The sequence below is a fragment of the Streptomyces sp. H27-H1 genome (assembly GCF_026627445.1).
Classification (GTDB): domain Bacteria; phylum Actinomycetota; class Actinomycetes; order Streptomycetales; family Streptomycetaceae; genus Streptomyces.
The window spans coordinates 30,320-144,954 of the sequence record NZ_JAPNLJ010000007.1 but is presented as its reverse complement, the minus strand read 5'-3'; the positions used below and the strand labels follow the sequence as shown (position 1 = coordinate 144,954).

Below are 114,635 nucleotides of genomic sequence, written 5' to 3'. Positions count from 1 at the left end.
CGACGGCAAGAGTCCGACGTTTCCCCGCCTTGGGCGGGGAGCCGCCCACTTCGGGAGTGAATGCAGATGTCCGTACAGGACGAAAAGACCACCGTGAGCGACGGCATCCTCCTGTCCGACGCCGCCGCCGAAAAGGTCAGGACCCTGCTGGAGCAGGAAGGCCGCGACGACCTGGCTCTGCGCGTCGCCGTCCAGCCCGGCGGCTGCTCCGGCCTGCGCTACCAGCTCTTCTTCGACGAGCGCTCCCTCGACGGCGACGTCGTGAAGGACTTCGACGGTGTGAAGGTCGTCACCGACCGGATGAGCTCCCCGTACCTGCACGGTGCGTCCATCGACTTCGTCGACACCATCGAGAAGCAGGGCTTCACGATCGACAACCCGAACGCCACGGGTTCCTGCGCCTGCGGCGACTCCTTCAACTAAATCCTGAAGGAACACGCAGAGGGGCCCGCCCGCGGACTACCGCGGGCGGGCCCCTCTCGCACGTCCGGGCCGCCTACTGGCGGGGGACGGCCTTGCCCGTGGTCGCGTCGATCACCTTCCGGTCGCCGAGCGGCTGCTGCAGCGCGCCCGTCACCGTCATCTCCTTCGCGATCATGATGCAGGCCTGCCCCGGCTTGTTCGGGGTGTCCGTGATCTTCACCATCACCGAGTCCGGCTGCTCACGGACCTCCAGGGCGTACGTGCTGCACACCCCGCCCCAGAAGTTCACCGTCAGCGTCCGGTCGGCCAGGTCGTACGAGAACCCGGGCACGGTCTGTCCCTTCGCGGGCGGGGAGGACGGGTCGGACGCGTCGGGCGGGGGAGTCCCCTCGGTCAGGGCCGCCGGCTGGGCCACCGTGTGGCCGGGGCCGCCGTCCCTGCCCGCCACCTCGAACAGCCAGGCCGGCACCAGCCCGCGGGCCCCGTCGACCGTGCCGGGGACCAGCCCGAGCGCGGCGCCCCGTACCGACTCCGTCCGCTGGGGCTTCATCGGCCGGGGGTCCGGGTTGCACGGCAGCGTGTCCGTGGCGCCGACCGGGGGGTCCGGAGTCAGCGGGACGCTCGTGGCGCAGCCGCTCGGGTCGGGGTGCGTGCCGCCGGAGGCCTTGGCCTTGTCGTTCAGCCGGGCCAGCGCGTCCACGGCGCCGACCACCGGCTGCTCCGAGGCCCGCGCCGGGGCCTTCAGCTCGCCGCTGCCCGACACCACCTTGGAGTCCGCCCCGACGCCGACCTTGGTGGACCAGCCCTGCGTGGGCAGGCCGCCGATCACCGGGTCGGCGCTCACCACGCGTACGGAGCCCTGGGCGAGCCGGGCGTCGAGCGCGGCAGCGCCCTGGCCCACGGCCGCCAGTACGGGCGCGGCGGCCGCCTTGGCGGCCTCCTCGGAGACGGGCTGGCCGACGGCGGAGCCGCTGTCCTGGCCCTGGTCCTGGGGGAGGGTGGCCGGCCCGCAGGTGTCCTGGCCGCGCCGGCAGTCGTCCCCGGTGCCGCCGACCTGGAAGCGGGAGAAGTTCCAGGTCCCGGGCGCCTTGAGGTTCACCGTGAGCCGGGGTCCGGAGCCGTCCGCGACCTCTCCGGCCTGCCAGGTCTCCCCGGAGAGCCGGGGCGCGCCGGAGATCCCGAGCGCCGTCGCGAGCCGCGCCACCTCGGCGGAGGTCACCTCACCGCTCGCCACGAAGGCCGGCGCGGTGGCCGGGCCGTCCGGGAGGCGGACCTCGGCGGTGTACGTGACCCCGCCGCCGGAGGGGTCGGGCTCGCCGGGGGCGATGCCGGGCCCGGACGGACTCGGCGCGACAAGGGGCGCGGATGCCGCGCTGACATCCGTACGCCCCTCGCCGTGGGCGATCGACGCCCAGTACGCGGTGCCGCCGCCGGTGAGCAGGACGGCGGCCGCGATCGAACCTACGACCCAGACCGGCCGCCGTCGTGTGGCACGTGACGCATCGGGTGTGTCGGATACATCGGGTGCATCGGGTTGTTCGCTGGTCACCGCATCGCTCCTTTGCCCGTCCCGCATGGGGTGATGCGGGTGTGACGGAACAGACGCGGATCCGGTTCCCTCGGGCTCGGGCACCTGGGCGGTGAAGCGGTCTTAGTAGCCGTAGACCGCCGTGGCCGCGATGAGGCGGGCCGAGGCTGCCGGGACGCGGATTCCGCTGATCTGCGCGGGCGCCACCCGGTCCGGACGGGGGTCGGCGGGAACCGGCCAGTGGGGGGCCATCCGGGCGCAGTCGCCCAGCAGCCGTTCGAACTCGGTGCCCGCCGTGTTCTCGGCGGGCCGGGGGTGCCCGAAACCATCGGTGTAGGTCATGGGGCACGGTATGCACGCCGCCGCGGGCGAAGAAAGAGCTACTACGGGGTAGTTTCTGCCGTTCGGCCTCGGGCCCCCGACCGGGTAGTTTTGACTGTCCCCCCTTGCCGTCCCTCGCAGGAGCGTCCACGCCGTGCGTATCGCAGTCACCGGCTCCATCGCCACCGACCACCTCATGACCTTCCCCGGCCGCTTCGCCGACCAGTTGGTCGCGGACCAGCTGCACACGGTCTCCCTCTCCTTCCTCGTCGACAACCTCGACGTACGGCGCGGCGGCGTCGGCCCGAACATCTGCTTCGGCATGGGTCAGCTCGGCGCCCGGCCGGTCCTCGTGGGAGCGGCCGGCTCCGACTTCGACGAGTACCGCGCCTGGCTCGACCGGCACGGCGTCGACACCGAGTCCGTGCGGATCTCCGAGGTCCTGCACACCGCGCGCTTCGTCTGCACGACGGACGCCGACCACAACCAGATCGGCTCCTTCTACACGGGCGCCATGAGCGAGGCCCGCCTGATCGAGCTGAAGTCGGTCGCGGACCGGGTCGGCGGCCTGGACCTCGTCCTGATCGGCGCCGACGACCCCGAGGCGATGCTCCGCCACACGGAGGAGTGCCGCACCCGTGCGATCCCCTTCGCCGCGGACTTCTCGCAGCAGATCGCCCGGATGGACGGCGACAACATCCGCACCCTGATGGAGGGTGCGACGTACCTTTTCTCCAACGAGTACGAGAAGGGCCTCATCGAGGCGAAGTCCGGCTGGACGGACGCGGAGATCCTGGCGAAGGTCGGCACCCGTGTCACCACGCTCGGCTCGAACGGCGTCCGCATCGACCGGGTCGGCCACGACCCGATCGTGGTCGGCTGCCCGGAGGAGACCGCGAAGGTCGACCCGACGGGTGTCGGCGACGCCTTCCGCGCGGGGTTCCTGACCGGTCTGGGCTGGGGCGTCGGCCTCGAGCGCGCCGCGCAGGTCGGCTGCATGCTGGCCACGCTCGTCATCGAGACCCTGGGCACCCAGGAGTACACCCTGGCCCGGGCGCACTTCATGCAGCGCTTCACCAAGGCGTACGGCGACGAGGCCGCGGCGGAAGTCCAGTCCCACCTCCCGGCGTAGCCCCTCGCGGAGCCTGGCCCGGCGGGGCTGGATTCATCCAGCCCCGCCGGCGTTCGAGGCGGCCTTTCAGCCCGTCCGGCGTTTGAGGACCTGGTCAGGGCGAAGCCCCGGGAACGGGTGGAAGGGGCGGGTGGGGGCAGTCCCGCAGGTCCGTCCCAGCCGCGGCGGCAGGCCGGCCCCGCGGAGCCGGGTCAGACCGCGCGGCGGACCGTGTACGCGGTACCGGCCGGGCGGGGGGCTTCGCCCACGTAGACCTGGCCCCGCATCGCGCACCACGCCGGAATGTCCAGCCGGGCGACCTCGTCGTCGGAGAGCACCGTCACCGTCCCCCCCACCGGCACCCGCCCGATCACCCGGGCCAGCTCGATCACCGGCTGCGGGCACCGCAGCCCGAGGGCGTCCACCTCCAAGGACTCCGCATCCGGCTCCGAAACGGCCATCTCCGCCGCCCCGGCGCCGAGTTGCTCGCGGACCCCCGCCACCAGCCCCGGCAGGACCTCCAGGAAGCCGTTGACCTCCGCCGCCGTCGTACCGGCCGGCAGGGACACCCGTACGTTCCCCTCCGACAGCACCCCCATCGCCCGCAGCACATGGGACGGAGTCAGCGTCGAGCTGGTGCACGAGGAGCCCGAGGAGACGGAGTAGCCCGCCCGGTCCAGCCCGTGGAGCAGGGTCTCCCCGTCCACGTACAGGCAGGAGAAGGTGACCAGGTGCGGGAGGCGGAGGTCGGGATGGCCCACCACCTCCACGTCCGGCACCAGGCGGGCCACCCGCCGTCGCAGCCGGTCCACCAGGATCCGCAGGCGGGCCGCCTCCGCGTCCGCCTCGGCGCGCACCGCCCGCAGCGAGGCCGCCGCGGCGACGGCCGCGGGGAGATTGACGAAGCCGGGGGAGCGCCCCGACTCCCTTTCGTCGGCGGCGCCTTGGGGGGAGAAACGCACTCCCTTGCGGACCGCCAGCAGGCCGACACCGGCGGGGCCGCCCCATTTGTGGGCGCTCGCGCACAGTACGGACCAGCCTCCGGGGACCGGCCCCCAGCCCAGTGACTGCGCGGCGTCCACCAGCAGCGGGACCCCGGCCGCGGCGCACACCTCGGCCACCTCGGCCACCGGTTGGACGGTGCCGACCTCGTGGTTGGCCGACTGGAGGCAGGCCAGCGCGGTGGACGGCCCGACGAGCGATCCGTAGGAGGACGCGGAGACCCGGCCGAAGCGGTCCACCGGGACCTCCTCGACCCGCCCGCCGCCCGCCTCGTGGACCTCCGCCGCATGCAGTACAGAACTGTGTTCTACCGCTGATACGACCAAATGCCCGCCGACGCGCCGACGCCCCGCCAGGACCCCCGCCATGCCCGCGTGAACCGCGTGCGTCCCCGAAGGAGTGAACACGAGCTCGTCGGGACGGCAGCCCACCGCTTCCGCCGCCGCCTCCCGGGCCGCGTCCAGCAGCATCCGGGCCCGCCGCCCTTCGCGGTACAGACGGGCCGGGTCGGCCCAGCCTTCGTCAAGGGAGGCCTGGAGCGCCTGCCGGGCCACGGGGTGCAGCGGGGCGGCGGACGCGGTGTCGAAGTACGGCATCCGGTCACGCTAACCGGCCGCCGCGCCGACGTGGCGGCCGGCCGAGGTCAGGGGCCGTCAGATGTCGTCCGGACCCCGCCATTCGGGGCACGTTGGGCCGTCCCCCGTACGGCGGATCCATCCCTTCGGGGGCAGTAACGGCGCGTTGGGCACCCTCCCCGCGCGACCCCAAATAGCGTCCAGTAGGGTTTGGTCCGCATAAACATCCAAACCCCTGCCTGCGTCAGGGCCGGCGACCGACCCGAATGCGGCCGCGGCCGGCCGCGCGGGCCGAGACTCTCGGGAAGGCGCTACGTGAGTCCCTACGGCTCCGACCGCTCGCCGCGGCGCCCGATGCGGCGGAAGCTGCTGCAGGCGCTGACTGCGGGCGTGGTCCTGGCGACCGCCACTGGTTGCTCGTACACATGGAAAGACTTCCCCCGCCTCGGATTGCCCACCCCGGTCACTGAAGAGGCGCCTCGCATCCTCTCTTTGTGGCAGGGCTCGTGGGCGGCCGCTCTGATCACCGGCATCCTCGTGTGGGGCCTGATCATGTGGAGCGTCATCTTCCACCGGCGCAGCCGGACCAAGGTCGAGGTTCCCCCGCAGACCCGGTACAACATGCCCATCGAGGCGCTGTACACCGTGGTCCCGCTCATCATCGTCTCGGTGCTCTTCTACTTCACCGCGCGTGACGAGTCGAAGCTGCTCTCCCTCTCCGCCAAGCCGGCTCACACGGTCAACGTGATCGGCTACCAGTGGAGCTGGGGCTTCAATTACGTCGAGGACGTCGACGGCGATGCGGCGACTCCGAAGGCGGGCGAGGTTCCCAAGGAACTCGCCTCCATTCCGGACCGCTACACCAAGGACTTCCCCGCGGGCGCCGAAGGCGTCTACACCAAGGGCGTCCCCAGCGACCGGAACGCGGAGACCGGCAACCCCGGCCCGACGCTCTGGCTGCCGAAGGGTGAGAAGGTCCGCTTCATCCTGTCGTCGAACGACGTCATCCACTCCTTCTGGGTGGTCCCCTTCCTGTTCAAGCAGGACGTCATCCCGGGCCACACCAACGTCTTCGAGGTCACCCCGACCGAAGAGGGCGTCTTCATGGGCAAGTGCGCCGAGCTCTGCGGTGCCGACCACTCCCGAATGCTCTTCAACGTCAAGGTCGTCTCCCCGGAGGCGTACAAGGCGCACCTGAAGGAGCTGGCGGAGAAGGGTCAGACCGGTTTCCTCCCGGCCGGCATCCAGCAGACCGACCCGGCCCGCAATGCTGAGGTGAACAAACTGTGAGCATCCTCAACCAGCCTCAGGGTGCCGAGGCCGACTCGTACGAGAACGAGTTGCCTGTACGGAGCAAGCAGCCGGGCAATGTCGTCGTGAAGTGGTTGACCACTACCGACCACAAGACCATCGGCACGATGTACCTGATCACGTCGTTCGTGTTCTTCATCATCGGCGGGGTCCTGGCGCTCTTCATGCGCGCCGAGCTGGCCCGTCCGGGTACGCAGCTCATGTCGAACGAGCAGTTCAACCAGGCGTTCACCATGCATGGCACGATCATGCTGCTGATGTTCGCCACCCCGCTGTTCGCGGGCTTCGCGAACTGGATCATGCCGCTGCAGATCGGCGCGCCCGACGTGGCGTTCCCGCGGCTGAACATGTTCGCGTACTGGCTGTACCTCTTCGGCTCGACCATCGCGGTGGCCGGCTTCGTCACCCCCTCGGGTGCCGCCGACTTCGGCTGGTTCGCCTACTCCCCGCTGTCGGACGCCGTCCGCTCGCCGGGTATCGGCGCCGATATGTGGATCATGGGTCTGGCCTTCTCGGGCTTCGGCACGATCCTCGGTTCGGTCAACTTCATCACCACGATCATCTGCATGCGCGCCCCCGGCATGACGATGTTCCGCATGCCGATCTTCACCTGGAACGTGCTGCTGACCGGTGTCCTGGTCCTGCTCGCCTTCCCGGTGCTGGCCGCCGCGCTCTTCGCGTTGGAGGCCGACCGGAAGTTCGGTGCGCATGTATTCGACGCCGCGAACGGCGGCGCCTTGCTATGGCAACACCTCTTCTGGTTCTTCGGACACCCAGAGGTGTACATCATCGCGCTGCCATTCTTCGGAATCGTTTCCGAAGTCATCCCGGTCTTCTCGCGCAAGCCGATGTTCGGTTACATCGGCCTGATCGCCGCGACGATCTCGATCGCCGGCCTTTCGGTGACCGTGTGGGCCCACCACATGTACGTCACCGGCGGTGTGCTGCTGCCGTTCTTCTCCTTCATGACGTTCCTCATCGCGGTTCCGACCGGTGTGAAGTTCTTCAACTGGATCGGCACCATGTGGAAGGGCTCACTGTCCTTCGAGACACCGATGCTCTGGACGATCGGCTTCCTGGTCACCTTCACCTTCGGTGGTCTGACCGGCGTCATCCTGGCTTCGCCCCCGATGGACTTCCACGTCTCCGACTCGTACTTCGTCGTCGCGCACTTCCACTACGTCGTCTTCGGCACCGTGGTCTTCGCGATGTTCGCCGGCTTCCACTTCTGGTGGCCGAAGTTCACGGGCAAGATGCTGGACGAGCGGCTCGGCAAGATCACCTTCTGGACGCTGTTCATCGGCTTCCACGGCACCTTCCTGGTGCAGCACTGGCTGGGCGCCGAGGGCATGCCGCGTCGTTACGCGGACTACCTCGCGGCGGACGGATTCACGCTGCTGAACACGCTCTCGACGATCAGCTCGTTCCTGCTGGGCCTGTCGATGCTGCCCTTCATGTACAACGTCTGGAAGACGGCGAAGTACGGCAAGAAGGTCGAGGTCGACGACCCGTGGGGCTACGGCCGTTCGCTCGAATGGGCGACGTCTTGCCCGCCGCCGCGGCACAACTTCCTCACCCTGCCGCGGATCCGGTCCGAATCCCCGGCATTCGATCTGCACCACCCCGAGATCGCGGCCCTCGACCACCTTGAGGACCACGCCGTGGCCGCCAAGGCCGTCGCTGGTGGCAAGGAGGCCGGCAAGTGAAGATCCAGGGCAGGATGTTCCTGTGGCTCGCGGCCTTCATCCTGATCATGACCGTCGTGTACGGCGTGTGGTCCAAGGAGCCGGTCGGCACCACCGCGCTCGCGCTGGCCTTCGGCCTGAGCGCCATGATCGGCTACTACCTGGCCTTCACGGCCGCGCGCGTGGACGAGATGGCCCAGGACAACCTGGAGGCCGACGTCGCCGACGAGGCGGGCGAGCTGGGGTTCTTCGCCCCGCACAGCTGGCAGCCGCTCTCGCTGGCCGTCGGTGGCGCCTTCGCCTTCATGGGCGTCATCTTCGGCTGGTGGCTGATGTACTTCTCGGCGCCGCTGATCCTGGTGGGTCTGTGGGGCTGGGTGTACGAGTACTACCGCGGCGAGAACCAGAACCAGTAGCCGCACCCGTGTCGCCGCTCCCAGCGGCGGCCACAGCGTGAGACCAGGGGCCCGGACACCTCCAATGGAGGAGTCCGGGCCCCTCGTTTGCAGTCACCCCGCGCGCCGTATTTGCCATATCTTCATAGCGTTGACTCCATGAACCAGTCACCGCGTCTTTGGACGGTAATCGGCTGCTCCCTGCTGGTCGCGTCCCTCGGGGCCGGCGCCACCGCATGCGGGTCGGGCGACGACAACCCGCTGTCCGCCCGCCCCTACGACGCGGGCGATCAAGTCGCCCTCAACCAGTCCTCCGGCAGCCGCCCGGTCGACCCGGACCGGCCCCTGGAAGTCACCGCCAAGAGCGGCGAGGGCCGGATCACCGACGTGAGCGCCGTGGACACCCACGGCCGACGCCTGGCGGGCGAGTTGTCCGCCTCGGGCGACCGCTGGCACAGCACCGTCCCGATGGCCGCCGGCGTCCGCTACACCGTCATCGTGAACACCGAGGACGAACGGGGCGCCCCCGGGCAGCGCACGCTCAACTTCGACACCACCCCGGCCAAGAAGGTCCTCAAGGTCGAATTCGGCCCGGACGAGGGCAAGTACGGCGTCGGGCAGCCCCTCACGGCCGAGCTCAACGAACCCGTGAAGGACAAGGCCGCCCGCGCCGTCATCGAGCGCGGCCTGGTCGTCGACGCCCCGCCGGACGCCGAGGGCGCCTGGCACTGGGTGGACGACAAGAAGCTCCACTACCGGCCCAAGGAGTACTGGCCCGCCAACACCACGGTGTCCGTCCGGAGCAACCTGGAGGGCATCAAGATCTCCGACGACCTGCACGGCGCCGCCTCCAAGCCGTTGAAGCTGGAGATCGGCGACCGCGTCGAGGTGACGACGGACGCCTCCTCGCACTACCTCACGTTCAAGCGCAACGGAGAAGTGATCAACACCATTCCGGTGACCACCGGAAAGCCGGGCTTCTCCACCCGCAACGGCGTCAAGGTGGTCCTCGGCAAGCAGTACTACGTCCAGATGCGCGGAGACACCGTGGGCATCGGCGGCAGCGAGTACTACAACCTGCCCGTCTACTACGCGACCCGCGTCACCTGGAGTGGTGAATACGTCCACGCCGCGCCGTGGTCCGTCGGCTCCCAGGGCTACGAGAACGTCAGTCACGGCTGCACCGGCATGAGCACGGGCAACGCCGCCTGGTTCTACGAGAACATCTCCGAAGGCGACATCGTCCGCGTCATCAACAGCATCGGCGACGACATGGACACCTTCGGCAACGGCTTCGGCGACTGGAACATGGACTGGAAGGACTGGCGCGAGGGCAGCGCCCTCCTCAAGGGTACCCAGGAGGGCCGCAGCCCGGTCGACCAGGCGCGCCTGCGCCCCCAGGTGTAACCACTGGGCCAGGAGGGCCACAAGAGCCCTCAGGGGCCGCAGCGCCCGTACGGGCGCCCGCGGCCCCTGCGTGTGCCGTCAAGGGGCTGTACGGGCCGTACGGGCCCGTTATGCCGCCGGGGAGAGCCGCGCGCGCAGCAGACCCGCCAGGGACTGCGCGAAGTCCACCGGATCAACCGGAAGGGTGACGGCGGCGTCCGCGCGGCTCCACGTGGCCAGCCAGGCATCCTGCGGACGGCCCATCAGGAGCAGTACGGGCGGGCACTGGAAGATCTCGTCCTTGATCTGCCGGCACACCCCCATGCCCCCGGCCGGAACCGCCTCGCCGTCCAGCACGCAGACGTCGATTCCGCCCGCGTCCAGCTCCTTCAGGACGGCCGGCAGCGTGGCGCACTCCAGGAACTCCACCGGCGGCAGGTCCGCGGCCGGCCTGCGCCCGGCCGCCAACCGCACCTGCTCCCGGGTGCCCGCGTCGTCGCTGTAGACCAGAACCCGCGCAGTCGCCCGCATTTCGTTCCTCCACGTGTCCCGTGAATCACGTTGATGTTGCGCGGGATGCTACTCCGTCCGACCCGGTGTCAACATCGGTTCGCACAGCCTCGCCCGCGGATCTCCCCAAGCCGTCCGAAGAGCGATCTGATGGGCCGTTCGGGCCTTGCACACGCCCCTGACACTCCGAACGGCACCCCCCGGGGTGAGGGCGGGATAAGGGACCGACATAATGTCGGTCGTGGCGACAGCAACGACAGTAGATACCGGGCACGCGCACCCGACGGTCAACAGGCCGAACCTCGTCAGCGTGGGAACCATCATCTGGTTGAGTTCCGAGCTGATGTTCTTCGCGGCCCTCTTCGCGATGTACTTCACCCTGCGATCCGTGACAGGCGCCGAGTACTGGACAGAACAGGCTTCGGCCTTGAATCTGCCCTTCTCGGCGACGAACACGACGATCCTGGTGCTTTCCTCGCTCACCTGCCAGCTCGGCGTATTCGCCGCCGAGCGCGGTGACGTGAAGAAGCTCAGGACGTGGTTCATCATCACGTTCGTCATGGGTGCGATCTTCATTGGCGGGCAGGTGTTCGAGTACACCGAGCTGGTCAAGCACGAGGGCATGAGCCTCTCGTCCGGTCCGTACGGCTCGGTCTTCTACCTGACCACCGGCTTCCACGGGCTGCACGTGACGGGCGGTCTCATCGCCTTCCTGCTGGTCCTCGGCCGGACGTACGCGGCCAAGAGGTTCACCCACGAACAGGCCACGTCGGCCATCGTCGTGTCCTACTACTGGCACTTCGTCGATGTTGTCTGGATCGGCCTCTTCGCGACGATCTACCTGATCAAGTAGCGAACACGTCGCCGGGCCTGACCCGGCACTCCATCCAGACACACCGACGCAGAAGATCCTGACACCGGGGTAATCCGTGAAAAAGCTCTCCGCACGACGACGCCATCCGCTGGCGGCGGTCGTCGTTCTACTCTTCGCGCTGGCGGTCACCGGGGGGCTGTACGCCGCCTTCGCGCCCGCGGGCAATGCGAAGGCCGACGAAACCGCCCAGTCCCTCGCCATCGAGGAGGGCCAGAAGCTCTACGCCGTCGGCTGCGCAAGCTGCCACGGAACCGGCGGTCAGGGTTCCTCTGACGGCCCCAGCCTGGTAGGCGTCGGCTCCGCTGCCGTCGACTTCCAGGTGAGCACGGGCCGCATGCCCGCCCAGCAGCCTGGCGCCCAGGTGCCGAAGAAGCCGGTCATCTACACCCAGGCGCAGACCGACCAGCTGGCCGCGTACATCGCGTCCCTCGGTGCCGGCCCGATCGTGCCGTCCGAGAAGCAGTACGACCCGGCGGGTGCCGACATCGCCAAGGGTGGTGAGCTGTTCCGCAACAACTGCGCGCAGTGTCACAACTTCACCGGCGAAGGCGGCGCACTGACGAACGGCAAGTACGCCCCCAACCTTGAGGGCGTCTCGCCGAAGCACATCTACGAGGCCATGCTCACCGGCCCGCAGAACATGCCCTCCTTCCCCGACAGCACGCTGCCGGAGAAGCAGAAGAAGGACATCATCGCGTACCTCCAGCACGTCAACGGCGAGAAGTCGACCAGCCCCGGTGGCCTCAAGCTCGGTGGCCTCGGCCCCGTCTCCGAGGGCCTGTTCGGCTGGATCTTCGGGCTGGGTGCGCTGATCGCTGTCGCCGTCTGGGTCGCGGCCCACACCGCTAAGGCCAAGAAGTCATGAGTAGCCAAGACATTCCCGTAGAGAAGCACCTGCCGAGCGAGCAGGGCGACGCGCACCACGGTGTCGTGTCAGTGGCGGACGATCCGTTCGCCGACCCCGGTCTGCCGGTTCACCGCCCGCGGATCCAGGACATCGACGAGCGGGCCGCGAAGCGCTCCGAGCGCACGGTGGCCTTCCTGTTCACCCTGTCGATGCTGGCCACGATCGGCTTCATCGCCTCCTTCGTGACCCTGCCGGTCGACAAGATCGTCTACATCTTCCCCATCGGGAAGGTGAGCGCTCTCAACTTCGCCCTGGGCATGACCCTCGGCGCGGCCCTCTTCTGCATCGGCGCGGGCGCGGTCCACTGGGCCCGCACCCTGATGTCCGACGTGGAGGTCGCCGCCGAGCGTCACGAGATCGCGGCCCCGGCCGAGGTCAAGGCGCAGGTCATGCAGGACTTCGCGGACGGCGCGCGCGAGTCGGCCATCGGCCGCCGCCCGCTGATCCGCAACACGATGTTCGGTGCGCTGGCTCTGATGCCGCTCTCCGCCGTCGTGATCCTGCGCGACCTGGGCCCGCTGCCCGAGGACAAGCTGCGGAAGACCATCTGGGCCAAGGGCAAGATGCTCATCAACCAGAACACGATGGAGCCGCTTCGTCCCGAGGACATCGTCGTCGGTTCGCTGACCTTCGCCATGCCGGAAGGCCTGGAGGAGGACGCGCACGACTTCCAGATGCAGATCGCCAAGGCCGCCCTGATGATCGTCCGCATTCAGCCGGACGACATCAAGGACAAGAAGGAACTGGAGTGGTCCCACGACGGCATCGTGGCCTACTCCAAGATCTGTACCCACGTCGGCTGCCCGATCAGCCTGTACGAGCAGCAGTCGCACCACGTGCTCTGCCCGTGCCACCAGTCCACCTTCGACCTCTCCGACGGCGCCCGAGTCATCTTCGGCCCGGCTGGTCACGCGCTCCCGCAGTTGCGGATCGGCGTCAATGACGAAGGTTTCCTCGAGGCGCTCGGCGACTTCGAAGAGCCCGTCGGTCCCTCATTCTGGGAGCGCGGATGAGCACTGCCACGAACAACCCGTCACCCGCTCCCGCGGCGGGCAAGGAGCGCAAGGCCCCGGCCGGCGAGCGTGTAGCCGACTGGGCCGACGGCCGGCTGGGCATCTACAGCCTCGCCAAGGCCAACATGCGCAAGATCTTCCCGGACCACTGGTCCTTCATGCTGGGTGAGATCTGCCTCTACAGCTTCATCGTCCTCATCCTCACGGGTGTGTACCTGACGCTGTTCTTCCACCCGAGCATGAACGAAGTGCACTACGACGGCTCGTACATCCCCATGCAGGGTGTCGCGATGTCCGAGGCCTTCGCCTCCACGCTGCACATCAGCTTCGACGTCCGCGGCGGTCTGCTCATCCGGCAGATCCACCACTGGTCGGCGCTGATCTTCATCGCGGCGATGCTCGTGCACATGATGCGCGTCTTCTTCACCGGCGCGTTCCGCAAGCCGCGCGAGGTCAACTGGATCTTCGGCTTCCTGCTGCTGGTCCTCGGCATGTTCACCGGTTTCACCGGTTACTCCCTGCCGGACGACCTGCTCTCGGGCACCGGTGTCCGCTTCATGGAAGGCGCGATGCTGTCCGTGCCGATCGTGGGCACGTACCTGTCGTTCTTCTTCTTCGGTGGAGAGTTCCCCGGCGGCGACTTCGTGGGCCGGCTGTACTCGGTCCACATCCTGCTGCTGCCCGGCATCATGATGGGCCTGCTGGTGGCCCACCTGATCCTGGTCTTCTACCACAAGCACACCCAGTTCGCGGGCCCCGGCAAGACCGAGAAGAACGTCGTCGGCATGCCGCTGCTCCCGGTCTACATGGCCAAGGCCGGAGGCTTCTTCTTCCTGGTCTTCGGTGTCATCGCGGCCATCGCGGCGATCGCCTCGATCAACCCGATCTGGGCGATCGGCCCGTACCGCCCGGACCACGTGTCCACCGGTGCGCAGCCCGACTGGTACATGGGCTTCTCCGAGGGCCTGATCCGTGCCATGCCCGGCTGGGAGATCAACCTGTGGGGTCACACCCTCGCACTGGGTGTCTTCATCCCGTTCACGATCTTCCCGCTGGTCCTGGCCACGATCGCGGTCTACCCGTTCATCGAGTCCTGGGTCACCGGGGACAAGCGCGAGCACCACATCCTGGACCGCCCGCGCAACGCCCCGACCCGTACGGGCTTCGGCGTGGCTTGGCTGACGTGGTACGTCATCCTGCTGATCGCCGGTGGAAACGACATGTTCGCGCAGTACTTCCACCTCTCGATCAACTCGATCACCTGGTTCGCCCGCATCGGGTTCTTCGTCGGCCCGGTCATCGCCTTCGTCATCACCAAGCGGATCTGCCTCGGCCTTCAGCGCCGGGACCGGGACAAGGTGCTGCACGGTCGCGAGACCGGCGTCATCAAGCGCCTGCCGCACGGTGAGTTCGTCGAGGTCCACGAGCCGCTCTCGCAGGGCAAGCTGCACACGCTCACCTCGTACGACCAGTACGAGCCCGCCGAGATCGGCCCGACGGTGGACGAGAACGGTGTCGAGCGCAAGGTGAAGCCGCTGGAGAAGCTCCGCGCCAAGCTCAGCAAGGGCTACTACGGGGAGAACAACCAGATCCCGAAGCCCACGGTCGAGGAGTACAAGGAGATCCAGAGCGGCCACGGCCACCACTGATCTCCCGCGTTACGGCTTCACAGCTTCACAGCTTCACAGCTTCACAGCTTCACGTAGCACGCACCACGCACTACGCATGACTGCTTGAGGGACTGGTTTCGGTCAGTCCTGGTGTCGCCACGGCGAGAGCCCCGTCCAGTGTCTGGACGGGGCTCTTTGCCGTCCCCGGGGCTGGATAGGCTGAAGCCCTTCCCCGTTCGACGTGGAATCCTCGACAAGCAGCAGGAGCGGACCATGAACGTTGTGACCCCGGCAGGCGGCGACAGCGTGGCGGCCCGCGGCTGGCCGGGCGTTCTGGAGGCCCTGCTGACCGGCCGCGACCTCGGCGCCGACGACACGGCCTGGGCCATGGACCGGATCATGCGCGGGGAGGCCACCGACGCCCAGATCGCAGGCTTCGCGGTCGCGTTGCGGGCCAAGGGCGAGACCGTCGCCGAGATCAACGGGCTGGTCCGCGCCATGTACGAACACGCCAACCTGATCGAGGTGCCGGGCCGGACGGTGGACATCGTCGGCACCGGAGGCGACGGGGCCAAGACGGTCAACATCTCCACGATGTCGGCGATCGTGGTGGCCGGTACGGGTGCCAAGGTGGTCAAGCACGGCAACCGGGCCGCGTCCTCCGCGAGCGGCTCCTCGGACGTCCTGGAGAAGCTGGGAGTCAACCTCGACCTCACCCCCGCCCGGGTGGTGGAAGTGGCTGAGGAAGCCGGGATCACCTTCTGCTTCGCGGTCAAGTTCCACCCCGCGCTGCGGCACGTGGCGGCCGCCCGCCGGGAACTCGGCATCCGGACCACCTTCAACTTCCTCGGCCCGCTGACCAATCCGGCGCGGGTCCGGGCGCAGGCCACGGGTGTGGCCGACGCGCGGGTGGCCCCGATCGTCGCCGGCGTACTGGCGGAGCGGGGCTCCTCGGCGCTGGTGTTCCGCGGTGACGACGGGCTCGACGAGCTCACCACCACGGCGACCTCCCGGGTCTGGTGGGTCCGGGGCGGCGAGGTCAGGGAGCAGGGCTTCGACCCGCGCGACATCGGCATCCCGCTGGTGGAGGTCTCCGCCCTGGGCGGCGCGGACGCCTCGTACAACGCGGACGTGGCCCGCCGGCTCCTGGCCGGCGAGACCGGCCCCGTCCGTGACGCGGTGCTGCTGAACTCGGCGGCGGCCCTGGTCGCGCTGGACCCGGGCACGGGCACCCTGGAGGAGCAGCTCGCCGCGGGTGTCGTACGGGCGGCGGAGTCCGTGGACTCGGGCGAGGCCCGGGCGGCGCTGGCCCGCTGGGTGGCGGCGAGCAACGCCTAGCCGTTCCGACGGGATCCGGCCAAGATCCGCAAGTGACCCCGGTCCGCCATGTGGACCGGGGTCTTGTGCTCGGAGGATCTTGTGGCAGGATGCTCCCCAGGTCACGAGTGACAGCGTTTTGGCCCCGGCTCGCTGTCCGGCAACCCTCCTTCCGTGGCGGGGTGCCCCGGGTGATGACCAGGCCGTAGGCAGTGAGGTCTACGGCAAGCGCGGATCCCTCGAATCCAGGGGTCCTGGTCTCTCGAGGAGTCTTTCCGTGAGCAAGCGAATGCGATAGGGCGAGTCCGCCCCTTCTTCACCCCTCGGAACAGGGTCATTTCGGCGTACCCGCGTACGCCGGCCCGCACTCCGGGGCATTCCCGTACCCCGAACGGCCGCAGAGCCGTATCCGCGTACGGGCACACCGAAGCCATTCAGACCTGCCTGCCGGGAGATACCGCCATGTCCGCAACCCCGAACGCCGCCGTCGCCACCGCCGTTGCCGAGGGCCCTGCCTGTGCCGAGCCGCTGCCGGTCCTCGGCCGCGAGGTCACCGTGCCGCTCGTCACCGGCGGCGAGGTCACCTACGCCGCCCTCGACTACGCGGCCAGTGCCCCCGCCCTGCAGCGGGTCTGGGACGACGTGGCCGCGTACGCCCCGTACTACGGCAGCGTCCACCGCGGCGCCGGCTACCTCTCCCAGCTCTCCACCGACCTGTTCGAGCAGAGCCGCGTCACGGTCGCCGAGTTCCTCGACTGCCGCGCCTCCGACCAGGTGATCTTCACCCGGTCCACCACCGACTCCCTCAACCTGCTCGCCGCCGTGCTGCCCGCCGACTGCCAGGTGTTCGTCTTCGAGACCGAGCACCACGCCTCGCTGCTGCCCTGGACGAACGCACAGGTCACCTACCTCAACGCCCCCCGCACCCCGGACGAGGCCGTCGCCACCCTGGAGCGGGCCCTGGCCGACCGCGACCCCTACGGCCCGGCGCTGGTCTGCGTCACCGGCGCCTCCAACGTCACCGGCGAGCTGTGGCCCGTCAAGGAACTCGCCGCCGCCGCGCACGCCCACGGCGCGCGGATCGTCCTGGACGCCGCCCAGCTGGCCCCGCACCACCCCGTCTCCGTGCAGGAGCTGGACGTGGACTGGATCGCCTTCTCCGGGCACAAGCTCTACGCGCCCTTCGGCTCGGGCGTGCTCGCCGGCCGCGCGGACTGGCTGCAGGAGGCGGAGCCTTACCTCGCCGGCGGCGGCGCCTCGCGCAAGGTGGCCCGCCGCGAGGACGGCGGTGTGGACGTCGAGTGGCACACCACCGCCGCCCGCCACGAGGCCGGCTCCCCGAACGTCATCGGCGTCTACTCCATCGCCTCCGCCTGCAAGGCGCTCAAGGAGGCGGGCTTCGACACCCTCGTCGCCCGCGAGCAGCGGCTCATCACCAAGGTCCGCGAGGGTCTGGCCGAGGTCCCGGCCGTACGGATCCTGTCCCTCTTCGGCGACGACGCCCCGCGCGTCGGAGTCATCTCCTTCGTGGTGGACGGCTGGAACAGCTCCCACTTCGCCGCCGCGCTCTCCGCCGAGTACGGCATCGGCGTCCGCGACGGCCTGTTCTGTGCCCACCCGCTGGTCCGCACCCTGCTCGGCAGCGAGCCGCAGGCCCAGGGTGAGTGCGGAGCCCCGGAGGCGGCCCCGGGCGAGCGTTCCCTGAACGCCATCCGCGTCAGCTTCGGCGCAGGCACCCCCGACGAGCACGTCGAGCGCTTCGTCCGCGCCGTCAAGGAACTCGTCCAGGACGGCGCCAAGTGGCAGTACCGCACCGAAGAGGGCCGCTGCGTCCCGGCCGTCTGATGCCGGCTCCAGGAACGCCGCGGGCCCCGGCCGGGCGAGAGCCTGCCGGGGCTGGGGACGGGCTGAGTGGGGCTAGGCGTCCAGGCCGATCGCGAACGCCGCTTCCAGGTCGTGCTGGGAGTACGTGCGGAACGCCACGTGCGTGTCCGTGGCCTCCACGCCCGGGATCTTGCTGATGCGGCCCGGGATGATGTCGGCCAGGTCCTCGTGGCGGGACACCCGGACCAGCGCGATGAGGTCGTAGGTACCCGTGACGGAGTAGACCTCGCTGACGCTTTCCAGCGCGGCGATGGCCTCGGCGATCTCGGGGATCCGGTCCACGCTGGTCTTGATGAGCACGATCGCGGTGATCACGGTTGGCTGTCTCCCTCGCCGGCAGTCACTGGTCGCCTCACTCTAGTGGCACGCCGGTAGCGGGCCCACGCGTAGAGGAAGCCCACGGAGAAGCCCACCACGTGGGCCAGATAGGCGACTCCCGGACCGCTCGCCGCCCGGTGGGCCGCCAGCCACTGCAGGCCGAACCAGAACACCAGCACGATCCACGCCGGGAACCGCAGCGGCAGGAAGAACAGGAACGGGAACAGGCTCGTCACCCGCGCCCTGGGGAACAGGTAGAGGAAGCCGCCCAGGACCGCGGAGATCGCCCCGGAGGCCCCCACCAGGGTCTGGTCCGAGGAGGCGTAGGCCGCCGCGTACGCCGCCAGGGCCAGGTAGCCCGTACAGACGTAGAAGCAGAGGAACCCGGCCCGGCCCATGCGCTGCTCCGTCATCGCCCCGAAGACGTAGAGGAAGAGCATGTTGCCCAGCAGGTGCAGCCAGCTGCCGTGCACGAACAGGGCCGTCAGCGGAGTGAACAGGGCCCGGCCCGAGCCGGTGAACAGCTCGTCCGGGACCACGCCCCAGCGCCGGAAGTACGCCGTCCCCGTGGTCACCAGCTGATCACCCGTCCCGTAGACGGGGTTCAGCCCCGACGCCGGACTCAGCACGAACACCACGCAGCAGCCGGCGATCAGCGCGTAGGTCACCACCGGGCCCCGGGCGGCCTCGCGTACGGCCTGCCACCTTACGATCATGCGACCGAGCATGACCCAGTCGGGCCCACCGGCGGGTGCGGCAGGCCGTAGGGTTACGAGCTACGCGCGGACCTGTGCGACACGGCCGTGCGAGCCATGGACGCGAGTACGCGATGTACGCGATAGAAGGAGAGAACGGCCTGATGACGGTTCCCCTGCCGACCGACACCACCCGGTGGCGCTGCACCCTGTGCGGCAACCTCACGCGCTTCGACGTCACCCGTTCGTCGAAGGTCGTGGAGTACGTCCACCTGGACCTCGCCGGGGAGCCCAAGGTCGAGGAGCGCGAGGTGGTCAATGAGACCATCGAGTCGGTGCGCTGCCGCTGGTGCAACGCGGTGGACCAGATCGAGCTCGTGGACAGGCCGGGCGCGGACTCCTGACGGAGCCCCGCCCTCAGGTGAATGACGGTAGGGGTGACGGATTGTGGAGCCAGCAAGCGGCGCTGAGCCGGCCGACGCGGCCGGCGACGCCGCGGAGGTCCTCGACCGCCCGCTGCCGGAAGGCGTGCGGCGCCGGGTCGTCGCGCTAGTCTCCGACGCCTTCGGCGGACTGACGGTCGCGGACCTCCCGGCGCAGCTGCGCCAGTACGCGCGGTTCACCCCGACCAGGCGCGCCAAGTTCGCGGGCAACGCCATGGCCGCGGCCGTGGAGAGCGACCCCGTCTTCCGGGGCCGGGTCGCCGAGAAGCTCCGCGAGGCGCAGGCCGATCTGGCCTCCGCGCTGGAGTCGGGCGCCCCGCCCGCCGCCGCCGACCCGCTGGACGTGGCGGCCGCCGCCTACGTCCTGCGGCCGGCCGGCTGGGTCAAGCTGGTCGCCGCCGCCGGCGAGGAGGCGCAGCGCGCCGACGCCGAGCGGGTCGACGAGGAGGCCCGCCGGGAGATGGAACGGCTCCGCGAGGAGCTGGCCCAGGTGCGGGAACTGCAGCGCGCGGGTGTCGACCAGGTGCGGGCCGACCTGGAAGTGGCGCGCAAGGAAGCGGAATCGCTTCAGCGCAAGCTGCGCAGCGCCCTCAGCGACGTCAAGCGGGGCGACGCGGCCCTGCGCAAGATCAATGCGGAGGTCGACGGCATCCGCTCCGAGGCGGCCGCCCAGGTGACCACCGCGGAGAGCGAGACCCGGCGGCTCAAGTCCCGCCTCGCAGAGGTGGAGTCGGCGCTGGAGACCTCGCGCCGGGCCACCCGCGAGGGGCGCAGCATCGAGGACATGCGGCTGCGGCTGCTGCTCGACACCGTGCTGGACGCCGCCGCGGGACTGCGCCGGGAGCTCGCGCTGCCGCCGGTCTCCACGCGGCCCGCCGACACGGTGGAGGCGGTGGAGCCGGGCCGGATGACCCCGAAGGACATCGCGGCGCGGGCGCTGTCGGAGACCGACCCGGCGCTGCTGGACCAGTTGCTGGCGCTGCCCCAGGCCCATCTGGTGGTCGACGGCTACAACGTCACCAAGACCGGCTACCCGACGATGCCGCTGGAGAAGCAGCGGCTGCGGCTGCTGGGCGGGCTGTCGATGCTCGCGGCGCAGACGGGCGCCGAGATGACCTGTGTCTTCGACGGGGCGGAGCTGGCGGCCCCCGTGCTGCTCGCGCCGCCGCGCGGGGTGCGGGTGCTGTTCTCCAAGGCCGGGGTGACCGCCGACGAGCTGATCCGCCAGCTGGTGCGCGCCGAACCGACGGGCCGGCCGGTGGTCGTGGTCTCCACCGACCGGGAGGTCGCCGACGGGGTGGCCAAGGCCGGGGCGCGGCCGGTGACGTCCGCCTTGTTGCTGAAGCGGCTTTCGCGCGTTTCGTAACTACTGGGCCCAATGCCGGATTTGATAGGGCCCCGCGGGAACGGACCGTCAAGTCGTACGCACAGAGCGTGTGCTGTAGGTAAAGAACCTGGTCAAGGAGCAAGTTTTTTGCCGACAGGATTTGAACTGATCACAGAAGGGTCACTAGTCTCGGGTCAAACCTTCGTGCGGTAGTTCACTCATTAGGGGTGACAGCGAAGGTGTCGCCGAGTCTGCGTTCTTCGGCGGCTCTAGGAAGAAGGAGCTCGCCTTCGTGGCGTCCCACCGTCGACCCAAGCAGCCGACCCGCATGCGCACGACCGTGCTCGGCGTCACCGCGGCAGCCGCCGTGGTCCTCTCGGGGCAGGCAGCCAACGCCGCCCCGGCCAAGCCCAGCAAGGACGAGGTCAAGGCCAAGGTCGACGCCCTCTACGAAGAGGCCGAGCAGGCCACCGAGAAGTTCAACGGCGCCAAGCAGCGCCAGGACAAGCTCGAGACCGAGATCGGGCAGCTCCAGGACCAGGTAGCCCGCGGCCAGCAGGACCTCAACGCCCTGCGCGGCACGCTCGGTTCGATGGCCAGCGCCCAGTACCGCAGCGGCGGCATCGACCAGTCCCTCGCGCTCTTCCTCTCGGCCGACCCGGACAGCTACCTGGACAAGGCCTCCACCCTGGAGCAGCTGAGCGGCCAGCAGGTCGAAGCGGTCCAGAAGATCCAGGCCAAGCAGCGCACCCTCGCGCAACAGCGCCAGGAGGCGGCGGGCAAGCTCACGGACCTCGACGCCACCCGCAAGGAGCTCGGCGAGAAGAAGAAGGTCTCGTCGGACAAGCTGGCCGAGGCGCAGGCGCTCCTCAACAGCCTGACCGCCCAGGAGCGGTCGCAGATCAAGGACGAGGACTCCCGCGCCAGCCGCAGCGAGAGCGAGCGCGTCAACCTCGGCAACGTCAAGCCCTCCGGCCGGGCCGGCGCCGCACTCGCCGCCGCCCAGACCAAGATCGGCAGCGCGTACATATCCGGCCACACCGGCCCCAACTCGTTCGACTGCTCGGGTCTGACCCAGTGGGCGTACAAGCAGGCCAACGTCTCGATCTCGCGCGTCACTTTCACGCAGATCAACGACGGCACCCGGATCGGCAGGAGCCAGCTGCAGCCGGGTGACCTGGTCTTCTTCTACGGCGACCTGCACCACGTCGGCCTGTACGCGGGCGGCAACATGGTGCTGCACGCCTCGAACCCGCGCAGCGGCGTCAAGTACGAATCGATCAACAACATGCCGTTCCAGTTCGGAGTCCGCGTCGGCGGCTGACGCCCGCGCCCGCCCCGGGCCCCTCGGGACGCGCCGTACACCGCCCATCCGGGCGAATTCCGAGCCCCCGCTCTGACCACACGCCCCGCCGGTGACCTGCGTCTCCGGCGGGGCGTCACTGTGCGTGCCCGCCGGAGGTCGTTGGCCGGTGCCCTCAGGCGCGGCTACTGTCTGCCAGCGCGGAACCTCGGCACACGGCCGTCCACGGGGGGCGGACCCGGGTCCCGCTCAGCAGGAGGGAGCGGTTTCACGTGGCGTCCCATCGCCGGTCCGGGCCCAGCGCCCTCGACCGGAACACCAAGGTCACCGTCCTCACCGCCGCCGCGGCGGGAGCCGCGGTCGTCATGACGGCCGCACCCGCGGGTGCGGCCCCCGGCCTCCCGCAGGAGCCCTCCGCGGGCACCCGCGCCCAGGTCGACCGGCTCTTCGAGGAGGCCGAACAGGCCACGGAGCGCTTCAACCAGGCGGGCGAGCGCGCCGGCCGGCTCCGCGCCGAAGTCGGCCGGATCCAGGACGCGGTGGCCCGCGGCCAGGACCGCATCAACACCATGCGCGGGGTGCTCGGCGCCTACGCCGGAGCCCAGTACCGGGCCGGCGGCATCGACCCCGCCGTCGAGCTGATGCTCTCCGACAACCCGGACGACTACCTCGCGAAGGCCTCCGCCCTGGACCGGCTGACCGGCCGGCAGGCCCGCCACCTCGACGAACTGCGCTCCGAGCAGCGCCGGCTGGGCCAGGAACGCCGGGACGCCTCCCGCAAGCTCTCCGAACTCGACGCCCTGCGCGCCGACGTGGCGAAGGAGAAGCGCGCCGTCACCGCCAAGCTCGCCGCAGCCCGCCGGCTGCTGAACGCGATGCCCACGCAGGAGCGCGCCGACTTCGACCGGGCCTCGCGCTCCGGCGGCCGCCCCGACGCCCTTCCCGAGCTCCCCGGCGCCGCGGCCTCCGGTCCCTCCTCCGGACGTGCCCTGACCGCCGTGATGGCGGCCCGGTCCGCCGTCGGACGGCCCTACGTGTGGGGTTCCACCGGCCCCTCCGGCTTCGACTGCTCCGGACTGATGGTGTGGTCGTACCGGCAGGCGGGCGTCGCGCTGCCGCGGACCTCGCAGGCCCAGCGGCACGCCGGGCGGCGGGTGTCGCTGTCGGAGGCGCGCCCGGGGGACCTGGTCACCTACCGATCGGACGCCAGTCACGTCGGCATGTACGTCGGCAACGGCCAGGTGGTGCACGCCCCGTACCCGGGCGCGCGGGTGCGGTACGACCCGGTCGGGATGATGCCGGTGTCCTCGGTGACCCGGCCCTGAGGGCCGCGCCCCGTACGATCGGGTGATGCTCCCGGTCCTGGGCCGCCCCTTCCGCCCGCGCCCACGCGTAGCACCCCTGGTGCTCCTCTGTCTGCTGCTGTGCGGGCCGCTCGCCGGATGCGGCGCAGGTTCCGGATCCCCTTCCGATTCGCCTTCCGGTTCCGGGGCCCGTCCGGTGGACGCCGTCGAGCGGGACGTCCGGCGGGCCGTCGCCGACTGGTCGGCGGCCCCGCCCGCGGCCCTCGCCGGGATCCCGCTGGAGGGCTGGTCGTACGAGGTCTCCTCGGTCCGGATCGACGGCGTACGGGCCTTCGCGCGCGCCGAGCTCCGCTACCGGCTCACCGGCTACGACGCCGCCCCGGCCGGCTCCGCCCGCGAATTGGAGCTCACCCGCGACGCCGGGACCTGGGCGGTGGCCGCCGACCGGCCCGCCCCCGGCGCTCCGCCACAGCTGTGGGACCAGGGCCCGGTGACCGTGCGGCGCGGGGCGCACGCCCTGGTGCTCGGCGGGGCCGGCCAGAGCTCCGGATCCCTCTCCGAGATCGCCGCCGAGGCCGACAAGGCGGTGCCCGCGGCGAGCGCGGCCTGGCCGCGGCCGTGGGCGGGCCGGGTGGTGGTGCTGGTCCCCGGCTCGCTGGACGAGATGGCCGCGCTGCTGGGGCGGCCCGCGGACGAGTACCGGGGCCTGGGCGCCGTCACCACCGGGCAGACCGGGGCGGGCACCGCCCCCGCGGACCGGGTCGTGGTGAACCCGGAGGGCTACGGGCAGCTCACGGCGGAGGGCCGCCAGGTGATCCTGACCCACGAGACCACCCACGTCGCCACCCGGGCGGCGACCACCGCGAAGACCCCGCTGTGGCTCTCCGAGGGCTTCGCGGACTGGGCCGCGTACCGCGACAGCGGCCGCACCCCGGCCGAGGCCGCGCCGGCCCTCGCCCGCGCGGTGCGCCTGGGCGACCTGCCTGCCGCGCTCCCGGAGCCCGGGGCCTTCGCCTTCGGCGGGGACGCGGACGCGCTGGCGCGGGCCTACGAGGGCTCCTGGCTGGCCTGCCGGCTCATCGCCCGCCGGTGGGGGGACGCGGCGCTGGTCTCCCTCTACGAGAAGGCGGGCCGGCAGTCCCTGCCGACAGCCCTGACGCAGACCCTGGGCACGGACGCCGCCGCCCTGACACGGACCTGGCAGCAGGAACTGAGCCGGGAGTTCCGCTAGCCCCGTGCCCGGTGGGCTGCCACCGCGCCGGGCGCCGACTTCGGACTCTCAGGACCCCGTGCCGCGACCGACGTGCGGCTCCGCCTCCGTGGCCGGCCCCCGGAGCCCCGCGCCCCGCAGGGGGCCGGGTGCGGGGCTCCGGTAGGGTCGGCAGGCGATGGACAAGACGCTGATCGTGACCAACGACTTCCCGCCGCGGCCGGGGGGCATCCAGGCCTTCCTCCACAACATGGCGCTGCGACTGGACCCCGACCGGGTCGTGGTCTACGCCTCCACCTGGAAGCGCTCCGCCGAGGGCCGCGCAGCAACCGCCGCCTTCGACGCGGAGCAGCCCTTCCAGGTGATCCGCGACCGTACGACGATGCTGCTGCCTACCCCCCGGGTGACCCGGCGGGCCGTGGGCCTCCTGGGCGAACACGGCTGTACGTCGGTGTGGTTCGGCGCGGCGGCCCCGCTCGGCCTGATGGGTCCCGCGCTGCGCAGGGCGGGCGCGCGCAGGATCGTGGCGACCACGCACGGGCACGAGGCGGGCTGGGCGCAGCTGCCGGTGGCGCGCCAGTTGCTGCGGCGCATCGGCGAGGGCACGGACACCCTGACCTACCTGGGGGAGTACACCCGTTCACGGATCGCGCCGGCGCTGACGGACCGGGCGGCGGCGCGTATGACGCAGCTCCCGCCGGGGGTGGACGAGAAGACCTTCCACCCCGGGTCGGGCGGCGCGGCGGTCCGGGCCCGGCTGGGTCTGACGGACCGGCCGGTGGTCGTCTGCGTCTCGCGGCTCGTCCCGCGCAAGGGCCAGGACACGCTGATCGAGGCGATGCCGCGGATCCTGGCGGCGCTGCCGGACGCCGTCCTGCTGATCGTGGGCGGCGGCCCCTACGAGGCCGACCTTCGGGCGCTGGCCGCCTCTACCGGGGTCGTGGACTCAGTGGTCTTCACGGGCGCGGTCCCGTGGTCCGAACTGCCCGCCCACTACGGGGCCGGGGACGTCTTCGCGATGCCGTGCCGGACCCGGCGCGGCGGGCTCGACGTGGAGGGCCTCGGAATCGTCTACCTCGAGGCCTCCGCCACGGGCCTGCCGGTGATCGCCGGGGACTCCGGCGGCGCCCCGGACGCCGTCCTGGACGGGGAGACGGGCTGGGTGGTCCGCGGCGGCGCCCCGGCCGAGGCCGCGGACCGGATCGTCGTCCTGCTCCAGGACCCGGCCCTGCGGGCGCGCATGGGCGAGCGCGGCCGTGCCTGGGTCGAGGAGAAATGGCGCTGGGACCTCCTCGCGGAACGCCTGCGCGAGCTGCTCTGAGGGCCCGCGCGGCAGGTCCCGTACCGCCGGTCCGGTAGCACGAGGGGGCTGGACCGGCCATGGCTGACTGTCACTCAGATGTGTGTCAGCACCTCCTCTGGGGGTATGGGGGGATCCACCCCATCATTCCGCCATGACACCAAACCTGACACGTCGTCATGTTCTCGGTCTCGGCGCCCTGCAGACCGCGGCGGCCCTCGGTTTCACCCGTATCGGCCTGCAGTCCGCGGCCGCCGCCGAGCCCGCGGCCGCGACGTACGCCCCGGCCATCGTCGTCGGCTCCGGCTACGGATCCGCCGTCGCCGCCCTCCGTCTGGGCCAGGCCGGTGTGCGGACCGTCGTCCTGGAGATGGGCCGGCTCTGGGACACCGCGGGGGCCGACGGGAAGGTCTTCCCCTCGACCTCCGCCCCCGACCAGCGCTCGATGTGGTTCCGCAACCGCACCGAGGCCCCGCTCGCCCAGTTCCTCTGGCTGGACGTGGTCAACCGCAACATCAGCCCGTACCCCGGGGTCCTGGACCGGGTGAACTACGGGGACATGTCGGTGTACGTGGGCCGCGGCGTCGGCGGCGGCTCCCTCGTCAACGGCGGTATGGCGCCCACGCCGAAGCGCTCGTACTTCACCGAGATCCTGCCCCGGGTCGACGCCGACGAGATGTACGGCACCTACTACCCCCGGGCCCGCGCCATGCTCGGGGTCAACGACATCGACCCGGCCTGGTTCGAGTCCACGCAGTGGTACCGCTTCGCCCGGATCTCCCGCAAGCACGCCCAGAACACCGGCCTGAAGACCACCTTCGTCCCCAACGTCTACGACTTCGAGTACATGAAGCGCGAGGCCGCCGGCACCGCCACCAAGTCGGCCCTCGCGGGCGAGGTCATCTACGGCAACAACCACGGCAAGAAGAGCGTCGACAAGACCTACCTCGCCGCCGCCCTGGGTACCGGAAACGTCACCATCGAGACCATGCAGCGCGTGGTGGGCGTACGACAGGACCCGGCCGGCGGCTACGTCCTGACCGTCCAGACCAGCGACCTCACCGGCCGCGTCACCCAGGTCCGTGAACTGGGCTGCAGACAGCTCTTCCTCGGCGCCGGCAGCCTCGGCACCACCGAGATCCTGCTGCGCGCCCGCGAGAGGGGCACCCTGCCCGCGCTCAACGACAAGGTGGGCCTGGGCTGGGGTCACAACGGCAACGTCATGACCGCCCGCGCCAACCACCTGTGGGACACCGTCGGCGCCAACCAGTCCACCATGCCCGCCCTGGGCATCGACGACTGGGACAACGCCTCGAATCCGGTCTTCGCCGAGATCGCCCCGCTCCCGATGGGGTTCGAGCACTGGATCTCAATGTACCTGGCCATCACCAAGAACCCGGAGCGCGGGCACTTCACCTACGACGCCGCCAGCGACTCGGCGAAGCTCCAGTGGACCCGGGACCAGAACACCCCGTCCGTCCAGGCCGCCAAGCGCCTCTTCGACCGGATCAACCGGGCCAACTTCACCATCTACCGCTACGACCTCTTCGGCGACAACAAGAACTTCGCCGACAACTTCACCTACCACCCGCTGGGCGGCTGCGTCCTCGGGGACGCCACCGACGACTACGGCCGGGTCAAGGGCTACCAGGGCCTCTACGTCACCGACAGCTCGCTGATCCCCGGATCGCTGGGCGTGAACCCCTTCGTGACCGTCACCGCCCTCGCGGAGCGGAACATGGCGCGGGTCCTCGCCGAGGACCCGCGCTGAGCGCCCGGTAGCGGGCCCGGCACGACCTGAAAGAGACGGCCTAGCCCCGGTAGAGGGCTTCGATCTCGTCCGCGAAGTCCTTTGCCACCACATTCCGCTTCAGCTTCAGCGAAGGCGTGATGTGCCCGGACTCCTCCGTGAACTGGGAGGGCAGAATGCGGAATTTCCGCACCGATTCCGCCTTGGAAACCGCCGCGTTGCCGTCGTCCACGGCCTGCTGGACGGCGGCGAGGAGATCCGCGTCCTCACGCAGCTCGGCGGCCGTCACACCGGCCGGCTTGCCGTGCTCCGCGGCCCACCGGCCGAGGAACTCCTCGTCGATGGTCACCAGCGCGGCCACGAAGGGCCGCGCGTCGCCGACCACCATGCACTCCGCGACCAGCGCGTGCGCCCGGATCCGGTCCTCGATCACCGCGGGCGCCACGTTCTTGCCGCCCGCCGTGACGATGAGTTCCTTCTTGCGCCCGGTGATCGCCAGGTAGCCGTCCTCGTCGAGCGTGCCGACGTCGCCGGTGTGGAACCAGCCGTCGGTCAGCGCGTCGGCGGTGGCCGCCGGGTTGTTCCAGTACTCCCTGAAGATGTGCTCGCCGTGCAGCAGCACCTCGCCGTCGTCGGCGATGCGCACCACGGAGCCCGGGAGCGGCTGGCCGACCGTACCGATCTTCGTCTTGTCCCACGGGTTGAAGGCCGTGGCCGCACAGGACTCGGTCAGGCCGTAGCCCTCCAGCACCGTGAAGCCGATGCCGCGGAAGAAGTGGCCGAGCCGCTCGCCCAGCGGGGCCCCGCCGGAGATCGCGTACTCGCCGCGCCCGCCGAGGACCCCGTGCAGCTTGCTGTAGACCAGCTTCGAGAACAGCTTGTGCTTGAGCCTGAGCTTGAGGGACGGCCCGCCCGGGAGGTCCAGCGCGCGGCTGTACGCGATCGCCGTCTCGGCCGCAGCGTCGAAGATCTTGCCCTTGCCGTCGGCCTGGGCCTTGGCGCGCGCCGAGTTGTAGACCTTCTCGAAGACGCGGGGCACACCGAGGATCAGCGTGGGCCGGAAGGACTGCAGCTCGTCGGTGAGGTTCTTGATGTCCGGTACGCAGCCCAGCCGGATCGGCGCCAGCACGGCCGCCACCTCCACCAGGCGGCCGAAGACGTGCGCGGCCGGCAGGAAGAGCAGCACGGAGCACTCGCCGGTCCGGAAGAGCGGACGCAGCCGGGCCACGATGTTCCCGCACTCGGCGAAGAAGCTGCGGTGGGTCAGCACGCAGCCCTTGGGGCGGCCCGTGGTGCCGGAGGTGTAGACGATGGTCGCCGGGTCGTCGGCGCCCGCCAGCGCGCTGCGCGCGTCCACCTCGGCCTCGGGGACCTCGGCGCCGGCCGCCTTCAGTGCCTCCAGGGCGCCCTGCTCGATCTCCCAGACCTCGCGCAGCTCCGGCAGCCGGTCGCGCAGGGCGGCCACGGCCGCGGCGTGCTCGGGGGACTCCACGACGACGGCGACGGCGCCGGAGTCGCCGAGGATCCACTGGATCTGCTCGGGGGAGCTGGTCTCGTACACGGGGACGGTGACGGCGCCCGCGCTCCAGATCGCGAAGTCGATCAGCACCCACTCGTAGCGGGTGCGGGAGATCAGGGCGACCCGGTCGCCGGGCTGGATGCCCGCCGCGATCAGGCCTTTCGCGGCGGCCCGGACCTCGGCGAGGAACTGGGTCGCGGTCACGTCCTGCCACTGGCCGTCGACCTTGCGGGCCATGACGGCGGTATCGGGATGCTGAGCGGCGTTGCGGCGGATGAGATCCGTCAGGTTCCCGTCCGACGGGACCTCGTACAGGGCCGGAAGACTGAACTCGCGCAAGACTGCTGCTCCTCTGGGCGCCATCGCCACCATGTGGACCGACCGGACGTTACCCACCGGTAGTGGGTTCCGGATAGAGGGAACCGGCCAGATGTTCCATGCGTCACATGTCGCGACCGTGTCCTGCCGACAGTAGTCGACCCCGTTTGCGACTCGGAAGTAACCGCAGGTCCGGCCGCCTGGCCCGATTCCCTACCCGTGCCGGCCAAGCGCCCCTAGGGTGGCCGCATGGGTGGCTCTATGGGTGGCACGAAGAACCGGACACGGATCCACGTCGTCAGCGACGTCCACGGCAACACCGAGGCCCTCGCGCGGGCCGGGGACGGCGCCGACGCGCTGATCTGCCTCGGCGACCTCGTCCTCTTCCTCGACTACGCCGACCACTCGCGCGGCATCTTCCCCGACCTCTTCGGCGTCGAGAACGCCGACCACATCGTCGAACTGCGTACCGCCCGCCGTTTCGAGGAGGCCCGGGAGTTCGCCCGCGGCCTGTGGGCCGGGCGGGACCGGGAACGGCTCGTCGAGGGCGCGGTCCGGCGCCAGTACGCGGAAATGTTCGCCGCCTTCCCCCGGCCCACGTACGCCACGTACGGCAACGTCGACATCCCCGGGCTCTGGCCCGAGTACGCCGGCCCCGGCCTGACCGTGCTCGACGGGCAGCGCGCCGAGATCGGGGGCCTGGTCTTCGGCTTCGTCGGCGGCGGACTGCCCTCGCCGATGCGCACGCCCTACGAGGTGCCCGAGGAGGAGTACGCGGCCAAGGTGGAGGCGCTGGGCGAGGTCGACGTGCTGTGCTCGCACATCCCGCCGGAGGTGCCGGAGCTCTGCTACGACACCGTGGCGCGGCGCTTCGAGCGGGGGAGCGGGGCACTGCTCGCCGCGATCCGGCGGGTGCGGCCGCGGTACGCGCTCTTCGGCCACGTGCACCAGCCGCTCGCCCGGCGGATGCGGATCGGCGCCACCGAGTGCGTGAACGTCGGGCACTTCGCGGCCACCGGAAGGCCGTGGGCCCTGGAGTGGTGAGGCCGTGACGCGCGATAGCCTTCACGCGGCGGCCAGTCCGTCCGCACACTTCCTCGAACTCCACCCGGAGGAGCGACCGCGATGGCGGAACACACCAGCTCGATTATCACGATCGAGGCGTCCCCGGCCGACGTCATGGCCGTGATCGCCGACTTCGCCCGCTACCCGGAGTGGACCGGCGAGGTGAAGGAGGCCGAGGTGCTGGCCACCGACGGCGAAGGCCGCGCTTCGAAGGTCCGCCTGCTGCTCGACGCGGGCGCGATCAAGGACGACCACACGCTCGCGTACACCTGGCCCGCTGAGAACACGGTCAGCTGGACGCTGGACAAGTCCCAGATGCTGAGGCAGCTCGACGGGTCCTACCACCTGGCCGCGGTCGCCGGCGGCGCGAGCACCGAGGTGACGTACTCGCTGACGGTCGACGTCAAGATCCCGATGCTCGGCATGATCAAGCGCAAGGCGGAGAAGGTCATCATCGACCGGGCGCTGGCAGGGCTGAAGAAGCGCGTCGAGTCGACTTCCTGACCTGCCCCCCCGCGCGGCCGCGCCGGACTCCGTCCGGCGGTGGCCGGGCGGGTGCGGGCCGGGCGCCCCGCAGGGCAGGAGCCGGCCCCGCAGGGCACGTAGCGGTCCGGTACGGCCGGGCCGCGGGCAAGCAGCTAGGAGCACCGCCACCATGCACACCCTCCTCGTCACCGGGCCCGGCGGCGCCGGACGGAGCACCGTCGCGGCGGCCACCGCGCTCGCCGCCGCACGCCAGGGGCACCGGGTGCTCCTGCTCTCCGCCGACCAGGGAGAGGCGCCCCTCGCACCGCAGGGCAGCCTCCGTGTGGCCCGCGTCGACTCCGGCGAGGAGTTCCGCCGCGAGCTCGTCTCGCTGCAGGAGCGCGGCTCCGCGGTGCTCGGGATGCTCGGCGCCCGCCCGCTGCACGCCGACGAGATCACCGAACTGCCCGGCGCCGAGCAGTTCGCCCTGCTCCGCGCCCTGCGGCAGGCCGCAGCCGAGCCCGGCACCGACCTCGTGGTGGTCGACCTGCCCCCGCTGCACCAGGCCGTCACCACCCTCGCCCTCCCCGCCCAGCTCCGCCGCTACCTCGCCCGGCTGCTCCCCGCGGAGCGCCAGGCGGCCCGCGCCCTGCGCCCCGTACTGGCCCAGCTCGCCGGCGTCCCCATGCCCGCGCAGTGGCTGTACGAGGCAGCCGCCCGCTGGGACGAGGAGCTGGCGGCGGTCCAGGACGTCCTGGAGGCCCCCACCACCTCCGTACGGCTCGTCGCCGAGCCAGGACCCGCCGCCGACGCCGCGCTGCGCCTGGGCCGGCTCGGGCTCGCCCTGCAGCGGCTGCCCGTTTCGGCGCTCGTCGCCAACCGGATGCTCCCCGGCGGATCCGCCGACCCGTGGCTGGCGGGACTCGCCGCCCAGCAGGAGAAGTACGCCGCGCAGTGGGCCGGTGACGAGAGCGTCCCGGTGCTCCCCGTACCCCACCTGGGCCGGGACCCGCACGGTCCCGAGGACCTGGCGCAGCTGGCCCCGGCCCCCGCCCCGGCGACCGCGCCCCGCCCCGTCTGGGCCGTCGAGGACCGGACCGCCGAGGACGGGGTGCTGCTCTGGCGGGTCCCGCTGCCCCGCGCCGAGAAGCGCGAGCTCGGCCTGGTCCGGCGCGGAGACGAGCTGCTGCTCACGGTGGGCCCGTACCGCAGGATCGTTCCGCTGCCCGCCGCGCTGCGCCGCTGCACCGTTTCGGGCGCCGCCCTCGCCGACGACGAGCTCCGCATCCGCTTCACCCCGGACCCGGATCTGTGGCCCCGGACGGACCGGAGGGCGTAGCCGGCGGCCTGGGGGGCGTACCGCCGTTCGGGTAACGTCGGAGGTAGCAGTCCGGGTAATCCGTACCGCACGCCCAGCCGCCGCCGCAGGAGAGTCCGCCATGAGCGAGGCCACCGACCGCCCCACCGACGCCCCCGACGGCGACGACGCCTGGGCCGACGCCTGCGCCGAGGACCTGGCCGCCGAGAAGGAGCGCCGCAGGTCCGAGCAGGGCGCCTCCGCAGGAGCCGGGACCGCCGCCGAGGAGCTGTTCAAGCTCTTCGAAGCCGTCGCGGACAAGGTTTCCGACAAGGTTTCCGCGCTGAACAACCCGCTGTTCGGCGTCGCCGCGCAGGGCGCCGTGCGGCAGTTCGTCAACCAGGCGAAGACCGCCGCCAAACCCGTTGTCGAGCGCAACCCCGAGGTCTTCGACCACCTCGCGGCGGCCGGCTCCGAGCTGCTCGCCGCCTACCGCTCAGCGGTCGAGGGCCACGAGCGCCGCTGGACGCGCGACGAACAGACCCCCGAGCGGGGCAGCGGAAACGCGAAGGACCCCCGTGACGAGGGCGACGGTTCCACCGAGCGGATCGATCTCGACTGAACCTCCCCCTCCCTCGGGTACGGTTGACAGCGGCGGGGTTTGACCGGAAACCGAGGGACTAATGGGACTCACCATCGGCGTCGACATCGGCGGCACGAAGATCGCGGCCGGCGTGGTCGACGAAGACGGCACCATCCTTGAGACGTACAAGGTGCCCACTCCGCCGACCGCGGACGGGGTGACGGACGCGATCTGCGCTGCCGTATCCGAGGTCAGCGCCAGCCACACCATCGACGCGGTCGGCATCGGCGCCGCCGGATACGTCGACGACAAGCGCGCGACCGTACTCTTCGCGCCGAACATCAACTGGCGGCACGAGCCGCTGAAGGACAAGGTCGAGCAGCGCATCGGCCTGCCCGTGGTCGTCGAGAACGACGCGAACTGCGCCGCCTGGGGCGAATACCGCTTCGGCGCCGGCCAGGGCCACGAGGACGTCATCTGCATCACGCTCGGCACGGGCCTGGGCGGCGGCATCATCATCGGCAACAAGCTCCGGCGCGGACGCTTCGGCGTGGCCGCCGAGTTCGGCCACATCCGGGTGGTCCCGGACGGCCTGCTGTGCGGATGCGGCAGCCAGGGCTGCTGGGAGCAGTACGCCTCCGGCCGCGCGCTCGTCCGCTACGCCAAGCAGCGGGCCAACGCCACCCCCGAGAACGCGAAGATCCTCCTCTCCCTCGGCGACGGCACCGCCGAGGGCATCGAGGGCAAGCACATCAGCGAGGCGGCCCGGGCCGGCGACCTGGTGGCCATCGACTCCTTCCGCGAACTGGCCCGCTGGGCGGGCGCCGGCCTCGCGGACCTGGCCTCGCTCTTCGACCCGTCGGCGTTCATCGTCGGCGGCGGCGTCTCGGACGAGGGCGACCTGGTCCTCGACCCGATCCGCAAATCCTTCAAGCGCTGGCTGATCGGCGGCGCCTGGCGTCCGCACGCGCAGGTGCTCGCGGCGCAGCTGGGCGGCAAGGCCGGCCTCGTCGGCGCGGCGGACCTGGCGCGCCAGGGCTGAGCCCACCGATATCGGGACACTGCCCGCCGCGCCCCCTGGGGTGCGGCGGGCAGTCTCGTTATGTTGCCCCTATGGAACTCACCGAGCTGCCGAACTCCCGTACCGAAGCCGATGGTTCCGCCGTGATCCGGGTGCTCTCCTACAACGTCCGCTCGCTGCGCGACGACGAGGACGCGCTCGCGCGGGTGATCCGCGCTTGTGCGCCGGACCTGGTGTGCGTCCAGGAGGCACCGCGGTTCTTCCGGTGGCGCAAACACGCGGCGCGGCTCGCCGCCAAGTGCGACCTGGTGGTCCTGTCGGGCGGCGCGACGGCGGCGGGACCGCTGCTCCTGTGCTCCCTACGGGCCTTCGTGGAGCGGACCGAGGACGTACTGCTGCCGTTGACCCCGGGCCGACACCGGCGGGGATTCGCCACCGCGGTCGTACGGATGGGCGGGGTCCGGATCGGGGTGCTCAGCGCCCACCTGTCGCTGGACGGGCCGGAGCGGCTCGCACAGTCGGATCTGCTCCTGGAGCGGCTCGCGGGGATGGACGTGCCGTACGCGATCGCCGCGGGGGACATCAACGAGGGTCCGTCGGGGGCGGCCTTCCGCCGGCTGGCGGGGGCGCTGCAGGACTGCTGGGGGGCGGCGCCGTGGGGCGGGGAGCACACGTGGGTGCGGTCGGCGGCGCCGCGGCGGATCGATGCGGTGTTCGCCAGTGCGGGGGTGGAGGTGCTGGGCTGCGGTGTGCCCGAGGGGCTGGCCGGGGTCGACTCCCGGGACCTGGCCCGCGCGACGGACCACCTTCCGGTTCTGGCGGCCCTCAGGCTTCCGTCTTGTTGAGGCGGACGGGCTGAACTGCTCCTGGGGTTCCGCCCCCGGACCCCCCGCCTCAAACGCCGGCGGGGCTATGGATAGCCCCGCCGGCGTTTGAGGCGATCCGTGTGGTGGGTCAGACCACCGCGCCGCGGCCCGGGTCGTCGTCCTCGTCCTCGCCCGACGACATGCGTGCGACCAGGGTGGCGAAGCCGCCCAGGAAGCCGCCGACGCCCAGTGTCGTCAGCCACCAGGTCATCTCCCACTGGAGCAGCACCGCCAGGAGCAGTAGGACCGGTCCGCCCACCACGGCCAGCCAGGCGAACTTCGACGTCGCGTCCGCTTCCGGCAGCTCCGGCTCCGGGGGTACGAAGTGCCCCTCGTCCTTAGCGGCTTCGGGGGAGTCGTCGGGGTCGGCCAGGGAGTGGTCGCGCGGACCCGGGGCGCCCACGCCCGGTCCGCCCACGCCCGGGGCGAACACCACCGAGCTGCCCAGAGCCGCCGACGGGGGTTCCGGGGAGGCCGGGGAGACCGGGGGGATCGGGGGGATCGGTTTGACGTCTTCCTCCGGGAGGAGCAGGTTCTCGATGGGTCGGAACGGTCTCGCGCCCGGCGGGTCCGCGGGCTCCTGGCCGTAGCCGGCCACGATCGCCGCCCACGCCGCTTCCTCGTCCAGCGGGGGGACACCCCCGCTGGATTCCTCGTGCTCAGCCACCGCTGGCCGCCCCCTCCCTGCCCAAGCTCTCCGTCAGCCGCCCGACGAACGCGTAACTGTCCGCGAAGATCCGCTCCGCGTCATGGTCCAACGTCGCGACGTGGTAACTCTGTTCCAGCAGCGTCTCGGTGACATCGGTGGAGGACACCCGGGCCAGGACCCGCGTCGAGTCCGTCGGCCGCACCACGTGGTCCTGCGGGCTGTGCAGGAGCAGCAGCGGCTGCGTCACCTGCGGCAGTTCGGTGTCCAGCATCTGCAGGAACTTGCGCAGCGAGTGCGCGGCGCGGGTCGGGATCCGGTCGTAGCCGACCTCTTGCGAACCGGGCTTGGCGATGTCGCTCGCGATGCCCGACGTCGACCGGATGAAGTGCTTGACCACCGGAAGGGCCACGGCCAGCGGGTCGTGCACCTTGTTGACCGGGTTGACGAGGACGATGCCGGCGATGGAGTCCCCGTGCTTCGCCGCGAGCCGCAGCGCCAGCGCGCCGCCCATCGACAGCCCGAAGACGAACACCTGCTCGCAGCTGTCGAGCAGTTCGCGCAGTGCGCGGTCCACCTCGGCGTACCAGTCCTGCCAGCCGGTGAGCTGCATGTCCTGCCAGCGCGTCCCGTGCCCGGGGAGCAGGGGCAGCGACACCGTCAGTCCCCGCGAGGCCAGATGCTCGGCCCAGGGCCGCATCGACTGGGGGGAACCGGTGAAGCCGTGGCAGAGGAGGACGCCGACCTTTCCGCCCTCGTGGCGGAACGGCTCGGCTCCAGGGAGGACGGGCACCAGGGTCTCCTTCGAGGGGGGCGAGGGGGTGCGTAGCGCTGTGTGACTTCACCGTACGCGACGGGGGTGGCACCGACCAGGGTCGTCGGACGGCTCCGGGGGCGGCCACGGGTTAAGGTCTGTTCGACAGATACAGGAAGGCTTTCGAGTTGATCTACGGCGCAATGAAGTTCTCGATCGGCGGTTCCCTGAAGCTCGCCTTCAGACCGTGGGTGGAGGGCCTCGAAAACATTCCCGCCGAAGGGCCGGCGATCCTCGCGAGCAACCACCTGTCGTTCTCCGATTCCTTCTTCCTCCCGGCCGTGCTGGACCGCAAGGTGACCTTCATCGCGAAGGCGGAGTACTTCACCTCCCCGGGCGTCAAGGGCAAGCTGACGGCAGCCTTCTTCAAGGGCGTCGGCCAGCTCCCGGTGGACCGCTCGGGTGCGCGCGGGGCCGGCGAGGCCGCGATCAAGAGCGGCATCGACGTCATCGAGCGCGGAGAGCTGTTCGGTATCTACCCCGAGGGAACGCGTTCACCCGACGGCCGGCTGTACCGCGGAAAGCCCGGCGGCCTGGCCCGGGTGGCGCTGGCCACCGGTGCGCCCGTGATCCCCGTGGCGATGATCGACACGGAGAAGATCCAGCCGCCCGGCAAGGTGGTGCCCAAGCTGATGCGCCCGGGCATCCGGATCGGCAAGCCGCTGGACTTCAGCCGCTACCAGGGCATGGACGGGGACCGCTTCATCCTCCGCTCGGTGACCGACGAGGTCATGTACGAGATCATGAAGCTCTCCGGCCAGGAGTACGTGGACATCTACGCCACGGCCGCCAAGCGCCAGATCGCCGACGCGGAGAAAGCCGCCGCCAAGAACGAGAAGGCGGAGACGGCCGACCGGGCCGCGGACACCGACAAGTAACAGCACGAGGGCGGGACCGCCCGCACGGGGTGGGGGAGATGGCGAAGCGCGAGCGCGTCGTAGGCATGTCGGTGGAGCAGCCGCTGTGGCGGGCCCTGACGGCCTATCGGCTGCTCACCATGGTCTACGCGGCGCTGCTGTTCGCCTCCGCGTACAAGCAGTTCGACCGCCCCTGGATCGCGGCCTCCTACCTCGCCTTCCTCGCCGGCTGGACCCTGGCCACCCTGCCCAAGGTGGCCAACGCCGCCAGCTGCACCAAGCGGTTCCTGTGCGCCGACCTCACCGTCGCCTGCGTCGGGATCCTGCTCACCCCGCTCGCGGACACCCACGCACGGATCGTCGACGGCGGTCCCACCCTCCCCAGCATATGGACGGCGGGCTCCGTCCTCGCCTTCGCCATCAAGGGCGGCTGGCGCTGGGCCTGTTTCGCCTCCACCTTCGTCGCCGCCGCCAATCTCGCCCAGCGAGGCGAGCCCACCCGGGACACCCTGCACAACGTGCTCCTGGTCTGGGTGGCCTCCATCGCCATCGGCTACGTCGTCGAGGTGGCCCGGGCCAGTGAGGCCACCCTCGCCCGCGCCCTGGAGATCGAGGCCGCCACCCGCGAGCGCGAACGACTGGCCCGCGACATCCACGACGGGGTCCTCCAGGTCCTCGCGATGGTCCAGCGGCGCGGCACCGAACTGGGCGGGGAGGCCGCCGAGCTGGGCCGGATGGCGGGGGACCAGGAGATCGCGCTGCGCACCCTGGTATCCAGCGGACTGGCGCGCCCCTCCCGGATCTCCCGCGACGAGGCGCTCGGCGCGATCGTGGCGGCCTTCGAGGTGGAGGAACCCGGAGCCGACGAGGGCGAGCTGGACCTGCGGACCCTGCTCGCGCCGCACGCCGGCTCGCGGGTGAGCTTCGCCGAACCGGGCACCCCGGTGCCGTTGCCTGTGCCCGCGGCGCGCGAGCTGGCCGCGGCGGTCGGAGCCGCCCTGGACAACGTGCGCAAGCATGCGGGCGAGGGAGCCAGCGCCTGGATCCTGGTGGAGGACTGGGGCGACGAGGTGATCGTGACCGTTCGCGACGACGGCCCGGGCATCCCGGCCGGCCGGCTCGACCAGGCCGAGGGCGAGGGCCGGATGGGAGTGGCCCTGTCCATCCGCGGCCGGCTCCGCGACCTCGGCGGCAGCGCCGAGCTGGTGTCGGTACCGGGTCAGGGCACCGAAGTAGAACTGAAAGTACCGAGGGGGAGCACCCAATGAACGAACCGAGCGCGTCGAGCGAGCCGAGTGGGCCGAGCGGCCTGGCCGGCATCAAGGTCATGGTCGTGGACGACCACCCGATGTGGCGGGACGCGGTCGCCCGCGACCTGGCCGCCGCGGGCTTCGACCTGGTGGCCACCGCCGGTGACGGCCCCGAGGCCGTCCGCCGGGCCCGCGCGGTGGCCCCCCACGTCCTGGTCCTCGACCTCAACCTGCCCGGCATGCCCGGGGTCCAGGTCTGCAAGGAGCTGGTGGGGGCCAACCCGGCGCTGCGGGTCCTCGTGCTCTCCGCGAGCGGCGAGCACGCCGACGTCCTGGAAGCGGTGAAGTCCGGCGCCACCGGCTACCTGCTGAAGTCCGCGGGCGCCCAGGAACTCATCGACGCCGTGCGCCGCACGGCGGCCGGCGACCCCGTCTTCACCCCGGGCCTGGCCGGCCTGGTCCTCGGCGAGTACCGGCGGCTGGCCACCGATCCGGCGCCGGCCGCCTCCAACGAGCCCAAGGCCCCGGAGCTCACCGACCGGGAGACCGAGGTGCTGCGGCTGGTGGCCAAGGGGCTCTCGTACAAGCAGATCGCGGAACGGCTGGTCATCTCGCACCGCACCGTGCAGAACCACGTGCAGAACACCCTGGGCAAGCTCCAGTTGCACAACCGGGTGGAGCTCGTCCGGTACGCGATAGAGCGGGGCCTCGACGACGAGTAGGGGACGGGCCGGCCCTCGTACGAGTGAACGGGCGTACGCAACGCCCCGTAATTCCCCCAGAATTGACCCTTCCCGGCATCTTGCTGTGACGTGAGTCACCACTAGCGTGACCGTCATGCGGGCCTGCGGCCTCAGCGGGCCCTGTGGCGAAGGGAAATTCCATGAAGGTCGGAGTGCTGACGGGCGGCGGCGACTGCCCCGGGCTCAACGCGGTGATCCGCAGTGTCGTGCGCAAGGGCGTGCAGGAGTACGCCTACGACTTCGTCGGGTTCAAGGACGGCTGGCGCGGCGCGGTCGAAGGCCGCACCGTCCCGCTCGACATCCCCGCCGTCCGCGGGATCCTGCCGCGCGGCGGGACCATCCTCGGCTCCTCGCGCACCAACCCGTTCAAGCTGGACAACGGCGTCCGCCAGATCAAGGAGAACCTCGCCAAGTACGAGGTCGACGCCCTCGTCGCGATCGGCGGCGAGGACACCCTCGGCGTGGCCGCGAAGCTCTACGAGGAGTACGGCGTCCCCTGCGTCGGGGTCCCCAAGACCATCGACAACGACCTGTCGGCCACCGACTACACCTTCGGCTTCGACACCGCCGTCGGCATCGCCACCGAGGCCATCGACCGGCTGCACACCACCGCCGAATCGCACATGCGGGTCCTGGTCGTCGAGGTGATGGGCCGCCACGCCGGCTGGATCGCCCTGCACTCGGGGCTCGCGGGCGGTGCCAACGTCATCCTCATCCCGGAGCAGCGTTTCGACGTGGACCAGGTCTGCGCCTGGGTGAGCTCGCGGTTCAAGTCGAGCTACGCGCCCATCGTGTGCGTCGCCGAGGGTGCGATGCCCAAGGACGGCGACATGGTGCTGAAGGATGCGACGAAGGACTCCTTCGGGCACGTCCGGCTGTCGGGCGTGGGCGAGTGGCTGGCCAAGGAGATCGAGGCCCGGACCGGCAAGGAGGCCCGTACGACCGTGCTCGGGCACGTCCAGCGGGGCGGCACCCCGAGCGCCTTCGACCGCTGGCTGGCCACCCGATTCGGGCTGCACGCGATCGACGCGGTGCGCGACGGTGACTTCGGGAAGATGGTCGCGCTGAAGGGCACGGACATCGTGCGGGTGCCGATCGCCGAGGCGACGGCGAAGCTGAAGACGGTGGACCCGGCGCTGTACCAGGAGGCCGGGGTGTTCTTCGGCTGAGCCGGGAGCGCGGGTGCGGACCGTGGGTCGTAAGGTGACAAACAGCCCATGGTCCGATTTTTGGCGCAGTGCGCGCAGTACGCGCAGTGAGCGCAGTACGGGAGTGAACGTGGAAATCCTGGCATTCGGGGTGCAGGGGGACGAGAAGCCCCTCATCGAGAGGGCCTTCGCGGGCCAGCACGAGGTGCGCTGCCTGGACGTCTTCCTGAGCGAGGACACCGCTCCCATCGCGGCCGGGTACGAGATCGTGTCGTCGAGCGTCAACGCGGATCTGAACGGGCGGGTGCTGCGGACCCTGGCCGCGGGCGGGACGAAGATGATCGCCCAGCGTTCCACCGGCTTCAACAACATCGACCTGGACGTCGCGCGCGAGCTCGGACTGACGGTCAGCCGGGTGTCGTACTACTCCCCGTACTCGGTGGCCGAGTTCGCGTGGACCCTCGCCATGGCGGTGAACCGGCGGATCGTCCGGGCCTCGAACCGGACGCGGGACTTCGACTTCCGGCTGAACGGCCTGATGGGCCGCGACATGCGCGGCCGCACGGTGGGGGTGCTCGGCACCGGCAAGATCGGAGAGGCGTTCACCCGGATCGCGCACGGCTTCGGCATGAACCTGCTGGGCTGGGACGTGGCGCAGAACCCGGCGTGCGTGGACCTGGGCATGAAGTACGTGGACAAGGACGAGCTGTTCGCGTCCTCGGACCTGATCAGCCTGCACGTCCCGCTGCTGGAGTCCACGCACCACATCATCGGCGCCGAGGCGCTGAAGATGATGAAGGACGACGCGATCCTGGTGAACTCCAGCCGCGGCGGGCTCGTGGACACGGACGCGCTGGTCACGGAGTTGCGGACCGGGCGCTTCGCGGGGGTGGGTCTGGACGTGTACGAGGCGGAGGCCGGGCTCTTCTTCCTGGACAAGTCCCTGGAGGCCGTCGAGGACGACACCCTGGCCCGGCTGATCACCTTCCCGAACGTGGTCGTCACCTCCCACCAGGCCTACTACACCCACGACGCGGTGGGCCAGATCATCGACACCACCGTCGCGAACGTCGCGGACTACGTGGCCGGCCGCCGCTCGGAGAACACGCTCTCGCCGGAGGCCTGACCCGCCTGTCCGCAGGGCCGGGCCAGGGCCTACATTCGCCGCGTGCACATACCCGCCGCCTTCTTCTGGCTCCTGTCGGCCCTGGCCGCCCTCCAGCTGTTCCACGCCGCCCGTGCGCTGCCGCGCGCGCTGCGGGCCGGACCCGGTGCCCGGACCGGTCCGTGGCTGGCCTTCACCGACCACGTGCTGTCGGTTCCGCTCACCGTCGGGCTGGCCCTGGGCAACCTCACGGTGGCGTTCTACGGAACGCTCCTGCTGGGCCCCGTGCTCGCCTGGAGCCTGATCCGCGGCATCCGTTCGGCCGGCGCCCCGAAGGCCGCCCAGCAGCCGGGTACGCCTTAGCGGCTAGTGCGGTGAACCTTTCCGGTCACAGCACTAGCTAGGCCGTCGCCGGGGCGCGGACGCCCGTGATCAGCTCGCGCACCAGCTCCGCGCCGCGCAGCGTCAGCACCGACTCCGGATGGAACTGCACGCCCGCGAAGCCCCCCGCGGCGGAGCGCAGCGCGTGGACCTCGCCCGTGGCGGGGTCCCGGGAGACCTCGATGCCCCGCAGGGACAGGGACCGCTCCAGCTCCGCGGAGCAGTGCGCCGCGTACGTGTTGTAGAAGCCCACGACCTCCTGCGCCCCGAACAGCGGGATCCGCGTCTGCGCCCCCTGCGCCGGCTCCGCCTTGCGGACCAGCGGGAGCCCCAGCTCGGCGGCGAGCAGCTGGTGGCTGAGACAGACCCCGAGCAGCCCGCCCCGGTGCGAGCCCAGCAGCTCCGCCGTCAGCCGGCGCATCGTCCGGATCTTGGGGTCGCAGGCGTCCCCCGGATCGCCGGGGCCGGGGCCGAGCACGATCGGCCCGTCCCAGGCCAGGGCCGCCGCGCGCAGTCCCGGGTCGTCGTAGCGGCGTACGGTCACCTCCAGCCCGGCCACCCGCAGCACGTGCCCCAGCATCGAGGTGAAGGTGTCCTCCCCGTCCACCACCAGCGCGTGGCCCGTGACCTGCGCCGGCCGCTCCTGCATCCGCAGCCAGAACGGCGCCAGGTCCTCGCGGCGCGCGGCCAGGGCGGCCTGGACCCGTGGGTCGTCGGCCAGCCGCGGCCGGTCGAATGAGGGCCGCACCGCCGCCGGGCGGACCCCCAGCGCCGCCAGCACCCCCGCCGCCTTGGCGTGCGTCTCGGCCACCTCGCCCGCCGGGTCGGAGTGCCGTACGAGGGTGGCCCCGACGGGCACTCGCAGGGCGCCGTCCGCCGCGATGTCCGCCGTACGGATCAGGATCGGCGAGTCCAGCGTCTGCGCGCCCGAGGCGTCGACCCCCAGCAGGGCCAGCGCGCCCGCGTAGTAGCCGCGCCCGCCCGTCTCGTACCGCTCGATGACCCGGCAGGCGTTCTGCACCGGCGATCCGGTGACCGTCGCCGCGAACATCGTCTCCTTCAGCACCTCGCGGACGTCCAGCGAGGACCGGCCGCGCAGCTCGTACTCGGTGTGCGCGAGGTGCGCCATCTCCTTCAGCCGCGGTCCGACGACCACCCCGCCCATGTCCCCGACGGTGCACATCATCTTGAGCTCCTCGTCCACGACCATGGACAGCTCCTCGGTCTCCTTGCGGTCCCCGAGGAAGGTGAGGAGCGATTCGGCCGTCGGCCCGCCGGCCGGATAGCGGTAGGTACCGCTGATCGGGTTCATCACGACGGTGCCCCCGGACATCCGCACGTGCACCTCGGGACTGGCCCCGACGAGGGTGCGGTCCCCGGTGTGGACCACGTACGTCCAGTACGCGCCCCGCTCGCCCTCCAGCAGCCGCCGGAACAGTGCGAGGGCGTCGGCGCGGCCGAAGCCCTCGATGCGGCCCTCGTAGGTGCGCCGGATGACGAAGTTCGCGCCCTCGCCCCGGCCGATCTCGTCCTCGATGACCCGCCGGACGGTCCGCGCGTACTCCTCGTCGGGGACGTCGAAGCCGCCGCCGTCGACCCGCACCTCGTGGGCCGGCAGCGCGGCCAGCGCCTCGGCGAGCGTGATCTCGTACGCCTCCTCGGCGACCAGCACGCTCAGCGGCGTGCCGTCGTCGCGAACGTCGAAGCCGCGCTCGCGCATCTGCCGGAAGGGGACCAGCGCCAGGGCCGGCCGCTCGCCGACGGGCAGGTCGGCGAGGTGCTCGGCCTCGTGGACCGGGCCGAGCAGCACCTCGACGGTGTCGTGGTCGCGGCCGGGCGTGCGGCGGCGCAGCAGTGCGAACGGCGGGCAGGTGTCCTCGAGCAGGCGGCTCAGGTGCATGGAGTGGGCGTCCTATCCGGTTTCGGCGGGTGGGACGGCCCGGTGTTCCAGCGGCTGTGTTGCCTCAAAGAACGCGGAAGGCCGCCCCTCGGGGCGGCCTTCGATTCGCTCGTGTCTTCAGGTACGCGCGAGAAGTGGGCCGCCGGGAGCGGGCCACCACCAGTTCTTGTTCGAGTGCGCGTACATGCCGTGAACCCTAGCCCACACCGGTCCGCGAGGACCGGTAAACGGATGAGTAACACAGCGAGAGACATCCGTCTCACGTAGTGGTCTTCGACCGGGACTCGTGGTGTGACGCCGTAATGTGTGTGGGGTGACCGTGAACGCTGAAACCCAAGCCCCCGCCTCCAAGGCGACCTGGCGAGACCTTCCCGCGGCGCAGCAGCCTTCGTACCCCGATGCCGAGGCCCTGCGCGCTGTCGTCGCGGACCTCGAGTCGTATCCTCCCCTCGTTTTCGCGGGTGAGTGCGACCAGCTGCGCGCCCGTCTGGGAGCCGTCGCCAAGGGCGAGGCGTTCCTGCTGCAGGGTGGCGACTGCGCCGAGGCCTTCGATGCCGTGTCCGCCGACCACATCCGCGCCAAGCTGAAGACGCTGCTCCAGATGAGCGCCGTCCTGACGTACGCGGCCTCCGTGCCGGTCGTCAAGGTCGGCCGCATCGCCGGCCAGTACTCCAAGCCGCGCTCGAAGGACACCGAGTCCCGCGACGGCATCACCCTGCCGACCTACCGCGGCGACTCCGTGAACGGCTTCGCCTTCACCGAAGAGTCCCGCATCCCGGACCCCGAGCGCCTGAAGCGCATGTACCACGCGTCGGCCTCGACGCTGAACCTGGTGCGCGCCTTCACCACCGGCGGCTACGCCGACCTGCGCCAGGTGCATGCCTGGAACCAGGACTTCGTGAAGTCCTCCCCGTCCGGGCAGCGCTACGAGCAGCTCGCGCGGGAGATCGACAACGCGCTGAACTTCATGAAGGCGTGCGGCACCGACCCGGCCGAGTTCAAGGCCGTCGAGTTCTACGCCTCCCACGAGGCGCTGCTCCTCGACTACGAGGGTGCCCTCACCCGTACGGACTCGCGCACCGGCCGGCTGTACGACACCTCGGGCCACATGGTCTGGATCGGTGAGCGCACCCGCCAGCTGGACCACGCGCACATCGAGTTCTGCTCGCAGATCGCCAACCCGATCGGCATCAAGCTCGGCCCCACCACCACGGTGGACGAGGCGCTCACCTACATCGACCGCCTGGACCCCGACCGCGAGCCGGGCCGGCTGACCTTCGTCGTCCGCATGGGCGCGGACAAGGTCCGCGACAAGCTCCCCGAGCTCGTCGAGAAGGTCACCGCCTCCGGTGCGACCGTCGGCTGGGTCACCGACCCGATGCACGGCAACACCTTCGAGGCGGCCTCCGGCCACAAGACGCGCCGTTTCGACGACGTGCTCGACGAGGTCAAGGGCTTCTTCGAGGTCCACAAGGGCCTCGGCACCCACCCGGGCGGCATCCACGTCGAGCTCACCGGTGACGATGTCACCGAGTGCGTGGGCGGCGGCGACGAGATCTTCGTCGACGACCTGCACCAGCGCTACGAGACGGCCTGCGACCCGCGCCTCAACCGCAGCCAGTCCCTGGACCTGGCGTTCCTGGTAGCCGAGATGTACCGCGACCAGTAAGCGGCACCTTGCAGTGAGCACCTCGTGACGATGGGGCGCGGATCGAATGTGATCCGCGCCCCATCGTCGTACCCAGGTCTTTTAGGGAACCCTAAGTTTGGGTACGGTTAGGTAAGCCTCACCGAATACGGGGATGGCTGGCCGATCCGTTCCTGACAGGGAGGTGAACCGCGTGTACGTCTGCTCTTGTTTCGGGATCACCGACAAGCAGGTCAAGGACCACGCGGCCGACGGGGCCTGCACCCCCCGCCAGATCGCCTCGGCCACGAAGGCCGGCACGGACTGCGGTTCCTGTGTGCGGACCATCCAGGGCCTCCTCGGCCGCGGGGCCTGCCCGCGCCGTGAGCTGCTGGAGAAGGGCGACGCCGCCGCCGTGCTCGCGGCCGATCCGCTGGTACCGGTCGGTGCGGAGCTCGCCGAAGCCGCGTAGGCCGTCCGAGCCGCTTCGTACTTCCGTATTAGCTCGGCTGCTCGATGAGCTGCGCGATGTAGAGCGCCTCGCCGATGGACTCGATGAGCTCCAGCTGGGTGTCGAGGTAGTCGATGTGGTGCTCCTCGTCCTCCAGGATCTCCTCGAAGAGCCGCGCCGAGGTGACGTCGCCCTTGCCGCGCATGACCTCGATACCGCGCTTGAGGCGGTCGATCGCCTCGACCTCAACCTGCCGGTCGGCCTGGAACATCTCCGTCAGCGTCTGGCCCACGCGCACGTGGAAGAGGCGCTGGTAGTTCGGCAGGCCGTCGAGCATCAGGATGCGCTCGGTGATCTTGTCCGCGTGCTTCATCTCATCGATGGACTCTTCACGCGTGTACTTGGCGAGCTTCGTCCAGCCCTTGTTGTCCTGGATCCGGTAGTGGAGCCAGTACTGGTTGATGGCCGTAAGTTCGCCGGTCAGCTGCTCGTTGAGAAACTCGAGGACCTCGGGGTCGCCCTGCATCGCAGAGGCTCCTTCCAAGCAATGTCAGCAATGTGACGGGGGGCAGGTGCGCGCATCCTTGCACCGCCGCCGGAGGTCGTCCAGTAAGTGCCTCCTTAGTGGGAGTTGCCGTGACTTGCCCGAATCCGGGCGAAGCTGGTCATGACCACCCCGCCAAGTCTGTCACCATGGAGACATGGGTCAGCCGGAAAGCCGGGAATCTCCGGGATCAGAGCAACTGGAGCTTCCCCCGGGGCAGCGGTTGCAGCGAGGCTGGCCGGTCACCCACTACGGACCGGTACCCAAGTTCAAGCCCGACCGCTGGGAGTTCCGCGTCTTCGGCGCGACGGCCGACGGTGAGAAGCGCTGCTGGAACCACGAGGAGTTCGCGGCCCTGCCGTTCGAATCCGTCGTGGCGGACCTGCACTGCGTAACGAAGTTCACCATGACGGGTACCGAGTGGGGCGGCGTGCTCGCCCGCACGGTCCTCGCCCTCGCTCCGCCTTCCCCGCAGGTCACGCACGTGATGGTGTGGGCCGAGTACGGCTTCAGCTCCAACATGCGCCTCGCGGACTTCGCCTCCGAGCGGGCCGTCTTCGCCACCCACCAGGGCGGCGAGCTGCTCACCGCCGAGCACGGATTCCCGCTCCGGCTGGTCGTGCCGCACCTCTATGCGTGGAAGGGCCCCAAGTGGGTCCGCGGCATCGAGTACATGACCGCCGACCGCCGCGGCTTCTGGGAGGAGCGCGGCTACCACAACATCGGCGACCCCTGGCGTGAGCAGCGCTACTCGTACCAGGAAGAGCCGGGGGACGGCCCCGAGCTGTAGCCCGGCAGGCCGAGTGCCCGGTGGGGCCGTGCCTCAGTGGTGGTACTGGTGGACCACCGCGTGGCCCTTGCCGCGGCCGATCATCCACTTGTTGACCGGAGTCGTGACGACAAAGGCGACCGCGAGCGAGATCGCGAGTGCCACCCAGAACAGCGCGTCCGACAACATCGCGTCCATCGCCCCGGGCCAGAGCACGATCACCCCGTTGTCGATCAGCTCCATGACGGCGATCGAAAGGGTGTCCGCCGCCAACGCCACCCGGATGGCCGTACGGAAGTCCACGCCGGCGGAGAGGATCCCGCGCAGGGTGAGCGCGTAGCCGAAGAAGAACGCGAGGACGATCGCGAGAATCATCGTCGGCACGTTCCCCCAGCCGAGCGCGGTGCCGATGACCATGCCGAGCACCTCGCCGATGGCGCATCCGGTGAGGCAGTGGAGCGTGGCCCGCGCGGCGGCGGCCCAGGTGACCTTCCCGTCGCCGGTGTGCCCGTGCTCGCTTCCGCGCCCGTGGTGCTCGTGCCCCGCGTGCTCGTGCTGCTCGTGCGTGTGCTCCATGACAACCCCCTGGTAGGGAACGCCGGATAGCGGTTCTGTCGGTCGTTATGACAGAACCGTATACCCCCCTGGGGTATTCCTCAACGCGTCAGCCGAGCTCGCGCAGCTCCTTCAGCAGCGCCACGTCCGCCGCGTGCCCTTCCTTGCCGCCCGGCGTCTCGGTGATCAGCGGCACGCCCTCCATCGCCGGATGCGTGAACAGTTCCGCGAACGCGTCCCGACCGATGTGGCCCTGCCCGATGTTCTCGTGCCGGTCCTTGTGGGCGCCCACGCCCTCCTTGGAGTCGTTGGCGTGCACCAGCTTCAGCCGGCCCTCGCCCACGGTGTCCACCAGCAGGTCCAGCGTCTGCTTCGTCCCGCCCGGTTCCGCCAGGTCGTGCCCGGCCGCGTAGATGTGGCAGGTGTCCAGGCAGATCCCGAGCTTCGGGTGGTGGTCGAGGGCGTCGAAGTACGGGCCGAAGTCCCAGGTCCGCGAGCACAGCGAGGAACCCTGCCCGGCCGTGGACTCCAGCAGCAGGAAGGGGTCGTCGTCATGCGTCAGCTCGTCCAGCAGCGGCAGCATGTGCTCCCTGACCTGCGCGTACGCCGCCTCGCGCGGACGGCCCCCGGTCGCCGAGCCGGTGTGCACGACCACCCCGAGCGCGCCGATCGCGCGGGCCCGGCGCAGCGAGTGCCGCAGCGATTCCACGGATTTCTCGACGGTCGCCTCGGTGTGCGAGCCGAAGTTGATCAGGTACGGCGCGTGGACGTACGCCGGGATCCCCTCGGCCGCACAGGCCTCGCGGAACAGCTCGTCCTGGGCCGGATTGCCGACCGGAGTGGCCCAGCCACGCGGATTGGCGACGAAGACCTGAACGGCCTCGGCACCCATGTCTCGGGCGTACGCCAGCCCGACCGAGGCGAGTCCGCCCGCGACGGGCACGTGCCCGCCCACTGGATTACGTATCACTGGGTGCTACAGCCCCTTGGTCCTGATGGTGATGATGCTGCCCTCGGCGGCGTTCTGGCCCGCGGGGACCGACTGGGAGTCGACGGTGTTGCTGAAGGAGAGGAAGGGCTTGTCGACCTTCACCTTGAAGCCCAGGCCCTCCAGGGTCTTGCGGGCCGCGTCGGCCTCCTGGCCGGTGACGTCCGGGACCGGGATCTGGCGGGGGCCCTTGGACACGGTGAGAATGACGGTGTCGCCCGCGGCGGCCTGGGAGCCGGCGCCGATCGACTGGTTCGCGACCGTACCGGCGGGTGCGGGGGAGTTGACCTCCTCCGGGGCCGTCTCCACCTTCAGGCCGAGGCCCTCCAGGGTGGAACGGGCCTGGTCGAGGGCGGTGCCCGTGACGCGCGGCACCGGTACCGGGCGGCCCTTGCTGACCACCATCGCGACCAGTGTGTCGAGGGACCGCTGCTGGCCGCCCGCCGGGTCCGTACTGATCACCGAGCCCTGCGCCACGTCCTGGCTGAAGGCCTGTGAGACGGCCCCCGGCGTCAGACCGGCCGAGGTCAGCTCGGCCTTCGCCGCCTCCAGGGGCTTGCCCTTGAGGTCGGGCACGGCGACGACCTCGGGTCCGCGCGAGATGGTGAGCGCCACCGCGCCGTTGCCCCGGATGCGCTTGCCGCCGGCGGGATCGGTGTTCATCACCGTCCCCTTGTCGAAGGCCGCACTGAACTTCCGGTCCACCCGCTTCACCCCGAGCCCGGCCGCCGACAGCTGCGACTTGGCCTCCACCTCGGTCTTGCCGAGCAGGTTCGGGACCTTCGTGAACTGGCCGGAGCTGATGTACCAGACACCCGTGCCGAGGCCGAGGAAGAGCAGTACGCCGAGGACGACGAGCAGTACGCCGGGGCGGCGCAGCCGGGAGGCGGCCGGGGCCGGGGGCAGCGGCACGGACGCGAGCCGGGAGGTGTGGGACACGGGTCCGGGGTGCGCGGCGTGCGAGGTCACCGGGCGGGCGATCACGCTGGTGCGGTCCTCGGCGGCGGTCCGCTCCGCGGCCCGGGCCTGCGGCGGTACGGCATCCAGTTCACGGTCGCCGAGCTGTGCGCGGGCGTCCATGGCCAGCCCGAGGAGGGCGGCCGCGTCGTAGGGGCGCAGATCGGGATTGCGCGCCGTGGCCTGGGCGACGAGCTCGTCCAGCGCGGCGGGCAGCCCGGGAACGGCGGCCGACGGGGGCGGGACGTCCTCGTTGAGGTGCTGGTAGAGCACCTGGGCGGGGTTGGCGCCGGTGTGCGGCTTGGAGCCGGTGAGCATCTCGTAGAACACGACACCGCAGGCGTAGACGTCCACGCGGGTGTCGGTGACGCCGTTCTCGATCTGCTCGGGAGCGAGGTAGGAGATGGTGCCGAGGACGGAGCCGGTGGTGTTCGTGACGGAGTCGACGGACCGGACCAGCCCGAAGTCGGCCACCTTGACCCGGCCGTCGTCGCCGATCAGTACGTTCTCGGGCTTCATGTCCCGGTGCACGAAGCCGGCGCGGTGCGCGGCGCCGAGGGCGGCCAGTACCGGCTCGAGGATGTCCAGGGCCGCGCGGGGCTGGAGCGCGCCGCGCTCGCGGAGCACGTCGCGCAGGGTGCAGCCGGACACGTACTCCATGGCGAGGTACGTGTACGGGCCGTGCATGCCCTGGTCGAAGACGGCCACGACGTTGGGGTGGGCGAGGCGGGCGACGGACTTCGCCTCGCGGATGAACCGGTCGACGAAGCCGGGGTCGGCGGCGAGGGCCGGGTGCATCACCTTCAGCGCGAGCACGCGGTCCAGGCGGGTGTCGACGGCCCGGTAGACCGTGGCCATGCCGCCGGCCGCGATGCGGGCGTCCACGCGGTAGCGGCCGTCGAGCGTCTGCCCGACGAGGGGGTCATCCAGGGTCGTGTCCACCCGGAGATTCTACGAGCGCGGGTGGCGGCTCCTGCCAGGGTGGGGCCCCGTTGCAGCCCAGCTGTGACGTATCCCGCTGCGCGGGGCCCGCGCCCCGGGACCCCGCGGCCCACCCGCCGGCGGGGCGGGAAGGCCGCCTCGAACGCCGGGCGTTCGGGGTCCAGGGTGGGGCGCCCCTCCACCGGGGAGGAGGCTTCCGCGAAGCGGCGCTGGGGGATGCGGCCCGCGCGGTACGCCAGGCGGCCCGCCGATACCGCGTCCCGCATGGCCGCGGCCATCAGCACGGGCAGCTGCGCCCGGGTGACCGCCGAGGCGAGCATCACCGCCGCGCACCCCAGCTCCATGGCCAGGGCCACGTCCGAGGCCGTCCCGGCCCCCGCGTCCAAAATGACCGGGACGCCGGCCCGCTCCGTGATCAGCTCGAAATTGTGCGGATTGCGGATGCCCATGCCGGAGCCGATGGGAGAGCCGAGCGGCATGATCGCCGCGCAGCCCACGTCCTCCAGCTTCCGCGCCAGCACCGGGTCGTCGTTCGTGTAGGGGAGGACCGTGAAGCCCTCGTCGACCAGGATCTCCGCCGCGTCGAGCAGCTCGACCCCGTCCGGCAGGAGGGTCCGCTCGTCCGCGACGACCTCTAGCTTGATCCAGTCCGTACCGAGGGCCTCCCGGGCCAGCCGGGCCGTCAGTACGGCCTCGCCGGCCGTGAAGCAGCCCGCGGTGTTCGGCAGGACCGAGATCCCGAGGCCGGTCAGGACGGACAGGACCGAGCCCTGGACCGTGGGGTCGAGGCGCCGCATCGCGACCGTGGTGAGTTCCGTGCCGGACGCGACCAGCGCCCGCTCCAGGATGTCCAGGCTCGGCGCCCCGCCCGTGCCCATGATCAGGCGAGAGGAGAAGGTCCGGCCGCCCAGGGTGAATGCGTCGTCGGGCATGTCGGCCATGGTGCTCAGCCTCCCTGGACGGCGGTGAGGACCTCGATGCGGTCGCCGTCGGCCACGCAGGTGTAGGGCCACTGGCCGCGCGGCACCACGGTCTCGTTGAGGGCGGCCGCGACCCCCTTGGTGGCCTCGGTGAGGGTGGCGATCACGGTGGCGAGCATGGTCCCGGCCGCGATCTCGCGCGGCTCGCCGTTGACGGAAATGGTCATGCGAACGACTCCTGTCGCGTGAGGGCGAAACGGCGCGGGGTGAAGGGGCGGGCGATCTCCGGCAGTTCGCCCGTGGTCAGCAGGTCCGCCATCACGTCCCCGGTCAGCGGGGTCAGCAGGACCCCGTTGCGGTAGTGCCCGGTGGCCAGGTGCAGCCCCGGGAGCTCGGTCGGGCCGAGCAGCGGGGCGTTGTCCGGTGATCCGGGCCGCAGCCCGGCCCGGGTCTCCACCAGGGGGAGTTCGGTGATGCCGGGCACCAGCTCGTGGGCGTCGCGCAGGAGTTCGTAGACGCCGCCCGCGGTGACGGTGGTGTCCCAGCCGAGTTCCTCGCTGGTGGCGCCGACCACGAGTTCGCCGTTCTCGCGCGGCACCAGGTAGACGTGGCTGCCGCGCACCACGGCTCGTACGGTCCGCGACAGGAACGGCGCGTACGACGGCGGCACCGCGAGCCGCAGGACCTGCCCCTTCACCGGCCGTACGGGGGCCACTGCCTCGGGCGGTACGCCGTCGAGCCGGCCGCTGAGCGAGCCCGCGGCCAGTACCACCTGGCCGGCGTGCAGCTCGGTGGCGCCGGCATCGTCGAGGACCGCGCCGCAGGCCCGGTCGGCGGTGGTCAGCAGCCGCGCTGCCCCGGCACGGTGCAAGGCCACCCCGGCCCGTTCGCAGGCGGCCAGCAGGGCGGCCGCGAGCCGGCGGGGATCGACCTGGTGGTCCCCGTCCACCCGCAGGCCGCCGCGTACGCCCGGAGCCAGCATCGGCTCCAGGCGGCGGCACTCGCGGCCGGTCAGCCACTCGGACTCCAGGCCGCAGCGGCGCTGGAGGGCGTGCAGTTCCCGCAGGTGGAGCCGGTCGTCGGCGTCGAGGGCGACGGCGAGGGTGCCGCAGGCGCGGTAGCCGATGTCCATGCCTCCACTGGCTTCGGCGAGCTCGGCGGCGAACTCCGGGTAGCGGGCGGCGGAGGCGAGGTTGAGCCCGAGCAGGGTCTCCTCGCCGTAGTGCAGCTCGGTGACGGCGGCCAGCATGCCGGCCGCGACCTGGGCGGCGCCGCCGCCGGGTGCCGGATCGGCCAGCGCGGTGCGCAGCCCGCGCCGGGCCGCCCGCCAGGCGGTGACCAGGCCGATGATGCCGCCCCCGATGACGAGGACGTCGTAGCCGGGACTCCGGCCGTTCCTGGATGAATGCATGGGCGTCCAGCCCCTCCCTTCGCCGGCATGACCCGGATCAGGTTCGTACGGTCGGAGGCCGGCCAGCCTCCCTCTCAGCCCGGTGCGCCCGGACTCCCGCGATAGGTTCGGTGCCAGAGTAACGCCGAGGTCGACGGCCGGTAAGGCGGCCTCCCCGCTGCCGGTCCCCAACGGGCCCCGCCCGCTATTCCTGACGGACCGTCAGTTGATTAGGCTGGGCGCGTGAGCGAGCAGACGCAACACACAGAAGACACACGCCGCGGCGTCGTCATCGTCGGCGCCGGAATGGCCGGGGTCCAGACCGCGGTCGCCCTCCGGGAACAGGGCTGGACCGGCCCCGTCACGCTGCTGGGAGCCGAACCCCACCAGCCCTACGACCGGCCCCCGCTGTCCAAGGCGGTACTCCTCGGCAAAGCGGAGGACTCGGCCTTCGACATCGACTTCGAAGAGCTCGGCATCGAGCTCCGGCTGGGAGTGGAGGTCACCGGACTGCGGGCCGCCGACCGCGAGGTGGACACCGAGGCCGGCCCCGTCCCGTACGAGGTCCTCGTCCTGGCGACCGGCGCGCTCCCGCTGACCCTGCCCGGCTCGGCGGGCGTCCCCGGCGTGCACCTGCTGCGCACCCTGGACGACGCGGCCCGGCTGCGGCCCGTACTGGCCGCCGGCTCGCCGGTGGTGGTGGTCGGGGCGGGCTGGATCGGCGCCGAGTTTGCCACCGCCGCCCGCGAGGTGGGCTGCGAGGTGACGGTGGTCGAGGCGGCCGACCGGGTCCTGGCGGGCGCGCTGCCCCCGGAGGTCACCGAGCCGATGGCGCGCTGGTACGCCCAGGCGGGCGCCGAGCTGCTGACGGGCGCGCGGGTGGCCTCGGTGGAGCCGGGCCGGGTCCTGCTGGCCGACGGACGGGTCCTGCCGGCCGGGGCCGTGGTCGTGGGCATCGGAGCCCGCCCGGCCACCGGCTGGCTGGCGGGTTCCGGCGTGGAGCTCGGCCCGGACGGAGCGGTGGCCGCGGACGAGCGGCTGCGCACCTCGGTGCCCGGGGTGTACGCCGTGGGGGACTGCGCCTCGTTCCCGTCGGGGCGCTACGGCTCCCGGCTGCTGGTCCACCACTGGGACAACGCGCTCCAGGGGCCGCGGGCGGTGGCGGCGGACATCGTGGCCGGGGGCTCCGGAGAGCAGGTCTACGACCCGGTTCCCTACTTCTGGTCGGAGCAGTTCGGCCGCTTCGTGCAGTACGCGGGCCACCACGGCGACGCGGACGCGCTGCTGTGGCGCGGCGACCCGGCGGACGGGGCCTGGTCCGTGTGCTGGCTGCGGGACGGCAGGCTGGTCGCGGTCCTCGCGGTGGGCCGCCCGCGCGACATGGCCCAGGGGCGCCGCCTCATCGAATCGGGTGTCCCCGTGGACCCGGCGAAGGCCGCCGACCCGGCGGTGGCGCTGAAGTCGACGGTGCTCTGACCCGTCCGGACCCGTCCGGACCCGTCCTGGACTCGGTTCCGGACTCGGTTCCGGACTCGGTTCCGGACCGGTCTCGGACTTGGTTCCGGACCCGTCTCGGACCCCCTCCCGGCCCCTTCCTGGACCTCGTCCGCGCCCCGGACGGGGCCGCTCGGGTACCGGCAGTCAGTCCGAGATGGCAGGCTTGTGCTCGTGACCGAGATTGACGCAAAGATCGATGCCCTTGTTCCCGCCTGGCTGTACCTCCCCGACATCGCGGAGATGCTCGACATCGAAGTGACCAAGGTTCGCCAGCTGGTCAAGGAGGGGCAGCTGCTCGCGGTGCGCCGCGGCGAGAACCGCTCCCTCCAGGTCCCCGCCGCCTTCATCGACGGGGACAAGATCGTCAAGGGCCTGGTCGGCCTGCTGACGGTGCTCCGCGACGACCGCTTCACCGACGCGGAGATCCTGGAGTGGCTCTTCACCGCCGACGAGAGCCTGCCAGGCACCCCCGTGCAGGCACTGAGCGAGAATCGCGGCACGGAGGTGAAGCGCCGCGCTCAGGCGCTCGCCCTCTGACCTGACACCGCGCACGTACGTTCGCACAACACACCACCCGGGGGTACCCATGTCCGCCATTGCCGCCCAGCTGTCCGATGCCCGGCTCTACCTGTGCACGGACGCCCGCAAGCGGCAGGGCGACCTCCCCGAGTTCCTGGACGCCGTCCTCGCCGGCGGGGTGGACATCGTCCAGCTCCGCGACAAGGGCATGGAGGCGGGCGAGGAGCTGGAACACCTCCAGGTCTTCGCCGAAGCGGCCCGCCGCCACGGCAAGCTGCTCGCCGTCAACGACCGGGCCGACGTCGCGCACGCCATCGGCTCGGACGTGCTGCACCTCGGCCAGGGCGACATCCCGGTGCCCGCCGCCCGCGCCATCCTCGGCCGGGAGGTCCTCATGGGCCGCTCCTGCCACTCCGAGGCCGAGGTCGACGCGGCCGCCGCCGAGCCCGGCGTGGACTACTACTGCACCGGCCCCTGCTGGCCCACCCCCACCAAGCCCGGCCGGTTCGCCCCCGGACTCGGTCTCGTCCGGCACGCGGCCTCGCTCGCGCAGGACCGGCCGTGGTTCGCGATCGGCGGGATCGACGCGGCGAATCTGGACGAGGTACTGGACGCCGGCGCCTCCCGCGTCGTGGTCGTACGGGCCCTCACCGAGGCCTCCGACCCCGGCGCCGCCGCCGCCGACCTCGCCAAGCGGGTCCGCGCCCGGCTCGGCTAGCGGATCCCGGCCGGCCCCCGGCCGCCCGCCCCGTACCCCCCACCCGCGCCGCCGCGGCGTCTCATTTCCGCGTCCAATCCGTGGACAACGCTTCGATGTCCACCGGACCCCGTCTAACCTCCCCGTATGGCCCTTGGTACCGCTTCCACCTGGTCGGATCGTGCACACACGGTCCGAGACCTCCTCGCGTCCGGGCGTTCGTACTCCTTCGAGTTCTGGGCGCCCAAGAGCGAGAAGGGCGAGCGCAACCTCTGGAACGCGCTGCGCCGGGTCGAGGCCGTGGCCCCGAGCTTCGTCTCCGTCACCTACGGAGCCGGCGGCTCCACCCGCGGCGGCACCGTCCGGGCCACCGAGCAGATCGCCGCGAACACCACCCTGACCCCCGTCGCGCACCTCACCGCGGTCGACCACTCGATCGCCGAGCTGCGCAACGTGATCGGCCAGTTCGCCGACGCCGGCATCCGCAACATGCTCGCCCTGCGCGGAGACCCGCCCGGCGACCCGATGGGTCCGTGGGTGGCCCACCCGGAGGGCGTGCACTACGCCGCCGACCTGGTCCGGCTGCTCAAGGAGTCCGGCGACTTCTGCGTCGGCGTCGCCGCCTTCCCCGAGATGCACCCGCGTTCGGCGGACTGGGACTCGGACATCCGACACTTCGTGGACAAGTGCCGCGCGGGCGCCGACTATGCGGTCACACAAATGTTCTTCGATCCGGAGCACTATCTCCGGCTGCGCGACAGCGTCGAGAAGGCGGGCTGCGACACCCCGATCATCCCCGAGGTCATGCCTGTTGTGGGCATCAAGCAGCTCGACCGGCTTCCGCAACTCAGCAATGCTCTCTTCCCAGCGGCCGTGAAAGAGCGCATGCTCGCCGTCAAGGACGACGCGGCCGCTGTACGCTCCATTGGCATCGAGTTCGCCACGGAGTTCTGCGCGCGGCTGCTGTCCGAGGGTGTCCCGGGGCTGCACTTCATCACGTTGAACAATTCCACGGCGACGCTGGAGATCTACGAGAACTTGGGCCTGCACCAGCGGGCCTGATCGGCCGGCCCCCGTTCTCGGGCGGGCGGCCGCACCGAGAGGGGCCCCGCGTGGGAATGACGGTCCTCTACAGCGCGTTCGGTTTGGTCGCGCTGTGGCTGCTTGCCGAGGTCCTGATGCAGTACAAGGCCCGGTTGCGGTGGCGCCTGCTCGCCTTCGCCGGATTCGCCGCCGTCGTCGCGGGCGTCGTGCTCCCGTCGGTGCTCGTCATCGGGGCCGGTGCCGTCGCGTTCGCGATCGGCCAGACGCTGGTGACCCTCTCCTTCCGCAAGGGCTTCGTGTCCGGCTGGGCTCTGCGCCGGGGCAAGAGCGCCGAGCCCGAGCTCCCGCAGAACCGCCGCCGCCGTGCCGGTGGCGGGCCGCGCCAGGAACCGGCCCTGGAGGTCACGGCCCTGGAGTACGGCTTCGACCCCGCCGACGACGAGGACTCCGGCGAGCAATCCGCGGCGTACGCCGCGGGAGCCCGCCGCGAACCGGCCCAGGAGTTCTACGTCCCGCAGCAGGCCGCCGAGGGGGCCGGTCCGTACGGAGTCCGCAGCGAGAGCACCGACTTCGCCCCGTCGTTCGCCCCGGCCGAGCAGGACGCCCACCAGTACGCGGCGTACTACGACCCGCAGCCCCAGGGCGGCTACGACTACACCACCGGCTATCCGGCCCCCGGCGAGCAGCAGGTCTACGCCGCCTACTCGGATCCGTACATCGGCACCGGCGGCGGCGTCGCCCCGCAGCAGCCGTACGGCTACGCGGCCCCCTACGGCGCCTACCCCGCGGACCCGTACGCGGCCGGGCAGCAGGAGCAGTACTCCATGGACACCCCGCCCGGCGGGGTCTGGGTCCCGCAGCAGCGCGATGCGCATCAGCCCTACCCGGCGGAGGAGCAGCAGCAGCCGTATCCGTACCAGGGCACCGGCGAGTACGAGCAGTACCGCTACTAGCCCTGCGGCAGGGCCCGCCCGGTCACGGCGCTAGCGGGAGCCGCGGAACTCCGCGCCCTCCACGATCAGCCCGGCCACCAGGGCCCCCGTCATCCCGGCGTGCGCCAGCCCGCCGCCCGGGTGCGCCCAGCCGCCGGCCAGGTACAGCCCCGGCACGCCGGTGCTGTTCGCCGGGTGCAGCATCCTTCCCCCGGCCCCGGCCAGGGAGGGCGCGGGCACACGGCCGCCCACCGCACCCGTGGCCGCCTCGACGTCGGCCGGGGTACGCAGCTCGTGCCACAGCAGCCGCTCCCGCAGCCCGGGGACGGCCCGGGCAGCCGCCGTCAGGAGGTCCTCGGCGGACGGCGAGGGCTCCGTGGATCCCGCCGTCACCACGGCATGCACGGTGACGGCCTCGTGCTCCGCGTCCGGCCGGGTGGCCGGGTCGTCGGGGCGCAGCACGGTGACGGGGCCCAGCAGGGTGCGGTGCGCGGCGTCGGCCTCGCGGGGGCCGCGCAGCGCGGCGAACAGGGTGTACCAGCGACCGGGTTCCGTACGGGCGGGCGCGGAGTCGGCGGTGAGCGGGATCCGGAGCTTCTGGGGATCGACCGCGCAGACCACGCCGTCGGCCTCCACCTCGGTACCGTCGGCCAGCCGCAGCCCGGCCGCGCGGTCGTCCCGTACGAGCGCCTCCCGCACCGTCGCACCGAACTCGAAGGCGACCTTGCGCTCCAGGCACCGCTCGTACACGGCGGTGGCCAGCTCCCGGGTCCCGCCGCGCACGTACCAGCTGCCGAAGGTCTGCTCCATGTAGGGCAGCACCGCCGCCGAGGCGGGCGCGGTCGCCGGATCGATACCGTACGCCCGTACCCGCGCGGTGAGCAGCTCGTCCTGGCCGTCTCCGCCGAGCTCGCGCACGGCGACCTCGGCCAGGGTCGGCGGCCGGCGGCGCAGCAGTCCGCTCCCGCGCAGCGCGGGGTACGGATCGCGGCCCAGCGCCTCCCGGACGGGGTGCAGCGGCTCCTCCAGGAGGGGGCGGCGGGTGGCGTCCCAGGCATCCCGGGCCCGTCCCAGCACCGCGCTCCAGCGTTCCCCGGAGCCGGGCCCGAAGGCCGCGCCCACGGCGGCCGCGGCGCCGCCGTGGGAGCCGCCCGGAAGGGTGACCGTGCGGCCGTCCGGGAGGACGTAGCGGACGGCGGGGTCGATCTGGACCAGCTCCGCGCACTCCTCCAGGGGGCGCTTGCCGGTCTTGACGAACAGATCGCGGTAGACGGCGGGCAGGTGCACCAGCCCGGGGCCGGTGTCGAAGACGAAGCCGTCGCGGGCGTACCGGCCGACGGCGCCGCCGTAGGTCGCCCCGCGCTCGTACACCGTCACCTGATGTCCCGCCACGGCCAGTCGTGCCGCCGTCGCCATCGCGCCCATCCCGGCGCCGATCACCGCAATTCGTGCCATGCCGCTGAGCCTATCGAGCGACGCGGGCGACCTCGGCGGCGAGTCTCTTCTCCTCGCGGCGCTGGGCCCGGCGGCGCCGGAAGCGGCGGATCCGGGCCCAGAGGTAGATCAGCAGGGCGAGTCCGATGATCAGCAGGACGGCGCAGATGATCGCGGCGGCCTGCGGATTGAACATCGCGAAGGTGACGATCCCGCCCACGCCGAGGTCCTCGGCGGTGCTCATGACGACGTTGCTGAACGGCTCGGGCGAGGTGTTGATCGCCATGCGCGTGCCGGCTTTGACGAAATGGCTGGCCAGTGCGGTGGAGCCGCCGACCGCACCGGCGGTGATGTCGGAGAGCGAGCCGCTCTGCCCGGCCAGCAGAGCGCCGACCACGGCTCCGGACACCGGGCGGATCACGGTGTGGACGGTGTCCCAGAGGGAGTCCACGTACGGGATCTTGTCGGCGACCGCCTCGCAGAGGAACAGGACCGCGGCGACGATCAGTACGTCGGTGCGTTGCAGGGACGCGGGGACCTCGTCGGTCAGTCCGGTCGCGCCGAAGATGCCGAGCAGGAGGACCACGGCGTACGCGTTGATCCCGCTGGCCCAGCCGCTGGTGAAGACCAGGGGGAGCACACTCACCTGATCATCATGGCGCAGAAGTGGTGATCGGGCAGGATGATCGGGCGTGGCGATCAGTCGTGGTGGTCGGGCTCGGAAGCAGTGAGGGGACGGCCGCCTTCCGGCGGCCGTCCCCTCACCCGAGTCTGTCGGTGGGGCCTACTGCCCCTGTTCGTCACGACGGCGCTGCCACCGTTCCTCGATACGGGTCATCACTGACCGACGCTGCCGGTTCTGCCCTTGGGGCGAACCGCCTGCACTACCGGAGGCGGGTTGCTCACCAGGCTTGGGTGCCTTGCGCCAACCGGTGACCACGAGCACCGTACAGCCCAGCATGACGAGGAATCCCACCACGCTGATCCACAGTACGTTCGGCACGATCACACCGGTCATGAGGAGCGCGATACCCACCACAATGCCTGCGACTGCCAGGTAGACCCGTCGCCGGGTGTACGTGCGCAGTCCGCTTCCCTCAAGCGCTGTAGCGAATTTGGGATCTTCGGCGTACAGCGCTCGCTCCATCTGCTCGAGCATTCGCTGCTCGTGCTCCGAGAGCGGCACGGGAGTCCTCCTCATCCGTCGGTCGCGGGGGGAGCGACCAGGGGTCCCCTTCAGGATAGGCGGGGAATCGCCCCCCGTGACACCCGCCCTCTACGCCACGTTCTAAAAAAACACTGCCCGTAAAAAGTACTGCTTGAGGAATGCTCAACGCCGTCTTGAACGGCCCACTGAGGGCGTTATTCCCCGGAGGTCCGCTCGGCATGCCGGGCGCTGACCCCGATCATACGGGTCACTGCCCCGGTTCGGAGGGTGAGTGGCCCACCGCGTTCCCGACAAGCTCCGCAGATCAGGCGGGCTTCTCGCCGAGGATGTGCAGCTGCGTGGCGACCGCGTGGAAGGCGGGAAGCTCGGCCGCGGCCTCTTCCAGTCGCAGCAGGGCCTCGACGGCGCCCGGCTCGGTGTCGACCAGAACACCGGGAACGAGGTCGGCGAAGATCCGGACCCCGTGCACGGCGCCGACGGACAGACCTGCCCCGGCGACCAGTGCCGACAGCTGTTCGGCGGTGAAGCGGCGCGGCACGGGATCGCCCGCGCCCCAGCGGCCGGCCGGGTCGGTCAGGGCCGTACGGGCCTCGGTGAAGTGCCCGGCCAGGGCGCGGGCCAGCACGGCTCCGCCGAGTCCGGCGCCGAGCAGGCTGAGGATGCCGCCGGGACGCAGGGCCGCCACCGCGTTGGCCACGCCCTCGGCCGGGTCGTCCACGTACTCCAGCACGCCATGGCAGACCACCACGTCGTAGGACTCGCGCTCGACGACGTCGAGCAGGCCCTGGGCGTCGCCCTGCACCCCGCGGACCAGGTCGGCCACGCCGGCTTCGGCGACACGGCGCTCCAGCCCGAACAGTGCGTTGGGGCTGGGGTCGACCACGGTGACCCGGTGGCCGAGGCGGGCCACGGGCACGGCGAACTTGCCGGTGCCGCCGCCGGTGTCCAGCACGTCCAGCACGTCCCGCCCGGTCGCCTTCACCCGGCGGTCGAGCGCCTCCTTGAGGACCTCCCACACCACGGCGGTGCGGAGAGAGGCGCGGGGGCGGGAAGTGTCCGACACGGCTGATGGCTCCTCGGTGCAGGGGGCACCTCCCAGCGGTGGCTGGGGGCGGGTGAGCGGTCGCTGCCCACCCTATGGCCTCTCGCTGCCGGGCAGGTCATCCCGCGTCCGGGCGCTCCGGGCGCGGTAGCGGCAGGCCCTGCGACGGGCCGGCCGGAGCCGGCGGGTGGAGCGAGAGCATCCGCTCCACCAGGCGCAGGAACATCGCGACGGCTCGCACCAGATCGTCGGCGTCCCGGCCGGTGGCCGCGCCCGCTATCCCGGCCTCCGCCCGCGCCCGGCGGGCCGCGCCGGAGGCGAAGAGCGCACTCCACTCGGCCAGTTCGGGCGCTATCTCCGGGAGCACCTCCCACGCGCTGCGGATCCGCGGCCTGCGCCGCGGGTGCACCGGCTCGGGCCGCCCGCGCGCGGCGAGCACGGCCGCGGCGGCGCGCAGCGCGGCGAGATGGGCGGTGGCGTACCGCTCGCCCGGCCGGGTCAGCCGGGCGGCTTCGGCCAGGCCCTGGTGGGACTTGGCGAGCAGGTCGAGGGCGGCGGGGGGTGCGGCGGACTTCCGCGGGACGGGGTGCACAGGGGACGGGGACGGTGTGGCCATGGCGAACCTCCTGTCGTTGCGCGCTCTTCGCGCTGCCTGGTGTCGCTCCGTACGGGTTGCGCTGTCCTTGCGTCTGCCCATCGTGACGGCCCCCACTGACAATCGCGTTGACCTGCGGGTTTGCCCTCAAGCCCGGGATCGCGGCCGGGCAACTGCCGCCCGGTGCGCACCGGATGCCGCCGAGGATGCTAGTTTTTGTACTGACTAGTCAGTTCAAAAGAAGGGGGAGGGTGTGGACAGCCCGCACGGCGCGGCCGTCAAGGCCGAGGACTTCGGAGTCAAGGGCCCGCGCGGCTGGGTGTTCCGGGGTGTCGGGATCGACGCGGCACCCGGCTCGCTCATCGCGGTCGAAGGCCCCTCCGGCAGCGGGCGGACCTGCCTGCTCCTCGCCCTCACCGGCCGGATGAAGCCCACCGAGGGCCACGCCGAGATCGGCCGCCACCGGCTGCCGAAGAAGATGGCCGCGGTCCGCCGCATCGCCGCCCTCGGCCCGGTGCCCGGGGTCAACGACCTGGACCAGGCCCTCACCGTCGCCGAGCAACTGCGCGAGGGCGCCCTGCTCCAGCGCCGCTACGACGGCCCCGTCCGCGCCCTGCTCCGCCCGCGCGGCGAGCGCCGCGCCTCGGCCGCGGCCCGGATCGACGCGGCGCTGGACGCCGCCGGACTGGACCTCGGGACCCTGCCGAAGGGGCCGCGCACCTCCGTACGGGACCTGGAACGGCTGGAATCCGTACGGCTGTCGGTGGCCATCGCGCTGCTCGGCTCGCCGCGCCTGCTGGCCCTGGACGACCTCGACCTCAAGCTCTCGGACGCCGAGCGCGCCGAGGCCTGGGACCTGCTGCGCTCCCTCGCCGCCCGCGGAACCACGGTCCTCGCGGTGTGCAGCGAGGCTCCCGCCGACGCGATGGTCCTGCGGACCCGCCCGGCGGCCACCACGGCCGGCCAGGCCGCTGATCCGTCGGCGGAACCCGCCGCTGATCCGTCGGCCGGCCCGTCTGCTGATCAGGCCGAGGAATCCGCCACGGCGCCCCGACCCGTGAACTCCCAGATCACCTGGGGCGCCCAGGGAGCCACTGCCACGAACGACTCGGACGGCGCCGACGACTCGGACGGCGCCGACGACTCGGACGGCGCCGACGAAGCCGACGGCACCGACGCCACGCACGACACGAAGGGGGACGGCGATGCGCTCACCGAAGCTGGCCGCGCTTGAGCTGAAGCGGTTCGGCCGGGGGAAGCTGCCCCGGGCCGCCCTCGTCGCGCTGCTCCTGCTGCCGCTGCTCTACGGAGCCCTGTACCTGTGGTCCTTCTGGGATCCCTACAGCCGCCTCGACAAGGTGCCCGTCGCCCTCGTCAACGCCGACCAGGGCGCCACCGTCGACGGCAAGCGCGTCGACGCCGGCGGCGAGATCACCCGCAAACTGCACGACAGCAAGACCTTCGACTGGCGGGAGGTGAGCGCCGAAGAGGCGGCCAAGGGGCTGGAGAAGGGCACGTACTACCTCTCCCTCACCATGCCGGCCGACTTCAGCGCGAAGATCGCCTCCAGTTCCGGCGAGGACCCCGCCACCGGAGCCCTCCAGGTCCGCACCAACGACGCGAACAACTACATCGTCGGCTCGATCTCGCGCACGGTCTTCTCCGAGGTCCGCTCGGCGGCGTCCACCAACGCCTCCCGCGGCTTCCTCGACAAGATCTTCGTCAACTTCTCCGACCTCCACGACAAGACCGCCGAGGCCGCCGACGGCGCCGACAAACTCACCGACGGTGCGGGCAAGGCCCAGCAGGGCGCCAAGGACCTCGCAGCCGGCCTGGACACGGCGAAGGAGAAGAACGGCGAGCTCACCGGAGGCCTGAAGAAGCTGAACGGAGCCGCCGGACAGCTGGAAACGGGTACGAAGGACATCGCGGCCGGGACCCAGAAGCTCGCCGACAAGGTCGGCGGCGCCGCCGACACGGCCCGCCCCTTCCTCAAGGACCCCAAGCGGCTCGCGGACAGCGCCGAACTCGTCGCCGACACAGCCCAGGTCACGAACAAGCACCTGGAAGCCTTCGCCAAGGCGGCCCCGGCCGCCGCCACCGTCACCCAGCGCGTCTCCACCGGAGCCGCCGACGTCTACGCGAAGACCTGCACCGCCGCCGCCAAGCCGCTCCCCGCCACCTGCCCCCAGCTCAAGAGGCTCAAGGACGACGCGGCCGAAGCCGCCGAACTCGCCGGCGACGTCAACACCCTCGTCAAGGACGCGGGCGGCGACCTCGGCACGCTCCACAAGCAGCTCGCCGACCTGGAGCGCGAAGCCCGGCTCCTCGTCACGAAGGCCCCGGGCCTCGCTGCGGACCTCGAAGCGGCGGTCACCCAGGTGAACGCCCTCAACGACGGCGCCCACGAGGTCGCCGACGGCATGACCCGGCTGCACACCGGCATCGGTTCCGCCACCGAGGGCTCCGGCAAGCTCGGCGTGGGCATCGGCAAGCTCGGCGACGGCGCGCACACCCTCGACGGCGGCCTGGTCAAGCTCGTGGACGGCAACGGCGAACTCGCCGGCGGCCTGCACGACGGGGCCGGCCGGATTCCGGCCTACGACCAGCAGCAGCGCGACGCCCGGACCGAGGTCATGGCCGACCCGGTACGGCTCGCCAATCAGTCCCTGCACAAAGCGCCCAACTACGGCACCGGCTTCGCCCCCTACTTCATCCCGCTCTCCCTCTGGGTCGGCGCGATGGTCGCCTACATGCTGATCGCACCGCTGAACCGGCGGGCCCTCGCCGCAGGCGCCTCGCCCTGGCGGATCGCCTTCGCGGGCTGGCTTCCGGTGGCCGGGCTCGGCGCCGCGCAGGTGGGCGCGCTGATGTCGGTACTGCACTGGGGACTCGGCCTGCAGATGGCCCGGCCGGCACTCACCATCGGTTTCCTGATGCTGGTCACCGCCTGCTTCGCGGCGATCGTCCAGTGGCTCAACGCCAAGTTCGGCGCCGCCGGACGGATCCTGGTACTGGCCGTCCTGATGCTCCAGCTGACCTCGGCGGGCGGTACCTACCCCGTCCAGACCAGCCCCGGCTTCTTCAACGCCATCCACCCCTACCTGCCGATGTCCTACGTGGTCGAGAGCCTGCGCCGGCTCATCACCGGCGGCGACCTCGCCCCGGTCTGGCAGGGCTGCCTGGTCCTCACCGCCTTCACCGCCGGCGCGCTCGCCCTCACCGCCCTCGCCGCCCGCGGCAAGCAGGTGTGGACGATGGACCGGCTGCATCCGGAACTGAGCCTGTAGCCCGATGGCACAGGTCGACCTGTGAGAATCAGCGCCATGGAAAGCAGCAGCACCGGTACGGCCGGAGGCGGCGGACGCCGCCAGGCCACACGGCAGAAGCTCTACGAAGCGGCCGTCACGCTCATCGCGGAGCAGGGCTTCTCCGCGACCACGGTCGACGAGATCGCCGAACGGGCGGGCGTGGCCAAGGGCACCGTCTACTACAACTTCGCCAGCAAGAACGACCTCTTCGAGGAGCTGCTGCGGCACGGGGTCGGACTGCTGACCGAATCCCTGCGGACGGCGGCGGAATCGACCGAGGCCAGGGGCGGGACCCGGGTCGAGGCGCTCGACGAGATGATCCGGGCCGGCCTGGTGTTCATCGACCGGTACCCCGCCTTCACCCAGCTCTACGTCGCCGAGCTGTGGCGCACCAACCGGACCTGGCAGTCCACGCTGATGGTCGTCCGACGGGAGGCCGTCGCCGTCGTCGAGACGGTGCTCCGGGAAGGCGTGGAGCGCGGTGAGCTCAGTGCGGAGATCGACGTACCGCTGACGGCCGCGGCGATGGTGGGAATGGTGCTGGTGGCGGCGCTGGACTGGCAGTCCTTCCAGAGCGAGCGGTCGCTGGACGACGTGCACTCGGCGCTGTCGCTGCTGCTGCGGGGCCGGGTGAGCGGGAACCGCTGACGGGTGACCCCCGATCGGCGGTGCCGCGGGGGCGGCGGGGCCGCGTAGAACTGGTGGGGCGGGTGAGTATCCGTACCTAGGCGCGGAAATGAGTACGTGCGCGGATGGGTACCGGCCCGCCGGGACGCCAGACTGGGGGGCAACGGACAGGGACCCGGGCCGCACCGCCGACACGGGGCGGCAGGTGCGGGCCGGGTCTCTTGGACCGACGGGGTGGGAACACGGCCGGTGCCGGGGCTCGGGGGGATCGAGCCCCGGCACCGGCCGCTCGTCCGTCCGGGCGGGGCCGGGATCTCAGCCGCGACCCCACAGCGGGAGCCGGGCCCGCAGGCGCGTGGTCGCGGAGGTTGCCCGGCTGGTCAGGGATGTCCAGCGGGACGAGACCGTCCAGCCGAGGCGGGCCGCCGAGCGGGGGAGGAACAGGGCGCGCAGCCGTGCCGTCCTGGAGAGTCCGGTGAGCAGGCCCGTGCGGGCCAGGAGCACGTCCGCCGGCAGTGCCTCGTACGAGGCTTCCGCGCCCGGTGGCGCGTACAGCGCACGCTCCACCGCTCCCGAGACCCGGAGTACCGCCGCGCCCGCGTCGGCGTCCAGCCGGCCGAGCGAGACCACCCGCTCCGCCGCCCCGCGGGGGGACAGCGCCTCGTCCGGGACGATCCCGACGTCCCACGCCGCGTCGCCCAGCTCCCGCCAGGCAGCCAGCACCTGTCCCGAGCCGAGCCGCCGCGCCCGCAGCCGCCTGCGCCACAGGAAGGGGAGCATGGGGAGGGCCAGGAGGACCAACGTGCCCAGCACCCAGGCCGCCACACCGGCCGCCGAGAGCCCGCCGCCCCCCGTGCCCGAGTTCCGCTGCGCGGCGGCCGGACCGCACTCGCCCAGCTTCTTCTGGTCCGCGGGGCAGTCCTCCGCCTTCGAGGGCCCGGCCGAAGGCTGCGCCGCACTCGCGGACGGGGCCGCCGTCGGCGTGCTCGGCCGGGAATCCGGGGCGGCGGGCCGGCTGTAGTCCGGCACCGTGATGCCCGAGCGGGGCGTCGGCTCGAAGCGGGTCCAGCCCACGCCCTCGAAGTACAGCTCCGGCCAGGCGTGCGCGTCCCGCATGGAGACGTTGACGACGCCGTCGGACTGCTTCTCCCCGGGCGTGAACCCGACCGCGACCCGCGCCGGGATCCCGAGCGTGCGCGCCATCGAGGCCATCGAGAAGGCGAAGTGGACGCAGAAGCCCTCCTTGTCGGCGAGGAACTTCGAGATCGCCTGCGCACCCGTACCCGAGGACACCTTCGTGTCGTAGCGGAATCCACCGCTCACCGCGAAGTAGTCCTGGAGTTTGACCGCCGCCGAGTAGTCGTCCTTCGAGCCGCGGGTCACCTCGCGGGCCGTCTGGACGACGACCGCCGGCAGGTTGTCCGGCACCTTCGTGTACTCGGCCGCGATCTCGGGATTCGCCGCCGGCGCGTTCCGCAGCTGCTCCGCCGTCGGATTCAGCAGCAGGCTCCGCACCGAGTACTGCACGCCCTGGGCGTTCTGGAACTTTTCCTTGCCCAGCTTGTCCCCGACGAGGGTCCGGCCGGCCGGCTCGAACCGCCACTTCCCGGCGATGTCCACCCCCGTCGCCGGATACGGCATCGGCAGGTAGCGCTGCGCGTACGTCTGCGCCGAGGAGATGAAGGTCTGCACCTCGGTCGCGCCGTTCAGCACGCCCTCGCTCACCCCCGGCGGGTTCGGCATCCGCTTCGGGACGTCCGTCAGGGCCCGCCCCGACGCCTCCCACTTGATGCCGTTGAACTCGTCGAGCGCCAGGATCCGCAGGTACTGCTCGCTCAGCTGCGGGCTGTCCGTGCGGTACCGCAGCACCACCCGGTTGTCCTGGGTGTTCAGGCTGCTCTGCAAAGAGACCAGGGGGTTGACCGCCTGGATCGAGCCGCCGACGCCGGTGCCCTCGCCCTCGCCCGTGCCGCCCGGGCCCAGCACCCCGCCGGCCATCGCGGGCAGCACCGCCGGCACCGCCAGCGCCAGACCCAGCGCGACCGCGCCGATCCGCCGCCCGGTGCGCACCGGGGCGAGCGGCGCTCCGCCGCCCGAGTACCCGGCCGCCACCCGGCCGCGCGGGGCCGCGCCGAAGACCCGGCCCCACTGCGCGAGCCGGTCGCGGCCCTCGGCCAGCAGCAGCAACAGGTAACCGCAACCCGCCAGCAGGAAGGAGAACCAGGAGGCACCGCCGGAGCCGGCGGCCGCGCCCGACAGGCCCGCGGCCACCGAGTACAGCGCGAGCAGCGGCAGCCCGGCCGCCGCGGCCGTCCGTACGGTCACCGCCAGCAGGTCCACCAGCAGCCCGATCAGCAGCACCCCGGACACCAGCAGCAGCCGGATCCCGTCCGTCAGCGGGGCCGGCATCGCGAACTCGTTCACGTCCTGCACGCCCTGGCGGAACAGTGCGCCGAAGTCTGCGACGAGATAGTCCAGCAGCCCGTTGCCGGCGGACGACTGCACCTTCCCACCGAACAGCAGCATCAGCGCCAGCAGCGACACGAGGAGCTGCGCCGCCACGGTCAGCGCCCGGGCCAGCGGCACCCGCCGCGCACCCGCGCCCACCGCGCTCTGCAGCGCCAGCAGCAGCGCCGCCTGCGGCAGCCAGCCGCCCGACTCCACCAGCGGGTTCAGCGACCACGCGGTGAACAGCGTCGCCAGAGCCGCGAAGACCGTCAGTCTTGCCCGCCCGCTCATCCCCAGCCCCCTGCCGAACCCGAACCTCCGGCGCCGGCCGGCTCGTTGCCGGCCTGCCGCCACAGCTCCCCGAAGGCCACCGCCGGCGGGGCGGCCAGCGCCGTCCAGCCCGCGTCGCGCAGCCTGCCCAGGCGCTCCTCCAGCGTCAGCAGCCCCCGCGCCGTGGCCGTCGCCGGTCCCCCCGGCCGCCCGGACCAGTCCGCGGAGTCCAGTACGAACGCCACGGCGCCTCCGCCGCGCCGGCACATCCTGGCGGCCAGAGCAGTCTGCACGTCGTCCATGTCTCCGAAGAACGCGATGAGGAGCCCGTCCCCGCCCGCTCCGCCGAAACCGCTGCCGGCGCCGTTGCCCCGTACCGCGTCGCAGGCCCGGGAGAGCCCCGCGCCGTCGGAGTGGCCGACCACCGCGAGGGTGTCCATCATCAGCCCCGCCGCCTCCGCGGACTCCTGCCCGCCCGAGGTGAAGCCGCCGCCCTCGCGGGGCACGCAGTCCCCGGTGTCGGTCAGCAGCCGCACCGAGAAGCCCTGCTCCAGCAGGTGCACCAGGGCCGACGCGGTGGCGGAGACGGCCCACTCGAAGGCGGAGTCGGGGCCGGCGCCCTCGTAGGCGAGGCGCCGGGTGTCCAGCAGGACCGTGGCCCGGATGCGCTGCGGCTGCTCCTCGCGGCGCACCATCAGCTCGCCGTAGCGGGCGGTGGAGCGCCAGTGCACGCGGCGCAGGTCGTCGCCGCGCCGGTAGCCGCGCGGGATCACGTCGTCCTCGCCCGCCAGGGCCAGCGAGCGGCGGCTGCCGTCGCCGTAGCCGGAGGACTCGCCGCTGAAGCGGACCACGGGCAGGGCCTCGGTGCGCGGGATGACCGTGAGGGTGTCGTAGGCGGAGAAGGAACGGGTCAGCTCGACCAGCCCGAAGGGGTCGGTGAGGCGCAGCTGGAGCGGGCCCAGCGGATAGCGGCCGCGCAGATCGGAACGGACCCGGTACGACACCTCGCGGCGGCCGCCCGGCTCCACCCGGTCCAGGACGAAGCGGGGCCGGGGCCCCAGTACGTACGGCACCCGGTCCTGGAGCATGAGCAGCCCGGTCGGCATCCGGGAGGTGTTGTCCAGCCGCAGTTGCACCCGGGCCTCGGAGCCGGCGGGTACCCGCATCGGGGTCAGCCGGCGGCTGCCGGAGACCCGGTGGCGGGTGCGGTGCAGGGCCAGGACGCACAGCAGCGGAAGCACGGCGAGCAGCAGTCCGACCCGGAGCAGTTCGGACTGGCCGAGGACGTACGCGCACATCCCGGCGGCGATCCCGGCGGCCAGGAAGGACCGGCCGCGGGTGGTCAGCCCGGCCAGCGACGCGCGCAGCCCGCCACCGTCCTGCGGGCCCCGGCCGCCCGCGTCGTGCGGGGCGCCGGCGTCCATCAGAAGCCCCGGTCGCCCGCGCCGGGCGGGATCTCGCCGCGCGTGGGCGCGGCCGGTACGGGGGTGCGCTGGAGGATGTCGGCGACGACCTGCTCGGCGGTGCGCCGGCTCAGCTGGGCCTGCGCGGTGGGCAGCAGGCGGTGCGCGAGCACCGGTGCGGCCAGGGCCTGTACGTCGTCGGGCAGCACGTAGTCCCGGCCGGCCAGGGCGGCGGAGGCCTTCACGGCCCGCAGCAGGTGCAGGGTGGCACGGGGCGAGGCGCCCAGGCGCAGGTCCGGATGGCTGCGGGTGGCGGAGACCAGGTCGACCATGTACCGCCGGACGGGCGCGGCCACGTACACCTCGCGGACGGCCTCGATGAGCTTGCCGATGTCGTGGGCGTGCGCGACGGCCGTCAGATCGTCGAGGGGGGAGAGCCCGCCGTGCACGTCGAGCATCTGGAGCTCGGCCTCGGGGCTGGGGTAGCCGACCGAGACCCGGGCCATGAAGCGGTCGCGCTGGGCCTCGGGGAGGGGATATGTGCCCTCCATCTCCACCGGGTTCTGGGTGGCGACGACCATGAAGGGGCTCGGCAGCGTGTAGGTGGTGCCGTCGATGGTGACCTGGCGCTCCTCCATCGACTCCAGCAGCGCGGACTGGGTCTTGGGGGAGGCGCGGTTGATCTCGTCGCCGATGACGATCTGCGCGAAGATCGCGCCCGGCTTGAACTCGAACTCCCGGCGCTGCTGGTCGTAGATGCTCACGCCGGTGATGTCGGAGGGCAGCAGGTCCGGTGTGAACTGGATCCGCTGCACCGAGCAGTCGATGGACTTGGCCAGCGCCTTGGCCAGCATCGTCTTGCCGACGCCGGGCACGTCCTCGATCAGCAGGTGGCCCTCGGCGAGCAGGACGGTCAGCGCGAGGCGGACCACCTCCGGCTTGCCCTCGATCACGCTCTCGACCGAATCCCGTACCCGCTGCGCCGTGCTCGTCAGATCTGCGAGGCTCGCTCGGTCGTCATACGTGGTCACCTGGTTCTCCTCGACCCTTTCCCAGGGCCGGCGCCCCATGGCGCATGACCGGCCCACCCCGAAACACCTCAGAAATCAAGAGCACGGACACCGGCCCGGAGTCCTTCCGGGTGACGTCTCCCCGCATTCTTGACGGCGTTACGCCCTGGTGTCACTCAAGAGGTGGGATCGATCTCCCGCAGGAGTCCGGTGTGCACGTCGAAGACGAAGCCTCGCACATCGTCCTTGTGGGGCAGGAAGGGGTTCGTGCGGACCCGCTGCATGGACTGGCGGACGTCCTGGTCCACGTCCCGGAAGGCCTCGACGGCCCAGGCGGGGCGCTGGCCGACCTCGTCCTCCAGCTCGTGCCGGAAGTCCTCGGTCAGGCTTTCGAGGCCACAGCCGGTGTGATGGATGAGTATGACCGTGCGGGTGCCGAGCGCCCGCTGGCTGATGGTGAGGGAGCGGATGGTGTCGTCGGTGACCACCCCGCCGGCGTTGCGGATCGTGTGGCAGTCACCCAGCTCCAGGCCGAGGGCGGCGTGCAGGTCGAGACGGGCGTCCATACAAGCCACGACGGCCACCTGGAGGACGGGGCGGGCGTCCATGCCGGGATCGGTGAACTTCGCCGCGTAGGCGCGGTTCATCTCCACGAGCCGGTCGGTGGTGCCCGCGGCGGTCTCGTGAGCGGACTCGGCGGGCAGGGGTGCGGAAGTCGTCATGGATACGACGTTAGTGGTCACAGCCCGTATGAGCATCGAGTGAGGGTGGACAAAGAAGGTCACCCCATCATGTTGTGAGCTAACCCACAGGGGTGAGGCGCAGGCGGCCGTCCGGGTGATTCAGGGCTTTTGCCGGTTCGGTCCCAGAGGGGCGCACGGCGCGCGGGGCGGTTCGTTGACCGCGGCGACCGTTGCACTAAAGTGACGCGAACCGGCCGGAGCCCGGCCCTGACCGGCCGCCCGGCCCTTTGGTAAGACTCCGCGTGCGCGGCGCGGCGTATGCCTGCCGCGCCGTTATCTGAGAGGGCGCTTTGACTAGCGAGTCCCGACACGTCCCGGTGATGCTCCAGCGGTGCCTGGACCTGTTGGCCCCGGCGCTGGAGAGGCCCGGGGCCGTAGTCGTCGACTGCACCCTCGGCCTCGGCGGCCACAGCGAGGCCCTGCTCACCCGCTTCCCCGAGGTACACCTGATCGGCCTGGACCGCGACAAGGAAGCCCTGCGCCTCTCCGGCGAGCGCCTCGCGCCCTTCGGTGACCGGGCCACCCTCGTCCACGCCATCTACGCCGACCTGGCCGACGTACTGGACGGCCTGCGCATCCGCGCCGTACAGGGCATCCTCTTCGACCTCGGCGTCTCCTCCATGCAGCTGGACGAGGCCGACCGCGGCTTCGCCTACGCACAGGACGCCCCGCTCGACATGCGGATGGACCAGACGACGGGCATCAGCGCGGCCGAGGTCCTCAACACCTACGCGCCCGGCGAGCTGGTGCGGATCCTGCGCCAGTACGGCGAGGAGAAGCAGGCCAAGCGGATCGTGTCCGCGGTGGTGCGGGAGCGGGTCAACGACCCCTTCACCAACAGCGCGCGCCTCGTCGAACTGATCCGCGACTCCCTGCCGCAGGCGGCGAAGCGGACCGGCGGCAACCCCGCCAAGCGCACCTTCCAGGCGCTGCGCATCGAGGTCAACGGAGAGCTCTCCGGACTGGAGCGGGCGATGCCCGCCGCCGTGGACCGGATCGCGGTCGGCGGCCGGATCGCGGTGCTCTCGTACCAGTCGCTGGAGGACCGCCTCGTCAAGCAGGTCTTCGCCGCCGGCGCGACCTCGACGGCCCCGCCCGGACTGCCGGTCGTACCGGAGAAGTACCAGCCGAAGCTGAAACTGCTGACGCGCGGTGCGGAGCTGCCGACCGAAGAAGAGATCGCGGAGAACCGGCGCGCGGCGCCGGCCCGCTTCCGCGGGGTGGAACGGATCCGGGAGGCGCGACTGTGAGGCGTCTGGGGCGGGTGCTGGGGGGACCGGTCGCCGGACAGGCGGCGCGGACCCCGTTCGTCCTACTGGTCGTCGCGCTGCTCGGCGGCGGACTGATCAGCCTGCTGCTGCTGAACTCGGCACTGAACCAGGGCTCCTTCCAGCTGAGCAAGCTGAAACGGGAGACCACCACGCTCACCGACGAGGAGCAGGCGCTCCAGCGGGACGTCGACGGCTACTCGGCGCCCGACGCGTTGCAGCGGCGGGCGCACGAGCTGGGCCTGGTGCCCGGTGGCAGCCCCGTCTTCATCGGGCCCGACGGCAAGGTCGCGGGCACCGCCTCGCCGGCCGCCGAACCCCCGCCCCCGTCGCCGCCGGTCTCGGCGACCCCCGGCGCGGCCGTGCCGAGCCCGGCCGGCTCCCCGGCTCCGGCGGCGGCGTCGGCCCCGGCGTCGGTCCCGGCGGCCCCAGCCACCTCCGCCGCGCCCTCGGGCGGCGCCCCCCAGCCCTCCCAGACCCCTGGACGGTGACGTCGTGACGCGTACCCCTGCGGGGCCGGTCCCCACCCCGACCTTCCCGCGTTCCCCGGAGCTCCGCCCCGGACCCGCCGCCGCGTACGGCGCCGTAGCCGGGGACCGGCCCCCGCCGGGCCGCGCCCCGGCGGCGGCGACGCAGACGCGCGGGGCCCTCGCGTGAGCCCGCAGGAGCCGCGGCGCCGGGTACCGGGGCCCGGGCGGCCCCGCCCCGCCGGGGACCGGTCGCGGGCCTCGGCCCGGCCGGCCTCCAGGCCCGCGACCCGCCGCCCCGCCCCCGCGCGCACACCGCACACGATCCGCCTCGGCGCCCCCAAGCCCCGCCTGCGGCTGGTCAGCGTCGGCCTGACGCTAGTCATGCTCGCGTTCGTCGTACGGCTCCTCCAGGTCCAGGCCGTAGACGCGTCCGCGTACTCCGCCAAGGCCTCCGAGAACCGCTTCGCCAGCTACACCCTGGCCGCCGAGCGCGGGGAGATCACCGACCGCAAGGGCGTGGCCCTGGCCACGAGCGTGGACGCGTACGACATCACGGCCGACCCGCACATGTTCACCGCGCAGGAGAGCAAGGCCCCCGACGCCCCCGAGCAGGCGGCCGCCCTCCTCGCCCCGATCATCGGCAAGGACGCCCAGGAGCTCACCGAGCGCCTGAAGACGAAGAACACCCGCTACGTCGTCCTCGCCCGCCGCCAGACCCCACAGGTCTGGAACCAGATCAAGGGCCTCAAGAAGGTCTTCGCCGAGAAGGCTTCCGCGGACAAGAAGAACAGCGGCCCCGGCGCCAACGTCCTGGCCGGCGTGTTCAACGAGAACAGCAGCAAGCGCGTGTACCCGAACGGCGACCTCGCCGCCGGGATACTGGGTTACGTCAACGCCGAGGGCAAGGGCGGCGGCGGCCTGGAGTCCTCCCTCGACAAGAAGCTGTCCGGCAAGGACGGCACGCTCACGTACGCCCAGTCGGGCGGCCGCCGCGTGCCGACGGCCGGTTCCAGCGAGAAGCCCGCCGTGCCCGGCGAGGACATCGAGCTGACCATCGACCGCGACATCCAGTGGGCCGCGCAGAGCGCCATCACCGAGCAGGTCGCCAAGTCGGAGGCCGACCGCGGGTACGTCATCGTCCAGGACACCCGAACCGGCGAGGTCCTCGCCATGGCCAACGCCCCGGGCTTCGACCCCAACGACCTCTCCAAGGCCAGTTCCGCGGCGATGGGCAACGCCGCCCTCCAGGACGTGTACGAGCCCGGCTCCACCGCCAAGGTGATGTCGATGGCCGCCGTCCTGGAGGAGAAGAAGGCCGGCCCCGACACGCACGTCGAGGTCCCCAACCGGCTGCACCGCGGCGACCGGCTGTTCAAGGACGACATCGACCACCCGACCTGGTACCTGACCCTCAACGGGGTCCTCGCCAAGTCCTCCAACATCGGCACCATCCTGGCCACCGGCCAGCTCGGCCCGACACAGACCGAGGCGAACAAGGTCCTGTCCTCGTACCTGACCAAATTCGGCATCGGGCAGCCCACCGGCCTGAACTACCCCGGCGAATCCCGCGGCATCCTCGCCAAGCCCGAAGCATGGTCCACTTCGCAGCAGTACACGATCCCCTTCGGCCAGGGCCTGTCCCTCAACGCCATGCAGGCGGCCTCCGTGTACTCGACCATCGCCAACGGAGGCGTCCGCGTCCAGCCGACCCTGGTCCGCGGCACCAAGGGTCCCGACGGCCGCTTCACCCCGGCCCCGGCGCCGCCGCAGAACCGCGTGGTCAGCGCGGAGACCGCCAAGACCCTCGCGGGCATGCTGGAGTCGGTGGTCGACGACCAGGAGGGCACCGGCACCAAGGCCCGCATCCCCGGCTACCGGGTCGGCGGCAAGACCGGCACCTCCAACCGGGTGGATCCGGCCACCGGCCGCTACAAGGGCTACACCGCCTCCTTCGCGGGCTTCGCACCTGCGGACAACCCCCGCATCACCGTCTACTGCGCCATCCAGAACCCCACCAAGGGCAGTTACTTCGGCGGCCAGATCTGCGGGCCCATCTACAAGAAGGTCATGGAGTTCGCCCTCAAAACCCTCCAGGTCGCCCCCACCGGAACCGCTCCCGCCGGACTCCCGGTCACCTACGAATCCGGCGCGCAGCCCGGCTCCCAGCCGAGCCCGAAGCCGGGTCAGTGACCGCCGCCCAGGCCGGCCCGCCCCAGAAAAGCGTGAGGCACCATCAGTGACAACGATCACCCCCGAATCCGGGAACCACGCGTCCGCCGCCCCCGAGGCCGGGCCCTCGCTTCGCGAGCGCCCCGCCGCGCCCGGTACGCTCACCGCCGTGTCCCACGCTGATCAGCCCAGAACCACCCAGAACGACGCACCGGCAGCGCCGCCGGGAGCGCCACGTCCCCTGTCCGTCCGCCCGACTCCCCTCGGCGAGCTGGCGGAGCTGCTGGGAGTCGAAGCCCATGGCGCCCACGACGCTCTGACGCGGATCACCGGCATCACGCACGACTCCCGTGCCGTGCGCCCCGGAGACCTGTACGCGGCCCTGCCGGGCGCCAAGGCGCACGGCGCGGACTTCGCGGCGCAGGCGGCCGCCCTCGGCGCCGCCGCCGTGCTGACCGACCCGGGCGGCGCGGAGCGCGCCGCGGCCACCGGACTCCCCGTCCTCGCCGTCGACGAACCGCGCGCGAAGCTGGGAGAACTGGCCGCCGCGGTCTACGGACGGCCGGGCGAGGCCCTCCTCCAGATCGGCATCACCGGCACCTCGGGCAAGACCACCACGGCGTACCTCGTCGAGGGCGGCCTGCGCGGGGGCGGACGCAGGACGGGGCTCATCGGCACCGTCGAGATGCGCGTCGGCGACGAGCGGATCAAGTCCGAGCGCACCACCCCCGAGGCCCCCGACCTGCAGGCTCTCTTCGCGGTCATGCGCGAACGCGGCGTCGAGGCCGTCGCCATGGAGGTCTCCAGCCACGCCCTGGTGCTCGGCCGGGTGGACGGCTGCGTCTTCGACGTGGCCGTCTTCAACAACCTGAGCCCGGAGCACATGGAGTTCCACTCCGACATGGAGGACTACTTCCAGGCAAAGGCGCAGCTCTTCACCGAGCGCCGCGCCCGCCTCGGCGTGGTCAACATCGACGACGAGTACGGCCGACGCCTCGCCAAGGAGTCGCCGATCCCGGTCGTCACCTTCTCCGCCACGGGCGACCCGGCCGCCGACTGGCGCGCCGAGGAAGTGGTCTCGAACCACATGGACTCGACCCTGACCCTGGTGGGTCCGGGAGGCGAACGGGTCCGGGCCACGGCCCCGCTGCCCGGTCCGTTCAACGTGGCCAACACCGTCGCCGCCATCGTCACGCTCGCCGCCGCCGGCCTCGACCCGCAGACCGCCGCCGACGGCGTCGCCGCGGTCCCGGGGGTGCCCGGCCGGCTGGAGCGGGTCGACGCGGGGCAGCCGTACCTGGCCGTCGTGGACTACGCGCACAAGACGGACGCCGTCGAATCGGTCCTGCGGGCCCTGCGCGAGGTCACCACCGGCAAGCTGTACGTCGTACTGGGCTGCGGCGGCGACCGCGACACCACCAAGCGGGCCCCCATGGGGGCGGCCGCCGCCCGGTTCGCCGACACCGCCGTACTGACCTCCGACAACCCCCGCTCCGAGGACCCCCTCGCGATCCTCGCGGCGATGTTCCGGGGCGCCGTGTCCGTGCCGACCGCCGAGCGGGGCGCCGTACTCGTCGACGCCGACCGGGCGGCGGCCATCGCCGCCGCCGTCGCGCGCGCCGAGGCGGGCGACACCGTACTGGTGGCCGGCAAGGGCCACGAGCAGGGCCAGGACATCGCGGGCGTCGTACGCCCCTTCGACGACCGGGCGGTCCTGCGTGCGGCCATCGAGACCCAAGCACGCCAGCGAACCCGACAGGCCGAGGTGAACCAGTGATCGCCCTCTCCCTCGCCGAGATCGCCGACATCACCGGCGGGCGGCCCCACGACATACCCGATCCGTCCGTCCGCATCACCGGGCCCGTCGTCATCGACTCCCGCCAGGTGGAGCCCGGCAGCCTGTTCGCCGCGTTCGCCGGCGAGCAGGTCGACGGCCACGACTACGCCGAGCGCGCCGTCGCGGCCGGCGCCGCGGCCGTGCTCGCGGCCCGGCCCGTCGGCGTACCGGCCGTGGTCGTCCCCGACGTGGAGAAGGCGCTCGGCGCCCTCGCCCGGGCCGTGGTCGAGCGCCTGGGCACCGACGTGGTGGCGCTGACCGGCTCCGCCGGGAAGACCTCCACCAAGGACCTCATCGCGCAGGTGCTCCAGACCCACGCGCCCACGGTGTGGACGCCCGGCTCCCTCAACAACGAGATCGGCCTGCCGCTCACCGCCCTGAAGGCCACCGAGGACACCCGGCACCTGGTGCTGGAGATGGGGGCCCGCGGGATCGGCCACATCGACTACCTCACCGGCCTGACGCCCCCGCGCATCGGCCTCGTCCTGAACGTCGGCACCGCCCACATCGGGGAGTTCGGCGGCCGCGAGCAGATCGCCCAGGCCAAGGGGGAGCTGGTCGAAGCCCTGCCCGCGGAGGCCGACGGCGGCATCGCCGTCCTGAACGCCGACGACCCGCTGGTCCGCCCGATGTCCGCCCGCACGAAGGCCCGTACGGTCCTCTTCGGCGAGGCCGAGGATGCCGAGGTACGGGCCACCGATGTGCGGATGACACCGGCGGGCCGGCCCTCCTTCACACTCCACACACCCACCGGGTGCGGCGAAGTGAACTTGCGGCTGTACGGTGAGCACCACGTGTCGAACGCGCTCGCCGCGGCCGCCGTGGCCCATGTACTGGGCATGTCCGTCGAGGAGATCGCCACCGCGCTCTCCGGGGCGGGCACCTTGTCCCGGTGGCGGATGGAAGTCACCGAGCGGGCGGACGGCGTGACGATCGTCAACGACGCCTACAACGCGAACCCCGAGTCCATGCGGGCCGCCCTGCGCGCGCTTGCCGCGATGGGCGGCACCGCAAGGGCCAACGGGGGACGTACGTGGGCGGTGCTCGGCCCCATGGCCGAGCTCGGTGACGAGTCACTGGCCGAGCACGACGCGGTGGGACGGCTTGCCGTCCGGCTCAACGTGAGCAAGCTCGTCGCAGTCGGGGGCAGGGAAGCGTCCTGGCTGCAACTGGGCGCATATAACGAGGGTTCGTGGGGTGAGGAGTCGGTGCTCGTGTCCGACGCGCAGGCGGCGGTCGACCTGTTGCGCAGTGAACTGCGCCCGGGTGACGTCGTGCTGGTGAAGGCGTCCAGGTCCATTGGTCTGGAGCGGGTCGCGCTGGCGTTGCTGGAGCGCGAGGGCGAGGTCGCCGGCCGATGAGGCAGATCCTGTTCTCCGGAGTCATCGGACTCTTTCTCACGCTCATCGGCACCCCGTTGCTGATCAAGGGTCTGGCCCGCAAGGGCTACGGCCAGTTCATCCGGGACGACGGCCCACGCGGCCACGCCGGGAAGAAGGGCACGCCCACCATGGGCGGTATCTCCTTCATCCTGGCCACGCTGATCGCGTACGCCCTCACCAAGGTGATCACCGGAAGTCAGCCGACCTTCTCGGGTCTGCTCGTGCTCCTGCTGATGGCGGGCATGGGCGTGGTGGGCTTCCTCGACGACTACATCAAGATCGTCAAGCAGCGTTCGCTCGGTCTGCGGGCCAAGGCCAAGATGGCCGGCCAGCTGATCGTCGGCATCGCCTTCGCGGTGCTGGCGCTGCAGTTCAAGGACGCGCGCGGGCTCGCCCCGGCCTCCACCAAGCTGTCGTTCGTCACGGACTTCGGCTGGCAGATCGGCCCGGTGCTGTTCGTGGTCTGGGCGCTGTTCATGATCCTGGCGATGTCCAACGGCGTGAACCTCACCGACGGCCTCGACGGCCTCGCCACCGGCGCCGCGGTGATGGTCTTCGGCGCCTACACATTCATCGGCGTCTGGCAGTACCAGGAGTCCTGCGCCAACGCGCAGACCCTGACGAACCCGGCCGCCTGTTTCGAGGTACGCGACCCACTGGACCTCGCGGTCGTCGCCGCCGCCCTGATGGGCGCCTGCTTCGGCTTCCTGTGGTGGAACACCTCGCCCGCCAAGATCTTCATGGGCGACACCGGTTCGCTGGCCCTCGGCGGCGCACTCGCGGGCCTCGCGATCTGCTCCCGCACGGAGTTCCTGATGGCGCTCCTCGGCGGCCTCTTCGTCCTGATCACCATGTCGGTCGTCATCCAGGTCGGCTCCTTCAAGATGACCGGGAAGCGCGTCTTCAGGATGGCGCCGCTGCAGCACCACTTCGAGCTCAAGGGGTGGTCCGAAGTCCTTGTCGTGGTCCGGTTCTGGATCATCCAGGGCATGTGCGTGATCGTGGGCCTCGGACTCTTCTACGCGGGATGGGCAGCCGACAAGTGACCGCCTGGCACGGCAAGAACATCACCGTTGCCGGCCTCGGCGTGAGCGGCATCAGCGCCGCCCGCGCCCTGGCCGGCCTCGGCGCGGTCGTGACCGTCGTGGACGGCGGCGACAGCGAGGGGCACCGCGCGCGGGCCGCCGAGCTGGAGGCGGCGGGTGTCCGCGTACGCCTCGCGGATGCGCAGACCCTGCCCGAGGGGACCGACCTGGTCGTCACCTCGCCCGGCTGGAAGCCCGACAGCCCGCTGTTCGCGGCGGCCGCCGCGGCCGGCGTGGACGTGGTCGGCGACGTGGAGATCGCCTGGCTGCTGCGCGGTCCGGACGCCGCCCCCTGGCTGGCGATCACCGGAACGAACGGCAAGACCACCACCACCCAGATGCTCGCCTCGATCCTGAAGGCGGCCGGGCTCAGGACGGTGGCCGTCGGCAACATCGGCACCCCGATCATCGACGTGGTGCTCGGCGAGGAGCAGTACGACGTACTCGCCGTCGAGCTCTCCAGCTACCAGCTGCACTGGGCGCCCTCCGTACGCCCCCACTCCGCGGCCGTCCTGAACCTGGCCCCGGACCACCTCGACTGGCACGGCTCGATGGAGGCGTACGCCGCCGACAAGGGCCGGATCTACGAGGGCAACACGGTGGCCTGCGTCTACAACGCGTCGGACAAGGCCACCGAGGACCTGGTGGTCGATGCGGACGTGGAAGAGGGCTGCCGCGCCATCGGCTTCACCCTCGGCGCCCCCGGCCCCTCCATGTTCGGCGTCGTCGACGGCATCCTCGTCGACCGGGCCTTCGTGGACAACCGGCACAAGAACGCCCAGGAACTCGCCGAGGTCGCGGACGTCAACCCGCCGGCCCCGCACAACATCGCCAACGCCCTCGCCGCGGCCGCCCTGGCCCGCGCCTTCGGCGTGCCCCCGCGCGCCGTCCGCGACGGACTGCGTGACTTCCGGCCGGACGCCCACCGGGTCAGCCACGTGGACGAGGTGGGCGGGGTCACCTACGTGGACGACTCCAAGGCCACCAACACCCATGCCGCCGAGGCCTCCCTGGCGGCCTTCGAGCCGGTCGTCTGGATCGCCGGCGGCCTCGCCAAGGGCGCGACCTTCGACGAGCTCGTACAGAAGGCCGCGAAGCGGCTGCGGGGCGTCGTGCTCATCGGCGCCGACCGGGCGCTGATCGCCGAGGCACTGGCGCGACACGCCCCGCAGGTCCCGGTCGTGGACCTCGGACGGACCGACACTGGGGCGATGCTCGCGGCGGTCCGGGAAGCGGCCCGGCTCGCGGAGCCCGGCGACACGGTTCTGCTGGCACCTGCCTGTGCCTCGATGGACATGTTCACGAACTACGGCAAGCGTGGGGACGCGTTCGCCGACGCGGTGCGCGAACTGGCCGCCGAGCGGGCCTAGGTCCGGACCGATCCAGGGCAGGTTCCCTCCGGCCGGCCGGCTGCTCGCCCGTACGAGTTGGAGGGGAAGATCACAGATGCCGGCCAAGCAAGTGCTGCCGGGGAGGCGGCCGTCCGCCGCCAAGGCCGACAAAGCCGTCAAGGACGTGAGACCCAGAGCGCCCAGGGCCGGCAAGGTGCTGGGCCGGGGGCGCCCCGCGGCGCGTCCGCGGCGGCCCGCCGGGGGCGGGCCGCTGACCCGGCTGCGACGTACGCAACGTCAGTTGACCCAGGCCTGGGACCGCCCGCTCACGGCGTATTACCTGATCTTCGGCAGTTCACTGCTCATCACCGTGCTCGGCCTGGTGATGGTCTACTCGGCCTCGATGATCACGGCGCTCCAGCTCGGCCTGGGAGGCGCGTACTTCTTCAAGAAGCAGTTCCTGGCGGCCCTGATCGGCACCGGACTGCTGCTGATCGCCTCCCGGATGCCCGTCAAACTGCACCGGGCGCTGTGCTATCCGGTGCTCGCCGGAACGCTCTTCCTGATGGTCCTGGTCCAGGTTCCGGGGGTGGGCGTCTCGATCAAGGGCAACCAGAATTGGATCTCCCTCGGCGGTCCGTTCATGCTCCAGCCCAGTGAGTTCGGCAAACTGGCCCTCATCCTCTGGGGCGCCGACCTGTTGGCGCGCAAGGGCGACAAGGACCTGCTGAGCCAGTGGAAACACCTGCTGGTGCCGCTGGTCCCGGTCACCTTCCTGCTGCTCGGGCTGATCATGCTGGGCGGGGACATGGGCACCGCGATGATCCTCGGTGCCATCCTGTTCGGCCTGTTGTGGCTGGCCGGGGCGCCGACGCGGATGTTCGTGGGGGTACTGGGCCTCGCGGGCGTACTCATCGCACTGCTGATCAAGACCAGTCCGCACCGCATGGACCGGCTCGCCTGCCTGGGAGCGACCGAACCGGGCAAGAACGACCTGTGCTGGCAGGCCGTCCACGGAATCTACGCCCTCGCATCGGGCGGATGGTTCGGTTCCGGCCTGGGTGCCAGTGTGGAAAAATGGGGGCAACTGCCAGAGGCCCACACCGACTTCATCTTCGCCATCACCGGCGAGGAACTGGGTCTGGCGGGGACGCTGTCGGTGCTCGCCCTGTTCGCGGCCCTAGGCTATGCGGGTATCCGCGTGGCCGGACGCACGGAGGAACCCTTCGTACGGTTTGCCGCGGGAGGCGTGACAACCTGGATCACGGCGCAAGCCGTGATCAACATTGGTGCGGTGCTCGGTCTGCTGCCGATCGCCGGAGTCCCGCTCCCGCTGTTCTCCTACGGCGGATCAGCCCTGCTGCCGACCATGTTCGCGGTCGGGCTGCTCATCGCCTTCGCGCGAGAGGAGCCGGCGGCACGGGCAGCGCTCGCGATGCGCAGGCCGAAGAACGGCCGACCACGGACCGGGCAGAGATGGAAGTCGATGAGACGGCGCGTCAAGAAGCGTCCGTCCAGAGAGCGGTGAATTTCGGTGCATGTCGTACTCGCCGGTGGGGGGACCGCCGGCCACATCGAGCCGGCGCTCGCCCTCGCGGACGCCCTGCGCAGGCAGGACCCTTCCGTGGGCATCACCGCCCTCGGCACTGAACGCGGACTCGAAACCCGCCTGGTGCCCGAGCGCGGCTACGAGCTGGGACTGATCCCGGCCGTTCCGCTGCCCCGTAGGCCCACGCCCGAGCTGATCACCGTCCCAGGACGGCTGCGCGGCACCATCAAGGCCGCGGAGGAGATCCTCCTGCGCACCAAGGCCGACTGCGTCGTCGGCTTCGGCGGCTACGTGGCCCTGCCCGGCTACCTCGCGGCCAAGCGCCTCGGGGTACCGATCATCGTCCACGAGGCCAACGCCCGGCCCGGACTGGCCAACAAGATCGGCTCCCGCTACGCGCACGCCGTCGCGGTCTCCACACCCGACAGCAAACTGCGCGGCGCCCGCTACGTGGGCATCCCACTGCGCCGCTCCATCTCCACCCTCGACCGGGCACTGGTCCGCCCGGAGGCGCGCGCCGCCTTCGGCCTGGACCCCAACCTGCCGACGCTGCTGGTCTCCGGCGGCTCGCAGGGCGCCCGCCGCCTCAACGAGGTGATCGAGCAGGTCGCGCCGACCCTCCAGCGCTCCGGGGTCCAGATCCTGCACGCGGTCGGCCCGAAGAACGAACTGCCGCGTGTCGACAACATGCCCGGGATGCCGCCTTACATCCCGGTACCGTACGTGGACCGGATGGATCTCGCGTACGCCGCCGCCGACATGATGCTGTGCCGCGCGGGCGCGATGACCGTCGCCGAACTGTCCGCCGTCGGGCTGCCCGCCGCCTACGTTCCGTTGCCGATCGGCAACGGCGAACAGCGGCTCAACGCCCAGCCGGTGGTCAAGGCGGGCGGCGGCCTGCTCGTGGACGACGCGGAACTGACACCCCAGTGGGTGCTCAGCCAGGTCCTCCCGGTCCTCGCCGACCCGCACCGGCTGTACGAGATGTCCCGTGCCGCCGCCGAGTTCGGCCGGCGGGACGCCGACGAGCTGCTGGTCGGCATGGTGTACGAGGCGATCGCAGCCAACAGAGCCCGCTGACGCGGGAAGCACCGACGCAGGAGGCACAGGAGTGGCCGGAGCGAGCACCGCACAGCGCGGCGGTCCGGGAGCCGCGGGGAAGGGCTCCGGCCCCCTCAAGGCCCCCAAGTCGCCCAAGGGAACCGGCCCCGGGGGATCCCCGGGGCCGCGCCCCGGCGGGCGGCTCCCGGGGGGACTGCGTCGCGGACCCCTCGTGGTCGTCGGCCTGGCCCTCGCGCTGTTCCTGGCCGCCGGCTGCACTTGGGTCCTCTACGGGTCCTCCTGGCTCCGGGTCGAGAAGGTCACCGCCACCGGCACCGGGGTCCTGACCCCGGGGCAGGTGCTGGCGGCGGCGGCCGTGCCCGTCGGGGCGCCCCTGGTGTCCGTGGACACCGATGAGATCGAAGCCCGCCTCCGCGGCCGCCTGCCCCGTATCGATTCGGTCGATGTGGTGCGGTCCTGGCCGCACGGAATCGGGCTGAAGGTGACGGAACGCAAGCCCGTTCTGCTCATCAAGAAGGACGCGCAGTTCGTTGAAGTGGACGATTCCGGTGTGCGATTCGACACGGTCGGACGAGCACCCGCGGGTGTTCCGGTCCTCGAACTGAGCTCCCGGCAGTCTCCGAGCGGCCGCCGTTTCGACGAGGAACGGCTGCTGCGCGAGGCCGTCGGCATCGCCGCCGGGCTCCCGGAAGCCATCCGCAAGGAGACCGTGCAGGTCAAGGTCCGGTCCTACGACTCGGTGGTGCTGGAGTTGACCGGCGGCCGGTCGGTGGTCTGGGGGAGCGGCGAACAGGGCGAGGCGAAGGGCCGCGCCCTGACGGCACTCCTGAAGGCCTCGCCCAAGGCTGACCGATTCGACGTGAGCGTACCCACCGCCCCAGCGGTGTCCGGTAGTTGACGTGGGGTCGAACAGCGTCGCACCCTGGTTGGCCACCGATACGGGTGATCACATAGGGTGAAAAGAAAAACGGGAGGTTCGGCGTGTTCGTTGAACACGCGCTACTTGTCGACTTAGTGTCCTGTTCGGAGAGTCCAAGGAACAGACACACTCATAACCCTAAACTTCAGGGTTAGGGTTCGGGTCGGCGTGTACGAACCGTCCCAATTTCGGCATCAGTCGTCGCACCGCAGGCCTGCGAGGCGAACGACACGTAACTCGAGGCGAGAGGCCTTCGACGTGGCAGCACCGCAGAACTACCTCGCAGTCATCAAGGTCATCGGTGTCGGCGGCGGTGGTGTCAATGCCATCAACCGAATGATCGAGGTCGGTCTCAAGGGCGTCGAGTTCATCGCCATCAACACAGACGCCCAGGCGCTGTTGATGAGCGACGCCGACGTCAAGCTCGACGTCGGCCGTGAACTCACCCGGGGTCTTGGCGCCGGCGCCAACCCGGATGTCGGCCGTAAGGCGGCAGAGGACCACCGCGAGGAGATCGAGGAGGTCCTCAAGGGGGCCGACATGGTCTTCGTCACCGCCGGTGAAGGTGGCGGCACCGGAACGGGCGGCGCACCTGTCGTCGCCAACATCGCGCGCTCGCTGGGCGCCCTGACGATCGGTGTGGTCACCCGGCCGTTCACCTTCGAGGGCCGGCGCCGCGCCAACCAGGCCGAGGACGGCATCGCCCAGCTCCGTGAGCAGGTCGACACCCTCATCGTCATCCCCAACGACCGGCTCCTGTCCATCTCGGACCGCCAGGTCAGCGTCCTCGACGCCTTCAAGTCGGCCGACCAGGTCCTGCTGTCGGGCGTCCAGGGCATCACCGATCTCATCACCACCCCGGGTCTGATCAACCTCGACTTCGCGGACGTCAAGTCCGTGATGTCCGAGGCCGGCTCGGCCCTGATGGGCATCGGCTCGGCCCGCGGCGACGACCGCGCGGTGGCCGCAGCCGAGATGGCGATCTCCTCGCCGCTGCTCGAGGCGTCCATCGACGGCGCCCGTGGCGTGCTGCTCTCCATCTCCGGTGGCTCGGACCTCGGTCTCTTCGAGATCAACGAGGCCGCGCAGCTGGTGAGCGAGGCCGCGCACCCCGAGGCGAACATCATCTTCGGCGCGGTCATCGACGACGCGCTCGGCGACGAGGTACGGGTCACCGTCATCGCGGCCGGGTTCGACGGCGGACAGCCCCCGGCCCGCCGCGAGAACGTCATCGGCGCGTCGTCCACCAAGCGCGAGGAGCCGGCCCCGGCTCCGGTCCGTGCCGCCGACCCGGTCCGTCCGGCCTTCGGCGGACTCGGCTCGGTCACCCCGCGCGAGGAGCCGGTCCGCTCGGAGCCGATCCCGGTGGCGGAGGCTCCGGCCCCGCAGGTCCCGACGGCCCGGCCGTACCAGGACAGCCCGGCCGAGGAGCTGGACGTCCCGGACTTCTTGAAGTGACGTTGGAGCATTACAGCGAGAGCGGCGCCCACTTCGCCTTCACCGACCGGTGGGGCGGGGTGAGCGCCGTTCCGTACGAGGAGCTCAATCTCGGCGGCGCGGTCGGAGACGACCCGGCCGCCGTTCGTGCGAACCGGGCCGCCGCGGCGAAGGCGCTGGGCATCGCGCCGGACCGGGTCGTCTGGATGAACCAGGTGCACGGCCGGGACGTGGCGGTGGTCGACGGCCCGTGGGGCCCGGGCCAGGCCGGGGGGATCAAGCACAGCCCCGCGGTGGACGCGGTGGTGACCGCCCGCCGGGGGCTCGCCCTCGCGGTCCTCACCGCCGACTGCACGCCCGTCCTGCTGGCCGACCCCGTCGCCGGCATCGCGGGAGCCGCCCACGCCGGGCGGCCCGGGCTGGTCGCCGGAGTCGTGGGCGCCGCCGTCGAGGCGATGGTCTCGCTCGGCGCCGACCCCGCGCGCATCGTGGCCCGTACCGGACCGGCGGTGTGCGGGCGCTGCTACGAGGTTCCCGCCGAGATGCGGGCGGCGGTCGCCGAGGTGGTGCCGGCCGCGTACGCCGAGACGAGCTGGGGTACCCCGGCGGTCGACGTGGTCGCCGGGGTGCACGCGCAGCTGGTGGAGGCGGGGGTGGCCGACACCGGCCGGTCCCCGTTCTGCACACTGGAGTCGCGGGATCACTTCTCGTACCGCCGCGACCGGACGACCGGGCGGCTTGCCGGATATGTCTGGTTGGACTGAAGAATGACGGATCGTAAGTCCGAGCTCGCCGAGAACCTCGCCCGGGTTCAGGAGCGGATCGGTACCGCCTGCGCGGCCGCCGGGCGCGCGAGGGAAGAGGTGACCCTCATCGTGGTCACCAAGACCTACCCGGCGAGCGACGTACGACTGCTGGCGGACCTGGGTGTCCGTCATGTGGCGGAAAACCGGGACCAGGATGCCGCCCCCAAGGCCGCCGCCTGCGCGGATCTGCCGCTCAGCTGGCACTTCGTCGGTCAGTTGCAGACGAACAAGGTCCGTTCGGTGGCGGGATACGCGCACCTCGTGCAGTCCGTCGACCGCCCCAAGCTCGTCACGGCTCTCTCGGCCGCCGCGGCGGGGGCCGGACGGGAACTGGGCTGCCTGGTGCAGATCGCCCTCGACGCCGAGTCGGGTGAGCGGGGGGCCCGTGGCGGTGTGGCGCCGGAGCAGCTCGCCGAGTTGGCGGACCTCGTGGCGGCGGCTCCCGGACTGCGCATCGAGGGGGTCATGACGGTCGCTCCGCTGGCCGGGAGGTTCGCGGGACGCGAACAAGCGGCCTTCGAGCGGCTGGTGGAATTGTCATCCCGCCTGCGCGCGCACCATCCGGCTGCCACGATGGTGTCGGCCGGGATGAGCGCAGACCTGGAACAGGCCGTTGCGGCCGGTGCGACACATGTACGCGTCGGCACTGCGGTACTCGGCGCGAGACCCCGGCTCGGGTAACGTCGCGAAGAAAGTCGGACCACAGCAGAAAATATGGTCATTTCCGCTGATGAGCGGACAGGCCACGTGGATCGCGGGCAGTTGGTGACATTCGTGACACGGCGATACACCTGCGACAGGGCGATCCACCACAGAGCGGAGGACTCAGAGAATGGCCGGCGCGATGCGCAAGATGGCGGTCTACCTCGGCCTCGTGGAGGACGACCGGTACGACAACCCGGGGTACGACCCCGACGACGAGTTCGAACCCGAGCCGGAGCCGGAACGTCGGCGACAGCAACCTGTTTCGCACCAAGCACCCGTATCGGACGAACCGGTACGAATTACCCAGCCTCCGGCGCCAAGGGAACCCATCCCAATGCCGGTTGAAAACGGACGTCCCGCGCGAATCGCCCCCGTGGCGTCCATCACACCCGAACGCTCGAATCTGGAGAAGAACGCCCCCGTGATCATGCCCAAGGTCGTCTCCGAGCGGGAGCCGTACCGCATCACGACGCTGCACCCCCGGACCTACAACGAGGCCCGTACCATCGGGGAACACTTCCGTGAGGGCACTCCGGTGATCATGAATCTCACGGAGATGGACGACACGGACGCGAAGCGTCTTGTCGACTTCGCCGCCGGCCTCGTGTTCGGTCTGCACGGGAGCATTGAACGCGTGACACAGAAGGTGTTCCTGCTGTCTCCTGCTAACGTCGATGTCACGGCGGAGGACAAGGCCCGCATCGCGGAGGGCGGGTTCTTCAACCAAAGCTAGACCGATCCGTCAGATACGGGACCGGGTACAGGGCGGAAGCAGGGGAGAGGGAAGCGCGGGATGGGCGTCGCACTACAAGTGGTTTACATCGCGCTGATGTGCTTCCTCATCGTGCTGATCTTCCGACTGGTCATGGACTACGTGTTCCAGTTCGCACGTTCATGGACACCCGGCAAGGCGATGGTGGTCGTTCTGGAGGCCACCTACACTGTCACCGATCCACCGCTCAAGCTTCTTCGGCGGCTCATCCCGCCGTTGCGTCTCGGGGGCGTGGCACTCGACCTGTCCTTCTTTGTTCTGATGATCATCGTTTACATCCTCATCAGTTTCGTGAGCACCGCTGCGAGAAGCGTGTGAACGATGAGCTTCCCCGCAGGCGCGGGGACAGTCCCGATACGGTCCTGCCCACTGCCGACGACTACGTAGAGGTGAAGAAGACATGCCGCTGACTCCCGAGGACGTGCGGAACAAGCAGTTCACGACCGTCCGCCTGCGAGAAGGCTATGACGAGGACGAGGTCGACGCCTTCCTCGACGAGGTCGAGTCCGAACTGACGCGCCTGCTGCGCGAGAACGAGGACCTGCGCGCCAAGCTGGCGGCCGCCACGCGTGCTGCTGCGCAGAACCAGCAGCAGGGCATGCGCAAGCCCGAGCCCCAGGACCAGCGTGGCCCCGGCGCCCCCGTGCCCGCGGCCATATCCGGCCCCCCGCAGCAGCAGTCCCAGATGGGTCCGCCGCAGCTTCCGGGTGGCCCGCCCCAGCTTCCGGCCGGCCCCGGTGGGCACGGTCAGCAGGGTCCCGGCCCGATGGGCGGCCCCATGCAGCAGCACACCATGGGTGGGCAGCAGCAGATGGGCCAGCAGGGCATGGGCCAGCAAGGCATGGGCCAGCAGGGCATGGGCCAGCAGGGTCCCGGCCCGATGGGCAACCCCATGCAGCAGCAGTCCATGGGTGGTCAGAACCCGCTCGGCCAGCAGATGGGTCAGCAGATGCAGCCGATGGGGCAGCAGATGCAGCCCATGGGTCAGCAGATGCACCAGCAGCAGCACCAGCAGCACCAGCAGCAGCAGCTTCCGCAGCAGGGCCCCGGTGGCGACAGCGCCGCCCGCGTCCTGTCGCTCGCGCAGCAGACCGCCGACCAGGCGATCGCGGAGGCCCGCTCCGAGGCCAACAAGATCGTCGGCGAGGCCCGGTCGCGCGCCGAAGGACTGGAGCGGGACGCCCGCGCCAAGGCCGATGCGCTGGAGCGGGACGCGCAGGAGAAGCACCGCGTCGCGATGGGCTCCCTGGAGTCCGCCCGCGCCACGCTGGAGCGCAAGGTCGAGGACCTGCGAGGCTTCGAGCGTGAGTACCGCACCCGCCTGAAGTCCTACCTGGAGTCGCAGCTGCGCCAGCTGGAGACCCAGGCCGACGACTCGCTGGCCCCGCCGCGGAACCCCGCCGGTCCCGCGCTGCCGCCGTCGCCGACCCCGTCGATGGCTCCGGCCGGTGCGATGCACTCCATGGGTGGTCCGTCCATGGGCGGCCCCTCCCCGATGGGTGGTCCGTCCCCGATGGCCCCCTCCTACGGTGGCGGCCAGCAGCAGATGTCCCCGGCGATGACGCAGCCGATGGCTCCGGTGCGGCCGGCTGCTCCGCAGCCGATGCAGCAGGCGCCGTCTCCCATGCGGGGCTTCCTGATCGACGAGGACGACAACTAAGCGGTATCCGTCGGCAGACGGTCGGGCCGGGCCCGGTTCCCCTTCGGGGGCACCGGGCCCGGCCCGTTTCCGTTTCCGGCTCCATTGCCCCGCGCGGCGCCGTTGCCGGGGCCGGCCCCCGGGCCCCCGCGCCTCAGACGCCGGCGGGGCTGAAGGGTCGCCTCAAGCGCCGGCGGGGCTGGATCATGCCGGTGGGGCTCGGTCATGTAGGCGCGGCTAGCCAAAGCCCCGCCGGCGTTTGAGGCGCGGGTCCGGGTGGGGCCGGTTTCGGGAAGGGGTGGGGTGGGGGGAAGGAAAAGCGGCCCGCACCTCCCGGGTGGGGGAGGTACGGGCCGCTCGGGCCGAGGGGTTACGCCTTGCGGAGGCGGAACGTCAGGCCGAGGGGCTCGTCCTCGAACGGGTCGCCGTAGGTGGTGTCCGCTTCGCCGGACGCGTAGTCCGTCGCCAGGACCTCGTCCGAGATCAGGGTCGCGTGGTCCGTCAGGGCCGTCACGACCTCCGGGTCCGCGGAGGACCAGCGCAGGGCGATCCGGTCCGCCACGTCGAGGCCGGAGTTCTTGCGGGCCTCCTGGATCAGGCGGATCGCGTCACGGGCGAGGCCCGCGAGCCGCAGCTCCGGGGTGATCTCCAGGTCCAGGGCGACCGTCGCGCCGGAGTCGGACGCCACGGACCACCCCTCGCGCGGGGTCTCCGTGATGATGACCTCCTCCGGGGTGAGGGTGACGGGCGAACCGTCGACCTCGACCTCGGCGGAGCCGGACCGCAGGGCCAGCGACAGCGCCGCCGCGTCGGCCGCGGCCACCGCCTTCGCCACGTCCTGCACGCCCTTGCCGAACCGCTTGCCGAGCGCACGGAAGTTCGCCTTGGCCGTGGTGTCCACCAGGGACCCGCCGACCTCCGAGAGGGAGGCCAGGGAGGAGACGTTCAGCTCCTCCGTGATCTGGGAGTGCAGCTCGGGGGAGAGGGTCTCGAAGCCCGATACCGCGACCAGCGCGCGGGACAGAGGCTGGCGGGTCTTGACGCCCGATTCGGCCCGCGTCGCGCGGCCCAGCTCCACGAGGCGGCGTACCAGCAGCATCTGCTGGGACAGGGCCGGGTCGATCGCGGAGGTGTCGGCGACCGGCCACGTGGACAGGTGCACCGACTCCGGGGCCTCCGGGGAGACCGGGACGATCATGTCCTGCCAGACCCGCTCCGTGATGAAGGGGGTGAGGGGGGCCATCAGGCGGGTGACCGTCTCCACGACCTCGTGCAGGGTGCGCAGCGCGGCCGCGTCGCCCTGCCAGAAGCGGCGGCGGGAGCGGCGGACGTACCAGTTGGAGAGGTCGTCCACGAAGGAGGAGAGGAGCTTGCCGGCGCGCTGGGTGTCGTACGACTCCATCGCCTCGGTGACCTCGGACGTGAGGGTGTGGAGCTCCGAGAGCAGCCAGCGGTCCAGGACCGTGCGGTCCGCGGGCGCCGGGTCGGAGGCCGACGGGGCCCAGTTCGACGTACGGGCGTACAGGGCCTGGAAGGCGACCGTGTTCCAGTAGGTGAGGAGCGTCTTGCGGACGACCTCCTGGATCGTGCCGTGGCCGACGCGGCGCGCCGACCACGGGGAGCCGCCGGCCGCCATGAACCAGCGGACGGCGTCCGCGCCGTGCTGGTCCATCAGCGCGATCGGCTCGAGGGTGTTGCCGAGGTGCTTGGACATCTTGCGGCCGTCCTCGGCGAGGATGTGGCCCAGGCAGACCACGTTCTCGTAGGAGGACTTGTCGAAGACGAGGGTGCCGACCGCCATCAGCGTGTAGAACCAACCGCGCGTCTGGTCGATGGCCTCCGAGATGAACTGCGCCGGGTAGCGCTTCTCGAAGATGTCCTTGTTCTTGTGCGGGTAGCCCCACTGCGCGAACGGCATCGAACCCGAGTCGTACCAGGCGTCGATGACCTCCGGCACGCGGACCGAGGGCAGGGAGCAGTCCTCGTGCGTGCAGGGGAAGGTGACCTCGTCGATGTACGGGCGGTGCGGGTCCAGTTCCGACTGGTCCGTGCCCGTCAGGTCCGACAGCTCCGCGAGCGAGCCGACGCAGGTGAGGTGGTTCTCCTCGCAGCGCCAGATCGGCAGCGGGGTGCCCCAGTAGCGGTTGCGGGAGAGCGCCCAGTCGATGTTGTTGTTCAGCCAGTCGCCGAAGCGGCCCTGCTTGACGGAGTCCGGGAACCAGTTGGTCTTCTCGTTCTCCCGCAGCATCGCGTCCTTGACGGCGGTGGTGCGGACGTACCAGGACGGCTGCGCGTAGTAGAGCAGCGCGGTGTGGCAGCGCCAGCAGTGCGGGTAGCTGTGCTCGTAGGCGATGTGCTTGAAGAGCAGGCCGCGCGCGGCGAGGTCGGCGGTCAGCTTCTCGTCGGCCTTCTTGAAGAAGACCCCGCCGACCAGCGGGACCTCCTCCTCGAAGGTGCCGTCGGGGCGGACCGGGTTCACGACGGGCAGGCCGTACGCGCGGCAGACCGCGAGGTCGTCGGCGCCGAAGGCGGGGGACTGGTGGACCAGACCCGTACCGTCCTCGGTCGTGACGTACTCGGCGTTCACGACGTAGTGGGCCTCGGCCGGGAACTCGACGAGGGAGAAGGGGCGCTCGTACGTCCAGCGCTCCATCTCCTTGCCCGTGAAGGACTCGCCGGTGGTCACCCAGCCCTCGCCGAGGGACTTCTCCAGCAGCGGCTCGGCGACGACCAGCTTCTCGTCGCCGTCCGTGGCCACGACGTACGTGACCTCGGGGTGCGCCGCGACGGCCGTATTGGACACCAGGGTCCAGGGGGTCGTCGTCCATACGAGGAGCGCGGCCTGACCGGCCAGCGGGCCGGAGGTCAGCGGGAAGCGGACGTAGACCGAGGGGTCGACGACCGTCTCGTAGCCCTGCGCCAGCTCGTGGTCCGAGAGGCCGGTGCCGCAGCGGGGGCACCAGGGGGCTACGCGGTGGTCCTGGGTGAGCAGGCCCTTGTTGAAGATCTCCTTCAGCGACCACCACACGGACTCGACGTACTCGGGGTCCATGGTGCGGTAGGCGTCGTCCAGGTCGACCCAGTAGCCCATCCGGGTTGTGAGGTCGGTGAACGCGTCGGTGTGGCGGGTCACGGACTCGCGGCACTTGGCGTTGAACTCGGCGATGCCGTACGCCTCGATGTCCTTCTTGCCGTTGAAGCCCAGTTCCTTCTCGACGGCCAGCTCGACGGGCAGGCCGTGGCAGTCCCAGCCGGCCTTGCGGGCCACGTGGTAGCCGCGCATGGTGCGGAAGCGGGGGAAGACGTCCTTGAAGACGCGGGCCTCGATGTGGTGCGCGCCGGGCATGCCGTTCGCGGTGGGCGGGCCCTCGTAGAAGACCCACTCGGGGCGTCCCTCGGACTGCTCCAGCGTCTTGGCGAAGGTCTTGCTCTCGCGCCAGAAGTCGAGGACGGCGTGCTCGAGGGCAGGCAGGTCGACCTGGGCGGGTACCGGGCGGTACTGCGGCGGTGTGGTCATGAGGCTGAACTCTTCCTCCGGCGGGGTGTCACTTCCGTCCGGAGGGACGAGAGCCACTCCTGAGAATCCAGGACGCCTGCTCCCGCGGTACCACCCTCCTTGGCCTGCGGACCTGTGGTCCGACGGCCCCCTCATTGGGGTGCGAAGCCGGTTCTACTCGCCCTACGGGAATCCCGGCGGGCTTTCTTCCGGCGGCTCAGGGGTGATCCTTCGCATCGCGCTCGCCCCCGGGCTCTCACCGTCCCCGGGTCGCTCCTGGCTGCGTCCGACGCTACTCGTCCCCGTCCATGCCTCTCGCTGGGCCCAGTGTACGGGCCGGGGGGCGGGTCGGCGGACCGGTTTACGGGGCGTGGCGCGGGGGAGCCGGCGGGGCGTCGGAGGGGGCTGGAATGACCCGAATGGGCCGTTGGGCCGCTCCGGGGTGCGGTGGGGCGGATGGGGCGGATTACCGGGCTCCCTGCTGGGCACAACGGATGCAGGTTGACCTCGATGGACGCATGCCCCGTTGCCGCGGGGCCGGAGTCGATTTATCGTTCCGGCACGATTCGCGAGCAATTATCACAGTATGTGAAGGGGCCGCGGCCATGGTGGCGAAGAAGACCGCCGGGAGTACTGCCAAGAAGGCTGCCGGGAAGGCTGCGGCACCGGATCCGGAGGCCGGACCGGTGGAAAGGGCTGCCGTCGTGAAGAAGGCGGCGACCACGAAGCGGACGGCGGCCGCCGTCAAGAAGACGGCAGAGAAGAAGGCCACGGCCAAGACGGCCGGGGCCGAGGGGGCGGCGCAGGCCGCGCACGAGACGGGAGCCCGGAAAGTGGTTGCCAAGAAGAGCACCGGCACGTCCAGGAAGACGGCCACGGCCGCGACCAGCGGACTGCCCAAGGCGCGGGGCACGGCGGGCCTGGCCCCCGGCGAGCTCGCCGTACGGCCCGGCGAGGAGCCCTGGACCCCGGCGGAGGTCGCGGAGGCGCGGGCCGAGCTGGAGAGCGAGGTGCTGCGGCTGCGCGCCGAACTCCAGGCATCCGACGCGGCCATTTCCGGGCTGATGAGGGACTCCGGCGACGGTGCGGGCGACGACCAGGCCGATACCGGGACCAAGAACATCACCCGGGAGTCCGAGCTCGCCCTCGCCGCGAACGCCAACTCGATGCTGGAGCAGACCGAGCGAGCGCTGGAACGGCTGGAGGCGGGCACGTACGGCCTCTGCGAGAACTGCGGCCAGCCCATCGGCAAGGCCAGGATGCAGGCCTTCCCGCGGGCCACGCTGTGCGTGGACTGCAAGCAGAAGCAGGAGCGGCGGCACTGAACGGGGACTGAGCGGGACCGAGCGGGGGCCGAGTGCCCCCGAGCGGGCGCCGGAGGGTGTCGCACTGGCCCCCGGGCGGCGGCGTCGGGGTTCCGGCCGGGGCGGCGGCCGAAGGGGGCCCTGACGTACTCTCGTGTCCGTCAGGGTCCAGGAACCTGGCGGGTCGGTCGGCAACCTGGTTCGAGCTAGTTCGAGGGACTCACGTGGCAGAGGCGGAGCGCATCATCGGTACGCCGGAGGTCGGGGAAGACGGCGCCCAGCCCGAATCCGCCGCGCCCAGGGGGCGGCGGCGGATCGTCGCGCTGCTCGTCGTGGCACTCCTCGCCTACCTGGTCGACCTGGGCAGCAAGATGCTGGTCGTCGCGAAGCTGGAGCACCAGCCGTCGATCCAGGTCATCGGCGACCTGCTGAAGTTCGACGCGATCCGAAACCCCGGCGCCGCCTTCGGCTTCGGCGAGGCCTTCACGATCATCTTCACCTGCATCGCCGCCACCGTGATCGTGGTGATCGTGCGGCTTGCGCGCAAGCTCTACAGCCTGCCCTGGGCGATCGCCCTCGGCCTGCTGCTGGGCGGTGCGCTGGGCAATCTGACCGACCGCATCTTCCGCTCGCCGGGCGTCTTCCGCGGAGCGGTCGTCGACTTCATCGCACCCGCCCACTTCGCGGTCTTCAACCTCGCGGACTCGGCGATCGTGTGCGGCGGGATCCTGATCGTCCTGCTGTCCTTCAGGGGTCTGGACCCGGACGGCACCGTCCACAAGGACTGACCGGCGAGCGGTCCGAGGGCTGATCGCGGGAATGGTCCTCTGCCGAGTCCTGCATACTCGACAGGTGAGTACGATTCCCGAGATCCGCACCCTGCCCGTTCCCGATGGCCTAGAAGGCGAGCGCGTCGACGCCGCCATCGCCCGTATGTTCGGTTTCTCCCGGACGAAGGCGGCCGACCTCGCGGCCGCGGGAAAGGTGTCGGTCGACGGCAGTGTCGTCGGGAAGTCCGAGCGTGTGCACGGTGGCGCCTGGCTCGAAGTCGAGATGCCGGACCCGCCGCGCAAGGTCGAGGTCGTCGCCGAGCCCGTGCCCGGCATGGAGATCGTCCATGAGGACGACGACATCCTCGTCATCATGAAGCCGGTCGGCGTCGCCGCGCACCCCAGCCCCGGCTGGACCGGCACCACCGTCATCGGCGGGCTCGCCGCCGCCGGCTACCGCATCTCCACCTCCGGTGCCGCCGAGCGTCAGGGCATCGTGCACCGGCTCGACGTCGGCACCTCGGGTCTGATGGCCGTCGCGAAGTCGGAGCGCGCGTACACCTCGCTGAAGAACCAGTTCCGCGAGCGGATCGTCGACAAGCGCTACCACGCGCTGGTGCAGGGCCACCCGGACCCGATGAGCGGCACGATCGACGCTCCGATCGGCCGGCACCCCAGCGCCGACTACAAGTGGGCCGTGACCCAGGAGGGCAAGCCCTCCGTCACGCACTACGACCTGATCGAGGCGTTCCGCGCCGCGTCGCTGCTGGACATCAAGCTGGAGACCGGGCGCACGCACCAGATCCGCGTGCACATGGCCGCGCACCGCCACCCCTGCGTCGGCGACCTGACCTACGGCGCCGACCCGACCGTCGCGAAGCGCCTCGGGCTCACCCGGCAGTGGCTGCACGCGGTGCGGCTCGGGTTCGAGCACCCGTCGGACGGGCAGTGGGTTGAGTTCGAGAGCACCTACCCGGCGGACCTGCAGAACGCGCTGGACGTGATCCGCAAGGAGAGCGAGTGACCGACGCCGTGGTCTCGGTGCGGGTCGCCTCCACGGAGGCGGACCTGAAGGCGTGCTTCGCCGTACGCACCGAGGTGTTCGTGATCGAGCAGGCCGTGCCGGAGTCGATCGAGTACGACACGTACGACGAGATCGCGGTGCACGTACTGGCCGAGGGGCCGGACGGGGTTCCGCTGGGAACGGGCCGGCTGCTGCACGGGCCCCGCGCCCTCGGCAAGACCGGGTCCCCGGACGTGGGCTCGCTGGGACGGCTGGCCGTCGCCAAGTCTGCCCGCGGGCTGGGCGTCGGGAACCTGCTCGTGCGGGCGATCGAGGCGGAGGCGGCCCGGCTGGGGCTGGCGTTCGTGGACCTCGGTGCGCAGACGCATGCGCTGGGCTTCTACGAACGGCTCGGGTACGTGGCCTACGGGCCGGAGTTCGAGGACGCCGGGATTCCGCACCGCTCGATGCGGCGCGCCCTGCCGTAATCCCGCTGCTGTTTCCAGCCCCGGCGGCGATTGAGCCGCTGAGTCCGGGGCGGAGCCCCGGGAGACGGCGCCGCACTCGCCGGCCGGTGCCGAGCTCCGACACGGGAGCCGTACGCCCCCGGTCCCCGTCGCCGAGCGCGGCGGACTGGCAGTGTGGGGGAGTGGATCAGCTAGCTCTGTTGTTCGTGTTGTTGCTCGGGGCCGTGGTGACGGTGCCGCTCGGGGACCGGCTGGGGCTGCCCGCGCCGGTGTTGATGACGCTCGGCGGGGTGGTGCTCGCCCTGGTGCCGGCGGTGCCCAACGTCGACATCCCGCCCGAGTACATCCTGCCCCTCGTGCTGCCCCCGCTGCTGTACGCCTCCGTGCAGCGGACCTCCTGGCGGCAGTTCGCCGCCAACGTGCGGCCCATCTTCCTGCTGGCCGTCGCCCTCGTCTTCGTGACCACCGTGGCCGTCGCCTTCACCGCGCACGCCCTCGTACCGGGGCTTTCGATCGCCGCGGCCGTCGCGCTCGGCGCGCTCGTCGCCCCGCCCGATCCCGTCGCCGCCACCGCCGTGGCCGGGTCGCTCGGGCTGCCCCGGCGCATGGTCTCGATCCTGGAGGGCGAGGGGCTCTTCAACGACGTCACCGCCATCGTGCTCTACCACGTCGCCGTCGCCGCCGCCGTCAGCGGGACCTTCTCGTGGCCCGGGGCGCTCGGGGAGTTCGTGCTGTCGGCCGTGGTGGCCGTCGCCGTGGGGCTCGCGCTCGGCTGGGCCGCCAACCGGCTCATGGGGCGGCTCGGCGATGCCACGCTCCAGATCGGGCTGACGCTGCTCGTGCCGTTCGTGGCCTACGTACTGGCCGAGGAGTTCGACGGCTCCGGCGTACTGGCCGTACTGACCACGGCGCTGTTCCTCGCCGAGTACGCGAACGACGCCGACGACGTGCTGGGCCGGCTCGCCGGGCACACGTTCTGGGAAGTCGTCGACATGCTGGTCACCGGCGTCGCCTTCGGGCTGATCGGGCTGGAGCTGCACAACGTGTTCGGGGCCGCACACGGCCGCGGCTGGGAGATGGCGGGCTGGGCGGCGGCCGTGGTCGCGGTGGTGGTCGGCGTACGGCTGATGTGGCTGCTGCCGGCCGGCTGGCTCGCCAAGCGGCTGCACTCGCGACGCGACTACGACGAGGAGATCCCGCTGAGCTGGCGGGAGTCCGTGGTGATGTGGTGGGCGGGCATGCGGGGCGTGGCCTCGGTGGCGCTCGCGCTGGCCATCCCCATCAAGACGGAGGCGGGGGAGCCCTTCCCCGCCCGGCAGGAGATCGTCTTCATCGCCTTCGCCGTGATCATGACCACCCTGGTGGTTCAGGGGCTGACCCTGCCGTGGCTGGTCCGCCGCCTCGGCGTGGAGGCCGACCCGGACGAGGAGGCGAAGATCGCCCGCGCCCTGGCGATCCGCGCCGCCAAGGCCGCCAAGCGGAGGCTGAAGGAGATCGAGACGGTGGAGAACCTGCCCGAGGACCTGGTGGAGGTGCTCTACCGGAGGGCGTACGACGTGGGCGCCAGGATCAGCCCGGACATGGTCGACGAGGAGCGGCGGGAGGCGTACGCGAAGCGGGTGGAGCGGATCCGCGACGTGCAGCGCATCCAGCGGGAGATGATGTCCGCCGCCCGGCACGAGGTGCTGGCCGCGCGCAGCGAACCGGGCGCCGATCCGGAGATCGTCGACCGGGTGCTGAGGCACTTGGACGTGCGCAGCCTGCGTAGCCCGTAGCCCGTAGCCCGTAGCCCGACTCGCTCGTTCGCCCTCGCAAGCCCCGCAGAGCCTGGCGACGGCTCTGACCGTGCTGCTGTCGGGCTCTTCGTCTCTTTCGGGGCCGTCTCAGACCTGGTACCGGTCCGGGGCGAAGAGGTGGAGGTGGGCGGCTGTCCACTCCGAGGTGCGGGTCAGGCCCTCCTGGAGGGAGACCTCGGGCTTCCAGCCGGCCCAGTCGCGGGCGCGGGCGTTGTCCGACAGCAGGCGCTGGACCTCGCTGCCCGAGGGACGCAGCCGGGCCGGGTCGACGACCACCTCCGCGTCCCGGCCCGAGGCGGTGATCAGGGCCCGGGCCAGGTCGCCGATGGAGATCTCCTCTCCGGTGCCGAGGTTGACCACCTCGCCCAGCGCCCGGTCGCATTCCGCGACGGCCAGGAACCCGGCCGCGGTGTCGCTCACGTAGGTGAAGTCCCGGGTGGGGGTCAGGGATCCCAGCCGGATCTCCCGGGCTCCCGAGTGGAGCTGGGCGAGGATCGTGGGGATGACCGCGCGGGCGGACTGGCGGGGGCCGTAGGTGTTGAACGGCCGGACCACCGTCACCGGCAGTTCGAAGGCGTGGTGGAAGGAGAGCGCCATCATGTCCGCGCCGATCTTCGACGCGGAGTACGGGGACTGCGGCTGGAGCGGGTGGCTCTCGGAGATCGGGGCCGTCAGGGCCGTCCCGTAGACCTCGCTGGTGGAGGTGTGGACCAGGCGGCGCACACCGTGGCGGCGGCAGGCCTCGGCCATGTTCTCGGTGCCGGTGACGTTGGTCTGGACGTACGCGCCGGGCGAGGCGTAGCTGTACGGGATCCCGATCAGCGCCGCCAGGTGGAAGACGGTGTCGCAGCCGGCTACCGCGTCGCTGACCCGGCCCGCGTCGCGGACGTCGCCGGCCCACATCTCCACCGGGCCGTCCGGGTCGGCCAGGTAGCGGGCCAGGTGGCCCTTCTCGGCGTACGGCTTGTAGTGCACGAAGGCGCGCACCTGCGCGCCCCGCGCGACCAGCAGGTCGACGAGGGTGGAGCCGATGAACCCCTCGGCGCCCGTCACGAGGACGGTCCGGCCGCTCCAGTCGGTGGGCGCGGACCCGGGCACGGGCCCGGGCATGGGCGTGGGCGTGGGCATGGGCGTGGGCGTTGACGCGTGCGTGGTCATACGAGCTCCAGGGGAGTGGGGGAGAGAGAGGGGAAGCCGGCGACCCGCATGACCTGCGAGGCCAGCAGTTCGGCGGCCCGCGCGTGCTGGCCCGGGTCGGCCGCGCCGGCCATCGCCGCCAGCCGCGCCGGGTCGGCCAGCAGCGGGGCGAGTAGGGCCGCGAGGCGGCCGGCCGTCGCGTCGGCGTCCGCCAGCAGCAGGCCGGCGCCCGCGTCGGACAGCACCCGGGCGTTGTGGGTCTGGTGGTCGCCCGGGGCGTACGGGTAGGGGACCAGCACCGCCGGGACCCCGGTCGCCGCGAGCTCCGCCACCGTCGCCGAGCCCGCCCGGCACACCACCAGGTCGGCGGCCGCGTACACCAGGTCCATCCGGTCCAGGTAGGCCGTGGCCCGGGCGATCCGGCACCCGCCCGAGGCGGACAGCCCGGCCGCCGTGTCCGAGAACACGGCCGGACCCGTCTTGATCAGCAGTTGTACGTCCTCCCGCGCCTGCCACGCGGCCGCCAGTCCGGCCGCGGCCGAGGTCAGGCGTACGGCGCCCAGGCTGCCGCCGTTGAACACCACAAGCCGCCGCCCGTCCGGCACCCCGAGCTCCCTCCGGGCCTCCACCCGCAGCACCGCCCGCTCGGAGCGGGACAGCCGGGCGAGGCCCGACAGTGCGGCGGAGATGGGCATTCCGGTGGTCAGCGCCCGCACCCCGCCCGCCAGGTGCTCCCGGCTGCGGTCGAAGGCCACCGCCATGTGCGGGGTGAGGCGGGCCGCGAACTGGTTGGCCCGGCCCGGCACCGCGTTGGACTCGTGGATGACGGCCGGCAGGCCGGCCAGCCGGGCCCCGAGCACGGCGGGCGCGCTCGGGTAGCCGCCCATGCCGACGGCGACGTGCGCACCCTGCGCCCGGATCACGGCCCGCGCCTGTCCGGCCGAGCGCAGCAGGGCGGCTGGGAGGAGGTAGCGCTTGGCGCCCAGCGCCGGGTCGAAGGGGATCATGTCCACGGTGTGCAGGCGGTAGCCGGCGGCCGGGATCAGCTCGGTCTCCAGGCCGCGTTCGGTGCCGATGAACGAGATCACGGCGTCCGGGACGGCGGCGCGCAGCGCCTCCGCCAGGGCGAGGCCGGGATAGATGTGGCCGCCGGTGCCGCCCGCGCCGATCACGACGGAAAGCGGTGAGCGTGAGGGTGAGGAGGTCATGGACGCAGACTTCCGGTGCGCCCTAAGAAGGTTCTAAGAGGTTCTCCCCCCACCCTTTGGGAGGCTTTGCACCATGCAGCGGATTCTGGTGGTGGACGACGAGCCCGAGGTGCGGGCCGCCGTCGAGGACGGCCTCGCGGTCGAGGGGTACGAGGTGCGCGGCGCGGCCGACGGGCTGGCCGCACTGTCGGAGGTGGCGCTCTGGCAGCCGGACGCGGTGGTCCTCGACGTGATGATGCCGGTGCTGGACGGGCTCGGCGTGTGCCGACAGCTGCGGGCGGTGGGCGACCGTACGCCCGTACTGGTCCTCACGGCCCTGGACGCGGTGAGCGACCGGGTCGACGGGCTGGAGGCGGGCGCCGACGACTACCTGGTCAAGCCGTTCGCGCTCGACGAGCTCGTGGCCCGGGTACGGGCCCTCCTGCGGCGGGCCGCCCCCGAACCGGCCGGGGGCGCGCCCGTGCTCGCCTACGGGGACCTCGTCCTCGACCCCGCCACCCGCACCGGGTGGCGGGGCGAGCGGCCGCTGGAGTTCAGCCGCACCGAGTCGGCGCTGCTCGAACTGCTCCTGCGCCACCCCGGGCAGGTGCTGCCGCGCGAGCTCGTCCTGGAACTGGTGTGGGGGCGGGACTTCGGGCCGGACTCGAACTCCCTGGCCGTCTACGTCGGCTACCTGCGCCGGAAGCTGGAGGCCGGCGGCGAGCCCCGGCTGGTGCACACCGTGCACGGGGTCGGCTACCGGCTGGACGCCGCGTGAGCGGGCACCGGCTCGGAGCGCGGTGGCGGCGCAGGCGGCCGCTGCGGACCCGGCTGGCGCTGGCCGCCACGGCGGCGGTCGCGCTGGTCGCGGTCGGCGTGTGCGCGGCGGCCTTCCTCGTCGTGCGCGGGGCGCTGTACCGGCAGCTCGACCTCAGCCTGACCCAGTCCGCCCGGCTCGCCGCACAGCACAACCCGGACTCCGGACCCGAAACCCTGAGCGGGGAGTGCCGGTTCCTGGCGGCGCCCGCCTGCGCGGAGGTGGTGCCGGCCGATCCGGCGCGGGACCCGGAGAAGCCGTACCTGCTGCCGGTGGATCCGGCCGCCCGGGCCGTGGCCGCCGGCACCCAGGCCCCGTACTACACGGCCATCGTGCACGAGGGGCATCCGGCGCGGATGCTGACCACCGACTACGCCAAGGGGCGGGCGCTCCAGGTGGCGCTGCGCGCGGACACCGTCGAGGACGGCATCGCGCGGGCCGCGTGGTGGCTGGCGCTGACGGCCGCGGCGGGGGTGCTGCTGGCCGGGCTGCTCGGCTACTGGGTCGCGCGGACCGGTCTGGCACCGGTCACCCGGCTGACGGCCACCGCCGAGCGGATCGCGGCGACCCGGGACCCCCGGCACCGGATCGAACTGCCGCCGCCGGGGCCCGGGAAGGGCGCGGAGGACGAGATCACCCGGCTGGCCGGGAGCTTCAACACCATGCTCGGAGAACTGGAGCAGTCCGTCACCGCGCAGCGCAGGCTCGTCGCGGACGCCTCGCACGAGCTGCGGACCCCCTTGACGGCGCTGCGTACGAACGCGGAGCTGCTGGCGCGGGGGGACCGGCTGACGCCCGGGCAGCGGGAACGGGCCTCGCTGGCGCTCGGGCGGCAGCTGCGGGAAGTGACGGGGCTGGTCAACGACCTGATCGAGCTGGCCCGCGACGAGGAGCCGCAGCTGCTGGTGGAACAGGTGCGGCTGGTTCCGCTGGTGGAGTACTGCGCGGGGGCCGCGCGGGGGCACTGGCCGGGGGTGGCGTTCCGGGTGCGGGTGGAGCCGGAGGCCGGGGCGGCGGTGGTGGCGGGGGTGCCGGCGCGGCTGAGCCGGCTGCTGGGCAACCTGCTGGACAACGCGGCGAAGTTCTCTCCGGCGGGGGCGGAGGTGGAGGTGGCGCTGGCCCTTCGGGGGGACGGCGGGACGGAGCTGACGGTACGGGACCACGGGCCCGGGATCGCGGACTCCGATCTGCCGTACGTGTTCGACCGGTTCTACCGGGCGGGGGCGGCGAGGGCGCTGCCCGGGTCGGGGCTGGGGCTGGCCATGGCCCGGCAGATCGCGCGGGCGCACGAGGCCGAGCTGACGGCGGAGGCGGCTCCTGGTGGCGGCGCGGTGTTCCGCCTGACGTTCGGGGAGGCCGGGTGAGGTTCGGGGAAGCCGGGTGAGGTTAGGGGGATGGCGCCGCCGGTCAGGGTTGGGGCGGGGTGACCGCTTCGGTGGTCGCGATGTGGGGGAGGGCGTACGGGTGGTCGGTCAGGAGCCAGGTGATCAGGCGTTCGCGGACCGTGCAGCGGACGGTCCAGACGGCGTCGGCGTCCTTCGCCGTGACCACCGCGCGGACCTGGATGGTGTGCGGTGTGGTGTCGGTGACGGCCAGGGAGCAGGCGCGGCCGTCCCATTCCGGGATGTCCTGCAGGATCCGCCGGAGCTGTTCGCGCATCAGGTCCACCGGCGTGCTGTGGTCCAGGTGCCAGAACACGGTGCCCGTCATCTGCGCGCCGCCGCGCGACCAGTTCTCGTAGGGCTTGCTCGTGAAGTACGACACCGGCATCGTGATCCGGCGCTCGTCCCAGGTGCGGACGGTCAGGAAGGTGAGGGTGATCTCCTCCACCGTGCCCCACTCCTTGTCCACCACCACGGTGTCGCCGATCCGGACGGTGTCGCCGAAGGCGATCTGGAGTCCGGCGAAGAGGTTGCCGAGGGAGGCCTGGGCCGCGATGCCCGCGACGATGCCGAGCACGCCCGCAGAGGCCAGCATCGAGGTGCCGACCGTCCGCATCCCGGGGAACGTCAGGAGCATCGCGCCGACGGCCACCACGATCACCACCGTCGTGACCACCCGCTGGATCAGCGTGACCTGGGTGCGGACCCGGCGGACCCGGGCCTCGTCGGCGGCGTCGGCCGCGTAGCGCGCGTACGTGGAGTCCACGATCGCCGTCGTGATGCGCACCAGCAGCCACGCGGCGGAGGCGATCAGGACCAGGGTCAGCACGTGTCCGGGGCCGTCCGCACGCCGCCGCACGGCCTGGAGCAGGGAGGCGGCCAGCACCAGCAGGAACGGCGGGCGGCAGCGGCGAAGCAGCCCCCACAGCGGGGTCTCGCTGTGCCGGGCGTCGGCCCGGCGCAGCAGCAGGTCCAGCAGCCAGCCCGCGAACAGGGTGACGACCAGGGTGCCGGCGACGGCCGCGATCGGGCGCAGGAAGGAGTCCGTGTCCATGCAGGCCAACGTAACCGGAGGGGGTCGGCCGAAACTGGCACGATGGGTCCATGAACATCATGCTTTTCCATTCGACCTACGGGCTGCGGCCCGCGGTGCGGGAGGCGGCCGACCGGCTGCGCGCGGCCGGGCACCAGGTCCAGGTGCCGGACCTCTTCGAGGGACGCACCTTCGAGACCGTCGAAGAGGGCATGGCCCACCGGGACGAGATCGGCCGCGACGAGCTGCTCAAGCGGGCGGTGGTGGCCTCGGCCCCCTTCTCCGACCAGGGGCTGGTCTACGTCGGCTTCTCCTTCGGCGGCTCGGTCGCGCAGCATTTGGCGCTCGCCGACGAGAAGTCGCGCGGGCTGCTGCTCCTGCACGGGACGGCCGACCTGGGCGAGGGCGTCTACATCGACGAGCTGCCGGTGCAGCTGCACATCGCCGATCCGGACCCGTTCGAGTCGCACGACTGGCTGACGGCCTGGTACCTGCAGATGCGCAAGGCCGGGGCGGACGTGGAGGTCCACGGCTATCCGGGAGCCGGTCACCTGTTCACCGACCCGGGGCTGGACGACTACGACGCCGAGGCCGCGGAGCAGGCCTGGGCGGTCGCCCTCGCCTTCCTCGACTCCCTGTAGGGGAGACGACAACGGGGCCCCGCGTGCGGGGCCCCGTTGTCGCGCGTGCGTCAGTACGCGGCAGCGTCAGTACGCCGTAGCGTCAGGCGCGGTACGCCGTCCACATGCTCTTCATGCGGGTCACCTGGCCCGCGGTGAACTGGTACATGCAGGGGTCGTACGTGTAGTCCATGAAGTTGTGGATCGGGTCGACGCCCGCCTTGCTGGCGCAGGTGTCGCGGCCGGTCGGGCACTGGTAGGCCGCGCTCTTCTCGGCCGGGGTGTCCGCGACGGAGTCGCCGCTGCCGTTACAGCCGCCCTGGAAGGTGTGGTAGAGGCCCATCCAGTGGCCGACCTCGTGGGTCGCCGTGTCGCCCTCGTTGTAGTTGGCGGCGGAGCCGCCCGGCAGTGAGGTGTCCAGGACGACGACGCCGTCCATGGAGGGCTGGGAGGCGTAGGAGCTGGGGAAGGTGGCCCAGCCCAGCAGCCCGCCGGAGAGGTTGGCGGTGTAGAAGTTGAGGGCGTTCGCACCGCCCTTGCGCAGGGTGCTCTTCATGGTCTTCTCGGCCGTGGAGCCGGAAGCCAGGTTGTACCAGCCGGCGTTGTCCGTGTAGTCGGTGGCCGCCAGGGTGAACTGGTAGGTGCTGTCGACGTTTCCGGTGCCCTGGCCGGCGTAGGCAGCGTTGAGGACCGCCAGCTGGTTGTTGATGGCGGTGGACGTCAGCTTTCCGGTGGTGCCGGAGTGGATGACGTGGAAGTACACGGGGATGCTCGTGACGGCCTCGGCGGCGCGCAGGCTGCGCGGCTGCTTGGAGAGCTTGTCCAGCTTCGCCTTGAGGTCGGCGTCCATGGCCTTGGTCTGGGCCTCGGTGACCTCGTTCGGCTCGGCCGCGTGCTGGTCCTTCGGGCGCGCCACACGGGCGTTGGCCGCGGCGCCGGACGCGTCCTCGGCGCACACCTCCGCGCCGGTCTTGGCTGCCGCGACCGTGGTGGGGGCGGCGAGCGGGGTGAAGGCCAGGGTGCCGGTGAGTACGGCGGCACCCATCAGGCGGCGGCGAAGAAGGGGGGATATGCGGGCAAGAGCGCGCACGTGTGCTCCTCGCGAGTGTGGGGGTAGAGCGGGAGGGATCTCCTCAGCTGGCGGGAATCTTACGTGCGCATGTCATAAACAGGTCAAGTCTTCTACGTAAAAGATTTGTTGCCTCTGATGTCAAAGGGGCGCCTGGTCTACGCCAAGCGCCCCTCGGAACGGTAAATCTGGCTGAATGTCAGCGCATGGGCCGGTGTCAGCGCACGGGCTGGTCCGCCCGCTCGACCTTCTGGGTCCCGGTCAGCGTCCGGTACGAGCGCGCCCAGGCGGTCGTGGCGTCCTGGCGCCGCTTGTCCGAGACCACGTAGTAGTCCATCTGTGAACGCTCGGCCGTCACGTCCAGGACGCCGTAGCCGTGGGCGTCCATGTCCAGCCATTTCACGTGCCGGTTGGCGGCCTTGATCGCCGTCTCCGCGACCAGCGAGACCGTGTCGGCCGCCACGTGCAGCAGGTCGTCGATGTTGTCGGAGGTCACCGACGTCACCACGAACTCCACGCCCGCCGACCTCGACCACGGGTAGGTGGCCGCCGTCACCGGGACGTCGTTCGCCCACGCCATGTGGATGTCGCCCGTCAGGAAGACGGTGTTGCGGACGGAACGGTCCGTCAGGTGCCCCAGCAGCTCCCGTCGGTCGTCCGTGTACCCGTCCCACTGGTCCACATTGACCGCGAGGCCGCCCGCGGGCAGGCCGAGCAGCTCGGTGAGGGGCTCCAGCAGGTGCGCCGGCAGCGAGCCGAAGGCCACCGGCGAGATCATCACCGAGGTGCCGACCAGCTTCCAGGTGGCCTGGGAGGCCGCCAGCCCGGCCTTCAGCCAGTCCAGCTGGGCGCGCCCGGTGAGGGTGCGCTCCGGGTCGTCCACCGCGCCGCTGCCGATGCCCGCCTGCTGTGAGCGGAAGGTGCGCAGGTCCAGCAGGTGCAGGTCGGCGAGGGTGCCGAAGCTCAGCCTGCGGTAGACGGTGCCCTCGGTGGAGGCGCGGACCGGCATCCACTCGAAGTACGCCTGCCGGGCGGCGGCCGCGCGGGCCGCGAAACCGCCCTCGGTGGCGGGATCGTGGTTCTCGGCGCCGCCGGACCAGGTGTCGTTGGCTATCTCGTGATCGTCCCAGATCGCGATGACCGGGTGGGCCTGGTGAAGGGCCTGCAGGTCGGGGTCGGTCTTGTAAGTGCCGTGCCGGGTGCGGTAGTCGGCCAGGGTGAGGATCTCGTGCCGCGGTTCGTGCGGGCGTACGACGTACTTCGCCTCGGGGTAGCCGCCGGTCTTGTACTCGTAGATGTAGTCGCCCAGGTGCAGGACCGCGTCCAGGTCGGCCCGCGCGGCCAGGTGGCGGTACGCGGAGAAGTAGCCGGACTCCCAGTTGGCGCAGGAGACCACGCCGAAGCGGACCCCGGCGGGCGAGGTCCCGGCGGCGGGGGCGGTACGGGTCCGCCCGGCCGGGGAGACGGTGGCGCCGGCCGTGAACCGGTACCAGTAGGGCGTCTGCGGCCGCAGGCCCCGCACATCGGCCTTGACGGTGTGGTCGTGGGCCGCGCTCGTGGTGACGGCGCCGCTCGCGACGACCCGGGAGAAGGCCTTGTCCTCGGCGATCTCCCAGCCCACCGTGACGGCCGGGCCCGCTCCGGAGCCCGGTACGGCCCCGGCGTCCGGGGTGACGCGGGTCCACAGCAGGACCCCGTCGGGGAGCGGGTCACCGGAGGCGACACCGTGCAGGAAGGAGGGGGCGTCGCCGGTGGCGGCGCGGGCGGCCTCGGCGCCCAGTGCCGCGATCGGGACGAGGGCCGCCGTGGCCGCGGCGGCCAGGACGACCGTGCGGCGGCTGGGGGTCGCCGGGTTCGCCGATTCGGGCGCGGAAGGTAAGAGTTGACTGGTCACGGATGGTCACATTACCGACCGGTATACGGTCCGGGCCAGACCCGTGAAGGCAACGGACGGACGAACTCCGGGAGTTCGCCCGTCCGTGGGCTGTTCAAGCGGGACAGGCCGGCCCGCCAGTCGGTCAGCTGGTCGGTCGGCCCATCAAAGCCGTCAGCCGGCGATGGCCTTGTCGATCGCCGCCGTGAACGCCTCGGGCGTCTGCGGCAGCGGGTCGATCTTCGTGCCGCCCATCTTCAGCGTCGGCGTACCCGTCACACCGCTCTTGTCGAAGGCCTTGGACATCTCCAGCGCCCACCGGTCGTAGGTGCCCTCCTCGACGGCCTTCTTGAACCCGGCGTTGCCCTTGAGCGTCGGCACCTGGTCCGCGATCGTCAGCAGGAACTCGTCCTTGGCGAACTTGTCGTCCTTCTCCTCCGGGTGGTTCGCCGCGGAGTAGAGGGCCGTCTTGTACTCCAGGAAAGCCTCGGGGCTGACGTTGAGGGCCGCGCCCAGCGCGCTCAGAGCGTTCTTCGAGCCGCTGCCGGGGAAGCCCTTGTCGAGGAAGGTGGCGCCGATGTACTGGATCTTGTACTTGCCGGCGTCGAGGTCGGTCTTGAGCTGCGGGCCGACCGCCTGCTCGAAGCTCGCGCAGACCGGGCAGCGCGAGTCCTCGTACAGCTCCAGGGTCTTCTTGGCGTCCGCCTTGCCTATGACCACCGTCGTGCCGTTGTCGCCCGAGGTGTTCTTCGGCGCGACCAGGGGCGCGTCGGCGGCCTTCTCCCAGGCGCTCGGCTTGTTCGACTGGACGACGGCGTAGCCGACGCCGCCGGCCAGGGCGAGGGCGGCCACGACGCCACCCGCCACGAACACCTGCCGGCGGACCTTGGCCTTCTTGGCGTGCTGCTCGCGCTCGACGCGCAGCTTCTCGCGGGCCGCCGCCTTGTTCGCCTGGCTGTTGCGTGCGCTCATCGTTGTCTCCGTGGGGTGTGGCTCCGCGATGGAGCCGGCTGGAAGGGGGGACTGGCCTCGTACGTCAGGCGCGTGCGAACGCGCCGCGTACCGCAGGAGGTCCCCGCCGTCCCACGGAATGCGCGGGGAAGCGGGTACGGATTCCCGTGCCCCGCAGCGCCGCCGGCCGCGAGCGCCGCACCGGAGCGAGGACCCGCGCCGCCCCCGCGAAGGCCGTCCGCAGCGGCCGGAAGGCGCACGCGGACGCCGCGCGCAGCAGCCGGCCGATGGCCTGTTCTCCGTAGCGCAGCCACACGGAGGCGAGCAGTCCGACCGACACGTGCGCGCCCAGCAGCAGCCAGGGCGTCCACGGTCCGGGCGCGGACAGCAGCGCGGCCGGATCGGCGGCGGGCCCGGCGCCGGCCGCCCCGGCCAGCGACCCGCCCACCGGGGCGCCCCCGCACAGTTCGGCCAGACCCAGGGCGCGCAGCGGGCCCGAGACGGGGCCGCCGGCAGGGCCGTAGCAGAGGTGCTGGCCGGAGGTGAGGACGGTGTCGACGGCCAGTTCCAGGGGGACGAGCAGACCGGCGATGTGGCCGAGGCCCCGCTCGTGTCCGGCCAGGGCGTAGGCGAGTGCGAACACCGCGGCGAAGGCCCCTCCCACCAGGGCGGGAGGCAGCGCCACCCGGGACGTCAGGACGTGCGAGCCGGCCGAGAGCAGCACGACGGCAGCACTGAACAGCGCGGCCCGCAGCCCTCGGAGACCCACCCCTGATATGTCCATCGCCGCGAGTGTGCCACGAGTCCCTGTGAGGACGGGCCACAGGTCCCGGGACTAGGGCAGGATGCGGCCGTTGCGGAAGAGGTCCACGAAGATCTGGTGGTCGGCGCGGGCCCGGGCGCCGTAGGCGTGCGCGAAGTCCACCAGCAGGTCCGCGAAGCCCTCCTCGTCGGCGGCGATGGCCGCGTCGATGGCCCGTTCGGTGGAGAAGGGGACCAGGGTCTGGCCGCTCTCCTGCGCGTCCGCCGCACCGTGCATGGTCGCCGTCGCCCGGCCCAGGTCGGCGACCACGGCCGCGATCTCCTCCGGGTCGTCCAGGTCCGACCAGTCCAGGTCCACCGCGTACGGGGAGACCTCCGCGACGAGCTGCCCGGAGCCGTCCAGCTCCGTCCACCCGAGCCACGGGTCGGCGTGCGCCTGCAGCGCCCGCTGCGAGATCACGGTGCGGTGCCCCTCGTGCTGGAAGTAATCGCGCACCGCCCGGTCGGTGATGTGACGGGAGACGGCCGGGGTCTGCGCCTGCTTGAGGTAGATCACCACGTCGTTCTCCAGGGCGTCGCTGTGCCCCTCGAGCAGGATGTTGTAGGAGGGCAGGCCCGCCGAGCCGATCCCGACGCCCCGGCGGCCCACCACGTCCTTGACCCGGTAGGAGTCCGGGCGGACCAGGGACTCGTCGGGAAGGGTCTCCAGGTACCCGTCGAAGGCGGCGAGCACCTTGTACCGGGTGGCCGCGTCCAGCTCGATGGTCCCGGGGCCGGGGGAGAAGCGGCGCTCGAAATCACGGATCTCGGTCATCGAGTCGAGGAGGGAGAAGCGGGTGCGGCGGCGGGCGTGGCGCAGGGCCTCCAGCAGCGGGCCCTCGGCGGTGTCCAGCGTGAAGGCGGGGACCTCGTCGTTCTTGGCGCCGGTGGCCAGCGCGTGGATCCGCTCGCGGTAGGCGGCCGCGTAGATCCGCACCAGCTCGCCGATCTGGTCGTCGCTGAGCGCCTTGGTGTAGCCGAGCAGCGCGACGGAGGCGGAGAACCGCTTCAGGTCCCAGGTGAAGGGGCCGACGTAGGCCTCGTCGAAGTCGTTGACGTTGAAGACGAGGCGGCCGTTCGCGTTCATGTACGTGCCGAAGTTCTCGGCGTGCAGATCGCCGTGGATCCACACCCGGCCGGTGCGCTCGTCCAGGTACGGGCCGCCGTGCCGCTCGCGCTCCAGGTCGGCGTAGAAGAGGCAGGCGGTGCCCCGGTAGAAGGCGAAGGCCGAGGCCGCCATCTTGCGGAACTTGACCTGGAAGGCCGCGGGGTCGGCGGTGATCAGCTCGCCGAAGGCGATGTCGAACACGTCGAGTATCTGCTCGGCGCGCTGCTCGTCGGTCGTCTCGGGAACCGCCATGGCGGGTGCCTCCTGGTGGTACGGGGTGGATCGCGTTTTCGATCATGCGCGGCCGGATACCGCCCTTGGTCGTGCAACGCATGACCGTACCCGTCGGTGCCCGGGATCTGTCACTCGGGAGACGTAGGATTCAAAGCTGCCGTCCCTCTCTCCCCGCCGGAGGCCCCCACCGTGACCAAGACGCCGTTCACGCACCTGCACGTCCACACCCAGTACTCCCTGCTCGACGGTGCCGCGCGGCTGAAGGACATGTTCAACGCCTGCAACGAGATGGGCATGTCGCACATCGCCATGTCCGACCACGGCAATCTGCACGGGGCGTACGACTTCTTCCACACGGCGAAGAAGGCCGGGATCACGCCGATCATCGGCATCGAGGCCTACGTCGCCCCGGAGTCCCGGCGCAACAAGCGGCGCATCCAGTGGGGCCAGCCCCACCAGAAGCGCGACGACGTCTCCGGCTCCGGCGGCTACACCCACAAGACGATCTGGGCGGCGAACGCCACCGGCCTGAACAACCTCTTCCGGCTGTCCTCCGACGCGTACGCCGAGGGCTGGCTCACCAAGTGGCCGCGCATGGACAAGGAGACCATCAGCAAGTGGTCGGAGGGCCTGATCGCCTCCACCGGCTGCCCCTCCGGCGAGCTCCAGACCCGACTGCGCCTCGGCCAGTTCGACGAGGCCCTGAAGGCCGCCTCCGAGTACCAGGACATCTTCGGCAAGGACCGCTACTTCCTGGAGCTGATGGACCACGGCATCGAGATCGAGCGCCGGGTCCGCGACGGGCTGCTGGAGGTCGGCAAGAAGCTCGGCATCCCGCCGCTGGTGACGAACGACTCCCACTACACGTATGCCAGCGAGTCCGTCGCCCACGACGCCCTGCTCTGCATCCAGACCGGCAAGAACCTCTCGGACCCGGACCGCTTCCGCTTCGACGGCACCGGCTACTACCTGAAGTCCACGGAGGAGATGTACGCCATCGACTCCTCGGACGCCTGGCAGGAGGGCTGCGCCAACACCCGGCTGATCGCCGAGCAGGTCGATACCGAGGGCATGTTCCAGTTCCGGAACCTGATGCCGAAGTTCGACATCCCGGACGGCTACACCGAGGTCACGTGGTTCCGCGAGGAGACCATGCGCGGCATGGACCGCCGCTACCCCGGGGGCATCCCGGAGGACCGGATGAAGCAGGCCGAGTACGAGATGGACACGATCATCTCGATGGGCTTCCCCGGCTACTTCCTCGTGGTCGCCGACTTCATCATGTGGGCCAAGAACCAGGGCATCGCGGTCGGCCCGGGCCGAGGCTCCGCGGCCGGCTCGATCGTCGCGTACGCCATGGGCATCACCGACCTCGACCCGATCACCCACGGCCTGATCTTCGAGCGCTTCCTCAACCCCGAGCGCGTCTCCATGCCCGATGTCGACATCGACTTCGACGAGCGCAGGCGCGTCGAGGTGATCCGGTACGTGACCGAGAAGTACGGCGCCGACAAGGTCGCCATGATCGGCACGTACGGCACCATCAAGGCCAAGAACGCGATCAAGGACTCCGCCCGCGTCCTCGGCTACCCGTACGCCATGGGCGACCGCCTCACCAAGGCCATGCCCGCCGACGTCCTCGGCAAGGGCATCCCGCTCTCCGGCATCCTCGACCCGACCCACCCCCGCTACGGCGAGGCCGGCGAGATCCGGGGGATGTACGAGAACGAGCCGGACGTCAAGAAGGTCATCGACACCGCCCGCGGCGTGGAGGGCCTGGTCCGCCAGATGGGCGTGCACGCGGCCGGCGTGATCATGTCCAGCGAGACGATCACCGACCACGTGCCGGTCTGGGTCCGTCACTCCGACGGCGTCACCATCACCCAGTGGGACTACCCGAGCTGCGAGTCGCTCGGCCTGCTGAAGATGGACTTCCTCGGCCTGCGCAACCTCACGATCATGGACGACGCCGTCAAGATGGTGAAGGCCAACAAGGGGATCGACATCGATCTCCTGGGCCTTCCGCTCGACGACCCCAAGACCTTCGAACTGCTCGGCCGCGGCGACACTCTCGGCGTCTTCCAGTTCGACGGCGGTCCCATGCGCTCCCTGCTGCGCCTGATGAAGCCCGACAACTTCGAAGACATCTCCGCCGTGTCCGCCCTGTACCGGCCGGGCCCGATGGGCATGAACTCGCACACGAACTACGCCCTGCGCAAGAACAAGCAGCAGGAGATCACCCCGATCCACCCGGAGCTGGAGGGACCGCTCGAAGAGGTGCTCGCGGTCACCTACGGCCTGATCGTCTACCAGGAGCAGGTCCAGAAGGCCGCCCAGATCATCGCCGGGTACTCGCTCGGCGAGGCCGACATCCTGCGCCGCGTGATGGGCAAGAAGAAGCCCGAGGAACTGGCGAAGAACTTCGTCATCTTCGAGGCGGGCGCCAAGGGGAAGGGCTTCAGCGACGCGGCGATCAAGGCACTGTGGGACGTCCTGGTGCCCTTCGCCGGCTACGCCTTCAACAAGGCGCACTCGGCCGCGTACGGCCTGGTCTCCTACTGGACCGCCTACCTCAAGGCCAATTTCCCGGCCGAGTACATGGCGGGCCTGCTCACCTCGGTCAAGGACGACAAGGACAAGTCCGCGATCTACCTGAACGAGTGCCGCCGGATGGGCATCAAGGTGCTCCCGCCGAACGTCAACGAATCGGAGCCCAACTTCGCCGCCCAGGGCGACGAAGTGATCCTCTTCGGCCTCACCGCCGTGCGCAACGTCGGCACCAACGTCGTCGAGTCGATCATCAAGACCAGAAAGGCCAAGGGGAAGTACTCCACCTTCCCCGACTTCCTGGACAAGGTCGAAGCCGTCGTCTGCAACAAGCGCACCGTCGAGTCCCTGATCAAGGCCGGCGCCTTCGACGAGATGGGCCACACCCGCAAGGGCCTGGTCGCCCATCACGAACCGATGATCGACAACGTGGTGGCCGTCAAGCGCAAGGAGGCCGAGGGGCAGTTCGACCTATTCGGCGGAATGGGTGACGAGAGCGCCGGCGACGAGCCCGGCTTCGGCCTCGACGTCGAGTTCTCCGACGTCGAGTGGGAGAAGGCCTACCTGCTCGCCCAGGAGCGCGAGATGCTCGGCCTCTACGTCTCCGACCACCCGCTCTTCGGACTGGAGCACGTGCTCTCCGACAAGACCGACGCCGGCATCTCCCAGCTCACCGGCGGAGAGCACGGCGACGGCGCGGTCGTCACCATCGGCGGCATCATCTCGGGCCTCCAGCGCAAGATGACCAAGCAGGGCAACGCCTGGGCCATCGCCACCGTCGAGGACCTGGCCGGCTCCATCGAGTGCATGTTCTTCCCCGCGACCTACCAGCTCGTCTCCACGCAGTTGGTCGAGGACACCGTCGTCTTCGTCAAGGGCCGCCTGGACAAGCGCGAGGACGTCCCCCGGCTCGTCGCCATGGAGATGATGGTCCCGGACCTGTCCAACGCCGGCACCAACGCCCCCGTCGTCCTCACCATCCCGACCGTCAAGGTCACCCCGCCGATGGTGACCCGGCTGGGCGAGATCCTGCGCCACCACCAGGGCAACAGCGAGGTGCGGATCAAGCTCCAGGGGCCGCGCACCACCACCGTGCTCCGGCTCGACAAGCACCGGGTCAAGCCCGACCCGGCGCTCTTCGGCGACCTCAAGGTGCTGCTCGGGCCGTCCTGCCTGGCCGGCTAGCCGCCGGTAGCCCTCCCCCCGTACGTGCGAAGGCCCGCCCCGACCGGGGCGGGCCTTCGCA

General features: G+C 71.3%; 102 protein-coding genes, 1 pseudogene and 2 riboswitches. Of the genes and pseudogenes, 68 read left to right on the top strand and 35 right to left on the bottom strand.

Features of this window, described 5'->3' with window-relative positions:
• The first annotated feature begins 66 nt into the window (after positions 1-66).
• Complete coding sequence (gene erpA / locus OTB20_RS10065; RefSeq protein ID WP_243330017.1) at positions 67-423, top strand: iron-sulfur cluster insertion protein ErpA; 357 nt, start codon at positions 67-69, stop codon at positions 421-423.
• A 73-nt stretch (positions 424-496) separates the two neighbouring features.
• Here erpA and OTB20_RS10060 read toward each other — a convergent pair whose 3' ends face one another.
• Entirely contained in the window at positions 497-1,972 is a 1,476-nt protein-coding gene (locus OTB20_RS10060) for a hypothetical protein (protein ID WP_267816530.1), read from the bottom strand.
• Between the two features lie 102 nt (positions 1,973-2,074).
• Positions 2,075-2,293 carry a hypothetical protein gene (locus OTB20_RS10055; protein WP_267816528.1) on the bottom strand — a complete coding sequence of 73 codons (219 nt, stop codon included), beginning with the start codon at positions 2,291-2,293 and terminating at the stop codon, positions 2,075-2,077.
• Positions 2,294-2,426: 133 nt separating this feature from the next.
• Between OTB20_RS10055 and OTB20_RS10050 the strand changes: the two genes are divergently transcribed.
• Positions 2,427-3,404, top strand: coding sequence for a carbohydrate kinase family protein (locus OTB20_RS10050; RefSeq protein WP_267816526.1), 978 nt, complete (start codon positions 2,427-2,429; stop codon positions 3,402-3,404).
• A 191-nt stretch (positions 3,405-3,595) separates the two neighbouring features.
• On the opposite strand, the gene OTB20_RS10045 is transcribed toward OTB20_RS10050, so the two are convergent.
• Complete coding sequence (locus OTB20_RS10045; RefSeq protein WP_267816524.1) at positions 3,596-4,981, bottom strand: cysteine desulfurase/sulfurtransferase TusA family protein; 1,386 nt, start codon at positions 4,979-4,981, stop codon at positions 3,596-3,598.
• Between the two features lie 294 nt (positions 4,982-5,275).
• Here OTB20_RS10045 and coxB point away from each other — a divergent pair, with 294 nt between their 5' ends.
• The 4 genes from coxB (at position 5,276) to OTB20_RS10025 (ending at position 9,758) form a co-directional block, all read left to right on the top strand.
• Positions 5,276-6,250 carry a cytochrome c oxidase subunit II gene (gene coxB, locus OTB20_RS10040; protein ID WP_267816522.1) on the top strand — a complete coding sequence of 325 codons (975 nt, stop codon included), beginning with the start codon at positions 5,276-5,278 and terminating at the stop codon, positions 6,248-6,250.
• Positions 6,247-7,977 (top strand): cytochrome c oxidase subunit I, encoded by a 1,731-nt coding sequence (gene ctaD / locus OTB20_RS10035; protein WP_267816520.1) that lies wholly within the window; start codon positions 6,247-6,249, stop codon positions 7,975-7,977. The genes coxB and ctaD overlap by 4 nt, the downstream gene beginning before the upstream one ends.
• The gene (locus OTB20_RS10030) at positions 7,974-8,372 is read left to right on the top strand and encodes a cytochrome c oxidase subunit 4 (protein ID WP_267816518.1); all 399 of its coding nucleotides are present in this window, start codon (positions 7,974-7,976) and stop codon (positions 8,370-8,372) included. Before ctaD ends, OTB20_RS10030 begins: the two co-directional genes overlap by 4 nt.
• 138 nt (positions 8,373-8,510) lie before the next feature.
• Positions 8,511-9,758, top strand: coding sequence for a L,D-transpeptidase (locus OTB20_RS10025; RefSeq protein ID WP_267816516.1), 1,248 nt, complete (start codon positions 8,511-8,513; stop codon positions 9,756-9,758).
• Positions 9,759-9,866: 108 nt separating this feature from the next.
• Here the strand turns inward: OTB20_RS10025 and OTB20_RS10020 are convergent, their stop codons facing one another.
• On the bottom strand, positions 9,867-10,268 hold the full coding sequence (locus tag OTB20_RS10020) for a hypothetical protein (protein WP_267760291.1): 402 nt from the start codon (positions 10,266-10,268) through the stop codon (positions 9,867-9,869).
• 211 nt (positions 10,269-10,479) lie between these two features.
• Here OTB20_RS10020 and OTB20_RS10015 point away from each other — a divergent pair, with 211 nt between their 5' ends.
• The 6 genes from OTB20_RS10015 (at position 10,480) to OTB20_RS09990 (ending at position 17,813) form a co-directional block, all read left to right on the top strand.
• Positions 10,480-11,100 (top strand): cytochrome c oxidase subunit 3, encoded by a 621-nt coding sequence (locus OTB20_RS10015; protein ID WP_008738823.1) that lies wholly within the window; start codon positions 10,480-10,482, stop codon positions 11,098-11,100.
• Positions 11,101-11,176: 76 nt separating this feature from the next.
• Positions 11,177-11,986 (top strand): c-type cytochrome, encoded by an 810-nt coding sequence (locus OTB20_RS10010; RefSeq protein WP_267816515.1) that lies wholly within the window; start codon positions 11,177-11,179, stop codon positions 11,984-11,986.
• Positions 11,983-13,041: a Rieske 2Fe-2S domain-containing protein gene (locus OTB20_RS10005; RefSeq protein WP_267816514.1), complete on the top strand. Its 1,059-nt coding sequence runs from the start codon at positions 11,983-11,985 to the stop codon at positions 13,039-13,041. The genes OTB20_RS10010 and OTB20_RS10005 overlap by 4 nt, the downstream gene beginning before the upstream one ends.
• Positions 13,038-14,690, top strand: coding sequence for a cytochrome b (locus OTB20_RS10000; RefSeq protein WP_267816512.1), 1,653 nt, complete (start codon positions 13,038-13,040; stop codon positions 14,688-14,690). Before OTB20_RS10005 ends, OTB20_RS10000 begins: the two co-directional genes overlap by 4 nt.
• 234 nt (positions 14,691-14,924) lie before the next feature.
• Positions 14,925-15,989, top strand: coding sequence for an anthranilate phosphoribosyltransferase (gene trpD, locus OTB20_RS09995; protein ID WP_267816510.1), 1,065 nt, complete (start codon positions 14,925-14,927; stop codon positions 15,987-15,989).
• 99 nt (positions 15,990-16,088) lie between these two features.
• Positions 16,089-16,205, top strand: a riboswitch (SAM riboswitch).
• 225 nt (positions 16,206-16,430) lie between these two features.
• Positions 16,431-17,813: an aminotransferase class V-fold PLP-dependent enzyme gene (locus OTB20_RS09990; protein WP_267816508.1), complete on the top strand. Its 1,383-nt coding sequence runs from the start codon at positions 16,431-16,433 to the stop codon at positions 17,811-17,813.
• Between the two features lie 72 nt (positions 17,814-17,885).
• Here the strand turns inward: OTB20_RS09990 and OTB20_RS09985 are convergent, their stop codons facing one another.
• Complete coding sequence (locus tag OTB20_RS09985) at positions 17,886-18,167, bottom strand: Lrp/AsnC family transcriptional regulator (protein WP_267760277.1); 282 nt, start codon at positions 18,165-18,167, stop codon at positions 17,886-17,888.
• Entirely contained in the window at positions 18,164-18,898 is a 735-nt protein-coding gene (locus OTB20_RS09980) for a rhomboid family intramembrane serine protease (protein WP_267816506.1), read from the bottom strand. Before OTB20_RS09980 ends, OTB20_RS09985 begins: the two co-directional genes overlap by 4 nt.
• 131 nt (positions 18,899-19,029) lie before the next feature.
• Here OTB20_RS09980 and OTB20_RS09975 point away from each other — a divergent pair, with 131 nt between their 5' ends.
• From OTB20_RS09975 to OTB20_RS09945, 7 genes are all read left to right on the top strand, one after another.
• Positions 19,030-19,269: a hypothetical protein gene (locus OTB20_RS09975; protein ID WP_008738811.1), complete on the top strand. Its 240-nt coding sequence runs from the start codon at positions 19,030-19,032 to the stop codon at positions 19,267-19,269.
• Positions 19,270-19,309: 40 nt separating this feature from the next.
• On the top strand, positions 19,310-20,674 hold the full coding sequence (locus OTB20_RS09970; protein ID WP_267816699.1) for an NYN domain-containing protein: 1,365 nt from the start codon (positions 19,310-19,312) through the stop codon (positions 20,672-20,674).
• 253 nt (positions 20,675-20,927) lie between these two features.
• Entirely contained in the window at positions 20,928-21,959 is a 1,032-nt protein-coding gene (locus tag OTB20_RS09965; RefSeq protein WP_267816504.1) for a C40 family peptidase, read from the top strand.
• 251 nt (positions 21,960-22,210) lie between these two features.
• On the top strand, positions 22,211-23,263 hold the full coding sequence (locus OTB20_RS09960) for a C40 family peptidase (RefSeq protein WP_267816502.1): 1,053 nt from the start codon (positions 22,211-22,213) through the stop codon (positions 23,261-23,263).
• Positions 23,264-23,438: 175 nt separating this feature from the next.
• Positions 23,439-24,473: a hypothetical protein gene (locus OTB20_RS09955; RefSeq protein ID WP_267816500.1), complete on the top strand. Its 1,035-nt coding sequence runs from the start codon at positions 23,439-23,441 to the stop codon at positions 24,471-24,473.
• 157 nt (positions 24,474-24,630) lie between these two features.
• Positions 24,631-25,773: a glycosyltransferase family 4 protein gene (locus tag OTB20_RS09950; RefSeq protein ID WP_267816498.1), complete on the top strand. Its 1,143-nt coding sequence runs from the start codon at positions 24,631-24,633 to the stop codon at positions 25,771-25,773.
• Between the two features lie 133 nt (positions 25,774-25,906).
• The gene (locus tag OTB20_RS09945) at positions 25,907-27,523 is read left to right on the top strand and encodes a GMC oxidoreductase (protein WP_267816496.1); all 1,617 of its coding nucleotides are present in this window, start codon (positions 25,907-25,909) and stop codon (positions 27,521-27,523) included.
• A gap of 40 nt (positions 27,524-27,563) precedes the next feature.
• On the opposite strand, the gene OTB20_RS09940 is transcribed toward OTB20_RS09945, so the two are convergent.
• Positions 27,564-29,360, bottom strand: a complete 1,797-nt coding sequence (locus tag OTB20_RS09940) for an AMP-dependent synthetase/ligase (protein WP_267816495.1) — start codon at positions 29,358-29,360, stop codon at positions 27,564-27,566.
• Between the two features lie 228 nt (positions 29,361-29,588).
• Between OTB20_RS09940 and OTB20_RS09935 the strand changes: the two genes are divergently transcribed.
• The 6 genes from OTB20_RS09935 (at position 29,589) to OTB20_RS09910 (ending at position 34,615) form a co-directional block, all read left to right on the top strand.
• Complete coding sequence (locus OTB20_RS09935) at positions 29,589-30,383, top strand: metallophosphoesterase family protein (RefSeq protein WP_267816494.1); 795 nt, start codon at positions 29,589-29,591, stop codon at positions 30,381-30,383.
• A gap of 81 nt (positions 30,384-30,464) precedes the next feature.
• Positions 30,465-30,908 carry an SRPBCC family protein gene (locus OTB20_RS09930; protein WP_267816492.1) on the top strand — a complete coding sequence of 148 codons (444 nt, stop codon included), beginning with the start codon at positions 30,465-30,467 and terminating at the stop codon, positions 30,906-30,908.
• A gap of 151 nt (positions 30,909-31,059) precedes the next feature.
• A complete protein-coding gene (locus OTB20_RS09925) occupies positions 31,060-32,208 on the top strand; it encodes an ArsA family ATPase (protein ID WP_267816491.1) in 1,149 nt (382 codons plus the stop codon).
• 100 nt (positions 32,209-32,308) lie between these two features.
• Positions 32,309-32,788, top strand: a complete 480-nt coding sequence (locus OTB20_RS09920) for a DUF5304 domain-containing protein (RefSeq protein ID WP_267816489.1) — start codon at positions 32,309-32,311, stop codon at positions 32,786-32,788.
• 61 nt (positions 32,789-32,849) lie between these two features.
• Positions 32,850-33,791: an ROK family glucokinase gene (locus OTB20_RS09915; protein ID WP_267755855.1), complete on the top strand. Its 942-nt coding sequence runs from the start codon at positions 32,850-32,852 to the stop codon at positions 33,789-33,791.
• A gap of 71 nt (positions 33,792-33,862) precedes the next feature.
• A complete protein-coding gene (locus tag OTB20_RS09910) occupies positions 33,863-34,615 on the top strand; it encodes an endonuclease/exonuclease/phosphatase family protein (RefSeq protein ID WP_267816487.1) in 753 nt (250 codons plus the stop codon).
• Positions 34,616-34,724: 109 nt separating this feature from the next.
• Here OTB20_RS09910 and OTB20_RS09905 read toward each other — a convergent pair whose 3' ends face one another.
• Both OTB20_RS09905 and OTB20_RS09900 read right to left on the bottom strand, forming a co-directional pair.
• Positions 34,725-35,303 carry a hypothetical protein gene (locus tag OTB20_RS09905; protein WP_267816485.1) on the bottom strand — a complete coding sequence of 193 codons (579 nt, stop codon included), beginning with the start codon at positions 35,301-35,303 and terminating at the stop codon, positions 34,725-34,727.
• On the bottom strand, positions 35,296-36,075 hold the full coding sequence (locus OTB20_RS09900; RefSeq protein ID WP_267816483.1) for an alpha/beta hydrolase: 780 nt from the start codon (positions 36,073-36,075) through the stop codon (positions 35,296-35,298). Before OTB20_RS09900 ends, OTB20_RS09905 begins: the two co-directional genes overlap by 8 nt.
• A 164-nt stretch (positions 36,076-36,239) precedes the next feature.
• On the opposite strand from OTB20_RS09900, the gene OTB20_RS09895 reads away from it, so the two are divergent.
• The 6 genes from OTB20_RS09895 (at position 36,240) to OTB20_RS09870 (ending at position 41,562) form a co-directional block, all read left to right on the top strand.
• Positions 36,240-36,974 (top strand): lysophospholipid acyltransferase family protein, encoded by a 735-nt coding sequence (locus OTB20_RS09895; protein ID WP_267755993.1) that lies wholly within the window; start codon positions 36,240-36,242, stop codon positions 36,972-36,974.
• A 38-nt stretch (positions 36,975-37,012) separates the two neighbouring features.
• A complete protein-coding gene (macS, locus tag OTB20_RS09890) occupies positions 37,013-38,221 on the top strand; it encodes a MacS family sensor histidine kinase (RefSeq protein WP_267816481.1) in 1,209 nt (402 codons plus the stop codon).
• A complete protein-coding gene (locus OTB20_RS09885) occupies positions 38,218-38,925 on the top strand; it encodes a response regulator (protein ID WP_267816479.1) in 708 nt (235 codons plus the stop codon). The genes macS and OTB20_RS09885 overlap by 4 nt, the downstream gene beginning before the upstream one ends.
• A gap of 161 nt (positions 38,926-39,086) precedes the next feature.
• Positions 39,087-40,115, top strand: coding sequence for a 6-phosphofructokinase (locus OTB20_RS09880; RefSeq protein ID WP_267816478.1), 1,029 nt, complete (start codon positions 39,087-39,089; stop codon positions 40,113-40,115).
• Between the two features lie 109 nt (positions 40,116-40,224).
• Positions 40,225-41,220: a 2-hydroxyacid dehydrogenase gene (locus tag OTB20_RS09875; RefSeq protein ID WP_267816476.1), complete on the top strand. Its 996-nt coding sequence runs from the start codon at positions 40,225-40,227 to the stop codon at positions 41,218-41,220.
• Positions 41,221-41,262: 42 nt separating this feature from the next.
• Positions 41,263-41,562 (top strand): hypothetical protein, encoded by a 300-nt coding sequence (locus OTB20_RS09870; RefSeq protein ID WP_267816474.1) that lies wholly within the window; start codon positions 41,263-41,265, stop codon positions 41,560-41,562.
• A gap of 37 nt (positions 41,563-41,599) precedes the next feature.
• Here the strand turns inward: OTB20_RS09870 and OTB20_RS09865 are convergent, their stop codons facing one another.
• Positions 41,600-43,480 (bottom strand): anthranilate synthase family protein, encoded by a 1,881-nt coding sequence (locus OTB20_RS09865; RefSeq protein WP_267816472.1) that lies wholly within the window; start codon positions 43,478-43,480, stop codon positions 41,600-41,602.
• 304 nt (positions 43,481-43,784) lie between these two features.
• On the opposite strand from OTB20_RS09865, the gene OTB20_RS09860 reads away from it, so the two are divergent.
• The gene (locus OTB20_RS09860) at positions 43,785-45,149 is read left to right on the top strand and encodes a class II 3-deoxy-7-phosphoheptulonate synthase (protein ID WP_420716363.1); all 1,365 of its coding nucleotides are present in this window, start codon (positions 43,785-43,787) and stop codon (positions 45,147-45,149) included.
• 163 nt (positions 45,150-45,312) lie between these two features.
• Positions 45,313-45,579, top strand: coding sequence for a (2Fe-2S)-binding protein (locus OTB20_RS09855; RefSeq protein WP_267816471.1), 267 nt, complete (start codon positions 45,313-45,315; stop codon positions 45,577-45,579).
• A 28-nt stretch (positions 45,580-45,607) separates the two neighbouring features.
• On the opposite strand, the gene bfr is transcribed toward OTB20_RS09855, so the two are convergent.
• Positions 45,608-46,084 carry a bacterioferritin gene (gene bfr, locus OTB20_RS09850; protein ID WP_112446344.1) on the bottom strand — a complete coding sequence of 159 codons (477 nt, stop codon included), beginning with the start codon at positions 46,082-46,084 and terminating at the stop codon, positions 45,608-45,610.
• A 175-nt stretch (positions 46,085-46,259) separates the two neighbouring features.
• On the opposite strand from bfr, the gene OTB20_RS09845 reads away from it, so the two are divergent.
• On the top strand, positions 46,260-46,892 hold the full coding sequence (locus tag OTB20_RS09845; RefSeq protein ID WP_267816468.1) for a sulfite oxidase-like oxidoreductase: 633 nt from the start codon (positions 46,260-46,262) through the stop codon (positions 46,890-46,892).
• A 33-nt stretch (positions 46,893-46,925) separates the two neighbouring features.
• Here the strand turns inward: OTB20_RS09845 and OTB20_RS09840 are convergent, their stop codons facing one another.
• The 6 genes and pseudogenes from OTB20_RS09840 to thiO all read right to left on the bottom strand — a co-directional run bounded on the left by OTB20_RS09840 (position 46,926) and on the right by thiO (position 52,644).
• Positions 46,926-47,447 (bottom strand): DUF4396 domain-containing protein, encoded by a 522-nt coding sequence (locus OTB20_RS09840; RefSeq protein ID WP_267816466.1) that lies wholly within the window; start codon positions 47,445-47,447, stop codon positions 46,926-46,928.
• An 88-nt stretch (positions 47,448-47,535) separates the two neighbouring features.
• The gene (locus OTB20_RS09835; protein ID WP_267816697.1) at positions 47,536-48,393 is read right to left on the bottom strand and encodes a deoxyribonuclease IV; all 858 of its coding nucleotides are present in this window, start codon (positions 48,391-48,393) and stop codon (positions 47,536-47,538) included.
• A gap of 9 nt (positions 48,394-48,402) precedes the next feature.
• Complete coding sequence (gene pknB, locus OTB20_RS09830; RefSeq protein ID WP_267816464.1) at positions 48,403-50,313, bottom strand: Stk1 family PASTA domain-containing Ser/Thr kinase; 1,911 nt, start codon at positions 50,311-50,313, stop codon at positions 48,403-48,405.
• Between the two features lie 140 nt (positions 50,314-50,453).
• Positions 50,454-51,245: pseudogene (locus tag OTB20_RS09825) on the bottom strand (thiazole synthase); the annotation flags it as partial.
• A gap of 14 nt (positions 51,246-51,259) precedes the next feature.
• Positions 51,260-51,460 (bottom strand): sulfur carrier protein ThiS, encoded by a 201-nt coding sequence (gene thiS, locus OTB20_RS09820; RefSeq protein ID WP_267816462.1) that lies wholly within the window; start codon positions 51,458-51,460, stop codon positions 51,260-51,262.
• Positions 51,457-52,644 (bottom strand): glycine oxidase ThiO, encoded by a 1,188-nt coding sequence (gene thiO / locus OTB20_RS09815; protein ID WP_267816461.1) that lies wholly within the window; start codon positions 52,642-52,644, stop codon positions 51,457-51,459. Before thiO ends, thiS begins: the two co-directional genes overlap by 4 nt.
• Positions 52,642-52,754: riboswitch (TPP riboswitch) on the bottom strand. It overlaps the preceding gene by 3 nt.
• Before the next feature lie 112 nt (positions 52,755-52,866).
• Here thiO and OTB20_RS09810 point away from each other — a divergent pair.
• The 5 genes from OTB20_RS09810 (at position 52,867) to OTB20_RS09790 (ending at position 57,333) form a co-directional block, all read left to right on the top strand.
• Entirely contained in the window at positions 52,867-54,099 is a 1,233-nt protein-coding gene (locus OTB20_RS09810; RefSeq protein WP_420716362.1) for an NAD(P)/FAD-dependent oxidoreductase, read from the top strand.
• A gap of 192 nt (positions 54,100-54,291) precedes the next feature.
• Positions 54,292-54,657, top strand: a complete 366-nt coding sequence (locus tag OTB20_RS09805) for an Rv2175c family DNA-binding protein (RefSeq protein WP_267816459.1) — start codon at positions 54,292-54,294, stop codon at positions 54,655-54,657.
• A gap of 49 nt (positions 54,658-54,706) precedes the next feature.
• Positions 54,707-55,357, top strand: a complete 651-nt coding sequence (gene thiE / locus OTB20_RS09800) for a thiamine phosphate synthase (RefSeq protein WP_267816456.1) — start codon at positions 54,707-54,709, stop codon at positions 55,355-55,357.
• A 126-nt stretch (positions 55,358-55,483) separates the two neighbouring features.
• Complete coding sequence (gene metF, locus OTB20_RS09795; RefSeq protein ID WP_267816454.1) at positions 55,484-56,398, top strand: methylenetetrahydrofolate reductase [NAD(P)H]; 915 nt, start codon at positions 55,484-55,486, stop codon at positions 56,396-56,398.
• A gap of 50 nt (positions 56,399-56,448) precedes the next feature.
• Entirely contained in the window at positions 56,449-57,333 is an 885-nt protein-coding gene (locus OTB20_RS09790) for a hypothetical protein (RefSeq protein ID WP_267816452.1), read from the top strand.
• A 30-nt stretch (positions 57,334-57,363) separates the two neighbouring features.
• On the opposite strand, the gene OTB20_RS09785 is transcribed toward OTB20_RS09790, so the two are convergent.
• From OTB20_RS09785 to OTB20_RS09765, 5 genes are all read right to left on the bottom strand, one after another.
• On the bottom strand, positions 57,364-58,767 hold the full coding sequence (locus OTB20_RS09785) for a phytoene desaturase family protein (protein ID WP_267816450.1): 1,404 nt from the start codon (positions 58,765-58,767) through the stop codon (positions 57,364-57,366).
• 10 nt (positions 58,768-58,777) lie between these two features.
• Entirely contained in the window at positions 58,778-59,392 is a 615-nt protein-coding gene (locus OTB20_RS09780) for a DUF4126 domain-containing protein (protein WP_267816448.1), read from the bottom strand.
• Positions 59,393-59,530: 138 nt separating this feature from the next.
• Positions 59,531-59,932, bottom strand: coding sequence for a DUF3040 domain-containing protein (locus tag OTB20_RS09775; protein WP_267755905.1), 402 nt, complete (start codon positions 59,930-59,932; stop codon positions 59,531-59,533).
• A gap of 286 nt (positions 59,933-60,218) precedes the next feature.
• Entirely contained in the window at positions 60,219-60,977 is a 759-nt protein-coding gene (locus OTB20_RS09770) for a class I SAM-dependent methyltransferase (RefSeq protein WP_267755908.1), read from the bottom strand.
• A 97-nt stretch (positions 60,978-61,074) separates the two neighbouring features.
• On the bottom strand, positions 61,075-61,572 hold the full coding sequence (locus tag OTB20_RS09765; RefSeq protein WP_267816446.1) for an SAV_6107 family HEPN domain-containing protein: 498 nt from the start codon (positions 61,570-61,572) through the stop codon (positions 61,075-61,077).
• Positions 61,573-61,804: 232 nt separating this feature from the next.
• Between OTB20_RS09765 and OTB20_RS09760 the strand changes: the two genes are divergently transcribed.
• From OTB20_RS09760 to OTB20_RS09750, 3 genes are read left to right on the top strand one after another with little or no spacing between them, the layout of a single operon-like run.
• Positions 61,805-62,785: an ATP-binding cassette domain-containing protein gene (locus tag OTB20_RS09760; protein WP_267816444.1), complete on the top strand. Its 981-nt coding sequence runs from the start codon at positions 61,805-61,807 to the stop codon at positions 62,783-62,785.
• Positions 62,757-64,841, top strand: coding sequence for a YhgE/Pip domain-containing protein (locus OTB20_RS09755; protein ID WP_267816442.1), 2,085 nt, complete (start codon positions 62,757-62,759; stop codon positions 64,839-64,841). Before OTB20_RS09760 ends, OTB20_RS09755 begins: the two co-directional genes overlap by 29 nt.
• A 21-nt stretch (positions 64,842-64,862) precedes the next feature.
• On the top strand, positions 64,863-65,510 hold the full coding sequence (locus OTB20_RS09750) for a TetR/AcrR family transcriptional regulator (RefSeq protein ID WP_243330126.1): 648 nt from the start codon (positions 64,863-64,865) through the stop codon (positions 65,508-65,510).
• Positions 65,511-65,804: 294 nt separating this feature from the next.
• Here OTB20_RS09750 and OTB20_RS09745 read toward each other — a convergent pair whose 3' ends face one another.
• The 4 genes from OTB20_RS09745 to OTB20_RS09730 form a co-directional block, all read right to left on the bottom strand.
• Positions 65,805-68,228 carry a DUF3488 and transglutaminase-like domain-containing protein gene (locus tag OTB20_RS09745; protein ID WP_267816440.1) on the bottom strand — a complete coding sequence of 808 codons (2,424 nt, stop codon included), beginning with the start codon at positions 68,226-68,228 and terminating at the stop codon, positions 65,805-65,807.
• Complete coding sequence (locus tag OTB20_RS09740; RefSeq protein WP_267816438.1) at positions 68,225-69,631, bottom strand: DUF58 domain-containing protein; 1,407 nt, start codon at positions 69,629-69,631, stop codon at positions 68,225-68,227. Before OTB20_RS09740 ends, OTB20_RS09745 begins: the two co-directional genes overlap by 4 nt.
• On the bottom strand, positions 69,631-70,641 hold the full coding sequence (locus OTB20_RS09735) for an AAA family ATPase (RefSeq protein WP_267755923.1): 1,011 nt from the start codon (positions 70,639-70,641) through the stop codon (positions 69,631-69,633). Before OTB20_RS09735 ends, OTB20_RS09740 begins: the two co-directional genes overlap by 1 nt.
• Positions 70,642-70,796: 155 nt before the next feature.
• Positions 70,797-71,342: a beta-class carbonic anhydrase gene (locus tag OTB20_RS09730; protein ID WP_267816436.1), complete on the bottom strand. Its 546-nt coding sequence runs from the start codon at positions 71,340-71,342 to the stop codon at positions 70,797-70,799.
• A gap of 341 nt (positions 71,343-71,683) precedes the next feature.
• On the opposite strand from OTB20_RS09730, the gene rsmH reads away from it, so the two are divergent.
• From rsmH to OTB20_RS09645, 17 genes are all read left to right on the top strand, one after another.
• Positions 71,684-72,613, top strand: coding sequence for a 16S rRNA (cytosine(1402)-N(4))-methyltransferase RsmH (gene rsmH, locus OTB20_RS09725; protein WP_420716367.1), 930 nt, complete (start codon positions 71,684-71,686; stop codon positions 72,611-72,613).
• The gene (locus OTB20_RS09720; protein ID WP_267816431.1) at positions 72,610-73,122 is read left to right on the top strand and encodes a hypothetical protein; all 513 of its coding nucleotides are present in this window, start codon (positions 72,610-72,612) and stop codon (positions 73,120-73,122) included. The genes rsmH and OTB20_RS09720 overlap by 4 nt, the downstream gene beginning before the upstream one ends.
• Before the next feature lie 4 nt (positions 73,123-73,126).
• On the top strand, positions 73,127-73,288 hold the full coding sequence (locus tag OTB20_RS09715; RefSeq protein ID WP_267816429.1) for a hypothetical protein: 162 nt from the start codon (positions 73,127-73,129) through the stop codon (positions 73,286-73,288).
• Complete coding sequence (locus tag OTB20_RS09710) at positions 73,285-75,291, top strand: peptidoglycan D,D-transpeptidase FtsI family protein (protein ID WP_267816427.1); 2,007 nt, start codon at positions 73,285-73,287, stop codon at positions 75,289-75,291. Before OTB20_RS09715 ends, OTB20_RS09710 begins: the two co-directional genes overlap by 4 nt.
• 46 nt (positions 75,292-75,337) lie before the next feature.
• The gene (locus OTB20_RS09705; protein WP_267816425.1) at positions 75,338-77,047 is read left to right on the top strand and encodes a UDP-N-acetylmuramoyl-L-alanyl-D-glutamate--2,6-diaminopimelate ligase; all 1,710 of its coding nucleotides are present in this window, start codon (positions 75,338-75,340) and stop codon (positions 77,045-77,047) included.
• The gene (locus tag OTB20_RS09700; protein ID WP_267816423.1) at positions 77,044-78,468 is read left to right on the top strand and encodes a UDP-N-acetylmuramoyl-tripeptide--D-alanyl-D-alanine ligase; all 1,425 of its coding nucleotides are present in this window, start codon (positions 77,044-77,046) and stop codon (positions 78,466-78,468) included. Before OTB20_RS09705 ends, OTB20_RS09700 begins: the two co-directional genes overlap by 4 nt.
• Positions 78,465-79,535 (top strand): phospho-N-acetylmuramoyl-pentapeptide-transferase, encoded by a 1,071-nt coding sequence (gene mraY, locus OTB20_RS09695; RefSeq protein WP_267755940.1) that lies wholly within the window; start codon positions 78,465-78,467, stop codon positions 79,533-79,535. Before OTB20_RS09700 ends, mraY begins: the two co-directional genes overlap by 4 nt.
• A complete protein-coding gene (murD, locus tag OTB20_RS09690) occupies positions 79,517-80,944 on the top strand; it encodes a UDP-N-acetylmuramoyl-L-alanine--D-glutamate ligase (protein ID WP_267816422.1) in 1,428 nt (475 codons plus the stop codon). The genes mraY and murD overlap by 19 nt, the downstream gene beginning before the upstream one ends.
• A gap of 76 nt (positions 80,945-81,020) precedes the next feature.
• Positions 81,021-82,433 (top strand): putative lipid II flippase FtsW, encoded by a 1,413-nt coding sequence (gene ftsW, locus OTB20_RS09685; RefSeq protein WP_267816420.1) that lies wholly within the window; start codon positions 81,021-81,023, stop codon positions 82,431-82,433.
• A gap of 6 nt (positions 82,434-82,439) precedes the next feature.
• A complete protein-coding gene (gene murG, locus OTB20_RS09680) occupies positions 82,440-83,534 on the top strand; it encodes an undecaprenyldiphospho-muramoylpentapeptide beta-N-acetylglucosaminyltransferase (protein WP_267755945.1) in 1,095 nt (364 codons plus the stop codon).
• Positions 83,535-83,565: 31 nt separating this feature from the next.
• Positions 83,566-84,414 (top strand): cell division protein FtsQ/DivIB, encoded by an 849-nt coding sequence (locus tag OTB20_RS09675; RefSeq protein WP_324290354.1) that lies wholly within the window; start codon positions 83,566-83,568, stop codon positions 84,412-84,414.
• Between the two features lie 279 nt (positions 84,415-84,693).
• Complete coding sequence (gene ftsZ / locus OTB20_RS09670) at positions 84,694-85,893, top strand: cell division protein FtsZ (protein ID WP_267816418.1); 1,200 nt, start codon at positions 84,694-84,696, stop codon at positions 85,891-85,893.
• A complete protein-coding gene (gene pgeF / locus OTB20_RS09665; RefSeq protein ID WP_267816416.1) occupies positions 85,890-86,636 on the top strand; it encodes a peptidoglycan editing factor PgeF in 747 nt (248 codons plus the stop codon). Before ftsZ ends, pgeF begins: the two co-directional genes overlap by 4 nt.
• Positions 86,637-86,639: 3 nt before the next feature.
• Positions 86,640-87,359, top strand: coding sequence for a YggS family pyridoxal phosphate-dependent enzyme (locus tag OTB20_RS09660; protein WP_267816414.1), 720 nt, complete (start codon positions 86,640-86,642; stop codon positions 87,357-87,359).
• A gap of 151 nt (positions 87,360-87,510) precedes the next feature.
• Positions 87,511-88,116 (top strand): cell division protein SepF, encoded by a 606-nt coding sequence (locus OTB20_RS09655; protein WP_267816413.1) that lies wholly within the window; start codon positions 87,511-87,513, stop codon positions 88,114-88,116.
• Between the two features lie 60 nt (positions 88,117-88,176).
• A complete protein-coding gene (locus OTB20_RS09650) occupies positions 88,177-88,473 on the top strand; it encodes a YggT family protein (RefSeq protein WP_112450285.1) in 297 nt (98 codons plus the stop codon).
• 82 nt (positions 88,474-88,555) lie between these two features.
• The gene (locus tag OTB20_RS09645) at positions 88,556-89,815 is read left to right on the top strand and encodes a DivIVA domain-containing protein (protein WP_267816411.1); all 1,260 of its coding nucleotides are present in this window, start codon (positions 88,556-88,558) and stop codon (positions 89,813-89,815) included.
• A 349-nt stretch (positions 89,816-90,164) separates the two neighbouring features.
• Here the strand turns inward: OTB20_RS09645 and ileS are convergent, their stop codons facing one another.
• Positions 90,165-93,311: an isoleucine--tRNA ligase gene (ileS, locus tag OTB20_RS09640; protein WP_267816409.1), complete on the bottom strand. Its 3,147-nt coding sequence runs from the start codon at positions 93,309-93,311 to the stop codon at positions 90,165-90,167.
• Between the two features lie 584 nt (positions 93,312-93,895).
• Here ileS and OTB20_RS09635 point away from each other — a divergent pair.
• The 5 genes from OTB20_RS09635 (at position 93,896) to OTB20_RS09615 (ending at position 98,609) form a co-directional block, all read left to right on the top strand.
• The gene (locus tag OTB20_RS09635; RefSeq protein WP_267816407.1) at positions 93,896-94,615 is read left to right on the top strand and encodes a TraR/DksA family transcriptional regulator; all 720 of its coding nucleotides are present in this window, start codon (positions 93,896-93,898) and stop codon (positions 94,613-94,615) included.
• Between the two features lie 203 nt (positions 94,616-94,818).
• The gene (lspA, locus tag OTB20_RS09630) at positions 94,819-95,382 is read left to right on the top strand and encodes a signal peptidase II (protein WP_267816406.1); all 564 of its coding nucleotides are present in this window, start codon (positions 94,819-94,821) and stop codon (positions 95,380-95,382) included.
• 64 nt (positions 95,383-95,446) lie between these two features.
• The gene (locus tag OTB20_RS09625; RefSeq protein ID WP_267816405.1) at positions 95,447-96,388 is read left to right on the top strand and encodes an RluA family pseudouridine synthase; all 942 of its coding nucleotides are present in this window, start codon (positions 95,447-95,449) and stop codon (positions 96,386-96,388) included.
• Positions 96,385-96,855, top strand: a complete 471-nt coding sequence (locus OTB20_RS09620; RefSeq protein WP_267816403.1) for a GNAT family N-acetyltransferase — start codon at positions 96,385-96,387, stop codon at positions 96,853-96,855. The genes OTB20_RS09625 and OTB20_RS09620 overlap by 4 nt, the downstream gene beginning before the upstream one ends.
• 161 nt (positions 96,856-97,016) lie before the next feature.
• Positions 97,017-98,609, top strand: a complete 1,593-nt coding sequence (locus OTB20_RS09615; protein WP_267816401.1) for a Na+/H+ antiporter — start codon at positions 97,017-97,019, stop codon at positions 98,607-98,609.
• Positions 98,610-98,717: 108 nt separating this feature from the next.
• Here OTB20_RS09615 and OTB20_RS09610 read toward each other — a convergent pair whose 3' ends face one another.
• Together OTB20_RS09610 and OTB20_RS09605 are read right to left on the bottom strand one after the other, a co-directional pair.
• Complete coding sequence (locus OTB20_RS09610; RefSeq protein WP_324290353.1) at positions 98,718-99,758, bottom strand: SDR family NAD(P)-dependent oxidoreductase; 1,041 nt, start codon at positions 99,756-99,758, stop codon at positions 98,718-98,720.
• Between the two features lie 26 nt (positions 99,759-99,784).
• Positions 99,785-100,975, bottom strand: coding sequence for a UDP-N-acetylglucosamine--N-acetylmuramyl-(pentapeptide) pyrophosphoryl-undecaprenol N-acetylglucosamine transferase (locus tag OTB20_RS09605; RefSeq protein ID WP_267816399.1), 1,191 nt, complete (start codon positions 100,973-100,975; stop codon positions 99,785-99,787).
• 73 nt (positions 100,976-101,048) lie between these two features.
• Between OTB20_RS09605 and OTB20_RS09600 the strand changes: the two genes are divergently transcribed.
• Positions 101,049-101,732: a response regulator transcription factor gene (locus OTB20_RS09600; RefSeq protein WP_267816397.1), complete on the top strand. Its 684-nt coding sequence runs from the start codon at positions 101,049-101,051 to the stop codon at positions 101,730-101,732.
• Positions 101,729-103,135 carry a sensor histidine kinase gene (locus tag OTB20_RS09595; protein ID WP_267816395.1) on the top strand — a complete coding sequence of 469 codons (1,407 nt, stop codon included), beginning with the start codon at positions 101,729-101,731 and terminating at the stop codon, positions 103,133-103,135. Before OTB20_RS09600 ends, OTB20_RS09595 begins: the two co-directional genes overlap by 4 nt.
• Positions 103,136-103,178: 43 nt before the next feature.
• On the opposite strand, the gene OTB20_RS09590 is transcribed toward OTB20_RS09595, so the two are convergent.
• Positions 103,179-104,207, bottom strand: a complete 1,029-nt coding sequence (locus OTB20_RS09590) for a mechanosensitive ion channel family protein (protein WP_267816393.1) — start codon at positions 104,205-104,207, stop codon at positions 103,179-103,181.
• A 50-nt stretch (positions 104,208-104,257) separates the two neighbouring features.
• Between OTB20_RS09590 and OTB20_RS09585 the strand changes: the two genes are divergently transcribed.
• Entirely contained in the window at positions 104,258-104,827 is a 570-nt protein-coding gene (locus OTB20_RS09585) for a dienelactone hydrolase family protein (protein WP_267816391.1), read from the top strand.
• Positions 104,828-104,909: 82 nt separating this feature from the next.
• Here OTB20_RS09585 and OTB20_RS09580 read toward each other — a convergent pair whose 3' ends face one another.
• From OTB20_RS09580 to OTB20_RS09560, 5 genes are all read right to left on the bottom strand, one after another.
• Positions 104,910-105,851, bottom strand: a complete 942-nt coding sequence (locus OTB20_RS09580; protein ID WP_267816690.1) for a zinc metalloprotease — start codon at positions 105,849-105,851, stop codon at positions 104,910-104,912.
• Positions 105,852-106,092: 241 nt separating this feature from the next.
• On the bottom strand, positions 106,093-107,769 hold the full coding sequence (locus OTB20_RS09575; protein WP_267816389.1) for an alkaline phosphatase D family protein: 1,677 nt from the start codon (positions 107,767-107,769) through the stop codon (positions 106,093-106,095).
• Between the two features lie 153 nt (positions 107,770-107,922).
• Entirely contained in the window at positions 107,923-108,720 is a 798-nt protein-coding gene (locus OTB20_RS09570; RefSeq protein WP_267755986.1) for a DsbA family protein, read from the bottom strand.
• A 64-nt stretch (positions 108,721-108,784) separates the two neighbouring features.
• Positions 108,785-109,483, bottom strand: a complete 699-nt coding sequence (locus OTB20_RS09565) for a hypothetical protein (protein ID WP_267816388.1) — start codon at positions 109,481-109,483, stop codon at positions 108,785-108,787.
• A 51-nt stretch (positions 109,484-109,534) separates the two neighbouring features.
• On the bottom strand, positions 109,535-110,860 hold the full coding sequence (locus tag OTB20_RS09560; protein ID WP_267816387.1) for a DUF2252 domain-containing protein: 1,326 nt from the start codon (positions 110,858-110,860) through the stop codon (positions 109,535-109,537).
• Between the two features lie 171 nt (positions 110,861-111,031).
• Here OTB20_RS09560 and dnaE point away from each other — a divergent pair, with 171 nt between their 5' ends.
• Positions 111,032-114,574, top strand: coding sequence for a DNA polymerase III subunit alpha (gene dnaE / locus OTB20_RS09555; RefSeq protein WP_267816385.1), 3,543 nt, complete (start codon positions 111,032-111,034; stop codon positions 114,572-114,574).
• Positions 114,575-114,635: the final 61 nt, after the last annotated feature.

Excerpts from the sequence above, each read along its gene's own strand:
- OTB20_RS09925 (WP_267816491.1), top strand. The coding sequence starts at position 31,060 with ATGCACACCCTCCTCGTCACCGGGCCCGGCGGCGCCGGACGGAGCACC.
- OTB20_RS09885 (WP_267816479.1), top strand. The coding sequence starts at position 38,218 with ATGAACGAACCGAGCGCGTCGAGCGAGCCGAGTGGGCCGAGCGGCCTG.
- OTB20_RS09610 (WP_324290353.1), bottom strand. The coding sequence starts at position 99,758 with ATGCCCACGCCCACGCCCATGCCCGGGCCCGTGCCCGGGTCCGCGCCC.
- OTB20_RS09785 (WP_267816450.1), bottom strand. The coding sequence starts at position 58,767 with ATGGCACGAATTGCGGTGATCGGCGCCGGGATGGGCGCGATGGCGACG.
- OTB20_RS09605 (WP_267816399.1), bottom strand. The coding sequence starts at position 100,975 with ATGACCTCCTCACCCTCACGCTCACCGCTTTCCGTCGTGATCGGCGCG.
- OTB20_RS10020 (WP_267760291.1), bottom strand. The coding sequence starts at position 10,268 with ATGCGGGCGACTGCGCGGGTTCTGGTCTACAGCGACGACGCGGGCACC.
- OTB20_RS09740 (WP_267816438.1), bottom strand. The coding sequence starts at position 69,631 with ATGGACGCCGGCGCCCCGCACGACGCGGGCGGCCGGGGCCCGCAGGAC.
- OTB20_RS09945 (WP_267816496.1), top strand. The coding sequence starts at position 25,907 with ATGACACCAAACCTGACACGTCGTCATGTTCTCGGTCTCGGCGCCCTG.
- murD (WP_267816422.1), top strand. The coding sequence starts at position 79,517 with ATGGGCAGCCGACAAGTGACCGCCTGGCACGGCAAGAACATCACCGTT.
- OTB20_RS10015 (WP_008738823.1), top strand. The coding sequence starts at position 10,480 with ATGTCGGTCGTGGCGACAGCAACGACAGTAGATACCGGGCACGCGCAC.
- OTB20_RS09635 (WP_267816407.1), top strand. The coding sequence starts at position 93,896 with ATGGTGGCGAAGAAGACCGCCGGGAGTACTGCCAAGAAGGCTGCCGGG.
- ileS (WP_267816409.1), bottom strand. The coding sequence starts at position 93,311 with ATGACCACACCGCCGCAGTACCGCCCGGTACCCGCCCAGGTCGACCTG.
- OTB20_RS09935 (WP_267816494.1), top strand. The coding sequence starts at position 29,589 with ATGGGTGGCTCTATGGGTGGCACGAAGAACCGGACACGGATCCACGTC.
- OTB20_RS09600 (WP_267816397.1), top strand. The coding sequence starts at position 101,049 with ATGCAGCGGATTCTGGTGGTGGACGACGAGCCCGAGGTGCGGGCCGCC.
- rsmH (WP_420716367.1), top strand. The coding sequence starts at position 71,684 with ATGCTCCAGCGGTGCCTGGACCTGTTGGCCCCGGCGCTGGAGAGGCCC.
- thiO (WP_267816461.1), bottom strand. The coding sequence starts at position 52,644 with ATGCATTCATCCAGGAACGGCCGGAGTCCCGGCTACGACGTCCTCGTC.
- thiS (WP_267816462.1), bottom strand. The coding sequence starts at position 51,460 with ATGACCATTTCCGTCAACGGCGAGCCGCGCGAGATCGCGGCCGGGACC.
- OTB20_RS09930 (WP_267816492.1), top strand. The coding sequence starts at position 30,465 with ATGGCGGAACACACCAGCTCGATTATCACGATCGAGGCGTCCCCGGCC.
- OTB20_RS09990 (WP_267816508.1), top strand. The coding sequence starts at position 16,431 with ATGTCCGCAACCCCGAACGCCGCCGTCGCCACCGCCGTTGCCGAGGGC.
- OTB20_RS09895 (WP_267755993.1), top strand. The coding sequence starts at position 36,240 with ATGAAGTTCTCGATCGGCGGTTCCCTGAAGCTCGCCTTCAGACCGTGG.
- OTB20_RS09565 (WP_267816388.1), bottom strand. The coding sequence starts at position 109,483 with ATGGACATATCAGGGGTGGGTCTCCGAGGGCTGCGGGCCGCGCTGTTC.
- metF (WP_267816454.1), top strand. The coding sequence starts at position 55,484 with ATGGCCCTTGGTACCGCTTCCACCTGGTCGGATCGTGCACACACGGTC.
- OTB20_RS09765 (WP_267816446.1), bottom strand. The coding sequence starts at position 61,572 with ATGGCCACACCGTCCCCGTCCCCTGTGCACCCCGTCCCGCGGAAGTCC.
- OTB20_RS09590 (WP_267816393.1), bottom strand. The coding sequence starts at position 104,207 with ATGGACACGGACTCCTTCCTGCGCCCGATCGCGGCCGTCGCCGGCACC.
- bfr (WP_112446344.1), bottom strand. The coding sequence starts at position 46,084 with ATGCAGGGCGACCCCGAGGTCCTCGAGTTTCTCAACGAGCAGCTGACC.
- OTB20_RS09865 (WP_267816472.1), bottom strand. The coding sequence starts at position 43,480 with ATGCACCTGAGCCGCCTGCTCGAGGACACCTGCCCGCCGTTCGCACTG.
- OTB20_RS09950 (WP_267816498.1), top strand. The coding sequence starts at position 24,631 with ATGGACAAGACGCTGATCGTGACCAACGACTTCCCGCCGCGGCCGGGG.
- OTB20_RS09660 (WP_267816414.1), top strand. The coding sequence starts at position 86,640 with ATGACGGATCGTAAGTCCGAGCTCGCCGAGAACCTCGCCCGGGTTCAG.
- OTB20_RS09655 (WP_267816413.1), top strand. The coding sequence starts at position 87,511 with ATGGCCGGCGCGATGCGCAAGATGGCGGTCTACCTCGGCCTCGTGGAG.
- trpD (WP_267816510.1), top strand. The coding sequence starts at position 14,925 with ATGAACGTTGTGACCCCGGCAGGCGGCGACAGCGTGGCGGCCCGCGGC.
- OTB20_RS09910 (WP_267816487.1), top strand. The coding sequence starts at position 33,863 with ATGGAACTCACCGAGCTGCCGAACTCCCGTACCGAAGCCGATGGTTCC.
- macS (WP_267816481.1), top strand. The coding sequence starts at position 37,013 with ATGGCGAAGCGCGAGCGCGTCGTAGGCATGTCGGTGGAGCAGCCGCTG.
- OTB20_RS10000 (WP_267816512.1), top strand. The coding sequence starts at position 13,038 with ATGAGCACTGCCACGAACAACCCGTCACCCGCTCCCGCGGCGGGCAAG.
- OTB20_RS09880 (WP_267816478.1), top strand. The coding sequence starts at position 39,087 with ATGAAGGTCGGAGTGCTGACGGGCGGCGGCGACTGCCCCGGGCTCAAC.
- OTB20_RS09755 (WP_267816442.1), top strand. The coding sequence starts at position 62,757 with ATGCGCTCACCGAAGCTGGCCGCGCTTGAGCTGAAGCGGTTCGGCCGG.
- OTB20_RS09580 (WP_267816690.1), bottom strand. The coding sequence starts at position 105,851 with ATGGGTGCCGCCGTACTCACCGGCACCCTGGCCTTCACCCCGCTCGCC.
- mraY (WP_267755940.1), top strand. The coding sequence starts at position 78,465 with ATGAGGCAGATCCTGTTCTCCGGAGTCATCGGACTCTTTCTCACGCTC.
- ftsW (WP_267816420.1), top strand. The coding sequence starts at position 81,021 with ATGCCGGCCAAGCAAGTGCTGCCGGGGAGGCGGCCGTCCGCCGCCAAG.
- OTB20_RS09560 (WP_267816387.1), bottom strand. The coding sequence starts at position 110,860 with ATGGCGGTTCCCGAGACGACCGACGAGCAGCGCGCCGAGCAGATACTC.
- erpA (WP_243330017.1), top strand. The coding sequence starts at position 67 with ATGTCCGTACAGGACGAAAAGACCACCGTGAGCGACGGCATCCTCCTG.
- OTB20_RS09915 (WP_267755855.1), top strand. The coding sequence starts at position 32,850 with ATGGGACTCACCATCGGCGTCGACATCGGCGGCACGAAGATCGCGGCC.
- OTB20_RS09845 (WP_267816468.1), top strand. The coding sequence starts at position 46,260 with ATGGGTCAGCCGGAAAGCCGGGAATCTCCGGGATCAGAGCAACTGGAG.
- OTB20_RS09975 (WP_008738811.1), top strand. The coding sequence starts at position 19,030 with ATGACGGTTCCCCTGCCGACCGACACCACCCGGTGGCGCTGCACCCTG.
- thiE (WP_267816456.1), top strand. The coding sequence starts at position 54,707 with ATGTCCGCCATTGCCGCCCAGCTGTCCGATGCCCGGCTCTACCTGTGC.
- OTB20_RS10055 (WP_267816528.1), bottom strand. The coding sequence starts at position 2,293 with ATGACCTACACCGATGGTTTCGGGCACCCCCGGCCCGCCGAGAACACG.
- OTB20_RS10045 (WP_267816524.1), bottom strand. The coding sequence starts at position 4,981 with ATGCCGTACTTCGACACCGCGTCCGCCGCCCCGCTGCACCCCGTGGCC.
- OTB20_RS09980 (WP_267816506.1), bottom strand. The coding sequence starts at position 18,898 with ATGCTCGGTCGCATGATCGTAAGGTGGCAGGCCGTACGCGAGGCCGCC.
- OTB20_RS09730 (WP_267816436.1), bottom strand. The coding sequence starts at position 71,342 with ATGACGACTTCCGCACCCCTGCCCGCCGAGTCCGCTCACGAGACCGCC.
- OTB20_RS09840 (WP_267816466.1), bottom strand. The coding sequence starts at position 47,447 with ATGGAGCACACGCACGAGCAGCACGAGCACGCGGGGCACGAGCACCAC.
- OTB20_RS10025 (WP_267816516.1), top strand. The coding sequence starts at position 8,511 with ATGAACCAGTCACCGCGTCTTTGGACGGTAATCGGCTGCTCCCTGCTG.
- OTB20_RS09650 (WP_112450285.1), top strand. The coding sequence starts at position 88,177 with ATGGGCGTCGCACTACAAGTGGTTTACATCGCGCTGATGTGCTTCCTC.
- OTB20_RS09920 (WP_267816489.1), top strand. The coding sequence starts at position 32,309 with ATGAGCGAGGCCACCGACCGCCCCACCGACGCCCCCGACGGCGACGAC.
- OTB20_RS09585 (WP_267816391.1), top strand. The coding sequence starts at position 104,258 with ATGAACATCATGCTTTTCCATTCGACCTACGGGCTGCGGCCCGCGGTG.
- OTB20_RS09570 (WP_267755986.1), bottom strand. The coding sequence starts at position 108,720 with ATGAGCGCACGCAACAGCCAGGCGAACAAGGCGGCGGCCCGCGAGAAG.
- OTB20_RS09745 (WP_267816440.1), bottom strand. The coding sequence starts at position 68,228 with ATGAGCGGGCGGGCAAGACTGACGGTCTTCGCGGCTCTGGCGACGCTG.
- OTB20_RS09645 (WP_267816411.1), top strand. The coding sequence starts at position 88,556 with ATGCCGCTGACTCCCGAGGACGTGCGGAACAAGCAGTTCACGACCGTC.
- OTB20_RS10005 (WP_267816514.1), top strand. The coding sequence starts at position 11,983 with ATGAGTAGCCAAGACATTCCCGTAGAGAAGCACCTGCCGAGCGAGCAG.